Here is a 115,343-nt window from a genome sequence, read left to right as displayed (position 1 = left end):
CGTTCGAGATCGAGCGGGGAATGGATCTGCCGCGCGATCACGCTGGCCTTGAAGTTCGGCGCATGGGCGGTGACCGTATCAATGATCAGGTCCGCCACCTCTTCTCGGCAGTCATCCCATGATCGGCCATCGGGCAAAGTCGGCGCAAACTGCTGGCAGAACAGGCTGGCCACATGACAGCCCTTCGGGGCAAGACTTTCGTCCAGCGTAGAAGGGATCAGCATTTCCACGATCGGTTCGCGTGACCAGCCACAGGCTTTGGCATCATCAAAGGCGCGATCCATGTAATCCATGCCGGGTGCGATTACGATTCCAGCTGTATGGTGCTCTGCCTTAACTTTGCCCGGCAATACGCTGAAATCAGGCAATTCTGATAGCGCAACATTCATTCGGAACGTGCCTGACCCGGTCTTGTATCCCGCAATGCGCTTGCGGAAATCGGCATCCAGATCGCTTGGTTCCACCATCTGCCGAAAGAGCAGCGCCGGGCCGACATTGGCAGCAACAATGGGTGCAAAAAGCTCCTCACCGCTTTCCAACCGCACGCCTGCTGCCTTGCCGTTGTTGACGAGCACTTTAGCCACCGGAGCCTCAAGACTGATTTCGACACCGGCCTTAACACAAGCCTTGGCCATCGCCTGCGTGATCGCCCCCATGCCACCAATCGCATGGCCCCACACGCCTGCCTTGCCGTTCACTTCGCCAAACACGTGATGCAGCAGCACATAAGCCGAACCGGGGGTGGAAACTCCGGCGAAGTTGCCGACCACGGCGTCGAAAGCGAATGCTGCCTTCACCCGGTCATCGACAAACCAGCTATCTAGGAACTCGCGCGCTGATCGGGTGAAGATTTCCAGCAGGTCGCGCTGCGTGGCCGCATCAAGCTTGGCCAGCGGCCAGCCTTGTCGTGCAGCCGATTGCAACGCGCTGATCCCGCCGCCCAGGTTTGGCGGCGTCTTGAGCGCCAGATCGCGCAGAACATCGGCCAATCTCCCAAGCGCTGCATCATAGCGCGGGTAGGCTTGCGCATCCGGCGGAGAAATGCGCGCGAATTCGGCCTGCGTGCGCCCTTCCCCGCCGCCCAGTTTCAGATAACTGTCGGCAAAGGGCAGGAAGTTGGAAAGCTGCCGTTCCACCACGCGATAGCCATGATCGTGCAGCGCCATGTCGGCGATGACTTTGGGCTGAAACAGGCTGACGGTGTAGCTGGCAGTGGAATTGCGAAAGCCGGGGTGAAACTCCTCGGTAACGGCCGCGCCGCCCACTATATGTCGCCGTTCCAGCACGCGCACCCGCATCCCTGCCCGGGCAAGGTAGAATGCACAGGTCAGGCCATTATGGCCGCCGCCAATGATCAGGGCATCGTAATGATTGGGCAAGATCGGCTTTCCAGAGGAGATTGATCGCGATCACCTTAACAGCCTGTTGCCCACAGAAAAGCCCCGGTCGCCTGCACAACCGGGGCTGTCTGTTTCAGCTAAGCCAGACTGGATCAGCCCTTAACCTTGCTCACGTCAAAGGTTTCGAGCCCTGGCTTGAAGCTCTTTTCATCAAGGAACTGACGGGTCGCTTCCTTGCGGGCAGCCGCGCCACCAAAGCTGTGCAGCGCTTCCTGCGCGCGGATCTGGTATTCCAGACCGTTGTCATAGGTCATGTCGACCATACGGCGCACGGTCCATTTTGTGGCGCGAAGGGCGTGGCTGTCCTTCTTCTTGAGTACTTCGCAGATTTCGAGCACGCGCGCCTTCAGCTTGTCAGCCGGCACAGCCTCGGTAACAAGGCCCTGCTCTTCAGCCTGCTTGCCGGTCAGGTTTTCGCCCATCATCGCGTGGTACATCGCCTTGCGGAACGGCATCAGCTCCTGCGCAACCTTCGATGCGCCGCCGCCGGGAAGAATGCCCCAGTTGATTTCGGACAGGCCGAACTGCGCGTCTTCCGAAGCGATGGCGATATCGCAGCCGAACAGCGGGCCATAGCCGCCGCCGAAGCACCAGCCGTTGATCATCGCCACAGTGGGCTTTTCGTACCAGCGCAAGCGTTCGAACCAGCCATAGCTTTCGCGCTGCGATTTGCGCACCATGCCAAGGCCCTGCGCTTCGGTTTCGCGGAAGTATTCTTTCAGGTCCATGCCAGCGGTCCAGGCATCGCCCTCACCGGTCAGCACCAGCACGCGCACGTCGTCGCGGAATTCCAGCTCTTCCAGCACGGCCTTCATCCGGCGGTTGAGCTTGGGGCTCATGCAATTGCGCTTTTCCGGGCGGTTGAACTTCACCCATGCAATGCCGTCTTCCACGGTGAAGGCTACCGTATCTTCTTCCGAGCGTTCGATTTTCTGCTGTTCGGTCATGGTTGGTCCTTAAAGAAAGTCTTCAAATCAAATCGGGAAGTGGCGCTTTAAATAGGGAAGTGACCGGGCTGCGTTTCCATCGTGATCCAGCGCAGTTCGGTAAAGCTGTCGATCCCGGCTTTCCCGCCAAAGCGGCCATAGCCAGACGCGCCAACACCACCGAAAGGCATCTGCGCTTCGTCATGGACGGTGGGACCATTCACGTGGCAGATGCCGGACTTGATCTGGCGCGCCACACGCAGGCCCCGCGCGGTGTCACGGGTGAACACTGCGGCTGACAGACCATAATCGGTGTCGTTCGCCAGTTCGATCGCATGGGCCTCGTCCCGCGCCTTGATCACGCCGACGACCGGGCCGAAACTTTCATCACGGAACAGCTTCATGTCCTGCGTCACGCCAATGACGACGTGGGCGGGCATCAGCACGTTGTGCGTCGTCTCGCCACCTGTGAGCAGTTCTGCGCCCTTAGCCAGCGCGTCTTCGATCAGGCTCTGGCAATGGGCCACCGTCTTGGCATCGACTACTGCGCCCAGCGGCGTGGTGCCCTCACGGGGATCACCTACCGCCATACCCGAAACCTTGGCCTTGAACTTTGCGGCAAATTCATCGGCAACCGCTTCAACTACGATGATCCGCTCGGTGCTCATGCAGATCTGGCCCTGGTTCATGAACGCGCCAAAGGCTGCGGCCTTCACTGCTTCATCCAGATCGGCGTCTTCCAACACGATTAGCGGAGCCTTGCCGCCCAGTTCGAGCAAGCACGGCTTCAGGTGCTGCGCGGCGCGAACGGCGATGATCCGGCCAACCGCAGTCGAACCGGTAAAGTTGATCCGCTTCACCTCGGGCGCATCAATCAGCGCGCCGACCACATCCGGCGCGTCGGCTGGAGCATTGGTTACGACGTTCACGACGCCATCGGGGAAACCAGCTTCTGCAAAAGCTTCGACGATCAGCGAATGGGTGCGTGGGCACTGTTCGCTTGCCTTCAGGATCACCGCGTTGCCACAGGCCAGCGGCACCGCAATGGCTCGCACGCCCAGGATGATCGGCGCGTTCCACGGGGCGATACCCAGAATGACGCCGACCGGCTCACGCAGTGCCATGGCAAGGCAGCCCGGCTTGTCCGAAGGGATGACTTCGCCAGCGATCTGTGTCGTCAAAGCAGCAGCTTCGCGGACCATGCTGGCGGCAAGGCCCAAGTTGAACAACGCCCAACCCTTGGTCGCGCCGATCTCACCCATCATCGCCTCAACAAAAGCATCAGCGCGCGACTCGAGCGCGGCAGCCGCCTTCATCAGGATGGCACGTCGTGTATTCGGTCCCATCGCGGCCCAAGCAGGAAAAGCTGACGCAGCTTTCGTGGCGATTGCAGGAATATCAGAGGCTTGCATCGCTTCCGCAGCGGAAGCTGCAGCACCGGTCAGGGGATTTATGCGTTCAAATTTCATGCTTGCTCTCCCATTCTGTTATGATTGATAGCAATCATGATCCAAAGGCGCAACTGGGCAAATGCGTGCAGACATACCCCTGTCCAATTGTGCAGGTGCAATATTCTTGAAGCCCAGTTCCCGGTGAAGTGGCGTTGGAATGGTCAGGGGATTGTGTTGATAAAATGAAACAATTTGACATTCTTGTTGAAAATCGATGCGATCCGAGCCTCCAGTTGCAAAAAAACGCAAAGACAGTTCCTCAATTCGCACTTGCGAAATGAGCGGGTCAGGATCATTCAAAACGTGCCTTTCAGGCATCCTCTCCCAAACTTTTCAAGGGCCGCCCGGAACCGGAGCGGCCCTTTTTTTGTCCTCAACCCACGGCTTCTGCGGGCTTAGCGCTCAGCGCACCGTGCAACAGCAGCACGCTGCGGCCAATCACATCACGGCTTTGCATCGTGCGATAGGCATCGGCCCAGTTTTCAAGTGTGAAACAGGCATGCACATGCGGCCGGATCTGCCGACTGGCGGCGAGGTTCATTATGCTCGTGACGTTCTCAACTCCGCGCTCGGGAAAGCGTCGTCCATACTCCCCAGCCCGCACGCCTATGATCGAAAATCCTTTGATCAACGGAATGTTCACGCCAATTTGCGGGATGCGGCCATCGGCAAAGCCGATCACCAGCACGCGCCCGTCAAAGGCGACGCACCGGACTGACTGATCGAAGGCATCACCGCCGACCGGATCAAAAACAAGATCCGCCCCATGCCCTGCGGTTAATGCCAGCACCTGTTCCCGTAAAGATTGCGTGCCATCGATAACGTGATGCGGCGCATAGAGCCGCGTGATCGCTGCTCGCTTTGCCTCGGTCGAAGCAGCGGCGATGACTTTCAACCCAAGCGACATACCCAGATCCACCGCTGCCAGCCCCACACCACCTGCGGCACCGTTGACCAGCAGCCATTCGCCCGGCTGTGCGTTGCCTCTGCGCACCAGCGCCACCCACGCCGTGAGATAGGCCGCACGCAATGCCGCGCCTTCAGCCATGCTCAGGCTTTCAGGCAGCGGCAGTACCGAAGCTTCAGGGAACACGCCAAATTGCGCCACAGCCCCGGTAAGCCCACCAAAGAGCACACGATCACCTTCGCGAAACCTGCTACTGCCGGGCGCAGACCGCACGATGCCGGCGCCTTCCATCCCGGGCACAAACGGCAGGTCGGGCTTTGCCTGATACCCGCCACGGGTCATAAGCAAATCGGGGAAACCCAGCGCCGCCGCCTCGATCTGCACAAGCACTTCGCCGGGTCCGGCCACTGGCATTGGCAGTTTGACCAGCGCCAATCCGCCAAGATCGTCGGTCAACCGCTGCACCTGCAGGGCGCGCATCATGGACTAGTTGCCCAGAACCTTGATCGCTACAGCCGCCGCCGCAGCCCGGGTTTCCACACCCAGCTTCTCATAGATCCGCTCAAGATGTTTTTGCACGGTGCGCGGACTGATCGCCAGCACTTCGGAAATCATGCCGTTGGATTTGCCGTAGCTGATCCACAGCAGCACCTCGGCCTCACGATCGGTCAGCGCCAGCCTTTGCTGCAGACGGCTGACATCGGCTTTGGGATTCAATTCGTTGAGCCGGATCAGCAATTCGCTGTCTCGGTAGTGGGCAATCACAACCAGTTCGAGCGCACATTCCCCCTGCTCGATCCGTGCTGTTGCCCCCAGTTCGTGCCTTGCCAGCAGCCGGGTCAAGGGTCCGCGGATCAATTCGGGCAGAACCTTCTGCTCGCGGCTCCAGTCAGGACTCACCCGGTTGATGGCCTGTTCGGCAAACGGCGTGCACCACAGCATTTGCCCCTGCGTATCAATTGCCATCATCAGCCGCCCGGTGGCATCAAGCCCGGCTGCCCCTGCCTGCATGGCCCGCGCATGCCCGATGTGGACGCGCACCCGAGCCAGCAGTTCATGCACGTTCACTGGCTTGCGCAAATAATCCACGCCGCCAACCTCGAACCCTTCGATCACGTGCTCACTCTCGGTCAGGCCGGTCATGAACACCACAGGCACATGCGCCAACTCTTCTCGCGCCTTGATCTGCGAGGTGGTTGCAAAACCATCAAGCCCCGGCATCACGGCATCCATCAGGATCAGGTCCGGGGTAATGTGCTGCAACAGGTCAAGCGCAGCATCGCCAGAAATTGCCACGAGCACCGTGATTCCTACACCTTCCAAGGTGTCTGTCAGGAAGCGCAGCGAATCCGGTTCATCGTCGACGACCAGAACAGTGTCTCGTCGCACGCTCGCTGCAGTCCTGGCCACCGCACCTCTGGCCGCACTCATTTCTAAAGCTCCTCAAGCGTTTGGCCCATTGCGGCCAGATCGAACCGGTCCAGGCAGGCGTACAATTTTGCGACCAGCGGACCTGCAGCAGGGTCCGCCTGTTCCAACGCCCGGATTTCCCCCTCCAATGCGCGCACGTGACCGATCCGCACAAGCACTTTCAGCCGCTCTGCATGTTCACGGGCAACTTCCGAAACCGAAATGGCCGTCACCGCTGGTTCATCCAGCGTGGCGGCGGGTTGCGGGTAATTCCATGACAGGTCAAGCTGTCGGCCAATTGCATCGAGCAGCGAGCCGAGTTCGACAGGCTTAAGCAGAAAAGCGTCATGATCGGCAACTTGGCCGATAAGACCATGACGCTCTTCCGCATTGGCAGAAAGCATCAGAATTTTGAGAGGCTTCCCGTGCACCGCACGCAGATGGGCCGCTACCTCCCAACCCGTCATGCCGGGCATGCTCACATCAAGTACGGCGGCATCGAACCGGTCTTTTGCCCCTTCATCGCCAGCCAGCGCCAATGCCGTCTGGCCATCACTTGCAAGGGCCACATCAAAGCCCACTTCTTCCAACGCGGTACGCAAGACCGCAAGGTGATCGCGGTCATCATCGACCAGCAAGATCGACCGGACCGGACCTGAATAGCCGATCGGGCGCAAACGCTCTGCCAGCCGGTCGACAAAGCCTGAAACCTGCGGTGCCAACATCTTGATGCGAAAAGTGCTCCCCTTGCCCGGCGCGCTGTCAACCTGAAGATCACCGCCAAGCATGCGCGCGATAGCGCTGGTAATGGCCAGGCCAAGCCCGGCCCCATCCTGCGGTTCATCAGCTATTGAGCCCTGTCCCGATCTGACATAGGGCGAAAAGATCGCCTCCTGCCGATCCTGCGCAATACCAGGGCCAGTGTCAGACACTTCAAAAGTCGCCATCTGGCTAACCCACGAAAAGCGCAGTGTGACCTCGCCGGTGTCTGTGAACTTCACGGCATTTGAAACAAGGTTGATCAACGCCTGCCGAACACGGCGCTCGTCCATTCGCACGAATTCGGGCATGCGTTCTGGCAAAATGCAATGAAAGCCAAGGCCCTTTTGCGCAGCCAGCGGTGCAAACATCTCTGCCACTTGCTGCACCAAGGCACCTGCACGCACCACGCCGCTATCTACGCGAATGACGCCTTGTTCTACCGAGGCCAGATCGAGCAGGCCCTCAACAAGGTTGGTCAGATGTTCGGCGCTGCGGCGTATCACTTTTGCTGCGTGCTGCGGATCGACATCGGCACCGCGCTCAACCAATTGCGCGTAGCCGTAAATAGCATTGAGCGGAGAGCGGATTTCGTGGCTTACATTGGCCAGAAACCGGCTCTTGGCCGAATTGGCTGCAACAGCAGCATCAAGCGCGATGGAAAGCGCCGCCATCTCCTCCGGTATCGGCCTGTCTTGCTCCGGCCCTGATACGGCCTCAGCACGCACATGTCGCGAAATCAGAAACCCGCAAGCCCCGGACAGGAGAACCATTGCAATGATAAAAAACCACTGCAGTCTGGATATCCCTCCTCCAGCGGAACCATACCAGATCGCCAGGATAAGTGCGCAGGCTCCCAGAATTGCGGCAAGCACCGCAGGTTTAGCTTGGCCATTGCGTGCAAGAGCAGCCTTGGCCGCTGCTCGTGCCTCATCATCAAGGCGTGCACCCGGCGATACCACCTTGCGGTGCCCGCTTCCGTCCTTACGGACCCTGACCATTGCAGCTGACCCCGCGCGCTCACGTGTTATTCGGCCAAGTCCGTTTGGCTACGCACGGGTATTTTGCACTGCAACGACGGCAAACTCAACCCCTGGGAGTTCACGCAAGGGCACAACGTGATGCAACCCAAAAATCAACCTCAGATCAACTGGTCGCGCTGCAACCGCTGAAGCAGGCGAACGGCCACCGAATGCCGGATCGCCTTTCCTTCGCGCAGCTTGACCCAAGTATTCAGACCGATCCCGAAATGGTTCTGAATGACCTCGGGCTTCTGGCTTTGCAGGACGGATGCCATCTTGTGGACCACGGCAGGCTCGACTTGGGTGAGACGCTGAGTCGTCATATTCCCTCACGTTTCAGTTAGGCCGGCTTTCCGGCTCGGTTGGCTGAATGGCCCGGCTTTTGAGGGCCGGTTCATCGAATGATGGCGTCACCATATTTTTTGCAGTGCAAGATCGCCCATACGTCATTTGCCGCATGCCAATGCGCGGCATCGGTCTTGGTTTTGATTTCACACAGGATTCGAGCCTGCCCGGTGACCAAAATGTTTTCAGACGAAATCGTATCAGACGTTTTGATTGGTTGAATACGAAGCAAAAAGGTGAATACGAGACTGGTTCGTGCCAGAACTCTTCGGCACACCCTACCTATCGCGTGCAAAGCGGAGAACTTTGGTATGGCTACCCTAGCAGGCAATCAGGACATGGCGCGTTACAATGCCATCGCCCGAACACTGCACGCCGCGATTGCCGCCTTGCTGATTTTCAACCTTGTTACCGGAATCGCTGGCGACGCGCTGGAGGATATCTGGAACCCCTTTCCGCTGCACAAGGGCACCGGGATGGTAATTCTTGTGCTATCGCTCGCACGGATCGGTTGGCGCATGACATGGACGATGCCAGAATGGCCCGCCACCATGGGCAATTTGCAGCGTCTTGTGGCCAAGCTGACCCATATCGTTCTCTATGTGCTGATGCTGGTTCTGCCGGTGACGGGTTGGATCATGTCTTCGGCCAACAGCAAATATCCGATCAGCATCTGGGGCCTGTTCGACTGGCCCAAGCTTGCCATTGCCAAAGGCTCTGCCATCGCCGAGGTTTCGCACGAAGGACATGAAGTGCTCGGATACCTGATGGCAGGCTTGGTTGCGCTGCATGTGGCGGCCGCACTGCACCATCATTTTATCATCAAGGACAATGTCTTGCGGCGCGTGCTTTGAAGCGCAGACGTATTCCTTGCCTATCATGCCCTCGATGTGCGTAGAAAGGAGTCGAGAGGGACAACGGGCGCGGAATGAAATTTCAGACCAAAGCGATAGACCGCAACCATAGCGATGCTGTGCGCAATACCATAACGTCTGAACATTGCGCGCTGACAGGAAGATTGGCGCTTGCCCACCGGGTACAGGCTGTCATACCCAATCAAAGAGAGATCGATGGATTCCTGCAGAGCTTGCGGACGGTTGCCTTTGCAATTGTCCCTAACGGAAAAAAGCCTGCGGAACTGAAGGGCCGGTGCAACACGCATTGGCAGAAGGCGGGCAAGTTCCGCCCGGATGCCGGGGCAAGCAGGGTGGAACGTGTACCATGACCCTCGATACCAATTCCAAAGCGGCGGAACTTGACGCCCAGATCATCGACGTGCTGCGCAAGCGCGTGGGCAAGGACGAACGCGCCGCCAAGCCGCATGACTGGTACACCGCAACGGTCCTGACCCTGCGCGATGCAATCATCGACCGCTGGATGGAATCCACGCGTGAAGCTTATGATCAGGGCGCAAAGCGGGTCTATTACCTCAGCCTCGAATTCCTGATCGGCCGACTGTTGCGCGATGCGCTGTCCAACATGGGCCTGACGCGCGACATGGAAAAGGCGCTGCGCGAACACGGTTTTGACCTCGCCGCGCTGGAGAATATCGAACCCGATGCAGCGCTGGGCAACGGTGGCCTCGGCCGCCTCGCCGCCTGCTTCATGGAAAGCCTCGCCAGCCTCGGCATCCCCGCCTACGGCTATGGCATCCGCTATGTGAACGGCATGTTCCGCCAGCGGATTGATGATGGCTGGCAGGTCGAACTGCCCGAAACCTGGCTGTCCCACGGCAATCCATGGGAGTTCGATCGCCGCGAAAGCGCCTATATCATCGGCTTCGGCGGTGAAGTTGTCGAAACCGGCGATGGCGTGGAATGGCGTCCGGCCGAAAAGGTTGAAGCCAGCGCGGTAGACACACCCGTCGTCGGATGGCGTGGCAAGCGGGTGAACACGCTGCGGCTGTGGACCGCCCATTCGTTCGATCCGCTCAAGCTTGATGCCTTCAATGCAGGCGATCATATGGGCGCGATGGCCGAACAAGTCCGCGCCGACAGCCTTGTGCGCGTGCTTTACCCGGCGGACTCCACCCCCGCCGGACAGGAACTGCGGCTGCGGCAGGAGTATTTCTTCACCTCCGCCTCGATCCAGGACATCGTGCGTCGCCACATGCAGCACCACGGCGATATCCGCACGCTACCGGATAAGGCCGCGATCCAGCTCAACGACACCCACCCTGCGGTGGCCGTGGCCGAACTGATGCGCCTGTTTGTCGATGCACACGGGCTGGAATTCAACGAAGCGTGGGAACTGACCAAGGCCACCGTTGCCTATACCAACCACACGCTCCTGCCCGAAGCGCTGGAATCGTGGCCGCTGCCGCTGTTTGAACGGCTGCTGCCGCGCCACATGCAGATCATCTATGCGATCAACAGCCGCGTCCTGCGTGAAGCGCGCAAGGCCGGGATGGACGATGCCGCCATCGCCGCCATCAGCCTGATCGATGAAGGCGGGGAACGCCGCGTGCGCATGGCCAATCTGGCCTTCACTGGCGCGCACAGCATCAACGGCGTGGCCGCACTCCACACCGATCTGATGAAGACCACGGTTTTCTCAGACCTCCACAAGCTCTATCCCACCCGCATCAACAACAAGACCAACGGCGTCACCCCGCGCCGCTGGCTGCAACAGTGCAATCCGGGCCTCACCTCGGTGTTGAAAGACGCCATCGGCGATGCTTTCCTCGATGACACCAACCGGCTGTCAGACCTCAATGCTCTGGCCGAAGACGCGCAACTGGGTGAACGCATTGCCGAGGTTAAGCGCTCGAACAAGATCGCCTTGTCAAAGCATATCAAGGACCTGATGGGCATCCGGCTCGATCCCGATGCCTTGTTCGACGTACAGATCAAACGCATCCACGAATATAAGCGCCAGTTGCTCAACCTGATCGAAACGGTCGCGCTCTATGATCAGATCCGCAGCCACCCAGAACGGGACTGGGTGCCGCGCGTGAAAATCTTCGGTGGCAAGGCAGCGTCAAGCTATCACAACGCCAAACTGATCATCAAACTGTCGAACGACATCGCCCGCCGCGTCAATTCCGATCCTTCGGTGGGCGGGTTGCTCAAGGTCGTGTTCGTGCCGAACTACAACGTCAGCTTTGCGGAAAAGATCATCCCGGCGGCTGACCTGTCAGAACAGATCTCTACCGCAGGCATGGAAGCCTCGGGCACTGGCAACATGAAGTTCGCCCTCAACGGTGCGCTGACCATCGGCACGCTCGATGGCGCCAACGTCGAGATCAAGGAGCATGTCGGCGATGCCAACATCGAAATCTTCGGCCTCACCGCCGACGAAGTCGAAGACAAGCGCGCCAATGGCTACAACCCGCGCGAGATCATCGAAAACTCGCGCGAATTGCAGCAGGCGCTGCAGGCCATCGCCACCGGCGTGTTCTCGCCCGACGATCCTGATCGTTACAAGGGCCTGATGGGGGGCATCTATGATCACGACTGGTTCATGGTCGCCGCCGATTTTGACAGCTACCACGCCGCCCAGCGCAAGATCGATCGGCGCTGGGAAAACCAGGCTGGGTGGCGCGCTGCGGCACTCAGCAACATTGCCAACGTAGGCTGGTTCTCGTCCGATCGCACGATCAGCGAATATGCCCGCGATATCTGGGGGGTCTGAGAGCCGCAATGAAACCACCGGCGAGCGCCATCGAAGCCCTGCTGAACGGGACGCACGCCGATCCATTCTCGGTCCTTGGCATCCATGAAGGGCCGGACGGTGCATTTGCTCGCGCCGTCCTGCCCGGCGCAGATGAAGCCGTCGCCTGGTCGCTTGACGGCAATTTGCTCGGCAAACTGACCCGTGTCGACGGGCGCGGCCTGTTCGAAGGCAAAGTCAAAGGCCCGCGCCAGCCCGTGCGTTACGCCTGCACAGCAGGCACCCACGAATGGCTGGTCACAGACGCCTATTCCTTCGGCCCGGTCCTTGGGCCCCTCGACGATTTCCTGATCGCCGAGGGCACCCACCTGCGCCTGTTTGACAAGATGGGCGCGCACCTGATCGAGCATGAGGGGGCCAGCGGCGTCCACTTCGCAGTCTGGGCACCCAATGCCAGCCTCGTCAGCGTCGTCGGTGATTTCAACGATTGGGACCACCGCCGCCACCCGATGCGCCGCCGCGCCGATATCGGCGTGTGGGAAGTGTTCATCCCCGACATTGGCGAACATCGCACCTACAAATACCGCGTCGTCAGCGCCGATGGCACCGTGCTCCCGCTTAAGGCCGATCCTTACGCGCAAGCTGCCGAATTCCGCCCGAGTACCGCGTCGATCACCGCACATCCGGTAAAAATGGACTGGGGCGATGAAGGCCATCGTGCCCACTGGGCCAGCGTCGATGCCCGCCGCCAGCCGATGTCGATCTATGAAGTCCACCCCGGATCGTGGCAAAAGCCCCATGACGAAGGCTTCTACACGTGGGACGAACTGGCCGACCGGCTGATCCCCTACGTCACCGAAATGGGCTTCACCCATATCGAATTCCTGCCGGTGTCCGAACATCCCTATGACCCCAGTTGGGGCTATCAGACCACCGGTCTCTACGCGCCCTCTGCGCGTTTCGGCCCGCCCGAAGGCTTCGCCCGCTTCATCGATGGCGCGCACCGCGCAGGCGTTTCGGTGCTGATCGACTGGGTTCCCGCCCACTTCCCCACTGATGAGCACGGCCTCGTCAATTTCGATGGCACCGCGCTCTACGAACACGCCGATCCGCGTCTGGGCTTCCACCCCGATTGGAACACGCTGATCTACAACTTCGGCCGCCGCGAAGTCGTCAGCTTCCTCGTCAACAACGCGCTGTTCTGGGCTGAACGCTACCATGTCGATGGCCTGCGCGTGGATGCCGTCGCCTCGATGCTCTACCGCGATTATTCGCGCAAAGCGGGCGAATGGATTCCCAACGCCGAAGGCGGGCGCGAAAACTGGGAAGCGGTTGAATTCCTCAAAGCTATGAACCGCGCTGTTTATCAGACCCACGCCGGGTTCCTGACGATTGCCGAGGAATCCACATCATGGCCCGGCGTCAGCAAGCCCGCCTTTGACGAAGCCCCGCGCGAACACTTGGGCTTCGGCTTCAAATGGAACATGGGCTTCATGCACGATACGCTGCAATACATGGCGCGTGATCCCATCCACCGCCAGTATCACCACAACGAGATCACCTTCGGCCTGACTTACGCCTTCAGCGAAAATTTCGTCCTGCCCATCAGCCATGACGAAGTCGTCCACGGCAAGGGCAGCTTGCTTACTAAGATGAGCGGCGATGATTGGCAGAAGTTCGCAAATCTGCGCGCCTATTACGGCATGATGTGGGGCTATCCCGGCAAGAAACTGCTCTTCATGGGCCAGGAATTCGCCCAGCGCCGCGAATGGAGCGAGGCGCGCAGCCTCGACTGGGATCTGCTGCAGGCCCCCGCGCACGAAGGCGTCCGCCGCTGGGTCCGCGATCTCAACCGCGTCTATGCCACCCGCCCCGCCCTCCACGCCCGCGATTGTGAGCCGGAGGGCTTTGAATGGCTGGTGGTCGATGATGCCCAGGCCTCGGTCTTCGCATGGCTGCGCAAGGCACCGGGAGCAAAGCCCGTGGCCGTTATCTGCAACATGACGCCCGCCGTCCACGATCACTATCGCCTGCCCCTGCCACATGATGGCGCGTGGCGCGAAGTGCTGAACAGCGATGCGCAGGACTACGGCGGCAGCGGCATCGGCAATCTGGGTGAAGTGCAGGCGCAGCACGGTGCGGCCTTCGTGGTCCTGCCACCACTCGCCACGCTGATACTTGAGTTTGAAGGATAAAAAACGGAGGGATACGGGATGCGCGAGACTTACTCACAGCCACTGGCGCGCGATGCCATGGCCTATGTCCTTGCAGGCGGACGCGGCAGTCGGCTGAAGGAACTGACAGACAACCGCGCCAAACCAGCGGTCTATTTCGCGGGCAAATCGCGGATCATCGATTTCGCGCTGTCGAACGCGATCAATTCAGGCATTCGCCGCATCGGCGTTGCCACGCAGTACAAGGCGCACTCGCTGATCCGCCACATGCAGCGCGCGTGGAACTTCATGCGGCCCGAACGCAACGAAAGCTTCGATATCCTGCCCGCTTCGCAGCGCGTGTCGGAAGATCACTGGTATGAAGGCACCGCAGATGCCGTGTTCCAGAACATTGATATCATTGCATCGTACGCCCCCAAATACATGGTCATTCTGGCCGGTGATCACATCTACAAGATGGATTACGAGCTGATGCTGCGCCAGCACGTGGAGAGCAAGGCAGACGTCACAATCGGTTGCCTCGTTGTCCCCCGCATGGAAGCAACCGGTTTCGGCGTCATGGCGGTGGACAACGCTGACACGATCACTGATTTCATCGAAAAACCCGCCAATCCCCCCGGTATCCCCGGCAACGAAGACATGGCGCTCGCCTCGATGGGCATCTACGTGTTCGACACCAAGTTCCTGTTCCAGATGCTGCAGGAAGATGCTGACGATCCGAACTCCAGCCGCGATTTCGGCAACGATATCATCCCCAAGATCGTCAAGAACGGCAAAGCCGTCGCCCACCGCTTCACCGCATCATGCATCCGCGCGGCCGAGGAAATCGAAGAATACTGGCGCGACGTGGGCACGCTCGATGCCTATTTCGATGCCAATCTCGATCTGACCGATGTCGTGCCCAAACTCGACATGTATGACCGTGAATGGCCGATCTGGACCGACCAGATCATCGCCGCACCGGCCAAGTTCGTGCATGATCAGGATGGCCGTCGCGGCATGGCCATTTCCTCGCTGATCTCGCAGGACTGCATCGTCTCGGGCGCGATTGCTAAGCGCAGCCTGCTGTTTACCGGCGTGAAGATGGGGTCCTTCTCAAGTTGCGAAGAGGCGGTGATCCTGCCCTATTGCAACATCGGCCGCAACGCGCGGCTCAGCCGGGTGATTATCGATTCCGGCGTCCGCATCCCCGAAGGCCTCGTCGTGGGAGAAGACCCCGAACTCGACGCCCGCCGCTTCCGCCGCTCGGAAAACGGCGTATGTCTCATAACCAAACGGATGATCGACCAGCTGGTATGAGAATTGGCAAACCGGCGCAGGCCTTCTTCCCCCCTCCCGCAAGCGGGAGGGCGCGCTCCTTCTTCCCCCCTCCCGCAAGCGGGAGGGGTCGGGGGTGGGCCTTTCACAGAGCAACCGCCATATGAAAGTCCTCTCCATCGCATCAGAGGCCGTCCCGCTGATCAAGACCGGCGGCCTCGCCGATGTGGCGGGCGCACTGCCCGCCGCCGTCGCGCCCCACGGCGTGGAGATGACCACGATCCTGCCCGGCTACCCGGCTGTCATGAAAGCCCTCTCTCGCTCCCGCGCCCTGCACATGTGGGACAGCCTGCTGGGCGAAAAGGCGCGGCTCTTGGGCGGCAAGATTGATGGCCACCCGCTGCTGGTGGTTGATGCCCCCGCCTTCTTCCAGCGTGATGGCGGCCCCTATGTCGATGGCGCAGGCCGCGATTGGGCCGATAACTGGCGCCGCTTCGCCGCCTTCAGCCGGGCCGCTGCCGATGTGGCAGGCGGCGCTGTCAAAGGCCGCAAGTTTGATCTGGCCCACGCGCACGATTGGCAAGCCGCCATGGCACTGGCCTATCTCCGCTTCGCCCCACCCGAAAGTGGCAGCCGCATCCCATCGGTCATGACCATCCATAACATGGCCTTTCAGGGCCACTACGGTGCAGACTTGTTCCCCGCCCTTGGCCTGCCGCCGCAAGCTTTTGCAATGGATGGCATCGAATATCACGGCGGCATCGGTTTCCTGAAGGGCGGCATGGAAGCTGCCAGCGCCATCACCACCGTTAGCCCCACTTATGCGCGCGAGATCCGCACACCTGAATTCGGCATGGGCCTCGAAGGCCTGATCCTCAGCCGCCATAACCGGGTCCACGGCATCGTCAACGGCATCGACACTCTCCAGTGGAACCCTGAAACAGACCCCGCGCTAAAGGCAAAATTCGGCGTCAAATCCTTGGCTAAGCGTGAAGTCAACAAGCGTGCGCTCGAAGCCGAATTCGCGCTCGAACCCGGCGAGGGCCCGCTGTTTGTGGTCATCACTCGCCTCACTTGGCAAAAAGGCATCGATGTCCTGCTCGAATGCATCGACCACCTCGTCGGCATCGGCGGACGTCTCGCGCTGCTCGGTTCGGGTGACAGGGCGATGGAAAACGCCTTCCACGCCGCCGCCATGCGCCACCCCGGCAAAGTCACCGTGCGTATCGGCTATGACGAAGCGCTCAGCCACCGGATGCAGGCGGGCGGCGATGCGATCCTCGTGCCCTCCCGCTTCGAACCCTGCGGCCTCACCCAGCTCTATGGCCTCGCCTATGGCTGCGTCCCCGTCGTCGCACGCACCGGGGGCCTTGCCGATACGGTGATCGACGCCAACCTTGCTGCCGTGATGGGTGGCGTTGCCACCGGCGTGCAGTTCGATGGTGTCCATTATGCCGCGCTGGCCGATGCCATCACCCGAACCGTAACACTCTACTGGCAACGCGACACGTGGCGTGCCATCCAGCGCGCCGGCATGAAAACAGACTTCTCGTGGAGCCGTTCGGGCAAAGCCTATGCGGATCTCTACGCCAGCCTCATTGCGGAGAACCCATGACCCGTACCGTTCCGTCCACGCCCTATTCCGGCCAGAAGCCCGGCACCTCCGGCCTGCGCAAGAAGGTGAAAGTTTTTCAGCAAGATAACTACGCTGAAAACTTCGTGCAGGCGGTGTTCGATGTGGTGGAACGCGCGCCCGGCAGCACGCTGGTCCTCGGCGGAGACGGTCGCTACCACAACCGCACCGTCATCCAGCAAACGATCCGCATCGCTGCTGCCAACGGCTATGGCAAGGTTCTCGTCGGCAAAGGCGGCATCCTTTCGACACCCGCCGCCTCCAACGTAATCCGCAAATACGGCGCCTCAGGCGGGCTGATCCTCTCGGCCAGCCACAACCCCGGCGGCCCTGATGAAGATTTCGGCATAAAATACAACATCGCCAACGGCGGCCCCGCCCCCGAAATCGTAACCGACGCCATCTATGCCCGCACGCAGACGATCGACCGCTGGATGTCCGTAGACGCGCCCGATGTCGACCTCGACACGCTGGGCACCATGCAGGTCGGTCCACTGACGGTCGAAGTGATCGATTCCGTCGCCGACTATGCCGAATTGATGGAATCGCTGTTCGATTTCAACGCGATACGAACCAACGTCGCTTCCGGTTTCACGATGGCATTTGACGCGATGAGCGCCGTCACCGGCCCATACGCAACCGAAATTCTCGAAAATCGCTTGGGCTTTGCCAAGGGCACGGTGCGCAACGGCGTGCCGCTTGAAGACTTCGGCGGCCACCACCCCGATCCCAACATGGTCCATGCTCACGAACTGTTCGATACCATGTTTGCCGCCGACGCCCCCGATTTCGGCGCGGCGTCTGATGGTGACGGGGACCGCAACCTGATCGTCGGGCGGCACCGCTTCATCACCCCGTCAGACAGCTTGGCCATGCTCGCCGCCAACGCGCACCTTGCGCCGGGATATGCCAGCGGTCTCAAAGGCATAGCCCGCTCGATGCCGACAAGCGCCGCCGCAGACCGCGTGGCCGAAGCCATGGGCCTGCCCGCCTTCGAAACGCCAACCGGCTGGAAGTTCTTCGGAAATCTGCTCGACGCTGGCATGGCCACGATCTGCGGCGAGGAAAGCGCCGGGACTGGCAGTGATCACGTGCGCGAAAAGGATGGCCTGTGGGCCGTGCTGCTCTGGCTCAACATCCTCGCCGTCCGCAAGATCAGCGTCGATGCGCTCGCGCGGGAGCATTGGGCCAAGTTCGGCCGCAACTACTACGCCCGCCATGATTATGAGGCGCTGCCGACGGATAAGGCCGATGCGCTAATGGCGGAACTGAAGAATTCGCTGGCAACTCTGTCTGGCAAGTCCTTCGGATCGCTGGAAATTGCCGAGGCGGACAACTTCTCCTACCTCGATCCTGTCGATGGCTCGACCAGCAGCAATCAGGGCGTGCGCGTGATGTTCGTGGGCGGCTCGCGCGTCGTCTTCCGCCTCTCCGGCACTGGCACAGAAGGTGCAACCTTGCGCGTCTATCTTGAACGCTATGAACCGGTCGGAGGCGATCTGGACCGCGAAACCCCTGAAATGCTTGCAGAATTGATCGTTGCGGCAGACGCAATAGCAGGCATAGCCAGCCACACCGGTCGCTCGGCACCTGATGTGGTGACGTGAAGCCGGGAGTCCAAATAGCGGACGGCAAGACCCGCTTCACCGTCCGATCCCCCCGCGCCGAAGCGCTGACGCTCTGTCTGTTTGAAGGCCACGCCGAACAGCGCGTGCCGATGGCGCGGGATGGTGACAACTGGACCGTTGAAATCAAAGGCGATTTGCGCGGAACCCGGTATGGCTACCGCGCCTCCGGCGAATGGAATCCACCCGCCGGGTTGTGGTTTGATCCCACCAAGCTGCTGGTCGATCCCCACGCGGTGGAACTTGATCGGCCCTTCTCCTACGATCCCAGCTTGTCAGCCTATGGCTTTGATACGGCTGCGATAGTTCCACACGCGGTCGTCTCCTCACCCGCACCGGTAGACCCCGCCCCGCCACTATTCCGCCACGGCAGACTGATCTACGAACTTAACGTTCGCGGCTTCACCATGCTGCACCCTGATGTGCCCGAAAGCATCCGAGGCACCGTGGCAGCACTCGCCCACCCATCAATTATCAATCATCTCAAACGCTTGCACGTTTCAGCGGTGGAACTCATGCCCATCGTCGCATGGATAGACGAGCGCCACCTGCCTCCGCTCGGCCTGTCCAATGCGTGGGGATACAACCCCGTTGCCACGATGGCACTCGATCCGCGCCTGTGCCCCGGCGGCGTGGCCGAACTGCGCGATACGGTGGCCGCACTTCGTGCTGAAGGGATCGGCGTGATCCTCGATATCGTATTGAATCATAGCGGAGAATCCGATGTTCTCGGCCCCGTCATCTCGCTGCGCGGACTGGATGATGCGGCTTATGCACGCGCGCCAGATGGCAGCTTGATCAACGATACCGGCTGCGGAAATACATTGGATTTCGGCAACCCTGCCGTCCGCGAACTTGCGCTCGATACCCTGCGCCACTTCGTAAGCCATTGCGGTGTCGACGGATTTCGCTTCGATCTCGCCCCGATCATGGCGCGCAGCCCCGGCTTTGCCGCCGATGCGCCGATCTTTGCCGAGATTGCCGCCGACCCTGTGCTGGCAGACCGCATCCTGATTGCCGAACCGTGGGATATCGGTCCCGGCGGATACCAGTTAGGATCTTTCCCACCTAACTGGCTGGAATGGAACGACAGATTTCGTGATGACGTCCGTCGCTTCTGGAAAGGTGAGGCTGGATTGGGCCTGCTGGCGACGCGGATTGCAGGATCTGCGGATATCTTCGGCAAAGCTTGCCGCTCGGTCAATTTCCTCGCCGCACACGATGGCTTCACGTTGGCCGACATGCTCGCCTACGAAGAGCGCCACAACTGGCCCAATGGCGAGCAGAACCGCGATGGACATGGCGAAAACTTCAGCTGGAACAATGGGATAGATGGCGATACTGACAACTCGGATGTGCTCGCTGCACGCGCCGCCTATGTCCGCGCGCTGCTTGGCACGTTGTTCATTTCCACCGGCACGATTATGCTGACAGCCGGAGACGAATTCGGGCGGAACCAGCGCGGGAACAACAATGCCTATGCGCAGGACAACGAGATCACTTGGATCGACTGGGAGCGGCGAGATCTGGCGCTTGAGGCTTTTACATGCGAGCTATCTGCATGGCGTTCCTCGATAATTTCGGAGATGCAGTGCTTTCCAGAGGACGGAACGTGGCAAATCCTGAAGTGCACCAAGATGCACCTAGATGACACCGGCATGCACGCAAGCGACTGGGAGAGCCACCTAACCCCCGGTTTCCGTTGGCAAAATGAGACTTACGGATTCATGGTTCAACGCGATCCGCCGCTGGCCGGTCCGGCCTGAATCACACATCGGGTTGGACATATCAAAACGCCCACCGATTGGACGGCTTAAAGCTGAAAGGTTGCGACCAAAACGTCAGACGGCGCGTCAGGCACGTCTCATCGCAAGGGTGATCGGTGGCCCTTGCAGATGCGCTGCAACGCTTACAGTTTGGTCATGGTAGCAACCGAGGGTTCGCAAAATGGTTCCAGACCGGCGCAAGTTTTTGAGCGCCATGATTGCAGCAACGGGCACCGCACTGGTGAGTGGCCCGCTCGGCAGCCCCGCTGCTATAGCTGTAACACCCCCTAAAGAACCTGATATTTCACCCTTTTCACGCCCCACGCGGCCTTTGGTGGTGCAGCGTGCAGCGGCGGCACTAGATGCGCATGGTGGCCTTATCCGGCATCGCGATCTTGTCGGACTAGTCGATTTTTCCAAGGCTTCGCGCGAGGCCCGGTTCCATCTGATCGATATGGAAGCGGGCAAACTGGTGGCATCCCATCTTGTTTCACACGGTAGCGGATCGGACCCGGCGAACAGCGGCTGGGTTCAGCGGTTTTCCAACCAGTACGGCTCTTATGCCTCCAGCAAGGGCGCGTTTCTGACCGGCGTTGCCTATAGCGGCAAACATGGCCGGTCACGCCGCCTGATCGGGCTTGAGGACGTGAACAGCGCTGCGATGGAGCGGGGCATCGTGATCCACGCAGCCAGCTATGTCAGCGATGAAATGGCACAAAATCAGGGCCGCATCGGCCGCAGCCAGGGATGCTTTGCTTTTTCGGACAAGGACATCGACGGCGTTCTTGCACGCTTGGGTGAAGGCCGGTTGCTTTACGCTGTAAAGTGATTTTCAGCTGAGCCCACCACGGCAGGCATCGGCCAAAGCACTTCCCGCCTCCACCAAATCCGGTCTTTCGCGCGCTGCGATAAGGCCCAATGTGCGGCGGAAATCGTATTGCGCCAGCGGCACCGCGACCAAACCTTCACGCAGCAGCGATTGTGGTGCGGTGGTGACGCCCATCCCGGCGCGGACCATTTCGATGCAGCGATCATCGTTGGTTGAACGCAGGAAGAAGGGCGGGCGCACGCCGCGCTGCGTGAACCAGCGGCTGGTTTCGCTGAGGATTTCGCAACTGCGGCGCGCGATCATGGTTTCGGCGGCGACATCGCGAGCCTCTAGCATTGCGGCACCGGCAAACGCGTGGCCTTCGGACATGAACAGGCGGTAGCCTTCGTCGAGGAGCGCAAGCGACGGGTGTTCAGCATCTTCCGGGCGCAGCAGGGTAAGCGCCGCGTCAATCTGCCCTTCCCCCAGTTTGCGGCGCAGTTCCGCATCGGTGCCTTCTGAAAGCACCAGCGGTTGCGGGCCAGTAAAGCGCCGTACCGTGGCCGAGAGCATGGCCGTGGCGATGGAGGGCAAAACGCCAAGCCGCAGCGGACTGAGCGGCGCGGGCGCATCGGCGAAGGCAGCTTCGGCGGCGCGGAATTCACGCTCTATCGCGCGGGCATGTGTGACAAGGCGCGTGCCTGCTTCGGTCAGCCGCACCTGCCGCCTCTCGCGCGCGAACAGGCGGGTGCCGGCAAGGCGTTCAAGTTCGGCAATAGCGGCTGACAGCGTCGGTTGCGAGATGGCCAGACGTTCCGCCGCGCGGGTGAAGTTTCCGGTTTCGACGAGGGCAAGGAACTGGCGTAAGTGCGCGCGTTTCATCATAGGAAAAACCTATCGTAAACTGGGCTATAAATCAATTTTGAGCGATGGTTTGGTGATGATAGGTTCCGTGTGAAAAGATTTTGAGAGGATGCCACGATGCGTGCGACGCCCGATTTCGACTTCGGCCTGACCGAAAGCGCAATGATGCTCCGCGAGGCGGCAGGCCGCTTTGCCGATGAACAGATCGCGCCGCTGGCCGCCGAGATCGACCGCAATGACCGTTTCCCGCGCGAATTGTGGGAGCCGATGGGGGCGCTGGGCCTGCACGGCATCACCGTGGAGGAGGAGCTTGGCGGGCTGGGCCTGGGCTATCTGGACCATGTGATTGCGGTGGAGGAAGTGAGCCGGGCGTCAGGGTCTGTGGGGCTGAGTTATGGTGCGCATTCAAACCTTTGCGTCAACCAGATCCGCCGCTGGGGGAATGACGAGCAGAAGGCGAAATATCTGCCCAAGCTGATTTCGGGCGAGCATGTGGGTGCGCTGGCGATGTCGGAAGCGGGTGCGGGATCAGATGTGGTTTCTATGAAGCTGCGCGCCGAGCCGGTGGCAGGCGGGTTCCGGCTGAACGGAACCAAGTTCTGGATCACCAACGGCACATATGCCGATACGCTGGTGGTTTACGCCAAAACATCACCCGATGCGGGCAGCCGGGGCATCACCGCATTCCTTATTGAAAAGGACATGCCGGGTTTCTCCATCGGGCAGAAGATCGACAAGATGGGGCTTCGGGGAAGTCCGACTTGTGAACTGGTGTTCGACGATTGCTTTGTGCCCGAAGACAACGTGATGGGGCCGCTGCACGGCGGCGTGGGCGTGCTGATGAGCGGGCTAGATTATGAGCGCGTGGTGCTGGCGGGAATGCAGATCGGCATCATGCAGGCGTGTCTGGACACCGTCATTCCCTATGTGCGGGAGCGCAAGCAGTTCGGGCAGCCGATTGGCACGTTTCAGCTGATGCAGGCCAAGATCGCCGACATGTATGTGGGGATGCAGTCGGCGCGGGCTTATGTCTATGCGGTGGCCAAGGCGTGTGACGCTGGGGAGACGACGCGGTTTGATGCTGCGGGCGCCATCCTGCTGGCGAGCGAGAATGCGTTCCGTGTTTCCGGTGAGGCGGTGCAGGCTTTGGGCGGTGCGGGATATACCAAGGACTGGCCAGTGGAACGCTATCTGCGGGATGCCAAGCTGCTGGATATTGGCGCGGGGACGAACGAAATCCGGCGCATGCTGATCGGGCGTGAATTGATCGGAGCAAGGTAATGAGCGGGCCAGTTCTTTCGAGCGCTGTCGACCTGTCTTCAGAGCAGGCCCAGGCGCGCAGGACGCACAATCTGGGACTGGCCAAGGAACTGCGCGAGCGCGTGGCCAAGGCCGCATTGGGCGGGGACGAGCGCAGCCGGGAGCGCCATGTTTCGCGCGGGAAGCTGTTGCCGCGAGACCGGGTCGAGCGGCTGCTTGATCCGGGATCGCCGTTTCTGGAGATCGGGCAACTCGCTGCCAACGGCATGTATGGCGATGAAGTGCCGGGTGCGGGGATCATCGCGGGCATTGGCCGGGTTTCGGGCCGCCAGTGCATGATCTTTGCCAATGACGCGACGGTCAAGGGCGGCACCTACTTCCCGATGACAGTGAAGAAGCATCTGCGCGCGCAGGAAATCGCTCAGGAAAACCGGCTGCCGTGCGTCTATCTGGTGGACAGCGGTGGGGCGAACCTGCCCAATCAGGCGGAGGTCTTTCCTGACCGCGATCACTTTGGGCGGTTCTTCTACAATCAGGCGAACATGAGTGCGCTGGGCATTCCGCAGATTGCCAGCGTGATGGGATCATGCACCGCTGGTGGGGCTTATGTTCCGGCAATGTCGGATGAATCGGTGATAGTGCGCGAACAGGGTACGATCTTTCTGGCAGGTCCCCCGTTGGTGAAGGCAGCGACGGGCGAGGAGATTTCTGCCGAGGCGCTGGGCGGCGGTGATCTGCATGCGCGCAAGAGCGGCGTGGTCGATCATCTGGCCGACAATGATGAGCATGCGCTGACGATTGTGCGGGATATCATCAGTCACCTTGGCTCCTCCGCGCAGGCGGGGGCCTCGGGCAGTCGTGCGCTATGGCCTGAGGCCCCCGCCTTCGCGGGGGCGCGGGAAGTGAGGCCTCCGGTTTATCCAGCGGAGGATCTCTATTCGATCATCCCTGATGATGTGCGCGCGCCCTATGATGTGCATGAGGTGATTGCGCGGATCGTGGATGGCAGCGAGTTTCACGAGTTCAAGGCACTGTATGGCGCAACGCTGGTCTGCGGCTTTGCGCATATCTGGGGCAAGCCGGTGGCGATCCTGGCCAACAACGGCGTGATCTTTTCCGAAAGCGCGCAGAAGGGGGCGCATTTCATCGAACTGGCGTGCCAGCGCCGGATTCCATTGCTGTTTTTGCAGAACGTTTCGGGCTTCATGGTGGGTGGCAAGTATGAGGCCGAAGGCATTGCCAAACATGGCGCAAAGCTGGTGACGGCTGTTGCCACGGCGCAAGTGCCGAAGATCACCGTGCTGATCGGCGGCAGCTTCGGCGCGGGCAACTATGGCATGTGCGGGCGGGCCTATCAGCCGCGTTTCCTGTTCACCTGGCCCAATGCGCGGATCAGCGTGATGGGCGGGGAGCAGGCGGCGAGCGTGCTGGCCACGGTGCATCGCGATGCGGACAAATGGACGCCTGAGGAGGCCGAGGCCTTCAAGGCTCCGGTGCGGCAGAAGTATGAGGACGAGGGCAATCCCTATTACGCCACGGCGCGGCTGTGGGATGATGGGGTGATTGATCCGGTGCAGACAAGGGATGTGCTGGGGCTTGCGCTGGAGGTTTGTTTGCAGGCACCGATTGCGGAGGCGCCCCGGTTTGGGGTGTTCCGAATGTGAGGGGCGCCAGCCAAAATCCTCCCCGGAACGGGGAGGTGGCAGTGCGAAGCGCTGACGGAGGGGTCGAAAAGCCGCGTGTCCAGCACCGAACTGTCGGCGCATCCGCCACTCAGACTGAGCGCGCGCGAAAACTCCGGCGCGAAATGACATTACCCGAAGTGCTGCTGTGGCGCGAGTTGCGGGGCAAGCCAATGGGTCTGAAGTTCCGTCGGCAGTTTGCGGTTTCTGGCTACGTGGCGGACTTCGCCTGTCTTGATCGAAGGCTGCTGATCGAGATTGACGGGATTGTTCACAACATGGGCGACAGGCCGGCGCGGGATTTGAAGCGGGACGCTGCTTTGGCTGCGTTGGACTGGACAGTTCTGCGCATTCCGGCGGCTGATGTCCTCAAAGATCTCGCGTTGGCTGCGGCTTCGATTGTTGCTTATGCTGATAGCCTTCGGCCCCTCCGCCCCTGCGGGGCACCTCCCCGTTCCGGGGAGGAGTTTTTGGGTGATGATTTATGATTTCTTCCCTCCTCATCGCCAATCGTGGCGAGATCGCCTGCCGGGTTATCCGTACTGCGCGGAACATGGGCATCCGCACGGTGGCGGTCTATTCCGATGCTGACCGCAATGCGCTGCACGTGCGCTCTGCCGATGAGGCGGTGCATATTGGTCCCTCGCCTGCGCGGGAGAGTTATCTTTGCGGGGACAGGATCATTGCGGCGGCCAAGGCCACGGGGGCCGAGGCGATCCATCCGGGGTATGGGTTTCTTTCGGAGAACGCCGAATTTGCGCAAGCCGTGATCGATGCCGGGCTGGTGTGGGTTGGGCCGAAGCCTGCCTCGATTACCGCAATGGGGCTAAAGGATGCGGCCAAGGCGCGGATGATTGCGGCGGGGGTGCCGGTGACGCCGGGGTATCTGGGCGAGGATCAATCGCCCGAGCGCTTGCAGGCAGAGGCCGATGCTATCGGGTATCCAGTGCTGATCAAGGCGGTGGCCGGTGGCGGCGGCAAGGGGATGCGGCGGGTAGAAAGCTATGCCGATTTTGCCGAGGCTTTGGCGTCATGCCGTCGTGAGGCGGCGTCTTCGTTTGGCGATGATCGGGTGTTGATTGAGAAGTACATCCTCTCGCCCCGGCACATCGAGGTGCAGGTGTTCGGCGATAGCCACGGCAATGTCGTCCACCTGTTCGAGCGTGATTGTTCATTGCAGCGGCGGCACCAGAAGGTGATCGAGGAGGCCCCTGCCCAGGGCATGGACGAGGCCACGCGCGAGGCGGTGTGCGGCGCAGCGGTGCGCGCGGCCAAGGCGGTGGACTATGAGGGCGCAGGCACCATCGAGTTCATCGCCGACGGATCGGAAGGCCTGCGCGCCGACCGCATCTGGTTCATGGAAATGAACACGCGGTTGCAGGTGGAGCATCCGGTGACCGAAGAAATCACCGGCGTCGATCTGGTGGAATGGCAGTTGCGCGTGGCTTCGGGTGAGGCTTTGCCCAAGCGGCAGGATGAGCTGAGCATCAACGGCTGGGCGATGGAAGCGCGGCTTTATGCGGAGGACCCGGCGAAGGGGTTTTTGCCGAGCCCCGGACAGATTGACCATTTGATCATTCCCACACCAAGCGGGATCAGCGTTCGTATAGAAAGTGGCTTGAACCGCACTGATGTGATTTCGAGCTTTTACGATCCTATGATCGCAAAAATCGTTGTGCATAGCAGGGATCGCGCCTCGGCAATTTCAGATCTGGCGGAAGTATGCTCGGGAACTGAAGTAGCTCCCGGCAAGACAAATGCAGGTTTTCTGACGCGGGTTCTGCGCCACCCTGGTTTCATCGAAGGGAGCATTACGACTGCCTTCATCGAGCAAAATCAGGAACACCTGACAGACCTCACCCCAATCGCTGGAAAGTTGAAGCGAGAAGCAGCGATTGCATTGCTAAGCCAGAGCGCCGCGCCGCTTGGCGGTAAGACCTATGGATCGGTTGCCAGTGAACTGGCTAGCGCATCACTTGCCAATCCTTGGAGACATTGCGTCGGCTTGCGGTTAAACCGTGATCCTGAGTTGTCTGCTTCGTTTTTCCTTTCGAACGAACGACAAACAATCAAGATGGATGGCAACTGGACAGAAGAGTTTGTTTCGACTGAACCTGCACCGAATGGGCTTTACGTGTTTGCTGACGGCGAGTGCTTGACTGTTTCACAGCGCTATAACGCGTCGAATGCGGGTGTGGCTGGTAACGGTGCGATCCTCTCCCCCATGCCCGGCAAGGTCATTTCCGTCGATGTCGAGGCGGGGCAGACTGTCGCCAAGGGGCAGAAGTTGCTGGTGCTTGAGGCTATGAAGATGGAGCATGCCTTGACGGCTCCGTTCGATGGCGTGGTGGCCGAGTTGAATGCGGTTGCAGGCGCGCAGGTGCAGGTTGAGGCGCTGTTGGTGCGGATTGAGAAGGCAGAATAGCCTTTACCCGTTCGTGTCGAGCCCTTCGACTTGCTCAGGGTAAACTTCGGGCTTAGCCCGAAGTCGAGACACCGCGCGCCAGTGTCTCGACTTCGCTCGACACGAACGGAAATCAGGGATTTGAGTTATGGCAGGGCGTTACTTTGATCAGTGGCAGGTGGGCGATATGATCGCGCATGAAATCCGGCGCACAGTGACCGAGACGGACAACCTGCTGTTCTCGGTCATGACGCACAATCCGCAGCCTTTGCACATCGATGCCGAGGCGGCCAAGGCCAGCGAGTTTGGGCAGATTTTGGTCAACGGGACTTTCACCTTCGCGCTGATGGTAGGGCTTTCGGTGGGAGGCACTACGCTGGGCACGCTGGTGGCGAACCTTGGCTATGACAAGCTGGTGATGCCCGCGCCCGTGTTCATCGGCGATACGATGCGCGCGACGAGCGAGGTGGTGGAACTGCGCGCCAGCAAATCGAGGCCTGATGCCGGGATCGTGACTTTCAAACACGAACTGATCAACCAGCGCGATGAGGTGGTGTGCCGGTGTCTGCGATCTGCCCTGCTCAAGGTTGCGGAGTCATAAGGTTCCTCAGGCGCTGCCTGAAAGCATCGCGCAGCCATGTTTGCGCCGGGCCGCCAGGGCAATCGCGCCGCCACAGCGCGTGGAAGCGATAGGCCATGCCTGGCCATTCGGGGATTGCGAGCCGCTTGAGGCGGCCTGAGGCGAGATCGCTTTCGATCAGATGCAGCGGCATGCTTCCCCAGCCAATGCCTTCACGCAGCAAGGCGTGGCGCGCACCGAGATCGCCCAGCCGCCATGTGCTGGCCGCGAAGACCGAGAAATCGCGGCCTTCGGTCAGTTTTGACCGGTCGGTGAGAACAAGCTGACGGTGCTTGCGCGCCTCGCCCGGCGGAACCTTATCCATGCGCGCCAAAGGGTGATCGGGTGCGGCAACGGGGAGCAGATCCACCTCGCCAATCGCCTCGCGCTCAAGATCGGGTGCTGCGACAAGTTCGGGGCCGCCGATGCCCAGTTGTGCCTGGCCATCCACCACCAGCGCGGCGATTGCGCCGAGTGATTCGACATGCAAGCGCAGCAGGACGGTGGGGTACAGGTCCTGAAATTCGCGCAAGATGGCCGCGAGCAATGGGGTTGGGAACATCACGTCAATGGCAAGGCCAAGTTCGGCCTCAAGCCCCTGGTTGAAATTGCGCACGCCTGCTATGAGCGCATCGACGTCGTCCGCAACAGCGCGCGCCTGCGCCAGCATGGCCTTGCCTGCTGGCGTGAGCACCGGCTTGCGTGAGCCTTCGCGATCAAACAGCGCGACCCCCAACTGAGTTTCGAGCGTGACGATGCCGTAGCTTACGACCGAGATCGCCCGGCCCAGTTTGCGCGCGGCGCCATTGAAGCTGCCTTCATCGACCACGGCGAGGAACAACCGCAATTGATCGAGCGTTGGCTGGCCAATGTCCATCAGTATGCGTTCCTCCGTCAATACAACCCGCTCATGCTGAGCCTGTCTAAGCAGGTTGCGCCAGCACCCTTCGACAGGCTCAGGGTGAGCGGGGTTGGGGTAAAGAGCGTATGCGTTTCAAGATTACCATTCAAGTATTTCGAACATCCTGATCGATTTTATCGGGATATTCCGAAAGGCGTGCAAGGCCTAGTTCCACTCCATCAGGACGGAACGCAAACCGTCCGACAGGAGACCTCGCCATGACCCAGACCCTTACCAAGCCCCACATCGAATTGCGGCCCTTTGCCTCAATCGGCGCGGCCAACCATGGCTGGCTGGATGCGCACCATCATTTCTCGTTCGGCGGATACCATGATCCGGCGCGCGTCAATTGGGGTGCTCTGCGCGTATGGAACGACGACCGCATCGCGGCAAAGAGCGGCTTTCCCACCCATCCGCACAGCGACATGGAAATCATCACCTATGTGACCAGGGGCGCAATTACCCACCGCGACAGCCTGGGCAACGAAGGCCGCACCGAAGCCGGCGACGTGCAGGTCATGTCGGCAGGCACTGGCATCGCGCATTCGGAATTCAATCTGGAGGACGAGGAAACCCGCCTGTTCCAGATCTGGATCATCCCCGATCGCCGCGGCCATGCACCAAGCTGGGGTGCCCGCCCCTTCCCCAAGGACAGCCGGGAAGGCCAGTTCGTGCCGCTGGCTTCGGGCATTGCCGGAGACACCGACGTGCTGATGATTAACGCCAATGCCCGCGTGCTGGGTGCCACGGTGAAGGCGGGTGAAACGGTGCGCTACGCCCTGACCGAAGATCGCCATGCCTATCTGGTTCCGGCCAAAGGCAAGGTCCGCATCGGCGATGTTGAGGCCAATGCCCGCGATGGCTTGGCTATCACCGGCGTGACCGAAATCATCGTTACCGCGCTGGAAGACGCCGAGCTTGTGCTGGTCGACGCAGCCTGAAATTAGAACATCACACCAAGGAGTATCCCGATGACCCGTACCGCTTCCCCCCAGGTCCTGCCGCTGATCGTTGACCGTTGGAGCCCGCGCGCTTTTGATGGTTCGGCTGTACCGCAGGCAGACCTTGACGTAATCTTCGAAGCCGCTGGCCTTGCCGCCAGCGCCTATAACTACCAGCCATGGCGCTTTGCCTTTGCGCACAAGGGCGATGCGAATTTCGAAGCGTTCCTTTCGGCACTGGTGCCGTTCAACCAGAGCTGGGCCAAGGATGCAGGCGTGCTGGTCTATGCCGTGTCGGACGAGTTCATGCGCAGCGACAAGGGCAACAACCCCAACCACAGCCACAGCTTTGACACAGGCGCAGCATGGGCCAGTGCAGCGCTGCAGGCCATGCATATGGGCTATCACACCCACGGCATGACCGGGGTGGACTTTGACAAGGCGGGTGAAGTGCTGAACCTGCCCGAAGGTTTCCGCGTGGAGATGGCCTTCGTGATCGGCAAGCAGGGCGATGTGAAGAACCTGCCCGAGATGCTGCAGGAACGCGAAGTGGTGAGCGACCGCAAACCAGTGAGCGAGATTGCTTTTGCGGGGCCGTTTACCGCCTAACGCACAAGTGGCGCCGCCCGCGCGTTTTCGCTAGGGCGGCGCCATGCTTCGTATCAATGAACTGAAACTGCCGCTCGATCATGCGGCTGAGGACTTGGCGCCGGCGATCTGCGCGCGGCTGGGCATCACGGCCGCGGATCTCGAACGCTACCAGGTTTTCCGGCGCGGCAACGATGCGCGCAAAAAGCATGCGATCCTTCTTACTTACGTGATCGATTGCGTGGTGCGTGATGAGGCCGAAGTGCTTGAGCGGCTTGCGGGCGACCAGAACGTGAAGCCCACGCCTGATCTTTCCTACAAGTTTCCGGTCATGGCCCCGGCGGGTTGGGACGGCCAGCGCCCAGTTGTGATCGGCGCAGGGCCTTGCGGGCTGCTGGCAGCACTAATCCTCGCGCAGATGGGGCTGAAGCCGATCATCATCGAGCGCGGCAAGGCCGTGCGCGAGCGGACGAAGGACACCTGGGCGCTGTGGCGCAAATCGGTGTTGCAGCCTGAATCGAACGTGCAGTTTGGCGAAGGTGGTGCGGGCACGTTTTCCGATGGCAAGCTATACAGCCGGATCAAGGATCCGCGCCATCTGGGGCGCAAGGTGCTGGTCGAGTTTGTGAAAGCGGGTGCGCCCGAGGATATTCTCACCGAAGCGCATCCGCATGTCGGCACGTTCCGGCTGGTGACGATGGTCATGTCCCTGCGCGAAACGATTGAGAGCCTTGGCGGGGAATACCGGTTCCAGACGCGGGTCGAGGATTTCGAGGTTGAGACCGGCGCGGACGGTGCGCGGCAACTGGTCGGCCTGCATTTGTCAGACGGATCGTTCCTGCCTGCGCGGCATGTGATCATGGCGGTGGGCCATTCGGCGCGCGATACGTTTCAGGTGCTGTTCGACCGGGGCGTGCATGTGGAGGCCAAGCCCTTTGCCATCGGCGTGCGGATCGAGCATCCGCAAGGGTGGATCGACAAGGCACGCTATGGCCCCAATGCGGGGAACAAGATCCTTGGCCCGGCGGCCTATTCCATCTCGCACAAAGCCAGCAACGGGCGCACAGTCTATTCGTTCTGCATGTGCCCGGGCGGGCGCGTGGTGGCGGCGACGAGCGAGGAAGGCCGCGTGGTGACCAATGGCATGAGCCAGTATTCGCGCGCGGAGTTCAACGCCAATTCCGGGCTGGTGGTCGATATCGATCCTGACCGCGATTATCCCGGTGGGCCGATGGCGGGCATGGCGTTTCAGCGGCATTGGGAGAGCCTTGCCTTTGAAGCGGGCGGGCGCAACTATATGGCACCGGGGCAGAAGCTGGGCGACTTTCTGGCAGACCGGCCTTCCACCGAATTTGGCGATGTGATCCCGAGCTATCAGCCGGGTGTCCATCTGACCGAAATCAAGAAGTGTCTGCCCGACTATGTGATTGAAGCGATCCGCGAGGCTCTGCCGGTGTTCGGACGTATGGTGCCCGGCTATGATCATCCCGATGTGGTGATGACGGGCGTGGAGACGCGCACATCGGCCCCGGTACGGATCACGCGCGGGCGGGACTGCCAGAGCCTGAACACGCGTGGGCTTTATCCGGCGGGCGAAGGAGCTGGCTATGCCGGCGGCATCCTTTCGGCAGCGGTGGACGGGATCAAGGTGGCCGAGGCGCTGGCAGCAGATGTGCTGACGTGAGCGCGCAAAGCTACGACGCCATTGTTATCGGCGCAGGCGCGGCGGGGCTGATGGCCGCGCTGACGGCCGGACAGCGCGAACGGCGCGTGCTGCTAGTGGACCATGCCGACGAGCCGGGGAAGAAGATCCTGATATCGGGCGGCGGGCGCTGCAACTTTACCAATATCCACACGGCAGCGGATCGCTACATCTCTGAAAACGTGCATTTCGCGCGGTCGGCGCTGGCGCGCTATACGCCTGCGGACTTCATCGATCTGGTGAACCGGCACGGCATTGCCTGGCATGAAAAGACGCTGGGGCAGTTGTTCTGCGATGGATCGGCGCGGCAGATCGTCGATATGCTGATGGCCGAATGCCGCAATGGCGGGGTGCGTTTTGCCTTTGGGCAGGCGGTTTCGGCTGTGGAGCATGCAGATGGTGTGTTCCGTGTGACCTTGGACGGGCAGGAGCATCAGGCCCCCGCGCTGGTGCTGGCCACGGGCGGGCTGTCGATCCCGAAAATGGGCGCGACCGGCTTTGCGATGGACGTGGCGCGGCGCTTTGGGCTGCCGATGGTACAGACCCGCCCTGCCCTTGTGCCGTTCACGCTGGGGGAGGATGAGGCGCTGTTTCGCTCGCTTTCCGGCGTTTCGGCCAACGTCGTGGCGCAGTGGGGCAAGACGGCGTTTCGAGAGGCGGCGCTGTTCACGCACAAGGGGCTGTCTGGCCCGGCGATGTTGCAGATATCGTCCTATTGGCAGCACCGCACACCGATTGCGGTGGATTTCCTGCCCGATGAGGCACCGGACTGGCTGATCGAGGAAAAGCGCGCCCGGCCCAAGGCGGGTTTGCGTGCGGCGTTGGCGCGGCGTTTGCCAGAGCGGCTGGCAGAGACGCTTGCCGGACGGCTGGCCTTGGAGGGTGAACTTGGCACATGCCGCGATGCGCCTTTGCGTGCGGTGCAGGACCAGCTTGCGCACTGGCCGTTCCATCCCAACGGAACCGAAGGCTATGCCAAGGCCGAGGTCATGGCAGGTGGGATTTCCACCAAGGCGCTATCGCAAAAGACGATGGAAGCTAACAAAGTGCCGGGGCTCTATGCCATCGGCGAGGCGGTTGACGTGACCGGCTGGTTGGGTGGCTATAACTTCCAGTGGGCTTGGGCGAGCGGACGGGCGGCTGGCGAGGCGCTTTGATCAGTGCGAACCAAAAGCGTCATTCCCCGATCAGATCGAGGTAAGCGATCACATCGTTGTCCGTGGCCAGAAACAGCCCGTCCTGCACCGATTCAGGCTGTTGGGACGCGATCCGCAAGGCCTGATCTATAGGCCCGTAGAATAGGGTTTCAGCCGCTCCACCATCCGGCCCATCGGACAAGTGATAGAGCCGGACCGTGGTTTGATCGTTGGTGCTGCGCATGGTCGATCAGATCATGTCCCGGGAGAGCATTTGCAAGGTTGCCGCGTAGTAGTCTTGCGCCAGAACATCGGGCTGTGGGCTGCCCATTGTGCGGCCGACGGCGGCCATACCGCCCTCTGACAGCGCATATGGCGCGGTTTCACCGGTGAGGACGTCGATCCACGCCGGGATCGGCTTTCCGTTATCGGCATGAGTTTTCCACCACGCCACCACCGTTTCGGCAACCGCAAGGCGGCGGCCTGCAGCAGCATAAAGCGGGACGCGGATGGCATCGAAGCCGAAGCGGGGCGGCTTGTCAGTGGCGGGGGCGAGTTTGCCGGCGCTATCAATCTGGAACCAGTCCACCGGCAAGGACAGCGGCCCGAAGCGGGCATCGGTCAACAGCCTGACCCCGTCATCGATGACCGGCGCCCACACGACTTCGCCATCAAGTGCGGCAAAGGCATCGAGCGCGGACCAGATGTAATAGCTGGGGTTCACCACGACGCGGGCCTGATCGGCAAAGCCCTGAAGCCCGGGCAGCAGCGCCAAACGTCCAGCCCGCTCCACCACCAGACGGCTGCGGATCGCCTGCCGGATGGCGCGGGAGCGCTGGGCATAGTCGGGCACTTGCCACTGCTGCGCCGCGCGGGCCAGCGCCCAAGCGATCAGCATATCGCCGTCGGTCGCGTTGTTCGGGTCCGCCACGGGGTTAAGCTCGCGCGGATCATACTTCCACGCATGCAGCGCAACATCCGGGCGGAGCAGCGTGTCGGCGGTCCACCGCGCCAGTGAATCGAAGGTTTTGCGGTCGTTGTTGAAGCTGGCCAGCAGCATGCCATAGCCTTGGCTTTCGCTGTGGCTGATGTTGCCGTTGCCGTTGTCGATCACGCGGCCGGTGGGCAGCACGAAGCGTTCGCGGTATTGCGACCAGAACGTGGCTTGCGCCTTGGCATTGCCTTGGGAAACTTTGGTGCAGGCCGCGGTCAGTACCGCCACAGCGCCGAGCGTGAAATTGCGCCGACTGACCTGCACTTTGGCATCAACGCCCGGATCACCGGCCATGACGCACTTCGATCAGCCGGTCTTTCCAATCGGCGCGGGTTTGCACGCCGGGGGCGCTGCCCAGCGCCTTGAAGCAGCCGTCGAATGTGCCGCGCAGAAGCTCAAGCAGAAACGGGCGGGCTGCGGGCGTGAGCATATCGAGCCGCATCAGCCCCGGATCATGATTGACGACAAGCGCCGCCTCATCGGCGTATAGCCGGGATTCGCCAAGCTCCAGATCGCTCCAGAGGCGGTTTAGGTGCAGTTCAAGGTCGTTCAGGTCTGCCACCTGATCAAGCCGAACGCGCGCTGCCAACCGCTGCCCAATGGCAAAGCCGAAAGCCGCGATTTGCTGCGGCGTAGCGGCATCGGCAAGCTCTGCGACCACTTCGGACAGGATCAGAGGGACGCCGGGCGAGCGGGTGCTGCCGAAGGCTTCGCGCAAGGGCATCTGGATCACCGGGTTCCTCCAATCGCCTGCCGAATGCCGATCAGCGAGCGCAATTCCTCGTATTGGCCGAAGCTTGTGAACGAAACGTTGCCGCCGACCTGGGTGTTGGGGGAAACCTTGTAATAAAGCTCACCCCCTGCCGAAATGGCAAATCCGGTGCGGCTCAGGCTGTCATAGCGCGCCCTCACATCGGTGTTGAGGTCCTTCAGCGCATCGAGATTGGCCTGCAGCGCCGGGTCGGTGGGATAGAGCGCGGTTTCATCCTGGCTGAAGCTTTGGAAGCCCGGTGTCAGATTGGCCTTGGCGCTGATCCGATCGGTTTCGAGCGTGTAGTTGATCGGGAAGCCGATGGACAGGAAGCTTTGCGGGCTGAAATAGCCGCCGTGGCCATAAGTGAAGTAGTTCTGGTTGTTGTCGTAAGTCTGGTAATTGGCGTTGATCCCGCCGGTCAATTGTGACCGCGCACCCTTGATCAGGCGGATATAGCCGCCGACATTGGCCTCGATCCCGGTGTTCTGACGCACGTTGGTGCCGTTGTAGCGGTTGTAGGAGGCCTCGCCATAAACACCGCTACCATTGCGATCATAGGAGAAGCCCGCGCCGCCGCCGGTGCGCATGACCTGCCCCCAACGCTGGCCCGTCACCGGATCGCGCGTGCCGGCATAGGACAGCACGGAGTCGGTCACCGGCTTACGTTCGACCCAGGCCTTGGCCTGCACGCCGGGGGATAGTTCGGGCGTGATGGCTGCGCGGAACGTGGCCTTGGTTTCGCCCATGCCGACGGGTGTGGTGCCGCCTTCGACTTGCACGGTGCGATCAGCGTAGCCGACCGTGAAGGCGACGCCCGAGGCTTGCTGGGTCGGGGCCTGCACAAGCGCAGCGCGTTCTTCATCGACGATGGCTTGGGCTTCGATCGTCGCATTCTGGCCGAAGCGCTGGAGAGCTGATCCGGTGGGGCGGCCTGAGTCTATCACCACCGCCTCGGCACGGGCACGCACGCGGCCGCCCATCAGGCCGGTCGAAAGCTCGGCGGTGCCCTTGATTTCGCTTAGCGCGCTGAGGCCTTCTTCGCCCTTGCGGCTGCGGTAGCCGGTTTGCAGATCGGCGCGGGGGCGTGAGTCCTCGCTCAAGTCTTCGATATCCGAGGCGATGGCGGCGAGTACGGGATCGACGGGACCTGTTGGGTAACCGGTGCCGAAGCTGGCATCACCGGGAGCCATGGCCGCGGCGGGCATTCCGAATGACCCAGACGCAGCGCCGCCTCCCCAGCCCGCCGGCGCTTGAGCAATCGTCTGTGGCACCGGTGCCGCTGCTGCGGCCGAAGCGAACCGCTGCGGCGCAAAGCCCGGAGGTGCCAAGCCTGCGCCCGTGGCAGGCTGCGATGGCAGGCGCGTGCTGTTCCCTAGGGCAAAGGGGTTGACCGCAGCCGGGGCCGGAGCGGCAAAGCCCTGCGCGCGGAAGGGGTTGGCATCGCCTGCACCGAGCGTTGCGGCAAAGGGATTGGCGCCGGGAGCAATATCCGTGGTGCCGCCATTCTGCCGGGCATAGAGTTCGCGCGCCTGCTTGAGCAAGCGGACGGCTGCGCCCTTGTCACCCCGGTCTTGCGCCACACGCGCGAGCGTGAGGTGGACCTGATAGTCGGTGGGGTAAGCGCTCAGCGCACGGTCGGCAGCGTCTTTTGACAAGTCGCGGTCGCCTGCTGCCTGCGCGGTCTGCGCAAGGCCGAGCAAGGCTTCACGATTGCGCGCATCGCGGAGCAGAACGAGTTGATAGGACTGCGCGGCGCGGGCAGACATTCCGCCGCTTTGGTAAAGCCGGGCCAGCGCAGCAAGGATTTCGGGATTATCCGGCGCACCGTTCCATGCGCCCTGCAGCAGATCGAATGCAGGGGCAAACTGGCCCGCCAAGCGCATCCGGTCAGCCTGCGAAATGGCCAGCCCCGCCGCCATACGCGCAACCGCACGCTGAGCATCGGGCGAGGCCCCGCCCAGCGCCGAAGCCTTTTGCAAGGCGGCGCGGGCCAGATCATCGCGCCCGGTGCTGGCCAGCACGCGCACCAGCGCATCATAGCCGCCAAGGTCGGTGATTTCGCCATCAAGCGCGGAGCGGGCAAGGCTTGACGCGCTGGCCTCGTCTCCCAAATCGAACAGCGCACCGGCAATATCGGCGCGACGAGCCGCCGGAAGTGACGGCAGACTGGCGATCTGGCGCAAGGTTGAAATGGCGGCAGGCTTCTGTCCGGTTTCAGCCAAGGCCTTGGCACGGGCAATCGCGGCCTCAATCTTGATCGAGACGGCAAAGTTGCGCATCGCCGGATTGCGGCGACTTTCAGGCACGCGCTCTACCAAGGCCGAAGCGGCGAGCAGATTGCCCAAATCCTTGTTGATAAGGGCAGCGGCATAGAGCGCATCTGGATCAGCCGATTGCGAGAGCGAGGCGACCAGCGATTCCGCCTCGGCCCGGCGTCCGCGTCCGATCATGAAGCGGGCAAATTCATAGCGGATCCACGGATCGTTCCGGTCAATCAGCAGGCCGCCCTGAAATTCCTGTTCGGCAGCATAGTCATCGCCGCGCGCCATGGCATCGAGCGCGCGGCCCCGCGCCGCACGGCTGGCAAGGCGCGCTTCATCCGCGCCTCCGCCTGCACTGGCCTGACGATAGAGATCGGCAGAATCGGCAAAGCGGCCCTGCTTTTCATAGACTTGCGCCAGCAATTCCAGCGCGGGCTGCGGCTGGGAAAAGCCAAGCCGCACCGTGTCTTCGGCAATGGCCTGTGCTTTGTCGAGCAGGCCGCGGTCGAGCGCTTCGCGCGCGTCCGCTATCCCGCCGAAGAAGCGCGCCGATGCCAGCGCATCGGTCCAGCGCGCCGCACCGGGCAAGCGTGAAGCGCGTTCGAGCAGGTCACGCGCTTCAGCAAAGCGGCTTTGGCGCAGGCGCGCAATGCCAAGGCCGCCCAGCGCATCGCCATCGTTACGATTGACTGCCAGCGCGCGTTCAAAGCGGTTGGCCGCTGTAGCCAGATCGCCGGAATCGAGCGCGGAAAACCCAGCGACGCGTGCTGTGCCTGCAGTGTTCGCAGCCGTGCGGACGGGCGCGGCAGCCGTTTTGCGCGGAACAGGCGCGGCGCGTGCTGCAACGGGCGCAGCTGCTGCTGCTGGGGCCTTTGGCACTGCTGCTGCTTTTGGCTGCGCAGGTGCTGCCTCTGCCGCCTTTGGATCAAGCGCACGCGCGCGGCGCAGGGCCTGATCGGCAAGATCATTCCGGCCCTTGGCCCGCCAGAAAGCGGCCTGATCCAGCAAGGCCTTTACCGCCGGAGTTTCTGCCAGAACGGCAGAGGGCACCGCTGCGCCTGCCAAGAGCGCGGCGATCAGTCCAAGCCGGACGGTGCGTTGCGTGGCGCTCATGTCAGGAACTCTTTTCATCATCGTTCGCCAATCGGGCCTTGGCCTGACGGCTGAAGAACAAGTAGGCAGGGCCGGTCAGCGCAAGGGCCAGCAGCAGCGTGGACAGCGCCATCAACAGTGGCCGCTTGCTGAACCAGTAGGCCACCTTCATCCACACTGGCAGCGAGCCGACCCAGTATGTCGGGCCAATGGCAAAGCTGGCCATGCCATCGCCCGCCGTGACCGAGAGATCGCCCTGAATCTGGGCGTTGATCTTTGCATCGGCCATACCATCGACCAGCAGCGGCAACTGGTGCACATCATCGGCGAGCAATGCCACCACGGTGCGATCATTGGCATAAGGTGAGCGGAAGCTGGCAATGCCGGAAAATCCGCGCGAAGCCTGCACGATGGCAGCGGCTGCTTCGGGTTCTGCCTGATTGCGATTGCTGAACAGTGCGCCAACATATTGCAGCGGCGACCTTTGCGCGACTTTCAGCCCACCGCCTTCAAAGCGCACCGGCGCATCGGCGAAGAACTGCTCTGCCCCGGCGAGCGTTGAACTGCCGATGACCAGAATGTCCTGATCGGCAAGGCGGGATGGTTCGATCTGATCGGTCACGGTCACGCCAGTAGCCGCAGCGCCAGTGGCATCGCCAAAGCGGCCCATCAGGCCAAGGAACGCCTCAACCGAAGCGGTTGATGGATTGCCGACCATGACCACCGTGGTCTCGGCCAGATCCGGGCGCACCGTGAAAGGATAGCCTGCACCGGCAAACGGGGCGAGATCGGGCATTTCGATACCGTGGTATGCATCGGTCAGATCAATCGCCGATTCCGGCAGGACCGAAACGCGCACATTATCGGGCAGCATGCCGGTGCACTTCTGCTTGTTGGCAACGATCAGGTTGTAATCGAACACAATCTCGTTCTGGCCGAACAGCGCATAGCGCGGCAGGACAACGCTTTGGCGACCATCATAGCTGTTGGCACCTTTGGCGCCGAACAGGCCGGTCCACCAACTGCCGGTCAGCGGTAAAGTCTTGAGATACTGGCCGTTCAGCGAGACATCGAGGCGCGAGGCATCGCGATCCAGCCAATTGGCCAGCGGATAGCGATAGCGCAGATCAATCTCGCCACCCTGACGCGGCCAGAAGAACAGGTCTGGCGCAACGCGGAACCGCGCGGTGAGCGGTCCCGGCGGCAGGCCCATGCCTTGCAGTGCATAAGGTTCGGTCAATTCGCCAAGCCGGATGGCGCGATCGGTTGGCAACCAGCGCGGCGCGCCATAACGCGGCCATGTGGGAATGCGCGCACCTTCAAAGCTCATGCGGTTGCCGCCGAACACGCCCTTACCGGTGGCAATGGCCCCGGCGGCAAGGCGCAGTTCGGCATTGTCGCGGCCCATGATGACCAGCAACGTGCCGGTCTTGTCACGCGGGTTGGCAATTACCGCTGCCGATGGGCCGGTGACGGCAAGGCCCAGTTCGGGCATTGCGCCATTGCGGTTGAGGAACACCACGGCATTGCCCATCGGGATCTGGCCAAACGATGGCTTGAACGAAAACCCGCGATAACTGGCAAGGCTGCCCAGCCACGACGCAATCGGCGCGGCGGCCTCAAGCTCTCCGGCGCGGGGCTGACCTGCGAAGACGAACGGCACTTTGAGCGCGGTGTTGATGCCCTTTTCGAAGAACGGAGCAGGCAGGCGCGCAAGGTCGGGGCGACTGGGCAGGTATTGCGTGGTGAGATCGAGCCATGAGCGTGTGTTGCTGATGTTCGCCCACAGCAAGCTGCTGAAAGGGTCTTCGCAATCGCGCGCATAGTGGCCGATCAGGCGCAAATTCAGCTGGTTGTCACCGGGCAGGAACAGCGCCGGGTTGACCGGCACGGTGATCACCTGCCCGCCCGAGTTTTCGGGCTTAAGCGGCACAATCTGCGCCACTTCGCCGTTCACGATGACCACGAGTTGGCTGCTATCGCCTAGCAGCGCCGGGGACCATGCAGCCTGCAGCGTGATCGAGGCTGCACTGACCACTCCATCCTGACGCAGGCCGAAAGGAATGCTGATTTCACCGCGCGTGCCCTGCAAGCGGATCGCGTTGCGGATGCGCAAGTCTTTCAGGGTCAGGCGCTTGGCATCAAGCCCTGCTGTCGCCGGTGCTGAGGCGGCGGCAGATATGGGTGCCACGGGTGCAGCGTGGAGTGTACCGGGCAGGACAGCATAGCCTGCCGCGGCGATGGCCAGCGCGATGCCAGCGGCCTTGGCCAGCGGTCCTGCTCCGAACGCCGAAACCTTTTCCACTTGTGCAGCGGTACCTTTGGCCAGAGCTGCCTCTTCGGCCTTCAGTGCCTTGCGTTCGGCAAAGTTCAGACCAAGGGCGCGTTTGACGGTCAAAGCGTCGATCACGATGATATCCTGCAACGAGCGCAAGCCGGGCACCCGTTCAGGCGGCGCGCTGCGCTGCCACGCATCGGCGCGGCCCATGATCGCGCGGACGAGCTGGCGTGCGGCAATGTTTTCCAGCGGCAGAAACTTGACCGAAACGAAGCCGTCCTTGCGGCGCACCTGATCGACCTTGATCGCAAGGTTTTCTGCACCAGTGGACAGGACGATGTGCGTTACCGGCACATCGAGCGAGACGACACCGGTGGGCAGGTCAATCGCCGCGCCGCCCATCGAGATGTCTGTCGTCGTGCCCTTGGCAACATGGCCTGAGGCGAAATGGACGGTTACCGGCAGCCGCGCTTGCAGGCGGATTTCCTGCCGTGCCTGCCGCGTTTCTCGCGCTACCGAGACAGCGGCCAGCAGCAGCGTCAGGCTGAACGCCGCCCATGCCAGATTGAGCGCGAGCGTATCGATCTGCACATTGAAGTACTGCGGGAAGAAAACGTATTTGGCGATGGCAAGCAACATCCCGCCCGCCAGCAGGCCAACCGTAATCAGATGCGGCCTCACGATAGCCCAATCGAAATAGGTACGATCGAGCAGGCCACCCTTGTCGGTAACGTTGAACTTGCCCTTACGTGGCTGGAACCATGTAATGACCGTGGGAGCAACGAGGTGGAAGGCGAGGATCGTCTCGTAGATTTCGCCCCAGAACGGGCGCCGCCAACCCACCTGCTGTCGTTCGGAGGCAACCTGCGAACAGTACAGATGCGGGAGCGCATAGGCGAAGATCAGCGAGGCCGAAGCCTGAATGATGTTCTGGCCAAAGATCAGATAGGCCAGCGGGCTGGTCAGAAACACGATGCGTGGCAGCGGAAACTGGAAGTGCAGCATGGCATTGAGGTAGCAAAGCCGCTGCTGCCACTTCAGACCCTTGCCCATCAGCGGATTGTCGATGCGCATGATCTGCGTCATCCCGCGCGCCCAGCGGATGCGCTGGCCGATGTGGACAACCAGACGTTCGGTAGCAAGGCCTGCAGAAAGCCGCGCCGAGATGTAGGCGGTGTTCCAGCCCATACGCTGCAGTTTCAGCGCAGTGTGGGCGTCCTCCGTCACCGTTTCGCCCGCAAACCCGTTGGTCTGCATCAGCGCTTCGCGGCGGATTACGGCGCACGATCCGCAGAAGAATGTGGCGTTCCACAGGTCGTTGCCGTCCTGCACGGGATTATAAAAGAGGTCCCCCTCGCCCGGCATATCGCGCACCGGGGCCAGATTGCGCTGCACCGGATCGGGTGAATAGAAGAAGTGCGGCGTCTGCATGAGCGCCAGCTTGGCGTCTTTCTGGAACCAGCCGAGCGAGAGTTGCAGGAACGAGCGCGTGGGCACGTGATCGCAATCGAAGATCGCGATCAGCTCGCCGTCGGTCTTCTTCATCGCGGCGTTAAGATTGCCAGCCTTGGCATGCAAATTGTTGTCGCGCGTGATGTAGCCACAGCCTGCTTCGCGCGCGAAGGCGCGGAATTCGGGGCGGCGGCCATCGTCGAGGATGTAGACCCGAAAGCGGCCCGCCGGGTAATCCATGTCCATCGCCGCGTAGACCGTGTTGCGCACGATCTCGAGGCTTTCATTGTAGGTCGGCACATAAACATCGACCATTGGCCAAGTGTGCGGCTCGCCCTCGATCTCCACCGGTGGCCGTTCAAGCGGCCAACTGGTCTGCAAGAAGCCCAGCAGCAACAGCACCCAGGCATAGAGTTCTGCAAGGTAGAGGCCGCTGCCGAACAGGAATTCAGGCAGAGTATTGAATTGCAAAGTCTGTGTGGTGCGCCAGAACATGTAGCGCGACGATGTGAGGATCGCGAGAATGCCCAATGTCAGCGCGGCCTTGCGCGATTTGCGGCGCGACAGCACCATGGTGCCGATCAGTGTTCCTCCCGCCATCAGCCACTGCTGCTTGAGGTCGAGAGGCACGCCGATCACAACCAGCGCGGCAAAGATTACCGCACCGATGGCAAACCATGGGATCAGCTTTTTGGACAAAGCCGTCATGCCGCGTTGCTTTGTGATGCGGTGTCAGCACCAGATCCACCCTGAAGCAGTCTAGCCGGAAGATGTGCGAGTTGATTGGCAAGTTCTGAAATGTCGGCCAGTGCCGCACTTCCCGGCGAATGGCGCGCCAGCGGTTGCATCATTGCCGCCGCTTCGCAGACAGCCTCGTCGGCCTGAATGGTGGCGACAATCCGTTCCCCCAGCAGCGCACGCGCAAAGCTGGCCGCATGGCGACCCAAACGACGCGCATCATCGCAACGATTGAGGACGAAACCGACTTCATTAGGCACTGTGTTCAGCGCTGCCGGAAGCGTGTAAAGGCATTCAGCCGACGGCGTGAAAACCCACAGTTCTAGGTCCGAAAAACTGCGCAGTTGCATCGCTGCGCTTGCGTGCGCTTCAGATAGGTCGGCGATATAAATGACATCGCCTGCAAAGCTGAAGTCACCGCTGGCCAGACCGTCGCCAAGATCGCCGCTATCGGCCTGTTCGGACAAGTCGAGCAAGCGCACGCCATTGATCGGGCCGGTAGCCGATGCTGGTGCCGCAAAGCCCGCGAGAGGCTGTGAGGGATCGAGGCCAAAGTGCAGCCCCAGCGTGCTCTGACTTGAAAAGGACAGAACTGCCACTGGATGGCCAAGCTTTGCCAAAGACGTGGCAAGATTGGCCGCCAGCGTGGTTGTACCCACGCCACCACGCAGGCCGTTGATCAGAACCAACGCCATCAGATCGTCCCCTTGTCTACAGCAGAGGATATGCGCGCAAGAAGTGTCCGAACATCGGCATCTGGTCGTTCAGTGGTCGCTTTCACACGCTGGCCATCTTCAACGCCATATTTGCGTGAAAATACCGATGCTATTGATGGAGCATCTGTATTGAGGGGCTGGCGGGACAAACGGCTGCCCTCCAACTCGGAATCGAATATTCTAGGGTCACGAATAACTGCTTCAAATACAGGCCATGTATCCAAATCAGAGAAGCGATCGGCAAATTCTTTGTACCGGAATTGACTTTTGCCCAATTTTTCGAGCAAAGTCTTTACGTCAGATCGCATTGTACTGTCCCTGCGCCCGGACAAACCAAATTGCTCCATCTTGGTTATTGTTGATGGATTATCAGGCTATGTCCTTAGGAAATCTACGTATTTCTTCGCAGGTAATGGTAAACAATTTGCAAATGGCCGCAGATTCCTCGAAGAAAATCAGCGCTGATCGAGCAGGCACGCAACGACCGGGCAAGAAAGTTTACCCAATCGACATCTCAAAGCTGGCCAGACATTTTCAGATTGCGCGCGCACAGATAACCGCCTTCGCTTCAAATTGCACTGAGCATCGAGATTGAGCAGAGAGCATGATCAGGCAAAGCTGACGCCAACCAATCGCGCCAATATCTCGGAATCAGGCTACGCATGAGATATAAGGGGAAATGATGGTAGCGGAGGAGGCTACCGAATAATGCGGAAAAAAATGGCGGATTAGCGTTTATTCCTTAAGGCTCGCTTGCGGCGTTACCCCCAATATTACCCCCACTCGATCAGAGTTTTCCCCGACTAAGTTCTTTTGGCGTTATACTCCGAGCCAAGCTTGTTGAATTTCCAACTGCGCTAGGCGGCGTGGACAAATTTGAGCCAGTATCTGGCTGCAGCGATGTGAACCATGCCGAGGAAGGTTTCGGCGAGTTGGTCGTATCGGGTTGCGATGGCTCGGTTGATTTTCAGGTGTCCGAACATGCGCTTGATGCGGCTTCGCTGCTTGTAGAGGGCGCGGTCGTGCTGGATGGTCACACGGCGGTTTGATCGTCCGGGGATGACGGCTTTGATGTCCCGCGCTGCCAGATCCGCACGGATAGCGTCGGCATCATAGCCTTTGTCTGCCAGCAAGGCATCAGGCGCACGTTCGGGTTGGTCGATCAACGCATCATAGGCTTTGCAATCCGCCGCTTCGCCGACGGTCAGATGGAAGGCGATTGGTCGTCCGAGGGCATCAGCCAGGCAGTGAAGCTTACTGGTGAACCCGCCCCGCGAGCGGCCAAGAGCTCGTCGATGAGTCCCCCTTTTCCGCCCGCTGCCGAGACATGGGCGCGAAGTGTAGTGCTATCGATGCTGTAATGACCGCTGTCCGCCATGGCTTCGGCTAGCGTCAGCGCCACTGCCTCCCAGACCCCGGCTTCATTCCACCGCCGAAAGCGTCGATAGATCGTGTTCCAGTTGCCGTATTTGGGCGGGACATCGCGCCATGGCGTTCCGCAACGCAGCCGCCAGAGTATCCCGTTGACGATCAAGCGGTTCTGCTCGGGGCGACGACCGCGCGCCCGGTTCTCTGCCTCAATCGGCAGCAAACCCTTCAGAATGCGCCATTCCGCTTCGCTCAAATCACCCCGGCTCAAGCCTGCCTCCAAAAAGCAGGCTTGAATCAACCCGGGCGCTAACCGTCAACCAATTTGTCCACGCCGCCTAGCATCGCATGGCGACAGAAAAGGGGCCAATTGGCAACTTGGCCATCCCCAGGCCTCCAGCGTAACCGACTTTGTCATCATTCTGTCTGGCTTTATCGCGAGTGGAAGCCAGTGTCCGTCCCTACAGCCCACTGACCGCTAACGCGGTGAATGGGTTTGGGGGAACACCGGCTATGACGAACACTGGACTGCGCGCCTTGAAGATCGGCCTTGCCGCCAGTGCTACGGCATTCAGCGTCACGCCTGCCACTGCAGCAACCGACGAAGCCGTTGTCAGCGCATTAGCGCTGCACAGCGCTGGAACAGGCCCGGGCTGGCGATCCGGTCAAGACCGAAGGCATCAAGGCTTATGGCGACACCAAGACGCAGACGGTCAGCACGTTCAAGAAGATCGAAGCCGCGCTGATCAAGCAAGGCTATGCCATGTCCGATGTGGTCAAGCTGACGGTGTTTGTGGTGGTTGATCCCAAACTGGGCGGCAAGATGGACTTTGCCGGGTTCAACGCCGGGTATCGCGAGTTCTTCGGGACGGCGGCGAATCCCAATCTGATCGCGCGCTCAACCGTGCAGGTAGCCGCGCTGGCGGGGCCGCAGTTCCTGATCGAGATCGAGGCAACCGCCGCCAAGGTTCCGGCAGCGGCTGAACACAAGAAGATGTAATTTCAGCGTGAGCGCTGCGCTACCCCGGCAAACCGCCGGTTTGGCGCAGCGCTTCGCCCAGTGCGAAGGCGGTGGCGATTGCCAGATTGAGCGAGCGCACTTCTGGGCGGATCGGGATGAGCACCCGCGCATCGCAGGCCTGTGCGACGGCTGCAGGAACGCCTGCGCTTTCCTTGCCAAACAGCAGCACATCATCGGCGCGGAAGGTAAAATCGTGGAGTGGCTGGCTGCCTTTGGTGGTGAACAGGATCACCCGCCGCGCCCCGACGCTGGCGCGAAAGGCGGCGAAATCGGCATGGCGTGAAACTTCGACATGATCGATATAGTCCATGGCCGTGCGGCGCACACGGCGATCATCCCAGACAAAGCCCATCGGCTCAACCAGATCAACCGGCGTGCCGAAACACGCGCCAAGGCGCAGGACAGCACCGACATTTCCGGCGATTTCGGGTTCGAAAAGAGCAATCCGCATGGCCGCTGATTGGCGACAGGCCACGCCCGGCGCAAGCCCGTTTGTTCCGGGGCAGCAAGCGAACGGCAAATCAGAAGGTTTCCTGGTCAGAAGTTTGCCCGAAGCGTGATCCCCTTAAAGCCCGTTGAAATCAATCTGCGCGCCGATTTCTGGACGTATGCGCTTTTGACAATGTCCGTGCATCCTGAGCCCGCGATCAGCACGTCCGACATGATCCGCCGAGATAACGAAGGGGATGACCAGCAACACGCGCTATACTTGCAAGGTCAGCGCTTCGGCGGGGCTTTGCTGGCGGCTCTTCGTAACGCTACCACTGCTGTTCTTTGCGTGGTCCATTCTGGCCGTTTGTGACACCGCATTAACTGCATTCTGTCATATTTCGTAATTATTTCAGTCAGTAACAACACAGACCCAAAGACCTCATAGTCGCTGCCCGGCATACCAACAGGGGGCGACCGTGAAGTCACTTTTCAGCAAATCCATCTCCATCGGCCTGATCTGTTCGATCAGCACACTGGCATCGGCTGCAGCCAGCGCCGCCGAAAGCGCACCCGCGCAAGGGACGGCGCAGGCACCGGCGGCAGAAGACGAAGACCCCGAAAATCAGGCCCAGATCGTGGTCACCGGTTCGGCCCGCGAACAGCGCCGGTTTGACGTGTCCTATGCGGTCAACGCGCTGTCGCAGGACGATGTCCTGAAGCTTGCGCCTAAGAACTATGCCGAACTGCTGGGCAACGTGCCGGGCATCCATGTGGAAGCGACCGGCGGTGAAGTGCAGAACATCACCCGCGTGCGCGGCATCCCGACCGACCGTGGCTATCTGATCTTCCAGCAGGACGGCCTGCCGCTGTATCATGAAATCGACGGCTTCTTCTTCAATTCAGGCGAAGGCATGAACCGCTTCGACCTGATGACCGAGCGCGTCGAAGTGGTGCGCGGCGGCCCGGCACCGATCTATGCCAGCAACGCCGCAGCCATCGCCAACAACATTACCGTAACCGGCGGCGAGGAAGCACGCGGCCGCGCGCAGCTTACGCTGGGTGATACCGGGCTGTACCGCCTTGACCTGATGCAGTCGGGCAAGCTGGCGGAAAACACCTATTTCGCCATCGGCGGCTTTTTGCGCCAACATGACGGTTATCGCGACAACGGCTTCCCCAACGACAAGGGTGGCCAAATCCGCGCCAATCTGAAGCACAATCTGGACAATGGCTTTGTCAAGCTGTCGGTCACCTATGTGAACGACAAGAACCTGTTCTATCTGCCGATCCCGGTCTCCGATCCGCGCAACCCGGCGGTTTCGCTTGACCAGTATATCGATTATTTCACCGGTACGATGAATTCGCCATCGCTGCGCGGGCTGAACATTTCCTATCGCAACGGCAATGGCCAGACCGAAACTCTGAGCCGCGATCTGGCCAATGGCCGCCACATGCGGTTCGGCAATGTGGGCCTTGAATATCAGGGCGATTTCGGCGGCTATCTGGTTTCGGCCAAGCTTGGTCTGACCGCCGGCCAGAACAGCTTTGATGCGTTCTATTCCACCACCAACCCGGTTGGCGGAACGACATTTGCCAACAGCTATCTGGCTGCGGCCAACACCGCGTTTGGCACTGAGGCCAATCCGGTAACGCGCATCGGCTATGCCATCGGCGGCACCAACGGCGCGACCGTGTATGATCCGAACGCGGCATCGGGTCTGGTCATGTCGGGCCAGTATCGCGCGGTGGAAGCCAAGTTCCATTCCACGCAGGCAGACCTGAGCGTGACCAAGGAATTCGAAACCGGCTTTGGCAAGCATGACGTCAAGGTCGGCGTCTATGGCTCGGTCTATGGCACATCGGCGTTCCTTGCCTATCAGGACATGCTGATCGAAGTGGCGGGCAAACCGCGCACGCTTGATCTGGTGGCCTACAACGCGGCCGGCCAGATCTTGGGCTATGTGACCGACAACGGCACGCTGCGCGCAACCACCACGCTGACCAACGGTGACAGCGACGGCAAGGTGATCTCTCTTTACGCCAACGACACCTGGGAAATCACGCCGGGCCTGCGTCTGGATGCCGGTATCCGCAAGGAATGGTACGAGCTTTCGGGCTTTACCGAAGGCACCATCGGCGGGATCAATCTGGGCAAGGCAGGCACCCTGGCCGATGACAGCACGCGCGGCTTTACCGGGCAGCGGATCATCAACCGGCTGAAGCCCACCGCCACCAACTGGACCGTGGGTCTGAGCTATGACTTCACGCCAAGCTTTGGCGCCTATGGCCGTGTATCGAACCTGCAAGTGCCACCGGGCGCGGGCGTGACGCTCAACGCCGTGCCGAACATCGTTAAGACACAGGCGCGCCAGTATGAAGCCGGGATCAAGGCTGACTTCGGCCGGTCTTACATCTACCTGACCGGGTTCTACACCGATTTCGACCCGTTCAACGCATCGTTCGTGGCTTTCAACCCCGAGACCGGGCGTAACGATCAGGTGGTGCCGTTCGTCGGGCAGGCCGTGGCCAAGGGCATCGAAATGGACGGCAAGTTCGCCCCGCTCGACTGGTTCGACCTGGCCGCTTCGATCACGGTGGCCGATCCGCAGTACCGCAATCTGCAAAACTCCTCTGGTGCCGATCCGAGCGCAGTCAACGGCAACCAGATTATCCGCGAACCAAAACTGTTCGGCAATATCCGCCCGACATTCTCGTTCGACTTGGGTGACAGCCGTCTTGAAGTGCAGGGCCGGTTTGACTTCGTGGGTGAACGCTTTGTCGACCTGTTCAACCGCACAGCCCTGCCAGCCTACCAGACGTTCGGAGCAAACGTGGCGCTGACCACGGGCGCCTGGCGGTTCCAGGTGGTGGGTGACAACCTGACCAACGCCAAGGGCCTGACCGAAGGCAACCCGCGCACCGACCAGCTGGCCGGGCAGGACGCCAGCGATGCGATCTATGGTCGTCCGCTGTTTGGCCGGAACTTCCGCCTGATCATCAGCCGCAGCTGGTAATCGGTTCATGCGCAAGATGTTTGCCCGCCGACCTGCACTGGCTAGGGTCTCGTCTGCGGCAATCATTGCTGCGGCTTCCATCATGGCGATGGGGGCCGCAGCTGCGCCTGCCGACACGAAGGCAGGGACAAGGGCCACGTCACCTGACCCCCGCATCAACGAAATACAGGTGATCGGCACGCATAACAGCTATGCGATCCCGGCTGATCCGCGCGTCATGGCCATCATGGCCCCGCGCATGGCCGCACTTACTGGCGCGATGCTGGAACGGCTGAATCCCGAACAGCGCGCCGCGCTGGCCGAAGAGCATCCTTCGGGTGTCAGCGACCTTCCCACTACGCTGGATTATGTGCAGATGCCGATCGAAGCGCAATTGCGCAGCGGAGTGCGCAGTCTGGAATTTGATCTCCATCCTGATCCTTCAGGTGGGCTCTATGCCGATCCGCTGCCTTATCAGATGCTGCGCAAGGCGGGGGAGAGCGATCTGGCCCCCCTTCACACCGAGGCGCTGCGCCTGCCCGGCATGAAAGTGCAGCACGTGGCCGATGTCGATTTCCGCAGCCAGTGCCCTGCGCTGCGTGATTGCCTGATGATCCTGAAACAGTGGTCTGATGCCAACCCAGCGCACAGCCCGGTGTTCATTCTGCTGGAGCCCAAGCAAGGCGGGCTGGCCCGCGCCTTTCCGGGGGCTGCGCAAGTGCCGCCGTTCGATGCGGCGGCCTTTGCCGAAGTGGACCGGGCGATCCTGAGCGTGCTGGGCACCGACAAAGTGTTCAAGCCCGATCAGTTGCGCGCGGACCATCCCACGCTGGAAGCGGCGGCAAAGGCGGGAGCCTGGCCGCGGCTATCGCAGGCGGGCGGCAAGTTCGTGTTCCTCTATCTCGTGCCCGGGCTCGATTTCGCGCGGTTTGCGCCATACCTTGATGGCACACCCTCGCTGCAGGGCCGCGCGGCCTTTGTGCAGGGCCTGCCGGGCATGGCCCACACCGCGTTCGTGCTGGTCGACAATGCGCTGGTGAAGACAGACCGCATTCCTGCGCTGGTGCGGCAGGGCTATCTCGTGCGCACGCGCGCCGATATCGATACCGATGAGGCGCGCCGCAACGATCCGCGCCGCCGCGATCAGGCGCTGGCCAGCGGGGCACAGATTATTTCGACCGACTATCTGACGGCGCGCAACGTCCACGGCAATGACTATCACGTGCCGCCGTTCGCTGGTGGATGGCGGTGCAATCCGGTTATTGGCCCTTGCCGGTCCAGGGAGAATGGCAAATGAAACGCGCTCTTGCGATGACAGCGGCACTGCTGTTGGCTTCGGTTCCCATTGTGGCAAAGGCGCAGGACCCGGCAGGCTACGCCGCACCCTTTGCCGACCGGCTGGAGACGCGCCTGTTTCCGATGCCTGCGATGATCCGCAATGCCGCGGGCTGGCCCGCCGCCCTCGCCGCTGATCCGGCGCTGGCCAAGCTGGCGGCAGAGCGTGCCGCGCGCGTTCCTGCCACGGATTGCAAGCCCGCACCGCAGTGCCTTGCCGATGCGTGGCAATGGACCGAGGCGGATATTGCCACTGTCGAGATGCGCCTGCGCGCACTGGTGCGTGATCCGCGCCTTGCCCGGGCACTGGTGACCGACCAGATGCGCCGCTCAGGCCGGTTTGCCCGCCATGCTGCGCTGGCCGATGCCGATTTCCTTGCTGCGGCATGGCGCGAGACAGCAGGTGGTATGAACGCGGTCATCGCGGTCTATGCCAAGGGCCAGCCGCCGCGCTATCCCAAGATTGATGCGTCGATCTTTGATGCCACGAACCCCGAATTCGCCAATGTGCTCGCAGCGCAGGGCGTGGCTTCTGCCAGCCTTGCCAGCACGGACGACACCGTGTTCGACCCGCCCTTGCGCTATGTCACAGGCCTGCTGGGCATGAACGAGCGGGTGGAAGCTGGATCGTTCAGACCGCTGCTGGAGGGCGACAATGCGGCCACTGTCGCTGCGGTTGGCAAAGCTGCGTGGAAGAAATTCCCCTATCCGGCGCTGCTGGTATTCGGCCACGGCCCGGAAGATGCACAATCGCGCACCGGCGTGATGGGCTATATCCGCATGAGCATTGCCGCCGGGATGTTCCGGCGCGGGTTGGCACCGTTCATCGTCGTTTCGGGCGGGAACGTGCATCCCAACCGAACGCCGTTCAATGAAGCAGTGGAGATGAAGCGTATTCTGATCGAACAGCACGGCATTCCGGCTGACCGCATCCTGATGGAGCCACACGCGCGCCACACCACCACCAACTTGCGCAATTGCGCGCGGTTGCTGCTGGCGGCAGGGTTTCCGGTGGATCGACCATCACTGATCGTGTCTGACCATATGACGATCAAATACATCGCCAGTCCCTTGCTGGCAGAGCGCAGCCTTGCGGAAATGGGCGTGAAGCCGGGCAGGATCGCGCCGGGGCCGGACCAGTTCACGGTCCTGTTCACGCCCGATCCAATTGCTTTCCATGTTGAACCGCTGGACCCGCTTGACCCGTGAGCATTTTGCACAAGCTGGCCGGGGTGCTGGCACTTGCCACACTGACGCTCGGCCAGCCCGCTTCTGCACAAAGCCAGCCGGGCAAAGCCGTGAATCCTTTTGTGGGAACGCTGGCCGATTTTGGCCAGCTCAGCCCGGCTGCGGTAGCCCCTTATGGCATGGTCCAGCTCGGCCCGGATACGACCCCTGCCAATCACGCGGGGTATGATTTTGCGGCCACCACGCTTGAAGGCTTTTCCCACACACGCGGGGTTGGCGTGGGCTGTGGCGGAGCGGGTGGCGATGTGCGAGCAACGCTGGTCTATGCCGGTGATCCATCGGCACAAGTGATCGACAAACGCAGCGAACGAGCGCACGCAGGCTATTACCGGGTCAGTTACGGGCCGGGTATCCTTGCCGAAATGACTGCCACACGCGGCAGTGGCGCAATCCGGTTCCGCCTGCCGCGCACGGGCCGCATCCAGCTGTCGGTGGATTTTACCCGCACATATTCAAAGCATGCAGCGGCGCAATGGACCGCGCAAAGCGATGGCGATCTGCGCGCCAGCTTTTCAGCCGGAACGGTCTGCGATGTCGGCAAATATCACCTCCATTCGGCTTCGCGCCTGCTGCACAACGGCAAAGCCGTTCCTGCCCGTTGGGACGGTGATCGGAACCGTCAAGCAGTGGTCTTCCTTGATGCGCGAGCGGGTGATGTGGTGGAACTGCGCACGGGACTGTCATCGATAGACCCGGCTGCGGCTGCGAATGTGCGGCAGACAGAACTTGGGCAGCGGGAATTTGCAACGCTGGCCAGCCAGGCTCTGAAGGCATGGAACCGCGAACTTTCCCGCATCACGATAACCGGCACGCGCGATGAACAGGCGCTGTTCCACACCGCCCTGTACCGGGTGATGCAAACACCTGTCGCGATCGCCGATCCTGATGGCCGTTACCGGGGCAGCGACGGTAAAGTGGCGCAACTGGCTCGCGGCGAACAGCATTATACCAGCTGGGCGATGTGGGACAATTACCGCACGCAAATGCCGCTGATCGCGCTGATCGATCCCGCCCGCGCGCAGGCCATCGCCAAGTCGCTGGTGCGGCTCTACGAGACCGGAAAGCGGCGCTGGGCAACACCTACCGAGCCATTCCTGACCGTGCGCACCGAACATGCCGGGATTGCGCTGCTCGACTTCTATCGCAAAGGCATCACCGGGTTCGATGCGCGATCTGCGCTCAAGGACATGGCGGCAGAGAGCGCCACGCTGGCTCGCGCCACGCCCGACGAACAGATCGAGGCAGCGTACGACGATTGGGCGATTGCCGAACTGGCAGACGATCTGGGCCAGCCGGCCCTTGCCGCGCGCCATCGCCAGCAGGCGCTGGGCTATCGCGCCATGTGGCTGGCGACGTTCAACCAGCTTGGCCCCGACGCCGATGTGGTCAAGGCGCGCGGGCTTTATCAGGGGACGCTCGCGCAATATCGCTGGTCGCCCGTGTTCGATCTGCCATGGCTGAAGGCGACGATGGGCGAAAGGTTCGAGGCCGAACTGGCAACCTTCTTTACCGACAACCTGTTCAACATGACCAACCAGCCCGACATGCACGCGCCCTATATCCTGGCTTGGGCGGGCAACCCGGCGGCGACCGATGCCATTGTTGCCAGATATCTGACGCAACCGGTGGAGCATCGCTACACCAACGCGGGCGTGCGACCTGAGCCGTGGGTTGGCCGCAGCTTTGCGCTATCGCCGCAGGGCTTTGCCGATGGAATGGACGATGACGCGGGATCAATGACCGGATGGTATGTGTGGTCGGTGCTGGGCCTGTACCCGCTCACGCCCGGATTGCCGCAATATGTTGTTGCGCGGCCGCAGGTGCAGCAGGCTGAAATCAAGCCCGGCTCGGGCGTCAGGATTGTCATCAATCGGGCCGCCGAAGGTGAGATGCAGGTGAATGGCCGCAAGGTCGATGGCCCCAGCCTTTCGCATGCCCGGCTTGCTGGCGGACGCTGATAGCTGAGACTTGTCACCATGCACTGTCATGCAATTGCGACACAGCAGATGCTACAGGCTTGTCAAAATTGGAGTTTGTTCATGCGCCTCAACCGTCCCGCCTGCCTTGCGGCTGCTCTGCTTCTTGCTGTTCCCGCACACGCCCAGACGGCAACTGATACCGCAACGTACCGGGCACAAGGCGAGGCGGAGCTGGAGCGGCTGAAGAGTGCGCCTGCGCCCACCACCAAGGCGCGCAACGTCATCATCTTTGTGGGTGACGGCATGGGCGTTTCGACGCTGACTGCAGCACGCATTTTTGCCGGGCAGTTCGACGGCAAGGATGGCGAGTCCTTCCAGACGACGATGGACGGCCTGCCCTACGCCGCGCTGGTGAAAACCTATTCGCACGACGCGCAGGTTTCGGATTCGGCCCCCACAGCCACAGCCATCATGACCGGAGTCAAGACACGCAACAGCATGATCGGCATCGGGCCTGAGGCCAAGGTCAACGACTGCGCATCGGGCAAGAGCCGCCAACTCCCGTCACTAATCGGTCTGGCGCAAGTCCGAGGTCTTGCCACGGGCGTTGTCACCACTACCGGTATAACCCATGCCACGCCTGCATCCGCCTATGCCCAGACGGTACAGCGCGATTGGGAATCCGACAGCGAAGCACTCGGCCCAGTTGCGGGCCAAAAGGGATCTCACGCCGCCCCGCCTTGCTCTTTGTGTTACCCATATCACAATAGCGGTCTGCCCGCTTTCGCACCGTGATGATGCTGCGCTGAAAGTCGATCGCATCCCATGTCAGGCCGCGCATTTCAGACATCCGCATTCCGGTGAAGATGGCGGTCATGATGATTGGCAGGTGCTTCGCTGGCGCATTGTTGATCAGAGCCCTAATGTCGCTCTTGGTCGGAAACACCCGGTCAGGATCGTGACGGCTGGTGCGCCGATCCGCTTGGTGAGTAAGAGCCACACCAGCTGGGGGGTTTGCTCGATCAATTCGAACAGATCAGCGCGCCACGTCGGGTCAACCTCGTTGTCGAACACATCGGCGAGCGAAGAGCAAAACACGAAAGGCCTTGCCGCGACGTTCACAGCCTGCCGGTTCCAGGATATTGGCTTCTTCCAGTTTGAAGCAGACGTGCGAGACCGCGGCTGCCCCGTTCCCCATTTCACCCTGCCGAAGCGTTGGCCTTGCTGCACTTCAGCATAGCAGTTATTGCACGCGGGACTAACCCTCGTGCAGCCGATCCACGGGTTGAATGTGTGGTCGGCCCATTCGATTTTGGTGTGTTGCAATGTGTCACCTTTCTAACAACCGTTCGGTGATTCGAAGCGGTGACTAGGCAATTTATGCATATTTTTCCGTTTGTCGCATGGCTAATTTGTTGCACATGCTGTCCGCACTTTTAGTGGGGCGAATATGGTTGGCAGCGATGCAGTACGCGAGGACGACGATCGGCAGGCAAAACGGCGAGCGCGGTGGCTACGCAACAAGAGAGCCGAACGGGAACGGATAAAGAAGCCAACCCCCTCGCCGCTCAGCCATGCGGTAATTGATCTAATCATTGCCGAACGAAATCGGCGGGCTACGGACACTTGCCACCCTTGGCAGACGTATTTCGGCGCGCACAACCATGGATGGGGAACCCATGACTTCCATTGCGACGTGTGGGCGGCGCGCACCATTCTTGAGCTCATGCGTGAGAAATCCAAGATTTCCGACGGGCTGATCGCAAATTGGATGGCTGAGAACGGAAAAGCCCATGGATACGCGCACGGTGTTCGATCCAGCTCCCTTCGCACAATGGTCGGAAGAGCGCGCAAGGCCATCGAAATACTCGAAACGGCTCACAATCAAAGAACCGGAGGTCCGACATGGCCGCGCTTCAAAGTAATAACGGATAGGTGACAGTGCCTGACGTCTGCCTCGATATACACTTAACGATTATGTCAGACAGGTCGTTCGGCGATCCAAATTCTTATTAATATTTTTAATGATTTCTCGACTAATCATCAATTTAAATGATTAACCGATGTTGTCCGAGCGCACTTGGGCAATGCACGCCCGACCATTTCCCACCCGCTTCCAACAATCAATCATGTCATGACACTCGCATCAACAACAAAGCGAGCAACACCATGAAACTATAAAAGATTTCCGACATCAATCTGGTCGAACCCTACACCGTCCTTGCGGAGAGTCGAGACCGCGCAGCAGACTATTTCATCGCCAGCTTAGACCTTGGGTTCGGACATGTGCCAGTGATCGAATATGCCGTAACGAGATGGAACCCGAGAGAAGTCGAACGCGTCATGGGCCTCGGAGACATCGTTAGCAACGGTCAGAAGGGGTGGGCATACGAACACCGCGATCGTTGGGAATTCGTCGATCCATTCGCGAAGCTTCGCTAAGCATCAGGTTCGGCGGTCATTCCTAAAACATGGAAGTCCTAGATCGCCGAACCAACATGCATCCGGGTGCTGCCTATCCGCCGAGGTTGGAATTTGCGGGGTTAACCGAGGGCGCGATACGATCAGTGCAGGCTCACTTATTTTTGTCGTCTCTGTTGAAGACCCAAGACCGTCCTTAGACGATGCGGTCATGCTCTACCGGCACTCTAGTGGTCATTAATCGGCTATCTTTGGCATCGCGGATATCTTGATTGATTTTAGACCAAAGGACTCATAGTAAATAAGTGTTACTAATTTATCGCGTAGACAGGGTGCAAATTCCAATGTCATCAAATGATACTTTACGCCCGTTGGCTGGCATGGTGACAGTAATCACCGGTGCAGCCAGCGGATTGGGCGCTGCTACCGCGCGCAGATTCGCAAGTCTCGGGGCACGTCTTGTGCTTGGCGATATCGATGATGTTGGTGGCAACGCTTTAGCGGGTGAGCTTAGCTGCGACTTCCGCCATTGTGATGTGACCGTGGAGGCCGATATTGAGGCAATTGTCCGGCTTGCTGTCGACAAGCACGGATCGCTTGGCTGCATGATCAACAATGCAGGGCAATTGGGCGCACTGGGTGGCATCGCAGAAATTGCGCTGGAGGCATGGAACCGGACGCTGACAGTGCTTTTGACCTCTGTGTTTCTTGGCACCAAACACGCATCGCGCGTGATGGGGCGGGGCGGAGTCATCCTCAATACCGCCAGCGTCGGTGGCATCGCGCCGTTGGCCCCCCATGCCTATACAGCAGCCAAGCACGGTGTTGTAGGGCTCACACTGTCAGCGGCATCTGAACTTGCTTACGAGGGGATCCGTGTAAACGCAGTAGCGCCTGGAACAGTGCCTACGCGCCTGACGGAACTGGCATATGGCGACACCGTTGCGCTGGAAGCTGTTTCAAAGACGAGAAATCCACTGGGGACGGTTGTTTCCGCTGACGAGATTGCGGGTTGCTTTGCCTATTTGGCCGGACCGGACGCGCGCAATATCACTGGTCAGGTCTTGGTTGTAGACAGCGGGATGACTGACCTGCGCCGCAATGCTGATTATTACCGCACAAAAACTGATTACTTTGGCCGTGACGGCAGTGAGAAGTGACCACCAAAACGGTGGTTCGGCTTATCCCGGCGCCATTTTGCCTCGAACGATATCCTCAACCGCTTCACGCAAAATCTTGCCGCTAGCATTCCGTGGAAATTGTTCCAGATCGATAAAGAATATGGCGCGGGGGCGCTTGTAACGAGCCAAAGATTCGGCGAGCATTGAAGCGACCGCTTCTTCATTTAATGTCAGGTCATTGCGCGCCAATACCGCTACCGGCACTTCCCCCCAATGATCATCCAGGGCACGCACGACAATAGCATCAGCAACGCGCGGATCGGCCAAAAGCAAGCGCTCAATTTCCGCGGGATAAATGTTTTCGCCGCCTGACTTGATGAGGTATTTTGACCTCCCGACAAATTCGTATCCAATTTCTGTCTGTCGGAACAAGTCACCCATCTTGTACCAACCGTTCTGGAAGCATTCTTTGTTGGCCGCCTCGGCGTTCCAGTACCCGCTGAACAACGTCGGTCCACGCACCCAAGCTTCGCCCACGGCACCGTGAGCGACGACCTGCCCAGCGGCACCGACCAAACGCAATTCGGACAGGACGCTCAGTTTTTTTGCAAGGTCATCAACCGGCGCAGCAGGTGGCAGCATGCCGCCGGATAATGGCGGCATGCCAGTTTCAGTAGACCCGAAACTATTGAGATAGGGCGCGCTGACGGCCATGGTGATGGCCGCGATATCTGTGGAAGGGACGAGATCCGCCATACATCCGACAGCGCGCACGCCCCTTGGAGTGATGGCGCAGCGTTCCAACTCGTCAAGCATGGGCCTGATGGTGGCGGGCACCAGCATCAGCCAGCCGATCGGGTGTTTTTCTAAAATCCTAGCGATGGCAGCAGCGTTGAAGCCGTCGATGACGAACCCTTGTCCGCCTGACATCAACGTTGTGAGCAGATGCTCGGTGCCACCCATATGATACATCGGTGCCCATGCGATATAGCCGTCATCAGGCCCTATACCCAGATCCAGTCGGGTTGCGCTCAATCGGGCAATCTCGGCCCGATGACTTATCATGGCCGCTTTTGGCAGCCCCGTCGTACCGCTAGTATAAATGATCAGGAGAATGTCTTCCGGCCGTGCCATGGCCTCGGTATCGCCACTGGCCGGAAGGCTGTCGAAAGGTCTTACAGGGACCGTACCCACCGTTTTTGATGCCATCTCTGAAAAACGAGTGGAGGTGACCACCAGCGACGGCTCGACCAAATCAATGCAATATCGCAGTTCATTAGGCGAAAGGCGCCAATTCAGACAGGCAACTATGATGCCCAGTTTTGCACAAGCGATTTGCAAGAGCGTGTATTCGATGCAGTTCTCCGAAAGCACGGCGACCCGATCACCGCGCCGGATATTCAAAGCTGAAAGTCCTGCCGCCATTGTGTCAGCGGAAGCCATCATTCCTGCATAATCAAGCGTCCTCTCGCCATCCGACAAGGCGGGTGCGCAAGGCGTCTGCGTTGCCCGCGTGGAGATCAGCGAATAGACGTCGGTTCCCGTGGCGTCGGCGTCAATCATGGACCTTGCCGATCGTTATATCTGCAGAAAGCAGTGCTTCGTCTGCCATGCTGTGTCTGAGCACCCCTTTGACAAGGTTTGGCGCGTCTTGGGCAATCCAGCCCTGCGCGATGACACAATCGCCTGCAGATACATTGCCGGAAAATCGGGCCTCAATTCGTGTTATCTGCGCATCCGGCAGTGCGCTCTCGAGCATGTTGACGATGTAAGCAAGGTTGATCGGTCCGGGATTGATGCAGCGCGGCCCGAAGCCCAGTGCCTCGGCAGCGGCTGGATCGACGTGAATCGGATTGGCATCCCTTGCTGCCTCGGACCATACACGCATCGTATCTGCCGGTACCGATGCAAGGGTCCAATCCGCCAGAGAGTTATCGCTGCTCACGCGCTTCCACCTGTTGGCATGATCATGACCAGTTCGATGTCGGTATAGACTACGTCTTCATAAAGCAGGACAAGCTTGATAACCACATGATCGGCCGCCCCGAAACGTCTGCTGTTCTTGCGCGTAATCGCCGCTATTTCGCTTTGCACGATATAGTTCCGATCCAGAACGAGGGGCTTGTGATATCGCAGGGAACATCGGGCAAGCACTGGCCCATTTTCCACTGCCGATCCGCACATGCGGCATAATTCGGCGACGGAAACTCCCATCCCGCCCAACGCTGCAACCAGAGCGAATACAGGGTAGGCCACCCCATCTGTGGCGGGCCGCGCGCGGGATCCTGCACGAAGCAGGGTATCAGTCGCAGATGTCATGCGATATGATCCAGCCGGCAGCCGAATGGGAGTGAAGCTGCTGGCTTCATGCGCGCTGTCCGGTACGGGCATCCATTCTTTCCGATAATTGCGGTAACGTCACGAGAATATATATGACCGGTCCTTAACAACAAGCCCAAAATTTCTTGAGCTGTAAAATTCACATGCCACATAAACCCGAATTTCCCCACTTTTGAGGAGTGATTGTAATTGAGTACCACCCCACAAAAGGATTCACCTGTTGCTTGGCGGCGGCGCAAGAATGCTCGGACGCCCGAAATTCTCAAAGCCGCAAGGATGCTTATTGAGGAGCAAGGTGCGGCAAAAACCTCCATCTCTCGCATCGCCGAAGCTGCGGGTGTTTCGGAAGCGACGGTGTACAATTACTTCGATAGCAAGCAGGATCTGCTCAATCGCGTGCTTGAGGAATGGGCCATTCCCTTCATCGATCGATTGCTTGCAGAGCTTGAGCAATTTCAGGATGTCCGCTCGCGGCTCATTCTTATTGCGACGCGCTATATGCGTTCGCTTGATGAAACACCTAAGCTGCATCGGGTGATCTTTCAGGAAATTCGCTGGTCCAATTATACAAGCTCTTCGATGCACCGCCTGAACCGGAAATTCTCAGATACGGTCGTTCACACGGTTGAGGATGGGATTAGGTCGGGAGAGCTTCACAGCGATGTGGACCCGGCGATGTTCCGCGATATGTTGTTCGGTGGGTTGGAGCATATTGCCCTGCGCACCAGTTTTGCTGGCCGCCCCCTTAACGTCGAACTTGCGGCAGCCCGCTATGTCGACATGATGCTGCCCGGCAGCATTCCCAATCCGGGACGGGTAACATTTAGCGACGAATTGGGCAGGTTATCGACATTGATCGACCGCCTGGAGCACCATGCTACCAAAAAAGACAAGCAGGGTTAGCGCTCTTCGCAAAAAAGCATAATCCGGTGTCTGGCGGTTGGATGAGTGCATTCAAGGCGATGCATGCCTCAATAAATGGTCGAGCCTCGATAAGGTAGCGGTCTCCGCGCTCGCCTCGGAAAAACTCGGTCTAAAATTCCAGTGATGAGTGACACTATTTAATTGGCAGCACCCCATTTGTTTCACTTATTCCATTGAAAAAATGGAAAATAATTGAAATGAAATCAATCAAGTCTGACAGCAACCAAATTTCCCTTGCAAAAATATGAGCCTACCTTAAATATTTTTCTCAGAGACGGACTGAGGTTACCTTGACCGTCCCTGCCAAAAAGTACGGCCACAAGGCCCGGCGATCAGAGGAAAAGGGGAGAGGTTCGATGCTTCGTATCTCAAACGGGCGCTTGCTCGGGATATCTGTCCATAAACGCGTCATGCTGATGACCAGCGCACTTGCGGTCAGCAGCCTTTGGGCCAATTCTGCTGCAGCGGCAAATCTCGACCGGGCCGACGATGGCGCGGAGGAGCAAGGCGTGCAGGCAGGTGCTGCATCTGAGGCTCAGGCGAATTCTGGCATTGAGGAAATCATCGTCACCGCGCGTCAGCGCGCCGAAACAGCGCAGACCATTCCGGTTTCAATTACTGCGCTTTCAAAGTTGCAGATCGAACGGTATGATTTGACCAGCCTTGAAAAGATTGCCGCCATTACGCCGCAACTTGCGATCGGTCGCTCGGCTTCGGGATCCGGCGCGCAATTGGTTTTGCGCGGTATTGGCTCAAATTCCCTGTCAATTGGTACAGAGCAATCGATCGCCGTGATTGTTGATGGCGTCTATTATGGTCAGGGCCGCACCATCAATGAAGGTTTCTTTGACCTTGAAGGCGTGCAAATTCTCAAAGGGCCGCAGTCCCTGTTTTTCGGCAAGAATGCAACGGCGGGTGTGATTTCGCTTTCCACGGCCAACCCGACCGATACGCTGACGGGTCAAGTCCGTAGCAGCTATGAATTCAATGCGCAGACAGTGCGGTTGGAGGGCTTTGTCGCAGGGCCGCTGACAGACACGCTCGGCTTGCGTATCGCTGCCAGATACTCGAAGGACTACGGTGCCTTGTTCGGCAACCGGGCTGGGCCGGTAAGCTATGTTACAACCGACAGACCAACTGCAACTTCACCCGGAATTCCTACAACCCAAACTGCGCTGGCCGCATCGGACAACGGACCGCGGCAACGTGAACTGCTCATGCGGGGCACACTGCAATGGAAGCCAAGTGATCGTCTCACCGCAACGCTTAAAGCCAGCTATGGTGAGAACAATACGTCTCCGGGGACGTGGAACTACGTCGCTTATGCCTGCCCGGGTGGTACCAGCAGTCTTGCTACCGGTGTGCCGTGCGAGCGCAAGTTTGTCGGCAACATGAATAACTTTCCAGCCGCCGTGGCACGCGAGACCCGATTTGCCGACCCGAACGGCACCACCTTCAACCGTTACAAGTCTTGGGCTGCAACGGGCACAATCGAATACAACCTCGACCAGCTGGCCATTACATCGGTGACCAATTACAACTGGAACCAGAACACTTTCGCCAACGATACTGATACCCAGTCAAGCTCCCGCGTAAACATTTTCGTCACCGAGCAGACGCAATTTCATGCGTTTTCTTCAGAGATGCGCATCCTCAGTAAATTTGATTCACCGGTCAATTTCCTCATTGGCGGTTATTACCAGAGCACCGACATTGCGTATGATCAGGTTGTGCTTACCGGCAACGTCGAAAACAGTCAGGCTCCGCAAGGCTATCGCTTTTCTTCCTACGTAAAGGATTCTGATACGGCTGGCGAAACGCTCTCTGCCTATGGTCAGATGATTTGGAAGGTGATTCCCACTCTGGAGGCGACTGCGGGCGTCCGTTACATTTATGAAACAAAGGACAGCCAGTTTTTCCAGCCTTATGCGGCGCCAGTCTTTGCCGGAACGCGCTTTGCCGTAAATTCCCCTCTTTTGGCGGACCAGGCATTCAGTAACTGGTCACCCGAAGCCACCCTGACATGGACTCCGACTTCGGAGGTGACGGTTTACGGGGCGTACAAGACAGCCTACAAATCCGGCGGGTTTTCCAACAGTTCAATTCAGGCCCCAAGTACGCCTTTGTCGTTCTTTACCTTCGATCCTGAAGAAGCCTCAGGATTTGAAGGCGGCGTGAAAACCTTGCTGTTTGACCGGCAATTGCGCTTCAATGTCGGTCTATACACGTATCAATACACCAATCTGCAGGTCACATATCTGGACTCTGCCTCGCTGTCTTTCAACTCGATCAATGCCGGTAGCGTTCGCACCAGAGGCGTTGAAGTGGACTTTGCCTTTGCGCCGCGCGGTATCGAAGGTCTGACAATCAATGGCTCGGCCAATTACAACAAGGCGCGATACGGAAACGCGCTGGCTCCATGCTACACCGGTCAAACGTCTACTGCGGGATGCGTGCTCAATCTTTTGGGCCCCGGAACGCCGGGCCAGAATCTGCAAGGAAAGCCAACCTCGGTCGCGCCACTTTGGACAGGCGCGTTGGGGGTTGATTACGAGACCCCGCTTAGCGCCGGTCTGGTCTTGGGTACTTCAGTCAATGCCCGTTATAGCGGAAGCTATCTCGCTTCGCCTTTTGGTCAGGAGCTGTCGCGCCAACCCCGGTTTGTCAATCTCGATGCGGTCCTAACCGTGCGTGCCGAAACCGGAAAGTGGGACCTCTCGTTGATTGGAAAGAACCTCACCAATCAATTTGTTGTGACAGGCGTTAATGACGGTCCTGCCACTGGCAGCGGCACCGGCACGCCTGCAGGCATATCCGCCGATCAGATGGGATTTGTCAGCCTGCCACGAACAGTGATGCTTCAGGCAACGTGGCACTGGTGACTTGTTGTCGGTGCTAAGCCGATTTGAGCGCAGAGGGGTTGCAGCAACAGGCGTCTTGCAATTCTTCTGCGCAAGAGCGGTATCGAGGATCTTCTGCAACATCGTGGATCGTGTCACTATCCTTAGGCCCACCCACCCAACAGCAACCGGGTTCTCCAGTTAAGGTAAGGCGCGTCTCGTTTTGTTTGCCATGATCAAGCATCTGAACACAAAAGGATATCAGCCAATGTCAGGAAACTGGATGCAGGGGTGTACGATAGGCAGAAAGCTTCCTTGCAAATGAAGTCACCCCAGCAGGCAGACCAGAAAGTTGGCTGGGATGCATGGGGCATGATCGCAATACTGACCCTTGCCTACACGCTCAGCTTTATTGACCGGCAAGTCCTAAACCTTCTCGTTGGGCCACTGAAGTCCGAATTTAGCCTGTCTGATACCCAACTTAGCTTGTTGCAAGGATTGGCGTTCACGATCGCGTACATCGCCTTCAGTCCTTTGCTTGGGCGGATGGCTGACACCTCGAGTCGGCGAAATCTTCTATTTGGAGGCGTCGTTCTGTGGAGCCTCGCAACTGCCCTGTGCGGCCTATCGCGCAGCTATTGGCAATTGTTTGCAGCACGCTTCGGCGTGGGAGCAGCCGAAGCCAGTTTAACGCCTGCGGCGTGGTCGATGATTGCTGACAGGTTCCCGCCCAACCTGATGCCACGTGCAATGTCGATCCTTCTGATGGGGCCGTATCTCGGGGGCGGATTGGCCCTGATTTTTAGCGGAATCTTGCTTGATTACGCAGATGGCCGTGACTTCGGCAATTTAGCGCCCTGGCAGTTTGTCTTCATCGCAGTCGCGGCGCCGGGCATCGTGGTGGCCGCGCTACTCGCCGTCTTTGTCAAAGAGCCAGTGCGCAAACTTGGCCTTGGTGAAGTGTCGGGAGAAACGATGCCGCTCGCTGAAGTGGGACGCCGCCTCCTACAAAACTGGCGCTTCTACCTTAATTTTAACGCCGGGATCGGCGGGTTGGTGATAACTTTATATGCTTTTCCTGCGTGGTTGCCGGCCGTCCTGATGCGCCAATTCGGTGCGCAGCCTGCAGATGTCGGCGTCGAATACGGGGCTCTTGTGCTGGTCGGCGGGTCTCTGGGCGTACTGAGCGGCCCGGCATTAACCGGCTGGTTGGAACGCCGCGGTCGTCGTGATGCAAAGCTTTTCGTGCCGCTGCTATCGGCGCTTCTCGTAGCCGGACTGGCTCTATCACTCATTTTTGCTCCGACATATCATGTTGCGTTGGCGATCGGAGGGCTTGCCAGTTTCAGCTATTCCCTTCCGATGGCAGGTGCGTTGTCGGCGCTTCAAATTGTGACGCCTAATCGCATGCGTGGCGTTACAAACGCGATTTACGTTTTCGTGGTTTCGGTCATAGGCTTGGGCGCTGCGCCAACAATTGTCGCACTGATTACGGATCATGTTTTCAAAGACGAAGGTATGGTTGGCATGTCGCTGGCGCTCACCTCATCTGTTTCGGCGCTTTGCAGCCTTGCCTTTCTTGCTAAAGCGCGAAAAGAGTATTTGACGCTCCTTGACGCTGCACAAACCTGACATTGCTCAACCAAGATAGAGAGCGTTTCTTTCGAAGATGACGGAATTCTCGACAGTTGCCATAATCTTTTCAATCAAGTTTCTGCTGCCCCGTTATGTGACTACCTACTTAGAAACCTGCGGAACCCCGCCTTTCACAAATTATCCTCAAGATCAATCTACAAGTAAAGCGGTGTTCCACACGTAATCTTAGCGTAAGATAAGCTACCCACGATCAAGGCATTAAGACATGCAAACGGTCTAACCTGATTGGATAGTCTTCAAAATCACTCGTGAGGACCATTTCTCACCCGATTTCAATGAATTAGTCTGTCATAACACTCGCATCAACAACGAAGCGAGTAAAACCATGAAACTGTTTAAAATTTCCGACATCAACCTTGTCGAGCCTTACACTGTACTTGCGGAGAGCCGTGACCGTGCTGCAGACTATTTCGTTGCGTGCATGAACCGTGGTTTCGGGCATTTGCCGGTCATTGAATATGCTGTCACACGGTGGAACCCTCGTAACATCGAAACCTTGAAGGGGCTAGGAGAGATCGTTCTGCAGGACCAGAAAGGCTGGACCGTGGAGAACAGCGGTCGTTGGGAATTTTACGATCCATTTGCCGTGCCGGGGTGAGCAATAGGCCCTGAGGCGGGTTTGAAAAACATGGAAGTCCTACAAGTTCGGACCAGCGTGCATCCGGCTGCTGCCGATACGCCGGGGTGGAATTTCATCGGTTATACCGAGGGTTGCGTGGCAGAAGCCAATGACTGCCACCGTCGTAGACCTTGGCGTTAAAAAGCGCTCTAGCCTTCGTAAGGGGAAGGAAAGCCATCAGGATGCTGCTTTGTTCTTTGTGGGTGCTAGTGCTCCACTGCCAGCCTTGAATGCTCTCAAAATCGCATCGCCCTTGTCATTGCCCCTAACCCATAGGAACTTGTCAAGGATACGGATGTCATAGGGATAAGCGCTCCCCCAAAGCTGCTTGGCGTTCGCGATCGCAGTCTCATGCTTGGCCAGCAAAGCGTAGCACTGGCAGAAGAAGTCCTCTTTTTGAACACCTGCTGCTTTAGCCGCATAGCGATCATACATCGGCACAATATCTGGGCGATCGAACCACATGATCTTGGCCGTGGCACTCGGCAGAAACCAGCCCTTCTTATCGACCGGCTGCCCATATGCTTGAGCCAGCTCATGGCCGAATTTTTGCCAGGTTATGGAGTTGTGAATAGCATCGGCGTCCCTAAGCTCACCGGAAAACTTCTTCGCTAGCGTTGCAAAGATTTGCCTGTTCGCGCTGTTGTCTATCGCGCCATTACTACCATCTCCCGCCAACAAGGTCGCTGCATTACCACGCAACAGCCCATACGTCCGCAGCATCCTGCGCATCTCAACATCATGCCAACCATTCATTGCAGACTCTAATGCTGCGTGATCATGGGCGAACCAGAGGCTTTCCTGCTCCCTAACTGCCCACGCGAAGGCAAGCACATCGCTATAATCAGCCATTTTGGCAATGGCTTCGTAAGCCGTGTGAACTGCCACCGGTTGCTTTTCGTTCATTATGTGAGTTTCCAAAAAGAAAAGTGGAATCTGCTGCCTCCGACAAAAACGGGGGTCAATTAGATGTGCTACAGCGCACAATTGTCCCGGCTGGGCAAAGCCCCTGCGGATCATCCATGCCAGATCGATCCGAGGGCAACGCTTTGCCAGTAGCCTGCCGTATTGCCTGCCTGCTCCATATGCGGATGCGCTCGTCATCGCAGAGGCGGAGGCTATCACCGTCATGCACGTTGGCAATGCAAATCACCGCCGCTATCATCATAGCTATAGCCGCCATTATTCGGCCTCGAAGCCAGCCAAATGGCTACTTTCGGCAGAGAGCGTCAGCGCCTTAACCGCCGCTTTGAAGGCCGAAAGGCTGGGCATGGCAGCGCCGGGGAAATCGCTGATCGGGGACCATGCCCAGAAATCCGGTTCCACGTCCCGCGTGTAGAAACCAACTTTCAGAGGAAGCGACGGGCTGCAATATGTATTGGCAGGGTTGCCGACCAACTGGGCTGACCAAAAATCCAGATAATCCGCATCCACTTGCTGCAAGATCACGCTATCTTCGAAACCCTGACCCTTTCTCCAGAACGCTCCCGGTCTGCCGATCTCGTCAAGGAATTGTGCGCGGGTTAGCCCGCTGACAAAATTGGCCGGTAAGGTTTTCTGGAAATGCCTGAAGGGCTGGCCGGTATTGATCTCGGTTAGCAAAAAACGCGATCCGGCAAAATCAAACTGGATCGCTGGCAGCACGTCCAGGCGCTTCGGCTCGGTTTCCTTCAACGCCTCCTTGTCGCTGGTGTTGCTGCCGCAGAAGAAGCGGATGAAGGCAGGCGTAACGCGGGGGGCTTCCACCGGCTCGCACAGCGCCCGGATCGTCTCCAGCGCGTCCTCCAGCCGCTGCCCGGCCTTTTCGAGCCGGTTGGTCAGCAGCCCTTCTACATCCTCCTTGGCGTAGGCATCGAAGGCTTCCGATGTGTAGTCGGTCATCGACCGCTCAAGGCTTTTGAACAAGTCATTGTAGTCGATGATGTAGCCATATTCCTTGTCGTCGCCGTCAAGGCGATTGACCCGACAAATCGCCTGAAACAGGCCGTGGTCGGCCAATTGCTTGTCGAGATAGAGATAGGTCGCCGAAGGCGCATCGAACCCGGTCAGCAGCTTGGCCACCACAATAAGCAGCCGCATTTGCCCCGGCTCTTCGATGAACTTCTTCTTGGCGGCCTTCTCGAACTCTTCGGTGGTTTTGCCCGCCAGCATGTCGGTGTAAATCTGGTGCTGGCGCAGCTTTTCGGTCATTCCTTCGCCCGTGTCCTCTTTCTTGATATCGGCGGACGTGGGTTCATAGTTGGTGACGATGGCGCATTGCCCCTTGAGCGGGGTTTGCTGGAACATATCGTAATAACGGCAGGCGTTGTAGATGCTGTCCGACACGAGGATCGCGTTTCCGCCCGGCAGCGGAACAAGTCATCCAGAGCCGGTCCGGCAGATAAAGCAATCGACGATCTTGTGCACGTCCTGATCGCGCAGCCGGTTCTTCGGGCCGTCCTTAACGAAGCCCTTGGAGGCGTCGATCATGTAGATGCCTTCGCGGCTGGCCGTGTTCTCCTTGTCCAGCACAATAAGGCAGGCGGGAATGCCCGTGCCGAAAAAGAGGTTGGCGGGCAGGCCGATGATGCCCTTGATGTATCTCCGCTCGATCAGCTTCTTGCGGATCGCCGCCTCGGTGTTGCCGCGAAACAGCACGCCGTGCGGCATGACGATGCAGCCCTTGGCGGTCGATTTCATCGAGGCGACAACATGGAGCAGATAGGCGTAATCGCCATTCTTTTTTGGCGGGATGCCGAAATGTTCGAACCGCTCGAACTCATCCTTGTCCGGCGTGAGGCCCGTCATCCAGGCCTTGTCGGAAAAGGGCGGATTGGCGACGACGAAATCGAACCGATCCAGCACGCCATTCTTCTGGAATTGCGGTTCCGTAAGCGTGTTGCCCGGCTTCACATCGGCGGTCGGCACGTTGTGCAGGAACATATTCATTACGGCCAGACCGCGCGTCGCGACGTCCTTTTCCTGCCCATAGATGGTAAGATCGACCGGAGCCTCATGGTGCGCGCGCAGCAGCAGCGAACCCGATCCGCAAGTGGGGTCGTAGATCGTCTGGCTAGAGCTTTTCGCTTCGCGCACTCCAATCACGCGGGCCATGATTCGCGAGACCTCCGCCGGAGTGTAGAACTGCCCCTTGCTCTTGCCGCTTTCCGTGGCGAAGTGGCGCATGAGGTATTCGTAGGCGTCGCCCAAGATGTCGTCGCCGCCGGCCTGATTGGCCTTGAAGCTGAGATCGGGGCGCTTGAAGATGTTGATCAGGTTCGAGAGGCGCTTGACCTTTTCGTCGCCCTTGCCGAGCTTTTCGCTATCGTCGAAATCAGCATTATCGATGATGCCACGAAGGCTATTCTCTTCGGCCAGCGTGGCGATGATCGTATTGATGCCTTCGCCGATGTTCTTGTTACCGACCAGCTTGACCATGTCGGCGAAGCTGCCGCCTTCAGGCACAACAACAGGGGCATAGGGATCGTTGCCGTATTTGTCCGAGACCTACTTCACGAACAGTAAGACGAGGATGTAGTCCTTATAGATGGACGCATCCATGCCGCCGCGCAGCGCATTGCAGCTAGCCCAAAGCGAACTGTAAATTTGAGACTTCTTGACGGCCAAGGTGCTCGCACTCCGTGAGATAAACGTATTCACGGTGCTTAGCCATATTCGCTCGGGTCCGTCGAGAGACGCGTTGAAATCAATATACCGAGCGGCATTTTGGCAAGTAGCCAGCGGACTATCTGAGCTTCCTTGGCCCTCAAATCTTGACCTGGAGCCCTGCGATTACGGTGAATATTGGTAGCGGAGGAGGGACTCGAACCCCCGACACGCGGATTATGATTCCGCTGCTCTAACCAGCTGAGCTACTCCGCCATGCTGGGCCAACTGCGCTTTGTCAGCGCCGACCCTGCCGGTAGGGCGCGCGTCTAATCATGCGAGCACGCCGGGTCAACCGCATTTCGGAGGAAATCTTCAATCATCCAGCTTTAACCGGTGTCTCGGTTTGCAATCAGGCTATTGCACCTCGGCCCATTGCCGCAGAAGATTGTGATAAACGCCGGTCAGCCGAACGATTGCTGGATCGTTTTGGCCCGATTGCGTAGCCAAAGTCTGGATCGCCTGATCCAGTTCGAAAAGATTGGCCCGCGCAGCATCATCGCGGATCATGGACTGAACCCATAAGATACTGGCGATGCGCCTGCCGCGCGTAACTGCCTGCACCATGTGCAATGACGATGAAGGATAAAGCACTGCGCTCCCAGAACCCAGCTTGATGCTCTGCTGGCCAAAGTTCGTCTCAATCACCAGTTCTCCGCCATCATAGGCGCTCTGCTCTTCCAGAAACACCGTCATCGAAAGATCGCACCGCACGCGCCAATCTGTTCCTGCGTGAATGCGCACGGCATTGTCCACGTGAAGACCATAAGTCTGCCCGCCCGAATAGCTGTTGAACATCGGCGGTGTGATGCGGCTGGGCAAGGCAGCGGCGATGAACAGCGGATTGGCTGAAAGCGCCTCCAAGACGATTCTCCCGCCCTCGCGCGCAGCCTCGCTGTCTTCGGGCAACTGCAGATTCTGCTTTACCAGCCGTGCCTGGTGCCCGGATGTGGCGTTGCCGTCCTCCCACTGAGCTGCGTCGATGAGCGCGCGCAGGGACGCAACCTGTGCTGGTTGCAAGAGAGCAGGAATGGGTAGCAACATGATTGATGGTCAGCCTGCTGTAAGAACGAAAGGAATCTCGACCACGCCTTTGACTTTCACTGGCACGCCGCCCTGCAGCGTCGGTTGCCAACGCCAACGGCGCACCGCAGACAGAGCGGCCGCATCAAGCCGGTCAAAACCGCTGCTGCTGGCTATCGAGATCGTCTCGACCACGCCATCCACGCCCAGAACCAAAAGCAGCTTCACTGTGCCCTGTTCCTTGCGACGACGGCTTTCGAGGGGGTAGCGAGGTGGGCTGCCGGCCACCATGCGGGTGCCAAGAGAGTCCGACGAAACGGTAGCAGGCACCGCAGGCGCAGAAGACGCAGATGACGGTGCAGGAGGGACTGGCGCTGGTACGATCGCACCGGGTGGGGCAACAGTTGGAGTGAGGAACACAAGTGGCTGACTCACCGGCAACATCGATGACGTCTTTGGCGGGCTAATCTGCGTTTCAAGTCGCTTCGGCTTGGGCTGCTCATTCGTTTTGGCCGGTGGAGGTGCTGGCGGTGGCGACAAATTGATGGCGACAAGCCGCTCCTCCCTTTTGCCAACCGAATGATAGCCGATGCCCAGCAGGACCGGGACGATTGCCAGATGCACCCCCACGGCAAGGCCAATGCTGCCGATGCTGGTTTTTCTGCCCTCGCCATAGCGCCCCCCGCCCACCGATTGCGCTGCAATGATAGGGACAGTGACAGGGACAGCGGCAGCGGCAGGAGCAATGAGCATGGGTTCATCCGGGTCTGACACGAACGATGGCCCGTAATCTGTTGCTGCGAGAAGCTCTTGGCTGAGGAACATGCCAAACTCCAAATGCAGGAAATCAAGGTGGGGCCCGCACCGCCACTGCAACGCGGGCCGTTCCATCGAACTGCCGGTCAGAAGCTATAGTTGAGGCTTAGCACAGCCGAACGTGTCGGTGCGGGTTGGGCCCAGCTTCCACCAAGCTGGTTTCGCACGGTCGTTACGTACTTTTCGTTCGTGAAGTTCTGGACGTTAACTTGTGCCAGCAGGCGGTCGGTCACCGGATAGGAAACCATCAGGCGGTGGATGGTGTAGCTGGGCACGTAATAGGGCACGTAAGTGCGAGCCGTCACCTGCGCCGCAGTGGGCGAATTCAGCAGGAATTTGCCCTGATACGTGAGGCCGTAGCCCAGTTCCAGACCAGAGCCGAAGCGGTAGGTGGTGAACAGGCTGCCCGAATGCTCGGGCGTGTTGATCAGTTGCGTGCCTCCGGTGGGATCAAGCGTTCCGGCTGCCAAAGCAAGGTCCGAAATGCCCTGCAGAATCTTGGCATCAAGGTACATGTAGTTGGCAACGATCGTCCAGTTTTCGGTAATCTTGCCCGAAGCGCCGAATGACACCCCCTGAACGCGCTGCTTTCCATCCAGACGCTGCTCGATGATCGTCGGGTCACCCGATGGCACGCGGATGCTGTCCCGGTCATTGCGGAACCATGCAAGGTTGACCAGCAGCTTCTTGCCGAAGAGGTCCGCCTTTGCCCCGATTTCATAGTTCGTGGTCGTTTCCGGGGCGAGATTGCAATTGTCTGCAGCGCATGATCCATCGACCGCCGTTTGCGAGGGATTCTTCGATGTCCCGGTAGCGACATAGAGGCTGGTGTCAGGCGTCGGTTTGAATACGGCCCCCACGCGATAGGAAAACAGGTTATTGTTAATCTCGAACGGGCCGGTGGTGGCACTTACCTCGCCCAGCGTGGCGCCTGTTGTGGCATAGGAAACCGTGCGGTTGGAACCGCGCACATTTTCATACCGCACACCGCCGTTGATTTCGAACATGTCACCAAACTTGGCGGTATCAAACAGATAGCCCGAGATCGCCCGACGTGTTCCCCGGTTCACGCTGCCAAGGATGAAGTTGACCGGGCCGGTGTAGGCATTGCTGCCATACGTGAAGCCAGCCGGTCCTTGCACCACCTCGCCAGGGTTGGATATGCTGACCAGCGGGAAAGCAGGCGTGGTACCATCGGCATTGCGTGGCAGATTACCGCTTGTCTGATCAAAGTCTTCCCATAACGCCGAGCCGCCGATCACTAGCGAATGCTCGATTCCAGCTGTCGAGAACGTCGCAGTCAGATCTAGCTGATCGTAGAGCGTGCTATTGTTGATGAACCGCTGCACTCCGCGGCCACCAGTGGGCAGATAGAAGCCAGCGGGCACATTTGCCGGGCATGCCGCCTCGACCGACGGCACGGCGAAAGTGCCGGGCTGCAAGCCTGTGGAAGCAAGGCAGAACGTGCCCGTAGGCTGGCTTGTTACCGTATGCTGAGCGATCTTTTCGTACCGAGTCAGGTTTCTTACAGAAAGGCCCTTACCCAATTCTTGGGCGAAGATTGCCTGCACCGCATTGGTGACAGAATTCTGCCGGTCGAGATTGGCAAAACCATAATATCCACTGCGGTCAAAGTCCGAAAGAAATCCGCCAAGATGCGCGTAGTATCGCAACCCGTATTGGGGCATGGATTTGTCATCAAGGTGTTCGTATTGCAAGGTCAGACTGGTGGGGCCATCGACGCCGATTTTGATTGAGGGCGCAACGCCCCAGCGACGGAAGAACTCGACGTCGCGCCCGGGCACGTCATTTTCATGGTAAACCGCGTTCAGGCGCACTGCGATCAGATCGGATACGCGGCGATTGATGTCTGCCGTGGCGCGATAGTAGTTATCCGTGCCAGCGCCCGCGCTGATCACACTCTGATCAGCGGCCAAGGGCTTTTTGGTGACGAGGTTTATGTTCCCCGCAACTGAACCGCCGCCATTGAAAACAGAGTTTGCGCCGTTGGCGACCTCGATCTGTTCGATATTGTAGGTTTCATTGCGGTTCTGGAACGAACCACTGCGCACGCCATCGATTGTTACATCATTCTTGGCGTCTTGGCCGCGCAGAATTATCCGATCGCCATAACCAAAGCCCCCCTCGCCCGCACCGAACGTGATACCGGGCACCGTCTGGAGCACATCGCGCAAGGTCAGCAGGTTCTGCTGCTGGATGGACTTGGCCGAAATGACCGTGATCGTCTGCGGCGTGTCGAGCAGTGGTGCGGTGTACTTGGGCGATGCAGCCCGCTCCACCTTCACAGCCGACTCCTCGATCGCCGTATCCGTGACTGTCATGCCGCCCAAGCGTGTTCCCTCCTGCACATCCTGCGCCTGCGCAGGTCCGGCAAAGGCCATGGCGCCGACGCAGCCAAGCGCGAGAAAGGGTGGAAGAGTCTTTGTAGGTGTCATGCGGTCCCCCGGATGTAACAAGCACGTTGCAAACTGTGCATTTACGGCTATTGCGACTCACTCGCATTGTCAATGCAAGCCTCTAACTTTCTATGCTTTTTTATCTTCATGCAGGTTCCCACTCCCTCCCGTAGCCGCCAAAAATCGAAGATTTTTCCCCGAAACTAGGAGATTTGCGACAAATTACCGCAACAATCGTTCTTGCATATTATTCTCATTATAAGGATATAGCTCTGCAAATGATGATCGGAACCGTATTGCAGGAGGCCTGCTTGGAAGTGTTGCGGCGTGCGAAAGTCAAAACAGGACGCGAGACCACCGCGCGGTCAGCAACGCCCGTTGAAGGCCCAACCTGTGCGCCTAACCGCGCGGCAGAGGGCTCTCGCAAATCAAAAAAGGCAGCGCGGCAATTCTGGTTGAAACAGCTTCACGCCTGGCACTGGGTCAGTGCTGCGGTTTCGCTTTGCGCAATGTTTGTCTTTTCGATCACAGGCCTGACGCTCAATCATGCGGCAATGATCGGCGGCGAACCTGAGATTCAGACCGCGCAAGCCCAGTTGCCGCGTGAATCCCTGAAAACTCTGTCTTCAGGTCCGGCAATTGCAGCGATAACGGAAGCAGTGCCATTGCCAAAAAGAGTGGCAGACGATGTGCATCGCCTTGTTGGTGTCAAGACACAAGAGGTTGCCGCGGAGTGGTCAGACGCCGAAGTCTATGTCGCCATCCCCGGCCCCGGGCGTGATGCTTGGGTCAGCATTGATCGCATCAACGGCCGCATCGAAGCGGAAAAGACCAGCCGTGGCTGGATCTCGTTTCTGAACGATTTGCACAAAGGGCGGAACACCGGTGCTGCATGGTTCTGGTTCATCGACGTGCTGGCAGTCGCCTGCGTGGTGTTCACGTTTACCGGTCTGCTGCTGCTGCAAATCCACGCCCGCAACCGACCATCAACGTGGCCGCTGGTTGGCCTCGGCACAGCCGTTCCCCTGATCATCATCCTATTCTTTATGCACGCCTAACCTCCTTGATCGGACATAACCCCATGAAAAGAAGCCTGATCCTTGTGGCAAGTGCAGTCGCCACTCCAGCCACCGCCGGCACGATCACTGTCACCATCCCGCGCATTGCCGTGTCGGAATATCATGTTCCCTATGTGGCTGCGTGGATTGAACCTGTGGGCGGCGGCACGGCGCGTACGCTTGCCCTGTGGTACGATATCGACAAAGTCGGCAACGAGCCCGGCACCAAGTGGCTGGCCGACTTGCGCACATGGTGGCGCAAGGGAGGCCGCAGTCTGAAACTGCCCGCAAATGGCGTAAGTGGCGCAACCCGGGCTCCGGGCGCCTACCGCATTCCGATTCCGGCGAACATAAAAGCTGGGGCTTACACCCTGCATATAGAAGCCGCGCGCGAAGATGGCGGGCGCGAACTGGTGTCTGTGCCCCTCACGATCCCGGCAACCAGCGGACGCGCCTCTGGCAAATCCGAACTGGGCTCCATCGTCATTTCCTCACGCTGAAGCCCTGCCACCTCCGCTTAACCGAAAGGCTTATTCATGTTTGCCAAGTCCCTCTTGCTGGCCGCCACTGTCGGCTTTGCCGCGCCAGCCAGCGCACACAACGCCTGGCTTCTGCCTTCCACCACAGTGCTGTCCGACACGGGACAAAGTGTGACCGTGGACATGGGCGCATCAACCGCCCCCTTCGAGGCAAACCATGCCGCTCTTCCAGCAGAGAACGTCAAGGTCTGGGCGCCTGACGGCACGATGGGCACAATCGAAAATGCTGCACGCGGACGCTACCGCTCGACATTCGATGTGAAGATCGACAAAACTGGTACGTGGCGAATCGGCATGGAAAACAATAGCATAGGCGGCACGTTCAAAGTGAATGGTGAAACGTGGATGATCGGCCGCCGCCGAGGACCTGCGCCTTCACAGCAGGCAGCGTCCGGCATGACCCCGTCTGCTTCAACGCCTGCTTCAACGCCTGCTTCGCCACCTGCCCAGCAGGTAACAACCGGAAGCCGACCACAGATTGATCCCAGCCATGTGATCGCCTCAATCGATGAAATCCCTGTCGGCGCAACCGATCTTGCTCTTACCGAAACCACAGGCCGCAATGAATTCTTCGTCAGTGCAGGGGAACCGAATGACGCTTTGTTCAAACCAGCGAACAAAGGGCTGGAATTCATGCCTGTAACAATGCCGACTGATCTCGTGTCCAACGAACCCGGCCAGTTTCGTTTTCTCATCGATGGCAAGCCCGCTGCAGGGCTCGACGTCGAAGTGATCCCCGGTGGACGCCGCTATCGCGAAACGGATCAGACCCAGAAACTGAAAACAGACGCACAGGGCCTGCTGACGATCACGTGGCCGGGCGCAGGTGTTTACTGGCTCAATACCGCGCATTCCGACGATAAGCCCAGCAACCCGAAGGCATCCAAACGCCGCATGACCTACACCGCCACACTGGAAGTACTTGCGCCTTGAATGCATTCACACCGTTTCTCAGAATTGCGGTGCCTGTTGAAATAGATGGTGCAGCGCTGCGGGGTGGCGATCCCGCAGCGCCAGTGCGCATGTTGTCCGGCAGGACCATGGGTACGACATGGCAAGTTCAGGCCGTCATTCCAAATAACATCAGCCATGAAGCAAACTCGCTGCAAGGCAGGATACAGACGCTTCTGGACAGGCTGTCAGACCAAATGAGCCATTGGGATGCGGCATCGGACCTGTCTCGGTTCAATCGATCTGCACCCGGAACGATTATCACTCTGCCCAAAGATTTTGCGAAAGTCATCGAATGTGGGCTTGAAATCGCTCGAAAAAGTGAAGGCGCGTTCGATCCGGCCATCGGACGGGTGACGGACCTATGGGGCCTCGGCCCTCGCCCTGCCAATCGACGACCTCAGAACGCCGCCATTGCGCAGGCCCAGCATCTTTCCGGCTGGACCCGCCTTGTTTTTGATTGGAGCACGGCCCAGTTGCGCCAACCGGGCGGGACATGGCTTGATTTGTCCGGGATTGCCAAAGGGTATGCGGCAGATGCCGTGGCAGACTATCTTGCCGATCGTGGCATCAGGCATGCACTGGTGGAAATCGGCGGCGAACTGGTTGGGCGTGGCAGGCGCCCGGATGGCGATCCATGGTGGGTGGATGTTGAGAACCCGCCGGACTTTTGCCTACCCGGCCTTCGGATCGCGCTGCACCAACTGGCTGTTGCCACATCGGGCGATTATCTGCGCGGCGCACACACGCTGAACCCGCGCACTGGACGGCCCGCCATTCACGATACGACGGCTGTCACCGTCCTGCATCCGCGCTGCATCGAAGCCGATGCTTGGGCAACCGCACTCAGCGTAAGTGAATTGGGCGAGGCCCAAACGCTTGCCCAGCGCCATGATCTGGCAGTGCGGATTGTGTTGCGCAAAGGCGACGAATGGCTCAGCCCTGCGCTTGAGGCCATGCTTTGAGCGCTCTACTCCCGCCGTTGCAGCGCATTCCGCCTCAGATCGCCGCAGTCTGCGATTATGAAATCTATGCTCAGGACCGCATCGAACCCGGCGCCTGGGCTTATATCAATGGCGGAGTAGGCGATGAATGGACGCTCCGCGAAAACACCGCGGCATTTGCGCGCCTTCCGCTGCGCACCCGTACGTTGCGCCCGATGCAGGGGGCAACCACCGCGCTAAGCCTTTTGGGAGCAGACCTCGCCGCCCCCATCCTGATTGCGCCCACCGCCTTTCACAGGCTTGTCCACCCAGATGGCGAACTGGCAACCGCGCTGGCAGCAGGGGCCACGGAAAGCGCAATGGTGGTAAGCACGCAATCGAGCGTCACGATGGAAGACATTGCGACAGCGGCGGCTGGACCACTGTGGTTCCAGCTCTATATTCAGCCAGACCGGGAATTCACCGAACGACTTGTCAGGCGCGCCGAAGCTGCAGGGTATCAAGCCTTGGTGCTGACAGTGGATTCTCCGGTCAACGGCGTCCGCAATGCCGAGGCCAGAGCAAGCTTTGCCCTGCCGCACCATATTCGCGCCGTAAATCTTGAAGGGATGCGCCACCTGGCACCCGGCCCCGATGGTGCCCTGCTGTTCGGCACACCGCTGATCGAAAGTATGCCCAATTGGCAGGATGTGGCGTGGTTGCGCAGCCTCACACGCCTGCCGCTGGTGATCAAGGGTATTGTCGATCCTGAGGATGCCCAGCGCGCGCTGGATTGCGGGATCGATGGCCTGATCGTTTCCAATCACGGCGGGCGCACGCTGGATGGGGTTCCGGCCGCGATCGATCTGCTGCCTGCTATCGCGAAGACTGTGGCCGGACGGGTGCCGCTGTTGTTGGATGGCGGCGTCCGGCGCGGAACTGATGTGCTGCGCGCACTAGCGCTTGGCGCGGATGCCGTTCTTGTTGGCAGACCAGTGCTCCATGCACTGGCCACGGCAGGCGCGCTGGGTGTTGCCCATGCACTGCGCGTATTGCGCGCCGAACTTGAACTCGCCATGGCCCTGACAGGCTGCCAAACGCTAAACGAGATCGATGAAGGCTGCCTGTTTGGCAGACGCGCGGACTAGCCGACGAAAGCCCGCTCGATTACGAAATCGCCCGGCTTGGCGTTCGACCCTTCGGTAAAGCCCATGCTCTGTAGCTTTTCCGAAAACTCCTTGATCATGTCCATGCTGCCACACATCATCACTCTGTCGGTTTCAGGATCCAGCGCACGCGGACCTGAAAGACCATCGAACAGTCGGCCGTTTTCGATCAATTCGCCAATCCGCCCGGATGTGTGAAACGCCTCGCGCGTTACGGTTGGCACATACGTGAACTGCCGCGCCGCTTCTTCTGATACGAGCGGATCTTCGGCCAGCTTGCTTTCCAGTTCCTCTCGGAAGGCAAGGTCGCTGACCCGGCGCACGGAGTGCACCACGATCACCTGTTCATACTGCTCATACACATCGGGATCGCGGATCAGCGAGAGGAAGGGCGCAAGACCGGTTCCGGTGGCCAGCATGAACAGCCGCTTGCCCGGCAGCAGAGCATCGGTCACCAGTGTGCCGGTCGGCTTGCGGCCCAGATAGATCTGGTCCCCCACCTGCACATGCTGCAGCCGCGATGTCAGCGGGCCGTCCTCGACCTTGATCGAGAGGATATCGAGCTCCTCTGCCCATGCGGGGCTGGCGATCGAATAGGCGCGCAGCAGCGGCTTGCCATTCACCTGCAAGCCCAGCATCACAAACTCGCCCGAACGGAAGCGGAACGAAGGAGGCCTGGTGATCGTGAAGCTGAACAAATGTTCGTTCCAATGCCGCACGGAACACACTTTCTCGACCGAAAGCGCGCCTGTGGGCTCCAGTTCGACAAACGGTTCAGACGTTTCGGCGGTCATGGGCAGAACTCGAAAATCTAGAGGAAAACGAAATGTATAAGCCTGGCCAGAGGTCCGGGCAGGCAAAACCGCACACCCAAAGCGCAACGGCCAGCCGCCCTCTGGCAGGTTGCGGCCCTCGTAGTAACACACATTTTTTCGGCAAGCATAAACATGCGCTTTTGCCCTTTGCGTCCCGCAAAATGCAGTTGGGAGGCATCATTCCGGCATGCTGACCTGCGCCCTACAGGCGTGACAAGGCCGCACGTTGCCCCTATCCGGCGCGCAGAATGGATTCGTTGCGCTCTCTTTTGCGGCAAAATCGTGCTCTGGCCCTGATGCTGGTGCTGGCGGCGCTGTGCATGAAGGCGGTGGTGCCCACCGGTTTCATGATTGGGGCGCAGTCAAAAACCCTGACTGTGCTGATCTGCGACGAATCTTTCGGCAATCACGCGGCAAAGCAGATCGCGGTGCCGATGAAACCTGGCTCCGGCAAACCCGCAGCCAAGGGCATGAACGGCGATTGTCCGTTTGCCTCGCACGGCATGGCCGCATTGCCGGGCATGGACCCGATCCAGCTTGCGCTTGCCCTTCTGTTCATTCTGGCGCTGGGCTTTGCGCCAGTCAGCGTGCCCCAGCCCCGGCGGCTGTCGCATCTGCGTCCGCCTTTGCGCGGACCGCCTGCGCTGGCCTGACAGGCCGACGGCGCACTTTCTTTCCCTGAAGCGTCCGGTCGGCCACCGAGCCAACCTTAAAAGGCCTCCCGGCCTGATCTGACACGTTTTCAGGATCCCAATCCATGTCGAACTACGCCTTTCGCGCGGCCATGATGGCCAGCGTCACCACACTCACGCCTGCCAGTGTGCCCGCCCAAGCTCAGGGCATCGGTCAGCAGCAAGACGTCATCATCGTCACCGCATCGCGCACCGGCACGCTCACGGCCCCCACCACCGATGAAGCTCGCGCCGCACTTGAGCGCATTCCGGGTGCCATCGGCTTTGTCGATAGCAGCACCTTCGCTGACGACTTCACGCAAAGCATCGGCGATGCGCTGGCGCTGACGCCGGGTGTCTTCGCCGATAACAGCGCCCAGCGCGAAAGCCGCATCTCGATCCGTGGCTCAGGCCTCAATTCAGGGTTCGAGCGGCGGGGCCTGACCGTGTTGCGCGATGGCGTGCCGATCAGCCGGGCCAGTGGCAGCACCGAGTTTCAGGAAGTCGACCCGCTCACGATCCGCTATCTGGAAGTCTACAAGGGCGCAAACGGCCTGCAATTCGGCGCAGCATCGCTGGGCGGCGCCGTCAACGTCGTCAGCCCAACCGGCCGCACCGCACAAGCGCCCAACGCAGCGCGGATCGAGGGCGGCAGCTTTGAAACCGTGCGTGGGAACTTCTCGGTCTCGGGCGCGAGCGATACGGTAGATTACTTCGTCGGCCTCACGGGCCTCACCAGCCAGGGCTACCGCGAGCACAGTTCGGTCAAGAGCGTGTACGGCCATGGCAACATTGGCATAAAGCTTTCGCCCGAAATCGAGACCCGGTTCTATTTCACCGGGCTCAGCGACAACTTCGAACTCGCCGGATCGCTGCGCCTTGCCGACGCGCTGGCCAACCCGCGCGCGGCAGGCCGCCCGGTAACTGTCGGACCGTTCGCACCGGGCGGTGCCGTCACCGTGCTCGATCCCGGCCCGGTCGCCGATGACTGGGACCGCAATCTCGATGTGCTGCGCCTGTCCAATGTGACGGCATTTTCCTTCGGCCAGACGAAGCTCGAGGTTGGCGGCTGGTACGCCCGCCGCGTGCTCGATCACGCCATCACCCGCTTTGCCGGGATCATCGCTCAAGCAGAAGACGAGTTTGGCGGCTCGTTGCGCCTGTCTGGCCAGTTCGCGCTTGGTGCTGGCGATGCGCGCTGGACCGTTGGCGGCTGGCATGCCTTTTCGTCCAACGACGCCAAGACGTTCGCCAATGTCTCGGGCGCGCGCGGCGCATTGCGCACGCGGTCGGATCAGGATTCTGCCACCACCACGGGCTTTGCCGAAATCGATGTGCCGCTCTCCGGCTGGCTGAATGCCATCGGCAGCGGCCAGTATTCGCGCGTGGTGCGCGATGTGACCGGGCAACTCGTAACGGTCAGCGGACGCGGCGAATACGACCAGTTCAATCCGCGCTTCGGCCTGATCGCCAAGGTCGGGGAAAGCGCGCAGGTCTTTGGCAACGTGAGCCGCAGCTTCGAACCGCCCAGCCTTGCCGACCTCACATCAGGCGGAGCCACGCCTTTCGCGCCGCTCGATCCCCAGCGTGCGACGACCTTCGAGATCGGCACGCGCGGTCAGCAAGGCGCGCTTTCCTGGGACATTGCCGTCTATCGCGCCGAGATCGAAAACGAATTCATCGATAATGCGATCAACAACGGCGCAACGACGGTAACCGTAAACGCCAACCGCACGATCCATCAGGGGATCGAGGCAGGTCTCGATCTGTTCATCGCCAAGGAAGCGTTGCAGGCTCGCGGAGAACAGCTGCGCCTGAGCCTAGCCTACACGCTTAACGACTTCCGCTTCGATAAGGACGCCTTGTTCGGCAACAACACGCTGGCAGGTGTCCCCCGCCACTTGCTCAATGCCGAAGCGCGATTTGATCGCAAGGACAGCTTCTACCTCTCGGCCAATGTGCGCTGGGTGCCGCAGGGGCCATGGGCGGACTATGCCAATACCGAACGCCCCGATGGCTACGAATGGGTCGGGCTGACTGCCGGGGTCTATCTGATGAAGGGCCTGAAGCTGTTCGCCTCGGTCGAAAACCTGTTCGACGTACGCCACATTTCCAACGTCTCCACCGTCACAAACCAGTCGCGCGAACGTGCGGCGATCTACACTCCGGGTCAGGGCCGCGCCATTTATGGCGGCCTGAGCTTCGGTCTCTAAGGGGCGGGCGGTATGACTACCAAAGCAAAAATGGGCCGCTGGTCGTTTTCAAAGCACCAGTGGTTGGCCCTGATCGGCGGGATTTCGCTGCTGATCTGGGGCCTCTCCGGCCTCACCCACGTGTGGCTTTCGCTGTTTGGGCCACAGCAGGCGGTGTTCATGCCGCCTACCCAACCCGTCGATCTGGCGGGATCGAAGCCGGTGGCGCAAACACTTGCCGCCGCCGGCATCACCCGCCCGGTCGCCGTGCGCACCGTGCCCTCGGCTCACGGCACGCTGTATCAGGTGACAACCGATCCACTGGGCGAGCGACGCTATTTTAATCCAGCCAGCGGGGCCGAAATAGCGGGACAGGACCAGTTGCAGGCTGAGTACCTGGCCCGGCACTGGCTGGCTGAAAAGCGCGCAGTTACCTCAATCAATCTGCAAACCGCGTTCGATGACGATTATCCTTGGGTCAATCGGCAGCTTCCAGTCTGGAAAGTGCGGTTTGCAGGTGACGAAGGCCTTGTCGCCTATATCCACACCGAAACCGGCAGCCTTGCTGCGGTGAGTACCCACGCCAAGGCCGCACAGCAGCGCGTATTCCGCTGGCTCCACACATGGGACTGGTTCCCGCAATCTGCCGAATGGCTGCGCGTGGCCGTCGTAGGCCTCATGGTTTCCAGCCTCGCCGCGCTGGCGATCACCGGCATCATGATGCTGGTGGCAATCCGCCGCGCCAAACGTCTTCCCGGTGCGCGCGGGTGGCACCGCATGTCGGGCTATGTCCTTGCGCTCCCGTTGTTGATGTTCTCGCTCAGCGGAATCTACCACCTTGTGCAATTCTCGCTCGAACCGCCCGTGAGCCAGTTGCGCATGGCCCGCCCTCTGGACTTGTCGGCAGGGCGCTATCCGGTGGGTCAGGACTGGGCCAAGCTGGCGCAAGGCAGGCAGGTGCGCGGATTGTCGCTGGTCGAAGGCCCGCAAGGCCAGCCGCTCTATCGCCTCGATCTTGCTGCTGCCCCAATGGCCTCGGGCGGCGAACATGATCATCATGCGCATAAAATGCCCACGTCTGCCAACGCCATCCGCAAGGCACGTTTCGATGGCCTGCAACCGGGCGGCGCTGCGCTCTATGTCGATGTCGTCACGGGCAAGCCACTACCATTGGCCGACCGTGAACTGGCGCTGACCATTGCAAAGCGATTGGCCGGGGCCGACGCTCCCGTTACCGGCGCCACACTGGTCACCCGCTTTGGCACGGACTACGATTTCCGCAACAAGCGCCTGCCGGTGTGGAAAGTGGATTTCGGCGAGCCGGTCGATGCCAGCCTGTTCGTCGATCCAGCTACCGGCGTGCTCGCAGATCGGGTGGAGAACTGGCAAAAGCCCGAACGCGTGGTGTTCAGCCTGATCCACAAATGGAACTTCCTGTTCCCGGTGGGCAAGCTCGCGCTCAATGGCATTGTCGGTGGAGCAACACTTGCGCTGATCGTGCTGATGGCTGGGATTGGGCTATGGTTAGACATCCGGCGGCGCAAGCAGCGCGCTAAGCAACGCAAAGTCTAAAGTAAAAACAGCGGCGGCCCCAATCGCGGGGCCGCCGTCAATACAGCATGATCAAGCGATGTCCTTGATCTTCAGCTTCGGCTTCAATTCCGTTGCCGCTTTCTCTTCGCGCTTCCGCCGCTCGAAAACATTGAGCATGTATTGCCGATCAGCCTCGGTCAGAACCTCGACGCTGGCCACGAACTGCTCCGTCTCCTCTTCGCGGATATGGTGCAGGTATTTGTGCTGGAGATCGGCAAAGCGCTCCATCCACTTCTTCGTGCCCATATCGCGTGCGGTCAGGTCATCCAGCATCTTGTCGATGGTCTTGTGCTCAGCCACAGCATGCCGCGCATCCTCGGTTGTTTCCGGGTTGCGCAATATGGTGGACCACAAGGCCTGTTCTTCGGCCGCCGCATGCGATTTCAATTCGAGCACCAGTTCCTCGAACAGCGCCACACGATCCTTGGACTTGCCGTCAGTCGCTTCGATCATGGCCAGCAAAGCGCGGTGACGGTCATGATCTTCGATCAACCTGCCAAACACATCTGGGAGTCCGCGCAAGTCCGTCTCGGGCGTCTGGCCAATGCGTGCCGGTACATCCGGCGCAATCGCTTTGGCCTTTGCGACGCCCTTTGCCTTGGCTTGCGCAGGGGTTTCCTGCTCTTTCCTGGCGGGCTTTGCTTTTTTTGCTGGCATCGAATGGCTTCCCGACGAAATATACAGATTGGAGCGACGGACCTGCTTACCGGCCCTGCTTCTTCTTCATCGCGCGCGATACAAGCCAGCCGCCCGCAGCGGCGGCAATCATTCCACCAGGTCCCATGCGCCGCAGTACCATAGGCACGACTGTCGCGGCGACCACGCCAGCCATTGCGCCGCCGCTTTCGCTCATTCCGGGGGTGTGCTTGGCAATCTTCTTGCCAATCATTGCAGTTACAATCTTGCCCAGCATGTGAACTCCTCTTTCACGGCCTTGAACCCGCGCCCGAAGACATGGTTCCCGGCCCGATGAAAGAGCTATGCCTCGCTCATGAATGCGTCAATCGCCCCAAGGTGACGCACCACGGCGTCGTGCGGCAAGAACGATCCGGTAAAGCTGTTGCGCACCAAATTGGCCAGATCATCACGCGAAAGTCCGCGCGCCGCTGCCACCGCTCGGTAATTGTCAGCAACGTAGCCCCCAAAGTAGGCCGGATCATCGGAGTTGATCGTCGGTTTCAAACCCTCGGCCAGCATCCGGTCAATTGGATGGTCCACCAGATCGCCCACCACGCACAGCTTCAGGTTCGACAGCGGGCACACCGTCAGCGTCATCCCCTCGTGCGCCAGTCGCTGCACTAACGCAGCGTTTTCCAGTGCCCGGTTGCCATGATCAATCCGGTCCACATGCAGCAGGTCCAGCGCTTCATAAACATATTCCGGCGGGCCTTCCTCGCCCGCGTGGGCCACCAGTTTCAGCCCCTTTTTACGCGCTGCGGCGAAAACACGCTGAAACTTTGCCGGCGGATGGCCAACTTCGCTTGAATCCAGACCAACTGCCGCAATTTTGTCCAACCACGGTTCAGCCATAGCCAGCGTTTCAAATGCCGCTTCTTCGGACAGATGCCGAAGGAAACTCATGATCAGCGCGCTGGTCATGCCATGCTTGGTTTCGGCCCCGGCCATGGCGGTCAGCAGTCCTCGGATCACCGTGTCAAAGGCAATGCCTCGGTCCATGTGGGTCTGCGGATCGAACATGATCTCGGCATGCACCACGCCATCAGCCGCCGCCCGGTCAAAATAGGCCATCGCCAGATCATGGAAATCCGCCTCGGTCACCAGCACGCCTGCCCCAGCGTAATATATGTCGAGGAAGTCCTGAAGATTGGAAAAGGCATAGGCCGCACGCACTTCATCCACACTGACATAGGGGATCGCGATGCCATTGCGTTCGGCCAGCGCGAACATCAGTTCCGGCTCAAGGCTGCCTTCAATGTGCAGGTGGAGTTCGGCCTTGGGCAGGCGGACGATAAAGCTGTCGAGATCGGTCATGCCGATTGCCTTACTCCATCCCGGTCCCAAGCACAGCGTCCCAATACGTATGTTCGGCGCACCGCGCGGTCATCGCCCAGCACCTGCAACGCAAACAAGCGCTCGGCCAATGTCGCCCCGGCGGTACGGCGGCCGAGAAGCGGCGTTGCCTTGTCGTCCAGCACCACGAAGTCGGCCTCCTGCCCTTCGGCCAGCATGCCCACATCCCCATCGATATGCAGCAACCGCGCCGAACCGCCGGTTGCCAGCCACAGCGCGCGAAACGGGTCCAGCCGGTAGCCCTTGAACAGCCCCGCCTGATAGGCAATCCCCGCGTTGTGCAGCAGCGACAGCGACGTTCCCGCGCCGATATCTGACCCAAGGCCGAGCCGTACGCCAAGCCGTTCGGCTTGCGCAAAGTCGAACATGCCAGAGCCAAGGAACAAGTTCGAACTCGGGCAAACGGCCACCCCTGCGCCGCTCTTCGCCAATCTTGCGCAAGACCGGTCTGGCAGATGCACACCATGGGCAAAGACCGAATGGTCGGTCACCAGCCCGAAGCGGTCATAAACGTCGAGGTAATCTGCAGCCATCGGGAAACGCGCAGCCACTTCAGCAATTTCGCGCGTGTTTTCGGCCAGATGGGTGTGCAGCAGCACGCCGGGGTGATCGGCCACCAGCTTGCCCGCGCTTTCCAGCTGCTCATCACTTGACGTCAGCGCAAAGCGCGGCGTCACCGCATAGGTCAGCCGACCCTGTCGATGCCAGCGCCGGATCAGGTCAACGCTTTCGGCCATTCCGCTCTGCGGCGTATCCTTCAGCCCCTCTGGCCCCAGATCCATCAACACTTTGCCACAAGCCATGCGCAAGTTCCGCGCTTGCGCCGCCGCAAAGAACGCGTCGACCGATGCTGCGTGGACTGTGCCAAACACTAGCGCGCTCGTCGTGCCATGGCGCAGCAACTCGTCCAGAAACACCTCTGCCACGGCGCTGGCATGGGCCGGATCGGCAAAGGCCTTTTCCGCCGGAAAGATGTGCCGCTCCAGCCAGTCCAGCAGTTGTTCGCCATGGCTGGCGATCCGGTCCAGTTGGGGATAATGAACATGTGCATCGATGAAGCCGGGGACGATTAACCCCGACAAAGCTTCGATTTCGAGACCGGGGAAACGCGGAGAAACCTGCGCAAAAGCCCCGCGCGCCACAATCCGGCCGGCTTCGACCACCAGCAGGCCATCAGCATCATGCTGCAGCGCATCGGGCGCTTCGGCTGGATCGTGGGCGAGACTCAGAATTTCCCCACGAAAACCCTGCAAGGTCATGCCGCCACAGCCTGCACCTGTGCCAATTGCGGCAATTGTAGCAGTTGGGCCAAAACGGCCACGGCGATCACATCCGGCTCCTTGCCGGTCACCCCAGGCAGACCGATCGGGCAAGTCAGCCTCCCGCGCGCCGCTGCCGAAATTCCATCACGCTCCAACCGCGCCATGAACCGCACGCGTTTGGTCTTTGATCCGATCAACCCGGTAAAGGCCAGCGGTGCGCGCGCCAATGCCGCGTGGGTCAGCCGATAATCCAGCCCGTGATCGTGCGTCATGATCACCATCGCTGCATCATCCGGCGCGTCAGCCACACATTGCGCAATCGCGCTTTCGGGCACCACCGCCACGCCATCGATGGTTTCGAATGCCGGGCGCGTATCGAACCACGCCAGCCGCAGCGGCAAACCACCGACATGGCGCGCAATCGCCTGCCCCACATGGCCCGCGCCAAACAGATAGAGTGGACGGCGCCAGATACCGATCGCTTCGGCAAGGCTGGATCCCGCTTGCGGACGGTCCCCGCGCGCGGAAATCGGCATGGCCGGCCCATCGCCAACCCGCCGCTCAATGGTGCCGGGCTTCAGGTGGCTAACGAGCACCCGCCCTTCACCTGCATCCCCCAGCCAGCCGAGCGCAGCAGGATCGACATGTTCGATCAGCAGTCGCACGCGCCCGCCGCAGCACTGGCCCAGCAGCGGCCCCAATGGATAGTCCTGCACCCGCCACGTGCCCGCCGGATGGTCCAGCATTGCCCTAGCCTGCTCAATTGCCCGAAATTCGAGCGCGCCGCCGCCGATGGTGCCGTGTTCACCCTGCGCGGTCACCAGCATCCGCGTGCCCGCCCCGCGCGGGGCAGAGCCCTCGGTGGCCAGCACGCTGATCATCGCCACAGGGCCCTGCCGTGGCAGCGTGCGCAACTGTTCGATCCACTCCATCACGCCCCTCCCCCATGCTCGTTTGCCCTGTGCGCCGCAATCGCGCGCAGCACTGCCTCAGGCGTGGCTGGGGCATCGAGCGGAGGAAGTTCGCGCCACTCTGGGTTGGTCGCAGCAATCGCTGCACTGATCGCGCAGAAAACTGAATTGGCCAGCATCAGCGGAGGCTCTCCCACCGCCTTGGAGCGGTGGATCGTCGGCTTGGCGTTCTCCCCATCCCACAGATCGATGCGCAGCCGCTTGGGCCGGTCCGATGCAGTAGGCACCTTGTAGGTTGCGGGCGAATGGTTGAGCAGCCGTCCCTTGGTGTCCCACTCCACCACTTCGGTGGTCAGCCAGCCCTGCCCCTGCACAAACCCGCCCTCGATCTGCCCCCGGTCAATCGCCGGGTTCAGCGAGCGGCCCACGTCATGCAGAATGTCTACCGCCAGCACCTTGTGCTCACCGGTCAATGTGTCGATCACCACTTCCGAAACCGCCGCGCCATAAGCGAAGTAATAAAATGGGCGGCCCTTGTGACGCGAACGGTCATATTCAATCTCGGGCGTCGCATAGAACCCCGTTGATGACAGCGAAATCCGCCCCAGCCACGCCTTGCGCGCAGCATCGGCAAAGCTCAGACGCGTGTCGCCCGCAATCACCCCATCTGCGGTAAACTGCACATCCCCACCAAAAGCCCGCGCCAAGAACGCCGCCATCCGCTCGCGGATCGCCATGGCCGCACGGTGCGCCGCCATGCCGTTAAGATCCGCCCCCGATGACGCCGCCGTGGCCGAGGTATTGGGCACCTTGTCGGTCCGAGTCGCGGTGATCCGCACCTGCCCGACCGGCACCGCAAACACGTCCGCAACGATCTGCGCTACCTTGATGTAAAGCCCCTGCCCCATCTCGGTCCCGCCATGGTTCACCTGGATCGAGCCATCGGCATAGACATGCACCAACGCGCCCGCCTGGTTGAGGTGCGTGGTGGTAAAGCTGATCCCGAACTTCACCGGCGTCAGCGCAATGCCCTTTTTCAGCACCGGACTGCCCGCATTGAACGCCGCTATGGCCTCGCGCCGGGCATCGTAGCGCGACGTTTCCCGAAGCCGCTCAATCAGTTGCGGGGCGATGTTGTCTTCCAGCCTCATGCCATAAGGCGTCACATCGCGCCCCGGCCGATAAAGATTGCATGCCCGCACTTCCAACGGATCGAGCCCCAGCCGCGCCGCTACATGATCGCACACCCGCTCAATCGCCAGCATCCCCTGCGGCCCGCCAAAACCGCGGAAGGCGGTGGCTGAGACGGTATTGGTCTTCAACCGCTCCGAAACGATCTCCACATCGGGCAGGAAATAGCAGTTGTCGGCATGGAACATCGTACGGTCATTGATGCCCGGCGACAGGTCCATCGTCGCCCCGCAGCGCCCGCCAAAGCGCAAGCGCACCGCCGTCAGCAGCCCATCAACATCGTGCCCCGCTTCGTAATCGACCACGAAATCATGGCGCTTGCCAGTCGTGATCATGTCGTCATCGCGGTCGCACCGGAACTTGGCGGGCCGCCCGGTATGATGCGCCACCAAAGCGGCGGCAGCGGCAAACAGAGCGGCCTGACTTTCCTTGCCGCCGAATGCCCCGCCCATGCGGCGCACTTCCACGGTCACATCGGCGCTGGTCTTGTTCAGCAGCAGCGCCACCAGATGCTGCACTTCGCTGGGGTGCTGGCTGGACGAAACGACATGAATCTGCCCATCCTCCCCCGCCCGCGCATGGGCAATTTGCCCTTCAAGATAGAAGTGATCCTGCGCCCCAATCTTCAAGGACCCTGCCAACCGGTGCGGCGCAGCATCCAGCGCAGCATCGGCATCCCCCTGCGCCATGCGCTGATCCGCCTCGATCCGCATACCCGCCGCCCGCGCCTGCTCCACCGTGATTGCAGCTTCCAGCGGTTCATAATCGATCCGCCCCAGCCGCGCCGCCTTGCGCGCGGCCATGCGTGTTTCTGCCGCCACCAGAAACACCGGCTGCCCATGGCTGACCACCTCGCCATCGGCCAACACGCGATCATCGTGCGCAATCGGCCCGACGTTGTTTTCGCCCGGAATGTCGGCTGCGGTATAGACTGCCACAACGCCCGGAAACGCCCGCACCGCCGCAAGGTCCATGCCCACAATCCGCGCGCGCGCCTCGGTAGAAAGTCCGAACGCCAGGTGCAGCATGCCCACTGGTTCCGGCTCATCATCCACATAGCGCGCCTGCCCGGCCACGTGCAGATGCGCGCTGTCATGCGGGTTTGATGGCTTGGCCTCCACCGGCCAGAGCGGATCGGCGTCAGCCATCAGCACGCCTCCACATCAAGCACGCAAACGCCCGCGCCCTGCTCGCGATGCCACAGCCGCCACAGCAGCGCAGAAGCCGCCTCAATGCGATAGGCAGACGTCCCGCGCACATCGGTCAAAGGCTGAAAGTCCCCGCGCAAGGCCTCTGCCGCAGCAGCTATAGTAACCTCGGCGAACGGATGCCCAACCAGCGCCGCTTCACACCCCTGTGCGCGCCGGGGCGTTGCCGCCATGCCGCCAAAGGCCACGCGCGCCGCCGTGATCATCCCGCCCTCAACCGTCAGCGCAAAGGCTCCCAGCACCGCTGAAATATCGCTGTCAAACCGCCGCGAAAGCTTGGAAATGTGCACCACTGTTCCAGCTGCGGGACGCGGCACAAACACGCTCTCCACAAACTCGCCGGGCTGGCGGTCCTGCTTGCCGTAATCGAGGAAATAGTCCTCCAACGGCATCGTCCGCCGCCCCGCCGCAGACCGCAGCGTTAATTCCGCCCCCATTGCGATCAGCGCGGGCGGGCCGTCTCCAATCGGTGATCCATTGGCGATATTACCACAGACCGTGGCCGAGCTGCGCACTTGCAGGCCCCCGATGCGCCGCACCAGCTCACCCAGATCTGGATGCAGCCGCACCATGGCCGCATGGGCTTGCGCATAGCGCACCCCCGCCCCAATCCTCAGGCCCGCGCCCGTCTCCTCGATGCCTTTCAAATCGGCCACATCGCCGATGAACACCACGGTCTGCAAATCGCGCAAGCCCTTGGTCACCCACAGACCGACATCGGTTGCGCCCGCCACGATCCGCGCATCAGGATGCGCTGCCAGAATATCGGCAAGCTCTTGTGAGGAACGCGGCGCAAACCATTGCCTCCCCTCAAAAGTCCCGCTGGCATCATCGCCCAATCCGGCCAAAGCCTGCGCCAGTCCACTATCGTCTTGCACCAACCTCGATACGGTCTCTCCGGCCTCCAGGATCGGGCCATAGCCGGTGCAGCGGCACAAGTTGCCCGCAATTACATCGGCCACCGGCAACTCGCTCCCCAGCGCACCAATCGCCCGGCCGTGGAGCGACATCACGAACCCCGGCGTGCAAAACCCGCACTGCGAACTGCCATTGGCCGCCATGCAGGCCTGCAGCGGATTGAGCGCTCCTCCACGAGCAAGACTCTCCACTGTCATCAAAGCTTTACCGTGCAACATCGGCAGAAAAGCGATACAGGCATTGACCGCACGCCATTGCACCTGATCGCCAGAAAGTTCTCCCACCAGCACCGTGCAGGCCCCGCAATCGCCCTCGGCGCAGCCCTCCTTGGTGCCGATGCGGCGCAATGGTCCGCGCAGATATTCCAGCAATGTGCCCGTTGGATCGCAAGGCGTAATCTCCACCACATCACCATCCAGCAGAAACTTCACGCTCATCGCTCAGCTCCCCCGGTAGGTGGAATAGGCAAAGGGCGAGACCAGCAGCGGCACATGGTAATGCCCCGGACCAGCCAGACCAAAAGCGATGCGCACTTCATCCAGAAACGGCGGCTCCGGCAGGGTTACGCCCATCCCGCTGAAATAGGCTGCCACGGCAAAGACCAGTGCATATTGGCCCGGCACAAGCTCAGGCATCGCCTCGCTCAGGCCCGGACAGCGCCCATCAGAATTGGTCACGCCGGTGTAAAGCACCGTGCCCGCCTTGTCCTCCAACCGCAGTTTCACTTCGCTGGCGGGCAAACCGTGCATCGTGTCCAGCACATGGGTGGAAAGCGTGGTCATTGCGGTGCTCCTGCAGCAATCCACCGGCCCAGCGCATCGCGCTCGGCGCGGGTCATGCCAGTCATGTTCCCCATCGGCATAATCTCGGCATCTACGGCAACCTTCTTGATACGGTCCGCCGCCGTGCGGCTGTGGTCATAAGTATCGAGCATCACCCCCAGCGGCGGCGCGGTGAACGCCTCGCTAGTGGGCTTGGCTGCATGGCAACTGGTGCAGTGCTTCTGGAAGATCGGCTGGACGCTGGCCCATGTTGCAGGCCCGGTGGAAGCATCTGCCTCCTGCGCCACCGAGGGCAACGTCGCCTTCTCCGCCGAAACATATGTCACACTAATCAGCGCCATAACGCCCGCCACTGCCAGCGCCCGCCCGGTCTTCTCGCCACGATGACGCAAGTTGAACACATGGCGCATGGCAACGCCAGTCAGGCCCAGCAACGCCAGCACCAGCCAGGGCCGCGCAGCGCCAAACGTCATCGCGTAATGATGGCTGATCATGATGAACAGCACGGGCAGCGTCATGTAGTTATTGTGGAGCGAGCGTTGCTTACCCGCCTTGCCCAGCGCCGGATCAGCTACCTCGCCCCGCATCAGCGCCGCCACCACCTTGCGCTGGTTAGGGATGATCACGAAAAACACGTTGGCGACCATCACCGTGCCGATCATCGCGCCGATGTGTAGATAGGCCCCGCGCGCATTGAACACCCGGTCGAGACCCCATGCCGCCAGCACAAGAAACGCAAACCACGCCACGCCCAGCGTGCGGTTGTCACGCCCCAACGGTGATCGGCACAGCGCGTCATAGACCAGCCAGCCCGTCACCAATGCCGCCGCACCAATCGCGATGGCCGCCATTTGCGAAAGCTCCGCCTTGGCAGAATCAATGAGAAAACTCTCAGCGCCCACCCAGTAGATCAGGACCAGCAGCAGGAAGCCGGTGATCCAAGTGGTATAGGCCTCCCATTTGAACCAGTGCAGATCCTCAGGCATCTTGGCCGGGGCGACTGCGTACTTCTGCTTGTGATAGAACCCGCCGCCGTGGACCGACCACACCTCGCCAGTGGCCTCACCTTCCTTGGGCGGCACCAGATGATTGTCGAGCCACACGAAGTAGAATGACGACCCGATCCACGCGATGCCCGCGGTCAGGTGGAACCAGCGGATTGCAAGGTTCAGCCATTCGCCCCAGTCTATGGTCATCGGGCATCCTCCAGCCTGAGCCGGACAATCTCGCCGATCTGCGCGATGGCCGTAGCGATCTCGGTCTCGCGATCATTGTCGAGCCGTGCTTCCATTGCGCTGAGAATGCCGGCCTTGTCGGTCAGCCGCACGCAGATGATGAAGGGAAAGCCGAACCGTTCCCGGTAGGCCGTGTTCAACTCATGAAACCGCGCAAATTCAGCCTCGCTCAGCCGGTCGAGACCCGCTGACGCCTGCTCCGCCGCCGAAGCATCGGTCAGAGACCGGTCAATCGCAGCCTTGCCCGCCAATTCAGGATGCGCGCAAATCAGCGCCAGTTGCTCCTCGGGCGAAGCATCATACACCACCCCCATCAGATCGGCATGACGGTCCCCACAAGAAGGCCGCGCATCGGCCCGCGCCTCAACCCACGGGCTATGTTCGAACAGCGCGGTCATGATCCGCTCCCTTCAAGGCTGACATGCGCGGAGACGACTTTCCAGCCATCGACAAACTTCACCCAGGCCTGACTCTGCCGCCCGCGCCGGTCGCTCCCCTCGCGGAAAAACTCGGCGTCGGCGGTCGCAAAGCCCTCGCCGTAAACCGTGATCGCGACCTGCCCCAGCCTGCGCTGCGGCGATCCCCCGCGCCCCTTTCGGAATTCCCGGATGGCCTCCATCCCCCACAGCACTTCGCCCACGCCGAAGCGGTTGGTCGTTGGCGCATCGTGGAACAGCGCGTCCATCGCGGGCAGATCATCAGCCATCAGCGCGCGCTCATACGCTTCAAACGCTTGCGTGACTTCCGCCAGCAACACAGGATCATCGATCGTCACGCCGCACCTCCCGAATAAGGGTGCAGCGCGAGCCAGTGCCGAGCAATGTCGATCCGCCGCGCGATCCACGCATCGCCGCTTTCGATCACGTGGTCGAGGAACCGCGCCACCGCCCGCGCTCTCGCGGGCTTCCCTGCAATGCGCCCGTGCAGGCCGACCGACATCATCCGCCCACCCTCTTCGCGCAATTGTTCAAAAGTATCGCGCAAGTACCTGAAAAACTGCTCGCCCTCGGTAAAACCGTTCAGCGCCACCATCTTCATGTCATTGGCGTCGAGCGAATAGGGCACGATCAGTTGCGGCTTGCCGTGGCGCTCGTCCCAGTAGGGCAGATCATCGGCATAGCTGTCAGCGTCATAGAGGAAGCCCCCTTCCTCCACCACCAACCGCGCCGTGTTGGGTGAGGTGCGCCCTTGATACCAGCCTAGCGGCCGCTCGCCGGTCAGCTTCGTGTGCAGCTCGATCGCGCGCGCAATATGCTCGCGCTCCACCTCTTCGGGCTGATACTGGTAGTCGATCCAGCGGTAGCCGTGGCTGGCAATCTCCCAATCGGCTTCCAGCATCGCCTCAACCGCTGCCGGGTTCATCTCCATCGCAGCGGTCACACCAAACACAGTCACCGGCACGCGGCGCGCGGAAAACAGCCGGTGCAACCTCCAGAAACCAGCGCGGCTGCCGTATTCATAGAGACTTTCCATCGCCATCGCCCGCGCGGGATGGCTTGCCGCCCCCACCATGTCCGACAGGAACGCTTCTGAACCCTTGTCACCATTCAGAACGGAATTTTCCGCACCTTCTTCGTAGTTTATCACGAACTGCACAGCCACGCGCGCGCCGCCCGGCCATTGCGCGGCTGGGGGCGTCGCGCCATATCCAATCAGATCGCGCGAAAGCGTCATGCCGCCTCCCATGCAGCCATGGCCGCAGGCACCGCCTCGCCCAGCGGCAGGCTGAAGCCTTGCGCCTTGAGGCAAGCCTCCAGCGCGCCGAGCGTCAGCAGCACTTTGTGCTTCATCGCGTTGTAACCCATCGCGCCCAGCCGCCAGATCTTGCCCTGAAGCGGGCCGAAGGCAGTGCCGATCTCGATCTCGAAGTGATCGCGCATCATCGCGCGGATCGCCTCGCCATCGATGCCATCGGGAATGTACACGCCGGTCACATTGGTCATGCGGTGAGCATCATTGCCGAACACTGTCAGCCCCATCGCGCGCAGGCCCGCCGTCATCGCCGCACCCGCCTTGCAGTGCCGTGCAAACCGCGTCTCCAGCCCTTCACCCAGCGCCACGCGGGCGCATTCGCGGGCGGCATAAAGCATTGATGTCGCCTCAGTATGGTGGTTCAGCCGCTTGTCCGACCAGTAGTCCATGATCATGGCCAGATCGAAATAGTTGGACGGAATGCGCGGCCCTATCCCGTCGACAATATCGGCCCGGCGGATGCCCTGCTCCACATGGCGGCGCGCAAAAATGCGCTCTGCTGCGCTGTCCGATATCGTGATCGGCGCGCTGCCCGAAGGCCCGCCAAGGCACTTTTGCAAGCCTGCCGTCACCACATCAGCGCCCCAGCGGTCCGCCGCAATCTCCATGCCGCCCAGCGTCGCGCAAGCATCGACGTAAAGGTAGGCCCCCGCCGCCTTGCACAGCGCGCCCAGCCCTTCCAGCGGTTGCGCCATCGTTGTCGAAGTGTCGCCGTGGACCGTCGCCACGACCTTTGGCCCGAACTGCTCGATTGCCGCAGCAATGGCCTCCGTCGGCACCACTTCGCCCCAAGGCGCACTGACCTGCTCGATTTTCGCCCCCAGGCGCGAGAGAATTTCGGTCAGCAGCAGCCCGAAGCGCCCGAAATTTACCACCAGCACCGTGTCACCGGGTTCCACAAGACTCACCAGCGATGCTTCGATGGCAGCGCGGGCAGTGCCATCGATCAGCATGGTCCACTGGTTCCACGTGCCGAAGACCGGGCGGTAGAGCGCCATGACCTGATTCATGAAACCGGTCATTTCCGGGTCGAACTGCCCCAGCAGGTCCGCCGACATCGCGCGGAGCACGCGCGGGTGGGCGTTGACCGGACCTGGCCCCATCAGCAGGCGCTGCGGAGGATCGATTTCGCCGAACAGGGTTGGATCAAGCGGGGTCAAATGTCGCTCCCAAGTGTTTGATAAAGCCGAGCATGACCTGTAGCGCCACGTCGGCGTCGGCAGGATCGACATGTTCGGCAGGATTGTGGCTCACCCCGCCCCGGCAGCGGATGAAGAGCATCGCAGTGGGGCACAGCGCGGCCATGATCATCGCATCGTGGCCTGCGCCCGACACGAGGCGGAAGGGTGTTTGCGAAACGGCACCTGTGGCATTGTCAAGCAAGTCCATCAGTGCCGGATCACAGGGGCTGGCGGGCAGATCGTGGACCTTGCGCACCGCCAAACCGAGATCGCGCGCATTGGCTATCTCGCGGAAAAGCCGCAGGATTTCATCTGCCGCCACATCACGGCGTTCAGCCTCACCGGCGCGCACGTCCAGCGTGAAACTGCATTTTCCTGAAACGACGTTAGCTGCACCTAGATGCACCTGAACGACACCTACAGTGGCCACAAGGTCAGCAGGCCCCGCCTTGGCGACACTTTCAGCAGCCAGAACCATTTGCGCCATTCCGGCCACCGCATCGCGCCGCAAATCCATTGCGGTGGTGCCCGCATGACCCGCTGTGCCGCCGACTGTGACCTCAAACCGAAGCTGCGCGGCAATGCCGGTGACGGTGCCGACGGCAAGCCCCTGCGCCTCCAAAACCGGCCCTTGTTCGATATGCGCCTCGAAGTAGGCAAGCACAGATTCCGGCGCGCGGGCAGCCGTGGAATAGGCCTCTATATCAATGAGTTCTGCCAGTTTCACGCCATCCCTGTCCGCAACTTCCAGTGTCGCAGGATTTAGTGTCCCGGCCACCGCGCGGCTCGTGAGCATGGCAGCTGGGAAGCGGGAGCCTTCCTCGTCGCCGAAAGCATAGACTTCGATGGCAAAGGGCATTCGCGTGCCACTTGAGGAAAGCGCGGCAACTGCTTCAATTCCCAACGTTATTCCGAGCGGCCCGTCATAATGCCCGGCATTACGCACGCTATCGAGATGGCTGCCGATGATCAGAGCCGGGGCATCGGGCACAGCGCCTTCATACCGCCCGATCAGGTTCATCGCGGCATCGCGGCGCACCGACATTCCCGCCTCGGCCATCCACTGCGCCAGCTTGTCTTGCGCGGCGTGGTAGGCGGATGAGAGGTAGGTGCGAGTGAGGCCTTCCGCGCTGTCGCTAAACGGCGGCACGGCGAGGTCATCACAGCGGGAAACCGCACGAAATCCGCTACTTACCATGCGGCCACCCCGCCATCGCTGCGCGGATCGGTAGCGCCTTCCAGCCGCCCGTCGGCATGGCGCACGATGGCCCCTGCATGACCCATCGTTGCGGTTAGGGGGCCTACGCGTTCAACATCGTGCCCCGCTGCGGCAAGTGCCTGATAAAGCGCAGGATCAAAGCCGTCTTCCAGCTTGAGCGTGGTCGATTGCTCCCCCCAAGTCCGCCCCAGCAGCCAGCGCGGCGCAGAGATCGCGGCTTGCAGGTCAGCGCCAAAGCGGGCGTAGCGGCTGAACAACGCGGCTTGCGTCTGCGGCTGCCCTTCCCCGCCCATCGTGCCATAGGCCATCACCCGGCCATCATCGAAGCGCGCCAGCGCCGGGTTCAGTGTGTGGAAGGGTTTGCGTTCCGGTTTCAGGGCGTTCCAGCCGCTTTCCGCCAAACGGAAGCTGCTACCCCGGTTCTGCCAGGTGATCCCGGTTTTCGGCAGAACGAGGCCGGAGCCGAACTCGAAATAGGTCGATTGGATCGCGCTGACCACACGGCCCTGCCCATCTGCCGCGCCGAACCAGCAGGTATCGCCCCACTGGGGCGGCTGCGGCCAAGGGAGCGCCTTTGCGGGATCAATCCGCGCGGCCAGATCATCGAGTGCGGCGGGATCGGACAGCAGGCCCTGCCAGTCAAAGTCATGATACGCCGGATCGCTCACATGGATATCACGGATCAGGAAGGCTTGTTTGGTTGCCTCGACCAATCCGTGGACGTGATCGAAGCTGTCAGCCCCGCAAGCTGCCAACCTGTCAAACAGCGCAAGGATCAATAGCGAGGCAAAGCCTTGCGTTGGCGGCGCGCTGTTCCAAAGTTGGCAATCGCGTAAGCGAGTGGTCAGTGGCTGCGGACGGGTGGCGCAATGCGCAGCAAGATCATGCCCGGAAACCGGGCTTCCCAATGCTTCCAAATCTGCTGCAATATCAGAAGCCAACGGTCCGGTGTAGAAGCTGCCTAGCCCTTCCTCGCACAACCGCCGCAATGTCTGCGCCAGCAGCGGCTGACGCAGGACATCGCCCTCATGAAGTGGACGGCCCTTAGGCTCGAACGTCGAGACATAGGCCCCCGGCTGCACGCGCAATTCCGGCCCTTTGGCAGCAGCGATGGCGGCGTGGCCTGCGGTGACGGCAACGCCTGCTTCCGCATGAGCAATCGCATCGCGCAGCAGGCGCGCCAGCGGCAGGGAGCCGCCCGCGCTTTCCAGCGCCGCCTGCCAGCTGGAAATCGTGCCCGCCACGGTGTTCGCAGCGAGCGGGCCGCGAAACGGCACCACTTCCAGCCCTGCATAAAGTTCAAGCGTGGCCGCAGTTGCAGCCCCGCCGCAGCCGTGGATGCCATGCACCGCACCGTCCGGTTCATGGATCACCCAGAACCCATCGCCACCAATCCCGGTCATGTGCGGATAGACCACCGCAAGGCACGCGGCGATGGCGACGGTCGCCTCCACCGCGTTGCCGCCATCCTGCAGCACCGAAAGCCCCGCCTGCGCCGCAAGGTAATGCGGCGCGGTGACCATGCCTTTTGATCCGGTGACGGTGGTAAGGCTCATGCGATCAATCCGGCAGCGCGGCGAGATAGGCGCGCACGACGTGGGCGGAGTTGACTGACGCGAGATGTTCGAAGGTGTCCTCCATGTTCTTGTGCTTGTCGCCTCCGGCAAGGTCGGACAGGCTGCGGAAGACGATGGCCGGGACCGTGTTGGCATAGGCCACCTGCATCACCGCAGCGCTCTCCATATCGAGCACGCGCGCCTTCCACGCCTTGTGCAGATAGATGCGGAACTCGGCATTGTCGGCATAGATGCCCGCCGTCACGCCCGTGCCTCCCACTTCGATCTTGGGCACGCGCGGCAGGCACAGTTCCGATCCTGCCAGCATCTTTTCCGATGGCGGCACGCAGCGTTCCAGCGTCACCGTGGGCACAACCTTGCGCGCCAGATCGAGCAGGGCGGGATCGACCGGCACACGATAGATGCGCTTTGGCGGCGTGGTGGCATTGGCCATCACGGTGCCGCGAGGGAAGATGAAGAACCAGTTGGCCGGGCTTTCAGCGCTGCCCTGATCGGGCGGCATCCAGCCTTTCTTAGTCTTTCGCGCGAACGAAGCTTCGAGATACTGGCCCCAGTCTTCGGCCACGACTACATCGCCAATCGACAGCTTCGGGTCCACCCCGCCCGCAATGCCAGAAAAGACAATGCGCTTTACGGTGAACCGATCCAGAACCAGCTGCGTATTCATCGCGGCATTCACCACGCTGACTCCGCTTTGCATCAGGATGACCGGCTTACCTTCCATCGTTCCGGTCAGGAACGTGCCGCCGTTGATCTTGTGCTCCTTGGCCTCCTTTACCGTGCCGACCAGCGATTCCCATTCGGGGCGGAACGCGGTCATCACCACGGTGCGGGGTGTGTCATCGAGCTTCTGCGCCTGCGCAGCGGTTGGCAGCAGCAGGGCAGCAAGGGCAAAAGCGATACGGCGGATCATTCTGCAGCCATCCATGCAAAGCGCACCACAAACAGGGCGGCGAGGGTGAAAAGGAACCAGTCGGCTCGCGTGGCCTTGCCCTTCAGCAGCTTGAGCAGGGCGTGGGCGGTGATGCCGAAGGCAAGGCCATTGGCGATGGAGAAAGTGAGCGGGATCATCGCCACGGTCAGGAAGGCCGGGATCGCGGCCATCGGGTCTTCCCAGTCCACCTCGGTCAGCGGCAGCAGCATCAAGCCGCCGACCACGACCAGCGCGGGCGCGGTGGCGGCCAGCGGCACGAGCTGGGCATAGGGCGCGACGAACATTGTGGCGAAGAACAGCAGGCCGCAGACCACGGCGGTCAGGCCGGTGCGCCCACCCGCCTGCACGCCTGCCGCGCTTTCGACATAGCTGGTTACTGTGCTCGTGCCTGCTACCGCGCCCACCATTGTTGCGACGGCATCGGTCATCAAGATGCGGTTAAGGCCAGGAATCTTGCCCGCCGCATCCATCAACCCTGCGCGCTTGGTGACGGCGACCAGCGTGCCGATGTTGTCGAACAGATCGACGAACAGGAACACAAACAGGATTTCGACAAGGCCGATGCCCTGCTGGCCGGACAGGCCGAACACGCCTGCGATATCAAGCTGGAATGCGGTGCCGGTGAGCGCGGCAAGGCTGTAAGGTTCTGTCGGCGCGCTGGTTTGCCCAGTGAGCCATGCGGCGATGGTGGTCAGCACGATGCCGATCAGCATTGCCGCGCGCACGTTCCACACGCTGAGCGTGCCGATTACCACGAGGCCGAACAGCGCAAGCGCCGGTCCCGGCTCTGTCACACTGCCAAGACCGACAAAGGTGGCGGGGTTGGCCACGACTATCCCGGCGTCTTTCAGCCCGATGAAGCCGATGAACAGCCCGATGCCGCCCGCCACGGCCGCAAACAGATGCTGCGGGACGACCGAGACGATCAGCTGGCGCACGCCGGTGAGCGTCAAGATCAGGAAAGCGACGCCCGAAATGAACACGCAGCCCAGCGCAATCGGCCAAGGCACGCCCATCTGCTGCACTACGGTAAAGCTGAAATAGGCGTTGAGGCCCATGCCCGGTGCCAGCGCCAGCGGCGTGTTGGCGACCATACCCATAAGGATCGAGGCGAAGGCAGCGGCAAAGCATGTGGCCGCCGCAACCGAAGCCACCGGCATCCCCGCCTGGCCAAGGATCGCGGGATTAACCAGCACGATATAGGCCATCGTCAGGAAGGTGGTGAAGCCCGCCAGCACTTCGGTGCGCGTGTTGCTGCCGCGTTCGCGCATCTTGAAATGGCGTTCGAGCAAGCCCGTTTCCGCCACTGGTGCAGGCTCCACCGAAATTGCCCCCGTCATGTCAGTTCCCCCGCAATCAAGCGCTCCGGCGCGGTTACGCCGGTCATTCCGTCAAGTTCGAGTTTCGCCGCCAGCGCGAGCAAGGCCCCCTCGCCGCCGGGCTTGCCGATCAGTTGCAGCCCGAGCGGCAATTGGCCGGGGCGGCGGAGCGGCACCGCCAGCGCGGGCAGCGCGGTAAAGGTGATCGGCTGCGTATGAATTCCAAGGTCCGCACGCGCGGGGCTGAGCGCACTGTCGATCATGATGCGCGGGTCTGCGATCAGGGGCGCAGAACACGGCGTGGCAGGGGCGAGCAGCACGTCGAAATCGGCGATCAGGGTGTTCAGGCGCCACAGGAAGTCTGCGCGGAAAGCTTTTGCTTTTGCATAGAGTTCTTCTGGCAGCAGCGCGCCTGCAATCAGCCGGTCGCGCACAGCCGGGTCATAGGCAAGTGCGCTTGTGGCAAGTGTCGCGCGATGCAAGTGACCGCCTTCATAAGCGGTGATCAGGAAGGCGGCGCTGCGGGCGCGGGCGATGTCTGGCAATTCGAGCAGCGGGGCGTCAGGGGAAGTGGCGTCGATTGCGGCGAGCTGGGCAGGATCGGCATTCTCGCGGAAGCGTCCGCCAAGGCGGGCGATGCGGGTTTTGCCCGGTGCTTCGGGTATCGGTTCGCCGCGCAACACGCCCCAGACCAGCGCCATATCGTCAAGGCTGGCGGTGAAGGGGCCGATATCGTCAAAGCTTTCGGCGAAGGGGAACGTGCCCTTCAGCGGCAGCGAGGCGTGGGCTGGCTTCAGGCCGTAGAGGCCGCAGAGGCTGGCCGGGACGCGGATGGAACCGTTGGTATCCGAGCCGAGCGCGAAGGGCAGCAAGCCCGCGGCCACAATAGCGGCGGAACCGCCCGAAGAGCCTCCGGCAAGCCTTGCCGGATCGTGCGGGTTGCGTGTGGTGCCTTGGGTCGCGTTGATCGTGGCGAAACCGTAAGCGAATTCGTCCATGTTGAGCGTGGCAGTAAGCACAGCTCCAGCCGCGTTAAGGCGGCGGATAGCTTCGGCATCGGTGCTGGCCGGGGCCACATTAGCGCGGACGGCAGAGCCTGCAGTGGTGGGTAGGCCTTCCACGTCGAACAGATCTTTGACGCCATATGGCACGCCAGCGAGAGCGCCGGGGTCTTGCCCCTGCGCGATTTTTGCATCGACTGCCGCAGCCTCGGCCAGCGCGCGCTGTTCGAGAACGCGGGTAACGGCAACGTGGTCGTCGGCTTTCAATGCCGCAATCGCCTGCTGCGCCACCGTTGTTGCGGTGACCTCACCCGCCCGGACGGCGGCAGCGATTGCGGCGGCGGTTCTCATTTGTCGCTCTGCCCGTGCAAAGTCTTGGCATGGCGGGTGAGCAGTTCGAGGTTGGCAGTCACGCCGGGGCGGCATTCATTGGGGATGGGCAGGCCGATGGCCTTGGCGCGGGCGAGCGCCTCGGCTTCGCCCTGCGGGGGTAATGCAGCGGCGGCTTCGCCTTCGGCGCGGTAGCGGCCAGCAAGCCATGCGCAGACGAACAACTGCAACTGATGGAAGATCATCAGTGGCAGGATCACCATGCCGACTTGCGCCGGAGCGAAGAGCGCACCCGCCATCGGAACGCCGGAAACGAGGCTTTTCTTCGAGCCGCAGAACAGCAGGACGATAGCGTCTTCGCGCGGGAGACCGGCGGCTTTTGCAACCACGCCGTTCACCGCGATCACAATGGCGAGGATCACAGCCGATGCCAGCAGCAGCACACCAAGATCGAACGGCCCCACCTTCTGCCATACGCCGTTCGCCACGGCGGCGCTGAATGCGGAATAGACGACCAGCAACACCGAGGAACGGTCCACCGGCTGGAGCAGTTTCTTGTGCTTGTCGATCCATTTGCCGATCAAGGGGCGCAGCAGGTGTCCTGCCACGAAGGGCAGGAGCAGCTGCGTGGCGATCTTCTGGACCGAGCCGAGGCCGTCCATCTCGCCCGCGCCGCCTGAGTTAATGAACAGCGCAACCAGCAGCGGCGTCAGCACGATGCCGATCAGGTTTGAAAGCGAGGCGCTGCAGACGGCTGCCGCGACGTTGCCGCCTGCCATGGCGGTAAAAGCGATGGAGCTTTGCACGGTGGAGGGCAGCAGCGCGAGGAACAGCAGGCCCACGGCCAGCGATGGATCAATCACCAGGCCCGTCACGCGCGCGGCGGCAAGGCCCAGCACCGGGAACAGCGCATAGGTGAAGGCCAGCGTCAGCAGATGCAGGCGCCAGTTGCCGATGCCCGCCAGAATGGCCTCACGTGAGAGTTTGGCGCCGTGGAGGAAGAACAGCAGCACGATGGCGGCGTCGGCAGCGATGTCGAACGCGGCCAGCGCGGTTCCGCGTGCGGGCAGAATGCTGGCAAGCACGACGGTGCCGACCAGCCAGAGCAGGAAAGGATCGACCGACGGTAGTTTGAAACGCTTGGCCATGCTGATTTGGCTATGCCCTCCCTGACCCTACCGATCCAACGCAATGATCGGCACGGTTTGTTGCAAAAAAGAGAGCACGTTCATGCATCTCTATTCTGCGGGAGACAAGGTTGGCGGCTCTGCATCCGCCGTTTCCTGCGGCAGGAGCAGGTTAAGCAGGATGGCAACGACGGCGGCAGGGAGGACGCCCGACGTGAGCAGGATGCGCGCGGTTTCGGGCATGTGTGCCACGGCATCAGGTTCAAGCTGCAGGCCCAGCGCCAGCGATAGGCTGACGCCGAAAATCAGCATGTTGCGCTGGTTCCAGGTGACCCCAGCCAGCATTGAAAGCGCCGCCGAGGCTACCATGCCGAACATCACGATGACCCCGCCGCCCAGCACTTCGATAGGGATGGTGGTGATCACTGCACCGATCTTGGGCACCAGACCGCAGACCACGAGGAATACTGCGCCGAGCGTTACGACATGGCGGCTCATCATGCCGGTGATGGCGATAAGGCCGACGTTCTGGCTGAAGGTGGTGTTGGGCATCGCGCCGAACACCGCAGCCAGCGCCGTGCCGACGCCATCGGCGGCAACGGCGCCCTGCAGTTCGGCGTCGGTGGCGGGGCGGCCTGCGGTACCTTCGCAGATAGCCTCGACATCGCCGATGGATTCGATGGAGGAGACGAAGCCTGTCAGGACGAAGCCGAGGATGGCCGAGGCGGACAGGGCAAAGCCGAAGTGAAAGGGGTTTGGCAGCATCGCAACAGGCGCGCTGGTTACGGCATCGAACGAGATGCGGCCCATGGCCAGCGCCAGCAGGTAGCCCGCCATTAAGCCCAGCAACACAGAGGCCGTGGACCAAATGCCGCGCGCAAAGAATTTGAGGCCAAGGGTGGCGACCACGACAGTCCCGGCCAGAAGCCAGCTTTGCCCTGCCCCGAACGCGGGCGTGCCAATGGCAGGGACGCCCCCTGCGGAATACTGCACGCCAATGCGCATCAGCGACAAGCCGATCATCAGCACTACGAGGCCAGTGATCAGCGGCGGCAGAGCGAAGCGGACGCGGCCTACGAATATGCTGAGGAAGGCGTGAACCAGCCCACCGATCAGCGCTGCGGTGGTGAGCGCCGCCATGGCCTCCACGCCCTTACCCGCAACAATCGGGATCATTACCGGAATGTAGGCAAAGCTGGTGCCCTGCACCAAGGGTAGGCGCGCGCCGACCGGCCCCATGCCCACCGTCTGCATCAGCGTGGCAATGCCGGCAAACAGCATCGACATCTGGATCATGTAGATCAACTCGGACGGATCGGGCGAACCAAAGCCGAAGCCCGCCGCACCCGCGATGATGATTGGCGGGGTAAGATTTGATACGAACATCGCCAGCACATGCTGGATTCCCAGCGGCACGGCGAGGCCGAAGCCGGGGAAGAAATCGGGATCGCGGGCCTGTTCGCGGGTGACGGAGCCGAGCGTGGTCACAGTGTGCCGACCTCCTATGCCAGCGCCGTCAGGCGGTTGAGCGACTTCTGCGCGGCGGCAACGACAGCGCGGCGCGTGGTACGCACCAGTTCGCCATCGCGCACCACCGCGCGGCCTTCGACGAACAGATCACGCACACCCGAAGGTGGCGCGAGCACCAGTCCTGCGACCAGATCCCACGCGCCGGTGGAGGCAACAGTGGCCATGTCCCACACTGCGCAATCAGCGCGTTTGCCCGGGGTCAGGCTGCCAAGATCGCTGCGGCCCAGCACCTCTGCCCCGCCGCGTGTCACCAGACGCAGCGCCTCGCGGGTGGCGAAGGCGGTGGCACCATGCGCCACGCGCTGCAGCAGCATGGCCTGTCGCGCCTCGCCCAGCAGGTTGCCGGAATCGTTGGAGGCCGAGCCATCAACGCCCAGTCCTACATTAACCCCTGCGTCCACCATGCTCCGCACCGGGGCAATGCCCGAACCGAGGCGGCAGTTGGAGCCGGGGCAATGGGCCACGCCCGTGCGGGTGCGGGCAAACAGGTCAATCTCTTGGCGGTCGAGCTGGACGCAATGTGCGTGCCATACGTCGGCGCCGGTCCAGCCGAGTTCTTCGGCATATTGGCCGGGGCGGCACCCGAAGCGTTCAAGGCTGAAGGCCACATCGTCGGCGTCTTCGGCCAGATGCGTGTGCAGCATCACGCCCTTTTCGCGCGCCAGCAGTGCGGCATCGCGCATCAGGCCCTGACTGACCGAGAACGGCGAACAGGGCGCAACGCCCACACGCACCATCGCGCCGTCCGTAGCGTCATGGAACCGGTCAATCACGCGGATGCAGTCGGCAAGGATTGCATCTTCGCGCTCAACCAGACTGTCAGGTGGCAACCCGCCCGCGCTTTCCCCCACGCTCATACTGCCGCGCGTGGCGTGGAAGCGCAGGCCAATGCCTTGCGCTGCATGGATCGTGTCATCCAGCGTTACGCCGTTCGGGAACAAGTAGAGGTGGTCTGAACTCATCGTGCAGCCCGACAGCGCCAGTTCGGCAAGGCCGAGTTGCGTGGCGGCAAAGACATCGTCGGGCGTATAGGTCGCCCAGATAGGATAGAGCCGCTTGAGCCAGCCAAACAGCGAAGCTTCAGTCGCGCCGGGCAGCGCGCGGGTCAGCGTCTGGTAAAGGTGGTGGTGCGTGTTGACGAGGCCAGGTGTGACCACGCAGCCTGCAGCCTCAACAATTTCGCTCGCGTGTCCGGCCAATGGGGCAAGTTCGGCAGTAGTACCAACGGCCAGCACCACACCATCGCGCATGGCTACTGCGCCGCCTGCAATCTCGGTCCCCGCATCATCCATCGTGGCGACAACGGCAGCATTGCGGATGAGCGTCAGTGCCATGTCAGTGAGCCCCTCTCACTTCGGCGGGGCCTTTTCATATTTGTCCCAATTGCCGGTAATCTCGTCCACCACTTTGCCGCCGACAATGTAAAGCGCTTCAAGCGCCGCCGTCATCCCGGCATAGCCCTGATTTTCGCCGAGCAGATAGCCTGCAGGCTCAACCCCTGGGGGTGGCATGGTGAAATTGCTGGCGGAGCGCAGCACCATCACCCGATTTCGGTCGGCACGGCCCACTTTGGTAAGGTACTCGATCGACTGGAACGTGCCGGTCTCTTCCATCGCGGAAGTCACGAATTCGCCCTTCCCGCGCGTCCAGAATTTGGTCCAGTCGTTGGCCCATTGCGTCATCTTTGCCCCGTGCCAAAAGGTCATCGCGGCAAGGTTATCGCCCTTCAGGACGAATGGCGGCTTTTGCGCATTGGGAAAGCCGGTGAACTTCTTGCGTTCAGCCGCAATGAGCGCGTCGTCGGGCAGTTTCACGTCTTTGGTGAGCGCGAAGGCCCATTCTTGCAACGCCGGGTTCAATTCGAACATTTCGCCATTCTCGGGCGGTAGCGGCGTGGGGTCCATCGGCCCCTTGCTGTGCAGCGCAAAGTAGCCGCTTTTCCAGTCCGCCGGAATTTCGCGTGCATCAATCTCGTGCGCGATATCGCCATCGATCAGGTAGCGCGCCCATGCGGCTGAACCTACCGAGGCATCTTCGGGGTCAATCCCGGCAATACCTGCAATGAGCCAATACGCTTTGGACAGGTCCAGCCGCTCATCCAGCCCGAGCGCCAGAGTGGCAGTGGCCGATTTGATCGAACCCATGCCGGTGACAATGACAAGCACCCCAGTTTCAGGATCATAGGCAAGGTCATGCCAGCCTTGCGGAAAGGGCAGCGTGACCGAAAGGTTGCGGCGTTCCTTCCACATCTGGAATTCGCCGGGCTTGTCGCCCGTGTCCTTGCCGATCTCGAACATGGTGACAACGACTGCGCGCACCGGCAGCTTGGCCAAGCAGGCGCGTGCTGGCGTGCAAGCCTGAACCGCCGCAATTGTGGCAGCGTCGGCCACGGGAGCGGCATGAGCCTGGGATGCTGCGGCCAGACAGGCCGCAGCGAAAGCCGCTGAGAAACGCATGGATTATCTGTCCTTTAATATAGCCAGTGCGAGGAGCGGCGGGAGAGAAAACCGCCCCTCGCACCAAGAGTTCTGACCGGACCAAACGTCAGAACTTGTAGACCACCGAAGCCTGCCAGTTGCGCGGGCGTTCGGGCAGCGCAATCGTTGCGCCGAACAATTCGGTAAAGTTGGCGCGGAAGTAGCTGGCGTTGGTCGCGTTCTTTACCACCGCGCGGAACAGCCACGGCCCGGTCTTGAACGAGGCGCTCAAGTCAACCAGCGTGTAGGCAGGAAGCTTGACCACCTGTGATTGTCCCGAGAACACTGCGGGCACCCGGCTGATGCTTCCAGCAACGGCGAGACCGTTGTCGAAAGAATAAGTTGCCGTTGCCGAGTACAGATCTTCAGGAATACCCGCGCGGCGCGATGCGTTTCGGTTGGGGATCGGCACCAGACCGATGGGCTGACCACCCCAAAACAGCGCCGGGTTGATGCCCTTCAGGTCTTCGGCGCCAAAGAAGCTGAACAGCGACCCATCGCCGATGGCGGTCAGGTTTTCGACCTTGGTCTTGGTATAGTTGGCCGAAATCAGGAAGTGCCGGTCAACCGACCAGCGGATTTCCGCTTCGATCCCCTTCGTCTCGACTGCCTGGTTGGTCACGATGGCCTGTGCGTTGCGGTCAACGCGAGTCTGCTTGTAAACCGCCAGAGCAGCATAGAGGCGGCTGTCGAGGAAGCTGCCTTTGACCCCACCTTCATAGAGCTTGGAAGCACTGATGAAGGCCCCGGACAGAGCGTCTGCGGTGGTGATTTCAGCGCCTTGCCCAGCCACCACAGTCGATTGACGCGAGATGGTGACGTAGGGGATGATGCCGAACGGCAATTCATAGTTGGCACTAGCCGACCATGACCAGCCACCCTTGGACCTCTTGGCCGATCCTGCTGCAGCCGGATTTTCAAGCAGCGGCGCAAAATCGGCGGTCGTCACTTCGATATGATCGTAACGCGCGCCCAGCGTGACATCGAGACCGAAGCTGAAGTCAAAGTCCGCAAGCGCGGCCATACCATAGTCGGTGTAGTGACCGATGTTGTAGGTCGTGAACTCGCAATTACACTCTGTCGACAGCAAACGGTCAGACCGGGCATCATAGCCCTTGGTCAGATCGACACGGTTGAAGTACTCGTAGTTGAAATCGTCGCCGTGCTTGAAGTTTGTATAGCGGATTGAGGGCGATACCTGGAACGAGAACGTGCCCATATCACTTTTGAACTTCTTCGATACCACGATCCGGTTTTCGATCACGTAGGAATCGTGGAATTGCGAAAAGCCGTACTGGTTTTCACTGTCGTGCGAGTAACCATCATAAAACAGTTGGTTCTTGATCTCCAGATCGTTTCCGGCATCGAAGATCAGGTCGAGGTAGGCCGTCTTGGCAATGTTATCGAGCTTGTCATCCTCGGCCGTCAGCGTGTTACGGCGGTCAAGCTTGGCTGTGCCGACATTTTGCAGATTCAGCGCAGTGTTGGTAAAGCACGCAGCCGTGATCGACGATGCGAAAGGGTTCCCTCCGCATGCAAATCCGCCGAACGGATTGAGATTGGCAACGCGCGCCTCTGCATGCGAAATCTGGCCATCACCATTGGTATCCAGCGACTGTGCCTGACCCGTGATGTAATTGCCGTTGTCGACCAGATCCTGCGTCAGGCGGTTCCAGCCGCCGTTCTGCTGGCCTTTGTAATTGTGATACATGCCGCCGAATTCGAGGCGCAGGTTGGGCGCGATATCAGCATCGAACGCAGCCTGAAGCACAGTCTGGGCGGTTTCCATATTGCGGTAGTAGCTGCCCGAATCCTCAACCTGGCCATAGAGGCTGAAGCCGAATTCCTGCCCACCGATCTTGCCGGGACCACGCACTTGCGCCGAGAGCACATTGCGTGCCCAGCTGCCAGCCGTGTAAGAAAATTCGCCTTCGACCGTGCCCAGATATTTGCCGCCAGCAGCGCGTGCTGAAAGCGGGGTGAAGTTCATGTAGCCGCCGGTCTTTGACGGACCGTAGATTGGCGAGGCCGGTCCACGCACGATATCGATACGATCTGATGCTGCGATCGGGGTCGGATAGTTGCCTGAGTTATCAAGGCGGCGAATACCACGGAAGTAGACTTCGCCAGGTGTACCGCGAATGTCGAGCGCGCCGCCGACGCCGAAGAACGAGTTGGTGAACACGCCCGGCGATTGCGAGACGAGATCGTAGATTTCGGTAATGCCGAAGCGTTCAATCTGTTCACGGCTGACGGTCGACGCCGAACGCGGGGTTTCCACAATCGTCTTGTCGAAGCCGAAGATCGAGCTGACGTCTGCTGTAGGCAGAGCGCCGAGCGAGCCTGTGACGACGATTTGCTCTGCGTTGCCGTCCGAAGCCTGCGGCTCTTCCTGCGCGAAGGCTGTACCTGTCAGCGCCGTACAGGCCAGCAGGGTGGCAAGGCCACGGGCGAGGTAGCGGGTGCGGCGCTTTGTCTGTTCTGCGAGTTTGATCCGGTCTTGCATTGACGTAACCCCCCTTGGACGCTTTTTACGCTCCGTCTTCCCCATCGAAGATCAGATGCGCTTGGTTGAACCACGCCTCTCCCAGTTGTTTTTCCCGTGCCGTCGTCCCTTCGATCACGCCGCAGCTTGGCGGGCGATACGCAAGTCGCGCACCTTGTCTTTCGTTGTTGCCACAAGTGAAGTTGAGCGCTGCGGAATACTCATGGCCCTTTTGCCCGCTTCAAACGTTCGTCTTCAAACCGTGCAAAGCGCTGCTCCAGCTCTGCTTGCAGGGCAGCTTTCTTGTTTTCTGACAAGAACTTGGTGCATCCTGACGATGCGGGATCAGTGCAGGCTGAGACGGGTTTCAACGCCGCCGGATCGCTCCACAGCGCTGCGCCCGGAAGGAAGGAATAATGAAGACTGGCGCGGGCGACTTTCTTGAGATCGGCATAGGAAAGCCCCTGCTCTCGCACGGCGCGAACGTATTCATTGGTCATGTCAGACCGCAATACGCCCTGATCGTCAGTAGACAGGACCACCGGTACGCCGTGCGCGCGATAAAGGTTGAGCGGATGATCTGCGCCCTTGACGCCAAGGATCACATCATTGCTGGTGAGATTGATTTCGACCGCCACACCATCGCGCGCCATGCGAGCCATCGTGTCTTCGGCAGCATCTTCAAACGCAATGCCCGTGCCATGGCCAATGCGTTTTGCGCCCAAGGCTACAGCCTGTGCGATATGATCGCGGAAATCCTGCGGCGGCACGAGGCCGAGCGTCACTTCGCCTGCATGGAGTGAGAGCTTTACCTTCGGGTACTTGGCAGCGAGGAAGCGGATCATCGCCATGTGCAGCTTGTAATCGCGCCGCGCGGGGTAAGCGTCCTCGGGCATGACGATATTCACGCCGACAAAGCGCGGATCGGCATCGGCGATCATGAAGCCCAGGATCAGCGAACGGTACACCTGTCCCGGTGGCAAGGCCCGTAGTGCCTGAAACAGGTATTGCACCGCAACCTTGCAGCCCGGCTCGGCCGCCGCGGTGCCGCATGCCATAGCCTTTTCAGCTGCCGCCTCATCGGCATTGAGTTCGGCCTGCGCCTTGGACAGCAGCGGGGCAAGGGTCTTTGACTCTGCAGCATAGCGGCTGGCCAAATCAGCCTCGGTCAGAGGACCAGCCGGTGCATCCAGCACCGTTGATCCCAGTGTGGCCGTGTTGTGATCGAGTTCGAGGTAGGAGAGATTGTCGCTTGCCGCGATGCGCCGGGTTGCCGTCAGCATCTTGGCCGTTTCGCCTGCGATCGGGCCGAACCGACTGAAGGATTCAAAAAACTGGTTGTGACCGGTCACATCGTTGCGACCAACCCCGCGCTGCCAGCCGCGCGTGGACATGGAATTGACCAGCCGGTCATAGCCGAATTCGTCCGCCACCGCGAAACGCTCAATCGCTCGTTCTGCCGGGCATGGCGGTGGCTCTATCGTCAATCCGTTGGCAGTGACGCAAAAGCCCTTGGCACCAGCCCAAGCGATGAAATCCTCAGCATAGATCGCGCCGGCCAGATGGTTGTGCAGATCACCGCCCTTGGGCATTCCCCGCAGGAATACGCGCAAGGCGGGAGGGCTGTCCTTTGCCTGATCCAGCAAGGCCGCCACGGCTGCTTCGCGGGCAAGATCGGGAGCGGGGGCATTGGCCGATGCAACAGCCGGGCACACTGCCAGCGCCCCCACGACAACCGCTTCGCGCATGCGTGCGCGCCAGCCAGATGCCGTGAACGTCCCTGCCATGTATGGTCCCTCCATCGCGAAAAATGCGATGGTGAGTCGTTAAGGACTTGACCTGTTTCACACAAACGCAATGAATCCGACACAGCGTTGCAAAAAACAGGTAGCCCCCAGCCGTGCCAGCCTTCTCCCGATTCCTGCGATATTTCATTGCGGTTGGCCGCCTTGGCTCGATCCGCAAGGCCGCCGATGAACTCAATGTCTCCGCCTCGGCCATCGACCGACAGATCCTAAATGTGGAAGCCGAGATCGGCATGCCGCTGTTTGAACGCCTGCCTACTGGGCTGCGTCTGACCTCAGCGGGCGAGATCATGATGGCCGCCGGGGGGCGCTGGCAAAAGAGCCTGAGCGAAGTACGCGCCCAGATCGAGGATTTGCGCGGATTGAAGCGCGGCCATGTTGAGATTGCGGTGATTGATGCGCTCACCAAAGGTGCCATTCCAGCTGCGATTCAATCGATCCAGAGCCGCTATCCCGGCATTACCATCGATGTGAAAGTGACCGGCAACGACCAGGTCCGCCGCATGATTGCCAGCAACGAGGTGGATTTCGGCATCTTCTTCGATCCGCAATCCTACCGCGACATCACCGTGCGCGCCTTTGTGGACGTGCACCTTGGCTTTATCACGCCGGCCGGGCACCCGTTTGGCGAGCAGGGAGAGGCGCGATTTTCCGCCTGCATCGGATCACCCGTAGTCGTGCCATCAACTGCGTTGGCCGTGCATCAGCAGATTGCCGTGCTGGAGGGCACCACCCGCGCCACGCTCGACAAGAAGGTGACCAGCAACAACATCCAGATGATAACATCGCTGGTGCTGCAAGGCGTGGGCATCGGGATCCTGACCTCGCTTGATGTGATAACAGAGGTGAAGGCAGGACTGCTGTCGTTCACCCGAATTTCCGATCCCGTGCTGCGCCCAATGACGCTGGCCCTGTGCACCGCCACGGCGCGCCCGCCGTCTTACGCTGCCGATATCGTGCTGAGCGAGATGCAAACCGCGTTTGGCCGGTTGGCCTATCCGGCGGGCGCAGCCAAAACCGCATAGCGGGCTCCAGAGCGGCGCAAAAAGTCGTGGGAACCGCGATTGCTCTGCACGGCATCAGGCGATACCTGCAAATCTTGTCAAGCTGCAAACGGACTTTCCGGACATGATCGATTCCGCCGCTCCGGTGCTCAATTACATCGCGTATGAGGACTTCCTCGCCAAAGTGCGCGGCCTTTCGCGCACGCTGGCGGCTGATCGCTGGAAGCCTGATTTCATCATCGGCATCGGGCGTGGTGGGCTGGTTCCGGCGGTCTATATCAGCCACGAACTGCAAGTGCCGATGCTGTCGGTCGACCATTCCTCCAAAGTGCCCGGCTTTGCCGACGAACTGTTGGGCAAAGTGGCTGGAAAATCAGCCGATGGCACGCGGCTGCTGTTTGTTGATGATATCAACGACAGCGGCGGCACCATCGTCTATATCCGCAACCTTCTTGCCGAAAACGGCTGCAACCCTGACAACTTGCGGTTTGCGGTGCTGATGGACAATTGCCGGTCGCAAGCGCGCGTCGATTACGCGGCTGAGGAAATCGACCGTGCGCAGGACAAGCGCTGGTTCGTGTTCCCATGGGAAGCGGTGATGACCGCAAAAACGCTGGCAGAAGAAGCACAGGCCGTGCCCGAACGCTTGGCATGACATCATGCGGATACTCCTGACCGGATCGACAGGCTGGCTTGGCCGGTTTCTGGCACCCCGCTTGCGCAGCGCGGGACACAGCGTGGTCGGCCTCGATGTCGCGCCTGGTCCTGACACAAAGGTTATCGGATCGGTGGCCGATCCGGCTGTGGTGAAAGAAGGCTTTGCCCACGGTATCGACGCCGTCATCCACGCCGCCGCGCTGCATAAGCCCGATATCGTTCGCTACCCGGAACAAGCGTTCATCGACGTTAACGTCACTGGCACGCGCAACCTGTTGAGCGCCGCAAAGGCTGCGGGGCATGATCGCTTTATCTTCACCTCAACCACATCGCTGATGATCAGCCAGACGGTGCGCGATGAGGCGAGTGACGCTGCGGTATGGCTGGACGAGCAAACCGGCCCGCTGGCGCCACGCAACATCTATGGCGTGACCAAGCTCGCCGCCGAAGGCCTTTGCCGCATCTACGCACACGAACATGGCCTGCCTTGTGTGGTCTTGCGCACCGGGCGCTTTTTCCCCGAAGATGACGATACGCTGAGGCAACCGTCAGGCGAAAATCTGAAAGCCAACGAGCTTTTGAACCGCCGACTGACGGTGGAAGATGCGGCAGATGCCCAAATCGCCGCTTTGGAACGTGCGCCAGACCTGGGCTTCGATCTGTTCCTGCTGTCTGCCCCCACGCCTTTCAGCCGCAACGAAGTGCGTGAACTGAAATCAGACGCACAAGCGGTAATCGCGCGCTATTTTCCCGATGCTGCCAGCCTTTATGAACAGCGTGGTTGGACCCTGCCCACGAGTATCGGACGGGTTTACGATGCGTCCCATGCCGAACGCCGTTTGGGGTTCCGCTGCAAAACCGGATTTCCGCAAGTGCTCGACGCTTTGCGCGAGGGCGGGCCGCTGCCATTCGCGCACGATCCGGCCTATACGTCGCCCGCGCTGGCGAACTGAAAGCCCGTTGAGATTGCCCAGACTATCGCAAGGATCACTGTCAGCCCGATCAGCGCCCGAATTGGAGACCAGCGGACGCTTTCAATGGTTTCACCAGCCTCCAGATCGCGCCTGCCGGTGATCATCGGGCCGATCAGATCGCGCCCGACAAGGAACTGGTAGTAGCCGATCGCGCAGACATGCAGGCCGATCAGCGCCAGCGCCGCCTTGAACGCGATTTCATGAATTTCCGCCGCTGCGCGGCCGCCATCAAAGCTTAAAAATCCGGCCAAAGGCCCCGATTCCAGCCCATCCACATCCACCGAAAACAGCCCTGCCGTAACCAGTGTCAGCAAGACCAGCAGCAGCGCCGCAACGCTCCACCCACCTAGCGGATTATGCCCATCGGTAGCATGCTCATCCGAAGCTTTGCGCGCATAAGCAAGGACTTCTCCCGGCCTCTTTACAAACTGTGCGAAGCGCGCGGTGCGCGATCCGGCAAGGCCCCAGAACACCCGGAACAGTAGCAGCGCCACGATCAGCATGCCCGATTGCCGGTGCCATTCCATCTCATGGTTTTCCCCGCTCCACCACGAAAACGTGAACAGCCCCAGCAACGACCAGTGGAACAGCCGCACCGGCACATCCCAGACGCGGACTTTTTCCGTCACGACGAAACCCCTTTTGCAGCCTTATCGCCGATCAATCGTCGGCGCGGAACTGCTTGTGGCATGCACCACAAGTGCCGCCAACAGCCTTGAACTGCGCGCCGATGGCTGCTGCGTTGCCGGTGCCGCTGACCAAAACCAGCTTGTCCGCTTCGGCAATCAGCTTCTTGGCGTGACCATCAAACGTCGCACGGTCGGTCCAGATCGCGGGCAGTGCGTCTGTCTTCACGCCAGCGCCCGGGCCGGTGCCCTTGGGAAACAGAGGAACCTGTGCGCGGGCCATG

At 60.6% G+C, this 115,343-nt stretch carries 99 protein-coding genes, 1 tRNA gene and 2 pseudogenes (2 of these 102 cut by a window edge); 42 read left to right on the top strand and 60 right to left on the bottom strand.

Features of this window, described 5'->3' with window-relative positions; genetic code table 11:
• The 8 genes from AC2A1F_RS14235 to AC2A1F_RS14200 all read right to left on the bottom strand — a co-directional run.
• Nucleotides 1-1,379, bottom strand: partial view of a phytoene desaturase family protein gene (locus tag AC2A1F_RS14235; protein WP_484209420.1) — the 5' portion only. 235 nt of this gene lie to the left of the window's left edge; only the first 1,379 of its 1,614 coding nucleotides appear in the window; it begins with the start codon at nucleotides 1,377-1,379; its stop codon lies beyond the left edge, outside the window.
• Nucleotides 1,380-1,492: 113 nt separating this feature from the next.
• Nucleotides 1,493-2,347 carry a p-hydroxycinnamoyl CoA hydratase/lyase gene (locus tag AC2A1F_RS14230; RefSeq protein WP_484209419.1) on the bottom strand — a complete coding sequence of 285 codons (855 nt, stop codon included), beginning with the start codon at nucleotides 2,345-2,347 and terminating at the stop codon, nucleotides 1,493-1,495.
• Nucleotides 2,348-2,394: 47 nt separating this feature from the next.
• Complete coding sequence (locus AC2A1F_RS14225) at nucleotides 2,395-3,795, bottom strand: aldehyde dehydrogenase (RefSeq protein WP_484209418.1); 1,401 nt, start codon at nucleotides 3,793-3,795, stop codon at nucleotides 2,395-2,397.
• A gap of 18 nt (nucleotides 3,796-3,813) precedes the next feature.
• Complete coding sequence (locus tag AC2A1F_RS14220) at nucleotides 3,814-4,077, bottom strand: hypothetical protein (protein ID WP_484209417.1); 264 nt, start codon at nucleotides 4,075-4,077, stop codon at nucleotides 3,814-3,816.
• A gap of 73 nt (nucleotides 4,078-4,150) precedes the next feature.
• The gene (locus AC2A1F_RS14215; protein ID WP_484209416.1) at nucleotides 4,151-5,167 is read right to left on the bottom strand and encodes an NADPH:quinone oxidoreductase family protein; all 1,017 of its coding nucleotides are present in this window, start codon (nucleotides 5,165-5,167) and stop codon (nucleotides 4,151-4,153) included.
• Nucleotides 5,168-5,170: 3 nt separating this feature from the next.
• Nucleotides 5,171-6,115 carry a response regulator gene (locus AC2A1F_RS14210; RefSeq protein ID WP_484209415.1) on the bottom strand — a complete coding sequence of 315 codons (945 nt, stop codon included), beginning with the start codon at nucleotides 6,113-6,115 and terminating at the stop codon, nucleotides 5,171-5,173.
• A 2-nt stretch (nucleotides 6,116-6,117) separates the two neighbouring features.
• Nucleotides 6,118-7,527 carry an ATP-binding response regulator gene (locus tag AC2A1F_RS14205; RefSeq protein ID WP_484209414.1) on the bottom strand — a complete coding sequence of 470 codons (1,410 nt, stop codon included), beginning with the start codon at nucleotides 7,525-7,527 and terminating at the stop codon, nucleotides 6,118-6,120.
• 467 nt (nucleotides 7,528-7,994) lie between these two features.
• Nucleotides 7,995-8,198 (bottom strand): hypothetical protein, encoded by a 204-nt coding sequence (locus AC2A1F_RS14200; RefSeq protein WP_292628107.1) that lies wholly within the window; start codon nucleotides 8,196-8,198, stop codon nucleotides 7,995-7,997.
• Nucleotides 8,199-8,531: 333 nt separating this feature from the next.
• Here AC2A1F_RS14200 and AC2A1F_RS14195 point away from each other — a divergent pair, with 333 nt between their 5' ends.
• The 9 genes from AC2A1F_RS14195 (at nucleotide 8,532) to AC2A1F_RS14155 (ending at nucleotide 21,116) form a co-directional block, all read left to right on the top strand.
• On the top strand, nucleotides 8,532-9,074 hold the full coding sequence (locus tag AC2A1F_RS14195) for a cytochrome b (protein WP_484209413.1): 543 nt from the start codon (nucleotides 8,532-8,534) through the stop codon (nucleotides 9,072-9,074).
• Between the two features lie 74 nt (nucleotides 9,075-9,148).
• Nucleotides 9,149-9,445 (top strand): hypothetical protein, encoded by a 297-nt coding sequence (locus AC2A1F_RS14190; RefSeq protein ID WP_484209412.1) that lies wholly within the window; start codon nucleotides 9,149-9,151, stop codon nucleotides 9,443-9,445.
• The gene (locus tag AC2A1F_RS14185) at nucleotides 9,442-11,853 is read left to right on the top strand and encodes a glycogen/starch/alpha-glucan phosphorylase (protein ID WP_484209411.1); all 2,412 of its coding nucleotides are present in this window, start codon (nucleotides 9,442-9,444) and stop codon (nucleotides 11,851-11,853) included. Before AC2A1F_RS14190 ends, AC2A1F_RS14185 begins: the two co-directional genes overlap by 4 nt.
• Nucleotides 11,854-11,861: 8 nt before the next feature.
• Nucleotides 11,862-14,027, top strand: a complete 2,166-nt coding sequence (glgB, locus tag AC2A1F_RS14180; RefSeq protein WP_484209410.1) for a 1,4-alpha-glucan branching protein GlgB — start codon at nucleotides 11,862-11,864, stop codon at nucleotides 14,025-14,027.
• Nucleotides 14,028-14,045: 18 nt separating this feature from the next.
• Nucleotides 14,046-15,305 (top strand): glucose-1-phosphate adenylyltransferase, encoded by a 1,260-nt coding sequence (glgC, locus tag AC2A1F_RS14175; protein ID WP_484209409.1) that lies wholly within the window; start codon nucleotides 14,046-14,048, stop codon nucleotides 15,303-15,305.
• Between the two features lie 121 nt (nucleotides 15,306-15,426).
• On the top strand, nucleotides 15,427-16,878 hold the full coding sequence (gene glgA, locus AC2A1F_RS14170; RefSeq protein WP_484209408.1) for a glycogen synthase GlgA: 1,452 nt from the start codon (nucleotides 15,427-15,429) through the stop codon (nucleotides 16,876-16,878).
• On the top strand, nucleotides 16,875-18,503 hold the full coding sequence (locus AC2A1F_RS14165) for an alpha-D-glucose phosphate-specific phosphoglucomutase (RefSeq protein ID WP_484209407.1): 1,629 nt from the start codon (nucleotides 16,875-16,877) through the stop codon (nucleotides 18,501-18,503). The genes glgA and AC2A1F_RS14165 overlap by 4 nt, the downstream gene beginning before the upstream one ends.
• Complete coding sequence (glgX, locus tag AC2A1F_RS14160; protein ID WP_484209406.1) at nucleotides 18,500-20,287, top strand: glycogen debranching protein GlgX; 1,788 nt, start codon at nucleotides 18,500-18,502, stop codon at nucleotides 20,285-20,287. Before AC2A1F_RS14165 ends, glgX begins: the two co-directional genes overlap by 4 nt.
• 214 nt (nucleotides 20,288-20,501) lie before the next feature.
• Complete coding sequence (locus tag AC2A1F_RS14155; RefSeq protein ID WP_484209405.1) at nucleotides 20,502-21,116, top strand: murein L,D-transpeptidase catalytic domain family protein; 615 nt, start codon at nucleotides 20,502-20,504, stop codon at nucleotides 21,114-21,116.
• A gap of 3 nt (nucleotides 21,117-21,119) precedes the next feature.
• Here AC2A1F_RS14155 and AC2A1F_RS14150 read toward each other — a convergent pair whose 3' ends face one another.
• Complete coding sequence (locus AC2A1F_RS14150) at nucleotides 21,120-21,977, bottom strand: LysR family transcriptional regulator (RefSeq protein WP_484209404.1); 858 nt, start codon at nucleotides 21,975-21,977, stop codon at nucleotides 21,120-21,122.
• A gap of 99 nt (nucleotides 21,978-22,076) precedes the next feature.
• Here AC2A1F_RS14150 and AC2A1F_RS14145 point away from each other — a divergent pair, with 99 nt between their 5' ends.
• The 5 genes from AC2A1F_RS14145 to AC2A1F_RS14125 all read left to right on the top strand — a co-directional run bounded on the left by AC2A1F_RS14145 (nucleotide 22,077) and on the right by AC2A1F_RS14125 (nucleotide 27,906).
• Nucleotides 22,077-23,240, top strand: a complete 1,164-nt coding sequence (locus AC2A1F_RS14145; RefSeq protein ID WP_484209403.1) for an isovaleryl-CoA dehydrogenase — start codon at nucleotides 22,077-22,079, stop codon at nucleotides 23,238-23,240.
• Nucleotides 23,240-24,883, top strand: a complete 1,644-nt coding sequence (locus tag AC2A1F_RS14140; RefSeq protein ID WP_484209402.1) for a carboxyl transferase domain-containing protein — start codon at nucleotides 23,240-23,242, stop codon at nucleotides 24,881-24,883. The genes AC2A1F_RS14145 and AC2A1F_RS14140 overlap by 1 nt, the downstream gene beginning before the upstream one ends.
• A 35-nt stretch (nucleotides 24,884-24,918) precedes the next feature.
• Nucleotides 24,919-25,389, top strand: a complete 471-nt coding sequence (locus tag AC2A1F_RS14135) for an endonuclease domain-containing protein (protein ID WP_484209401.1) — start codon at nucleotides 24,919-24,921, stop codon at nucleotides 25,387-25,389.
• Nucleotides 25,386-27,326 (top strand): acetyl/propionyl/methylcrotonyl-CoA carboxylase subunit alpha, encoded by a 1,941-nt coding sequence (locus AC2A1F_RS14130; protein WP_484209400.1) that lies wholly within the window; start codon nucleotides 25,386-25,388, stop codon nucleotides 27,324-27,326. The genes AC2A1F_RS14135 and AC2A1F_RS14130 overlap by 4 nt, the downstream gene beginning before the upstream one ends.
• A 127-nt stretch (nucleotides 27,327-27,453) precedes the next feature.
• On the top strand, nucleotides 27,454-27,906 hold the full coding sequence (locus AC2A1F_RS14125; RefSeq protein ID WP_484209399.1) for a MaoC family dehydratase: 453 nt from the start codon (nucleotides 27,454-27,456) through the stop codon (nucleotides 27,904-27,906).
• Here AC2A1F_RS14125 and AC2A1F_RS14120 read toward each other — a convergent pair.
• Nucleotides 27,887-28,801 carry a LysR family transcriptional regulator gene (locus tag AC2A1F_RS14120; protein WP_484209398.1) on the bottom strand — a complete coding sequence of 305 codons (915 nt, stop codon included), beginning with the start codon at nucleotides 28,799-28,801 and terminating at the stop codon, nucleotides 27,887-27,889. The genes AC2A1F_RS14125 and AC2A1F_RS14120 overlap by 20 nt on opposite strands.
• Before the next feature lie 242 nt (nucleotides 28,802-29,043).
• On the opposite strand from AC2A1F_RS14120, the gene AC2A1F_RS14115 reads away from it, so the two are divergent.
• Genes AC2A1F_RS14115 through AC2A1F_RS14100 form a run of 4 tightly spaced genes read left to right on the top strand, consistent with a single transcriptional unit; the run spans nucleotide 29,044 to nucleotide 33,213 of the window.
• The gene (locus AC2A1F_RS14115) at nucleotides 29,044-29,766 is read left to right on the top strand and encodes a pirin family protein (RefSeq protein ID WP_484209397.1); all 723 of its coding nucleotides are present in this window, start codon (nucleotides 29,044-29,046) and stop codon (nucleotides 29,764-29,766) included.
• 30 nt (nucleotides 29,767-29,796) lie between these two features.
• The gene (locus AC2A1F_RS14110; protein WP_484209396.1) at nucleotides 29,797-30,375 is read left to right on the top strand and encodes a nitroreductase family protein; all 579 of its coding nucleotides are present in this window, start codon (nucleotides 29,797-29,799) and stop codon (nucleotides 30,373-30,375) included.
• A 43-nt stretch (nucleotides 30,376-30,418) separates the two neighbouring features.
• Nucleotides 30,419-32,038, top strand: a complete 1,620-nt coding sequence (locus AC2A1F_RS14105; protein WP_484209395.1) for an NAD(P)/FAD-dependent oxidoreductase — start codon at nucleotides 30,419-30,421, stop codon at nucleotides 32,036-32,038.
• On the top strand, nucleotides 32,035-33,213 hold the full coding sequence (locus AC2A1F_RS14100) for a BaiN/RdsA family NAD(P)/FAD-dependent oxidoreductase (protein ID WP_484209394.1): 1,179 nt from the start codon (nucleotides 32,035-32,037) through the stop codon (nucleotides 33,211-33,213). Before AC2A1F_RS14105 ends, AC2A1F_RS14100 begins: the two co-directional genes overlap by 4 nt.
• Nucleotides 33,214-33,232: 19 nt before the next feature.
• On the opposite strand, the gene AC2A1F_RS14095 is transcribed toward AC2A1F_RS14100, so the two are convergent.
• The 9 genes and pseudogenes from AC2A1F_RS14095 to AC2A1F_RS14055 form a co-directional block, all read right to left on the bottom strand.
• The gene (locus tag AC2A1F_RS14095; RefSeq protein ID WP_484209393.1) at nucleotides 33,233-33,436 is read right to left on the bottom strand and encodes a hypothetical protein; all 204 of its coding nucleotides are present in this window, start codon (nucleotides 33,434-33,436) and stop codon (nucleotides 33,233-33,235) included.
• A 6-nt stretch (nucleotides 33,437-33,442) separates the two neighbouring features.
• Complete coding sequence (locus AC2A1F_RS14090) at nucleotides 33,443-34,480, bottom strand: family 8 glycosyl hydrolase (protein ID WP_484209392.1); 1,038 nt, start codon at nucleotides 34,478-34,480, stop codon at nucleotides 33,443-33,445.
• Nucleotides 34,470-34,910, bottom strand: coding sequence for a cellulose biosynthesis protein BcsD (bcsD, locus tag AC2A1F_RS14085; protein WP_484209603.1), 441 nt, complete (start codon nucleotides 34,908-34,910; stop codon nucleotides 34,470-34,472). Before bcsD ends, AC2A1F_RS14090 begins: the two co-directional genes overlap by 11 nt.
• 5 nt (nucleotides 34,911-34,915) lie before the next feature.
• Entirely contained in the window at nucleotides 34,916-38,314 is a 3,399-nt protein-coding gene (locus AC2A1F_RS14080; protein ID WP_484209391.1) for a cellulose biosynthesis protein BcsC, read from the bottom strand.
• A 1-nt stretch (nucleotide 38,315) separates the two neighbouring features.
• Entirely contained in the window at nucleotides 38,316-42,731 is a 4,416-nt protein-coding gene (bcsA, locus tag AC2A1F_RS14075; protein ID WP_484209390.1) for a UDP-forming cellulose synthase catalytic subunit, read from the bottom strand.
• Nucleotides 42,728-43,456 (bottom strand): cellulose synthase operon protein YhjQ/BcsQ, encoded by a 729-nt coding sequence (locus AC2A1F_RS14070; protein ID WP_484209389.1) that lies wholly within the window; start codon nucleotides 43,454-43,456, stop codon nucleotides 42,728-42,730. The genes bcsA and AC2A1F_RS14070 overlap by 4 nt, the downstream gene beginning before the upstream one ends.
• Nucleotides 43,456-43,785 (bottom strand): hypothetical protein, encoded by a 330-nt coding sequence (locus tag AC2A1F_RS14065; protein ID WP_484209388.1) that lies wholly within the window; start codon nucleotides 43,783-43,785, stop codon nucleotides 43,456-43,458. Before AC2A1F_RS14065 ends, AC2A1F_RS14070 begins: the two co-directional genes overlap by 1 nt.
• Before the next feature lie 549 nt (nucleotides 43,786-44,334).
• Nucleotides 44,335-45,068 (bottom strand): annotated as a pseudogene (locus AC2A1F_RS14060) (IS5 family transposase).
• 390 nt (nucleotides 45,069-45,458) lie between these two features.
• Nucleotides 45,459-45,599 (bottom strand): hypothetical protein, encoded by a 141-nt coding sequence (locus AC2A1F_RS14055; RefSeq protein ID WP_484209387.1) that lies wholly within the window; start codon nucleotides 45,597-45,599, stop codon nucleotides 45,459-45,461.
• Here AC2A1F_RS14055 and AC2A1F_RS14050 point away from each other — a divergent pair.
• Nucleotides 45,576-45,845, top strand: coding sequence for a Rid family hydrolase (locus AC2A1F_RS14050; RefSeq protein WP_484209602.1), 270 nt, complete (start codon nucleotides 45,576-45,578; stop codon nucleotides 45,843-45,845). The two genes, AC2A1F_RS14055 and AC2A1F_RS14050, sit on opposite strands and share 24 nt — an antisense overlap.
• 19 nt (nucleotides 45,846-45,864) lie before the next feature.
• Here the strand turns inward: AC2A1F_RS14050 and AC2A1F_RS14045 are convergent, their stop codons facing one another.
• Nucleotides 45,865-46,317, bottom strand: a complete 453-nt coding sequence (locus AC2A1F_RS14045; RefSeq protein ID WP_484209386.1) for a tRNA (cytidine(34)-2'-O)-methyltransferase — start codon at nucleotides 46,315-46,317, stop codon at nucleotides 45,865-45,867.
• Nucleotides 46,318-46,422: 105 nt separating this feature from the next.
• On the opposite strand from AC2A1F_RS14045, the gene AC2A1F_RS14040 reads away from it, so the two are divergent.
• The 6 genes and pseudogenes from AC2A1F_RS14040 to AC2A1F_RS14015 all read left to right on the top strand — a co-directional run.
• Nucleotides 46,423-46,668, top strand: coding sequence for a hypothetical protein (locus AC2A1F_RS14040; protein ID WP_484209385.1), 246 nt, complete (start codon nucleotides 46,423-46,425; stop codon nucleotides 46,666-46,668).
• 106 nt (nucleotides 46,669-46,774) lie between these two features.
• Nucleotides 46,775-49,312, top strand: coding sequence for a TonB-dependent receptor (locus AC2A1F_RS14035; protein WP_484209384.1), 2,538 nt, complete (start codon nucleotides 46,775-46,777; stop codon nucleotides 49,310-49,312).
• A 7-nt stretch (nucleotides 49,313-49,319) separates the two neighbouring features.
• The gene (locus tag AC2A1F_RS14030) at nucleotides 49,320-50,588 is read left to right on the top strand and encodes a Ca2+-dependent phosphoinositide-specific phospholipase C (protein WP_484209383.1); all 1,269 of its coding nucleotides are present in this window, start codon (nucleotides 49,320-49,322) and stop codon (nucleotides 50,586-50,588) included.
• A complete protein-coding gene (locus AC2A1F_RS14025; protein WP_484209382.1) occupies nucleotides 50,585-51,835 on the top strand; it encodes a YdcF family protein in 1,251 nt (416 codons plus the stop codon). Before AC2A1F_RS14030 ends, AC2A1F_RS14025 begins: the two co-directional genes overlap by 4 nt.
• A complete protein-coding gene (locus AC2A1F_RS14020; RefSeq protein WP_484209381.1) occupies nucleotides 51,832-53,832 on the top strand; it encodes a glycoside hydrolase domain-containing protein in 2,001 nt (666 codons plus the stop codon). The genes AC2A1F_RS14025 and AC2A1F_RS14020 overlap by 4 nt, the downstream gene beginning before the upstream one ends.
• Before the next feature lie 18 nt (nucleotides 53,833-53,850).
• Nucleotides 53,851-54,474 (top strand): annotated as a pseudogene (locus AC2A1F_RS14015) (alkaline phosphatase); the annotation flags it as partial.
• Here the strand turns inward: AC2A1F_RS14015 and AC2A1F_RS14010 are convergent.
• Nucleotides 54,410-54,670, bottom strand: a complete 261-nt coding sequence (locus AC2A1F_RS14010) for a tyrosine-type recombinase/integrase (protein WP_484209380.1) — start codon at nucleotides 54,668-54,670, stop codon at nucleotides 54,410-54,412. The pseudogene AC2A1F_RS14015 and the gene AC2A1F_RS14010 sit on opposite strands and share 65 nt — an antisense overlap.
• A gap of 35 nt (nucleotides 54,671-54,705) precedes the next feature.
• Entirely contained in the window at nucleotides 54,706-55,119 is a 414-nt protein-coding gene (locus tag AC2A1F_RS14005; protein ID WP_484209379.1) for a DUF5131 family protein, read from the bottom strand.
• A 124-nt stretch (nucleotides 55,120-55,243) separates the two neighbouring features.
• Between AC2A1F_RS14005 and AC2A1F_RS14000 the strand changes: the two genes are divergently transcribed.
• Both AC2A1F_RS14000 and AC2A1F_RS13995 read left to right on the top strand, forming a co-directional pair.
• Complete coding sequence (locus tag AC2A1F_RS14000) at nucleotides 55,244-55,732, top strand: hypothetical protein (protein WP_484209378.1); 489 nt, start codon at nucleotides 55,244-55,246, stop codon at nucleotides 55,730-55,732.
• A 787-nt stretch (nucleotides 55,733-56,519) separates the two neighbouring features.
• A complete protein-coding gene (locus tag AC2A1F_RS13995) occupies nucleotides 56,520-57,374 on the top strand; it encodes an SDR family oxidoreductase (protein ID WP_484209377.1) in 855 nt (284 codons plus the stop codon).
• A gap of 21 nt (nucleotides 57,375-57,395) precedes the next feature.
• Here AC2A1F_RS13995 and AC2A1F_RS13990 read toward each other — a convergent pair whose 3' ends face one another.
• Genes AC2A1F_RS13990 through AC2A1F_RS13980 form a run of 3 tightly spaced genes read right to left on the bottom strand, consistent with a single transcriptional unit; the run spans nucleotide 57,396 to nucleotide 59,654 of the window.
• Complete coding sequence (locus AC2A1F_RS13990; protein WP_484209376.1) at nucleotides 57,396-58,898, bottom strand: class I adenylate-forming enzyme family protein; 1,503 nt, start codon at nucleotides 58,896-58,898, stop codon at nucleotides 57,396-57,398.
• Nucleotides 58,891-59,280, bottom strand: coding sequence for a MaoC family dehydratase (locus AC2A1F_RS13985; RefSeq protein ID WP_484209375.1), 390 nt, complete (start codon nucleotides 59,278-59,280; stop codon nucleotides 58,891-58,893). The genes AC2A1F_RS13990 and AC2A1F_RS13985 overlap by 8 nt, the downstream gene beginning before the upstream one ends.
• Entirely contained in the window at nucleotides 59,277-59,654 is a 378-nt protein-coding gene (locus tag AC2A1F_RS13980) for a hypothetical protein (RefSeq protein ID WP_484209374.1), read from the bottom strand. The genes AC2A1F_RS13985 and AC2A1F_RS13980 overlap by 4 nt, the downstream gene beginning before the upstream one ends.
• 210 nt (nucleotides 59,655-59,864) lie before the next feature.
• On the opposite strand from AC2A1F_RS13980, the gene AC2A1F_RS13975 reads away from it, so the two are divergent.
• The 4 genes from AC2A1F_RS13975 (at nucleotide 59,865) to AC2A1F_RS13960 (ending at nucleotide 65,693) form a co-directional block, all read left to right on the top strand.
• Nucleotides 59,865-60,578, top strand: a complete 714-nt coding sequence (locus AC2A1F_RS13975; protein WP_484209373.1) for a TetR/AcrR family transcriptional regulator — start codon at nucleotides 59,865-59,867, stop codon at nucleotides 60,576-60,578.
• Nucleotides 60,579-61,015: 437 nt separating this feature from the next.
• Nucleotides 61,016-63,481 carry a TonB-dependent receptor gene (locus tag AC2A1F_RS13970; protein WP_484209372.1) on the top strand — a complete coding sequence of 822 codons (2,466 nt, stop codon included), beginning with the start codon at nucleotides 61,016-61,018 and terminating at the stop codon, nucleotides 63,479-63,481.
• 279 nt (nucleotides 63,482-63,760) lie between these two features.
• Nucleotides 63,761-65,071 (top strand): spinster family MFS transporter, encoded by a 1,311-nt coding sequence (locus tag AC2A1F_RS13965; RefSeq protein ID WP_484209371.1) that lies wholly within the window; start codon nucleotides 63,761-63,763, stop codon nucleotides 65,069-65,071.
• Nucleotides 65,072-65,420: 349 nt separating this feature from the next.
• A complete protein-coding gene (locus AC2A1F_RS13960; RefSeq protein ID WP_484209370.1) occupies nucleotides 65,421-65,693 on the top strand; it encodes a hypothetical protein in 273 nt (90 codons plus the stop codon).
• 198 nt (nucleotides 65,694-65,891) lie between these two features.
• On the opposite strand, the gene AC2A1F_RS13955 is transcribed toward AC2A1F_RS13960, so the two are convergent.
• The 8 genes from AC2A1F_RS13955 to AC2A1F_RS13920 all read right to left on the bottom strand — a co-directional run bounded on the left by AC2A1F_RS13955 (nucleotide 65,892) and on the right by AC2A1F_RS13920 (nucleotide 73,654).
• Nucleotides 65,892-66,620: a hypothetical protein gene (locus tag AC2A1F_RS13955; RefSeq protein ID WP_484209369.1), complete on the bottom strand. Its 729-nt coding sequence runs from the start codon at nucleotides 66,618-66,620 to the stop codon at nucleotides 65,892-65,894.
• A 276-nt stretch (nucleotides 66,621-66,896) separates the two neighbouring features.
• Nucleotides 66,897-68,045: a type I restriction enzyme subunit R domain-containing protein gene (locus AC2A1F_RS13950; protein ID WP_484209601.1), complete on the bottom strand. Its 1,149-nt coding sequence runs from the start codon at nucleotides 68,043-68,045 to the stop codon at nucleotides 66,897-66,899.
• A gap of 27 nt (nucleotides 68,046-68,072) precedes the next feature.
• Entirely contained in the window at nucleotides 68,073-69,131 is a 1,059-nt protein-coding gene (locus tag AC2A1F_RS13945; protein ID WP_484209368.1) for an N-6 DNA methylase, read from the bottom strand.
• 69 nt (nucleotides 69,132-69,200) lie between these two features.
• A complete protein-coding gene (locus AC2A1F_RS13940; protein WP_484209367.1) occupies nucleotides 69,201-69,353 on the bottom strand; it encodes a type I restriction-modification system subunit M N-terminal domain-containing protein in 153 nt (50 codons plus the stop codon).
• Nucleotides 69,354-69,498: 145 nt separating this feature from the next.
• Nucleotides 69,499-69,575: transfer RNA gene (locus tag AC2A1F_RS13935), tRNA-Met, on the bottom strand.
• 141 nt (nucleotides 69,576-69,716) lie between these two features.
• Nucleotides 69,717-70,403 (bottom strand): Fe2+-dependent dioxygenase, encoded by a 687-nt coding sequence (locus tag AC2A1F_RS13930; RefSeq protein ID WP_484209366.1) that lies wholly within the window; start codon nucleotides 70,401-70,403, stop codon nucleotides 69,717-69,719.
• A 9-nt stretch (nucleotides 70,404-70,412) separates the two neighbouring features.
• Nucleotides 70,413-71,207: an energy transducer TonB gene (locus AC2A1F_RS13925; RefSeq protein ID WP_484209365.1), complete on the bottom strand. Its 795-nt coding sequence runs from the start codon at nucleotides 71,205-71,207 to the stop codon at nucleotides 70,413-70,415.
• Nucleotides 71,208-71,284: 77 nt separating this feature from the next.
• Nucleotides 71,285-73,654, bottom strand: a complete 2,370-nt coding sequence (locus tag AC2A1F_RS13920) for a TonB-dependent receptor (protein ID WP_484209364.1) — start codon at nucleotides 73,652-73,654, stop codon at nucleotides 71,285-71,287.
• 278 nt (nucleotides 73,655-73,932) lie between these two features.
• Between AC2A1F_RS13920 and AC2A1F_RS13915 the strand changes: the two genes are divergently transcribed.
• From AC2A1F_RS13915 to AC2A1F_RS13895, 5 genes are all read left to right on the top strand, one after another.
• The gene (locus AC2A1F_RS13915; protein ID WP_484209600.1) at nucleotides 73,933-74,673 is read left to right on the top strand and encodes a PepSY-associated TM helix domain-containing protein; all 741 of its coding nucleotides are present in this window, start codon (nucleotides 73,933-73,935) and stop codon (nucleotides 74,671-74,673) included.
• A gap of 23 nt (nucleotides 74,674-74,696) precedes the next feature.
• The gene (locus tag AC2A1F_RS13910) at nucleotides 74,697-75,173 is read left to right on the top strand and encodes a DUF2271 domain-containing protein (RefSeq protein WP_484209363.1); all 477 of its coding nucleotides are present in this window, start codon (nucleotides 74,697-74,699) and stop codon (nucleotides 75,171-75,173) included.
• A 36-nt stretch (nucleotides 75,174-75,209) separates the two neighbouring features.
• Nucleotides 75,210-76,145 (top strand): DUF4198 domain-containing protein, encoded by a 936-nt coding sequence (locus AC2A1F_RS13905; RefSeq protein WP_484209362.1) that lies wholly within the window; start codon nucleotides 75,210-75,212, stop codon nucleotides 76,143-76,145.
• Nucleotides 76,146-76,234: 89 nt separating this feature from the next.
• The gene (locus AC2A1F_RS13900) at nucleotides 76,235-77,128 is read left to right on the top strand and encodes an FAD:protein FMN transferase (RefSeq protein ID WP_484209599.1); all 894 of its coding nucleotides are present in this window, start codon (nucleotides 76,235-76,237) and stop codon (nucleotides 77,126-77,128) included.
• Nucleotides 77,125-78,234 carry an alpha-hydroxy acid oxidase gene (locus tag AC2A1F_RS13895; protein WP_484209361.1) on the top strand — a complete coding sequence of 370 codons (1,110 nt, stop codon included), beginning with the start codon at nucleotides 77,125-77,127 and terminating at the stop codon, nucleotides 78,232-78,234. Before AC2A1F_RS13900 ends, AC2A1F_RS13895 begins: the two co-directional genes overlap by 4 nt.
• On the opposite strand, the gene AC2A1F_RS13890 is transcribed toward AC2A1F_RS13895, so the two are convergent.
• Entirely contained in the window at nucleotides 78,231-79,046 is an 816-nt protein-coding gene (locus AC2A1F_RS13890) for a ferredoxin--NADP reductase (protein ID WP_484209360.1), read from the bottom strand. The genes AC2A1F_RS13895 and AC2A1F_RS13890 overlap by 4 nt on opposite strands.
• 269 nt (nucleotides 79,047-79,315) lie before the next feature.
• Between AC2A1F_RS13890 and AC2A1F_RS13885 the strand changes: the two genes are divergently transcribed.
• The 3 genes from AC2A1F_RS13885 to AC2A1F_RS13875 all read left to right on the top strand — a co-directional run bounded on the left by AC2A1F_RS13885 (nucleotide 79,316) and on the right by AC2A1F_RS13875 (nucleotide 83,502).
• Nucleotides 79,316-79,720, top strand: coding sequence for a hypothetical protein (locus AC2A1F_RS13885; RefSeq protein WP_484209359.1), 405 nt, complete (start codon nucleotides 79,316-79,318; stop codon nucleotides 79,718-79,720).
• 104 nt (nucleotides 79,721-79,824) lie between these two features.
• Nucleotides 79,825-81,951 (top strand): TonB-dependent receptor family protein, encoded by a 2,127-nt coding sequence (locus AC2A1F_RS13880; RefSeq protein WP_484209358.1) that lies wholly within the window; start codon nucleotides 79,825-79,827, stop codon nucleotides 81,949-81,951.
• 12 nt (nucleotides 81,952-81,963) lie between these two features.
• Nucleotides 81,964-83,502, top strand: coding sequence for a PepSY domain-containing protein (locus AC2A1F_RS13875; protein ID WP_484209357.1), 1,539 nt, complete (start codon nucleotides 81,964-81,966; stop codon nucleotides 83,500-83,502).
• Nucleotides 83,503-83,553: 51 nt separating this feature from the next.
• Here the strand turns inward: AC2A1F_RS13875 and AC2A1F_RS13870 are convergent, their stop codons facing one another.
• The 24 genes from AC2A1F_RS13870 to AC2A1F_RS13755 all read right to left on the bottom strand — a co-directional run bounded on the left by AC2A1F_RS13870 (nucleotide 83,554) and on the right by AC2A1F_RS13755 (nucleotide 111,780).
• Nucleotides 83,554-84,180, bottom strand: coding sequence for a hemerythrin domain-containing protein (locus AC2A1F_RS13870; RefSeq protein WP_484209356.1), 627 nt, complete (start codon nucleotides 84,178-84,180; stop codon nucleotides 83,554-83,556).
• Nucleotides 84,181-84,226: 46 nt separating this feature from the next.
• Nucleotides 84,227-84,436, bottom strand: coding sequence for a hypothetical protein (locus tag AC2A1F_RS13865; RefSeq protein WP_484209355.1), 210 nt, complete (start codon nucleotides 84,434-84,436; stop codon nucleotides 84,227-84,229).
• 65 nt (nucleotides 84,437-84,501) lie between these two features.
• On the bottom strand, nucleotides 84,502-85,515 hold the full coding sequence (locus AC2A1F_RS13860) for an adenosine deaminase (RefSeq protein WP_484209354.1): 1,014 nt from the start codon (nucleotides 85,513-85,515) through the stop codon (nucleotides 84,502-84,504).
• Nucleotides 85,512-86,813, bottom strand: coding sequence for a guanine deaminase (gene guaD / locus AC2A1F_RS13855; RefSeq protein WP_484209353.1), 1,302 nt, complete (start codon nucleotides 86,811-86,813; stop codon nucleotides 85,512-85,514). Before guaD ends, AC2A1F_RS13860 begins: the two co-directional genes overlap by 4 nt.
• A complete protein-coding gene (gene xdhC / locus AC2A1F_RS13850; protein WP_484209352.1) occupies nucleotides 86,810-87,748 on the bottom strand; it encodes a xanthine dehydrogenase accessory protein XdhC in 939 nt (312 codons plus the stop codon). Before xdhC ends, guaD begins: the two co-directional genes overlap by 4 nt.
• The gene (gene xdhB / locus AC2A1F_RS13845) at nucleotides 87,748-90,066 is read right to left on the bottom strand and encodes a xanthine dehydrogenase molybdopterin binding subunit (RefSeq protein ID WP_484209351.1); all 2,319 of its coding nucleotides are present in this window, start codon (nucleotides 90,064-90,066) and stop codon (nucleotides 87,748-87,750) included. Before xdhB ends, xdhC begins: the two co-directional genes overlap by 1 nt.
• A complete protein-coding gene (gene xdhA / locus AC2A1F_RS13840) occupies nucleotides 90,066-91,481 on the bottom strand; it encodes a xanthine dehydrogenase small subunit (RefSeq protein ID WP_484209350.1) in 1,416 nt (471 codons plus the stop codon). The genes xdhB and xdhA overlap by 1 nt, the downstream gene beginning before the upstream one ends.
• Before the next feature lie 3 nt (nucleotides 91,482-91,484).
• The gene (gene uraH, locus AC2A1F_RS13835; protein WP_484209349.1) at nucleotides 91,485-91,826 is read right to left on the bottom strand and encodes a hydroxyisourate hydrolase; all 342 of its coding nucleotides are present in this window, start codon (nucleotides 91,824-91,826) and stop codon (nucleotides 91,485-91,487) included.
• A complete protein-coding gene (locus AC2A1F_RS13830) occupies nucleotides 91,823-93,022 on the bottom strand; it encodes a urate hydroxylase PuuD (RefSeq protein ID WP_484209348.1) in 1,200 nt (399 codons plus the stop codon). The genes uraH and AC2A1F_RS13830 overlap by 4 nt, the downstream gene beginning before the upstream one ends.
• A complete protein-coding gene (gene uraD / locus AC2A1F_RS13825) occupies nucleotides 93,019-93,459 on the bottom strand; it encodes a 2-oxo-4-hydroxy-4-carboxy-5-ureidoimidazoline decarboxylase (protein ID WP_484209347.1) in 441 nt (146 codons plus the stop codon). The genes AC2A1F_RS13830 and uraD overlap by 4 nt, the downstream gene beginning before the upstream one ends.
• Nucleotides 93,456-93,836, bottom strand: coding sequence for an oxalurate catabolism protein HpxZ (gene hpxZ, locus AC2A1F_RS13820; protein ID WP_484209346.1), 381 nt, complete (start codon nucleotides 93,834-93,836; stop codon nucleotides 93,456-93,458). Before hpxZ ends, uraD begins: the two co-directional genes overlap by 4 nt.
• Complete coding sequence (gene puuE, locus AC2A1F_RS13815; protein ID WP_484209345.1) at nucleotides 93,833-94,735, bottom strand: allantoinase PuuE; 903 nt, start codon at nucleotides 94,733-94,735, stop codon at nucleotides 93,833-93,835. The genes hpxZ and puuE overlap by 4 nt, the downstream gene beginning before the upstream one ends.
• Nucleotides 94,732-95,916, bottom strand: coding sequence for a pyridoxal-phosphate-dependent aminotransferase family protein (locus AC2A1F_RS13810; RefSeq protein ID WP_484209597.1), 1,185 nt, complete (start codon nucleotides 95,914-95,916; stop codon nucleotides 94,732-94,734). The genes puuE and AC2A1F_RS13810 overlap by 4 nt, the downstream gene beginning before the upstream one ends.
• A gap of 43 nt (nucleotides 95,917-95,959) precedes the next feature.
• Entirely contained in the window at nucleotides 95,960-97,192 is a 1,233-nt protein-coding gene (locus AC2A1F_RS13805) for an allantoate amidohydrolase (RefSeq protein WP_484209344.1), read from the bottom strand.
• Complete coding sequence (locus AC2A1F_RS13800) at nucleotides 97,186-98,769, bottom strand: gamma-glutamyltransferase family protein (RefSeq protein ID WP_484209343.1); 1,584 nt, start codon at nucleotides 98,767-98,769, stop codon at nucleotides 97,186-97,188. The genes AC2A1F_RS13805 and AC2A1F_RS13800 overlap by 7 nt, the downstream gene beginning before the upstream one ends.
• A 4-nt stretch (nucleotides 98,770-98,773) precedes the next feature.
• Entirely contained in the window at nucleotides 98,774-99,703 is a 930-nt protein-coding gene (locus AC2A1F_RS13795; RefSeq protein ID WP_484209342.1) for a 5'-methylthioadenosine/S-adenosylhomocysteine nucleosidase, read from the bottom strand.
• Nucleotides 99,700-101,064 (bottom strand): NCS2 family permease, encoded by a 1,365-nt coding sequence (locus AC2A1F_RS13790; RefSeq protein WP_484209341.1) that lies wholly within the window; start codon nucleotides 101,062-101,064, stop codon nucleotides 99,700-99,702. Before AC2A1F_RS13790 ends, AC2A1F_RS13795 begins: the two co-directional genes overlap by 4 nt.
• Complete coding sequence (locus AC2A1F_RS13785) at nucleotides 101,061-102,395, bottom strand: AtzE family amidohydrolase (RefSeq protein WP_484209340.1); 1,335 nt, start codon at nucleotides 102,393-102,395, stop codon at nucleotides 101,061-101,063. Before AC2A1F_RS13785 ends, AC2A1F_RS13790 begins: the two co-directional genes overlap by 4 nt.
• Nucleotides 102,392-103,522 carry a bile acid:sodium symporter gene (locus tag AC2A1F_RS13780; RefSeq protein ID WP_484209339.1) on the bottom strand — a complete coding sequence of 377 codons (1,131 nt, stop codon included), beginning with the start codon at nucleotides 103,520-103,522 and terminating at the stop codon, nucleotides 102,392-102,394. Before AC2A1F_RS13780 ends, AC2A1F_RS13785 begins: the two co-directional genes overlap by 4 nt.
• 90 nt (nucleotides 103,523-103,612) lie before the next feature.
• Nucleotides 103,613-104,989: a uracil-xanthine permease family protein gene (locus tag AC2A1F_RS13775; RefSeq protein WP_484209338.1), complete on the bottom strand. Its 1,377-nt coding sequence runs from the start codon at nucleotides 104,987-104,989 to the stop codon at nucleotides 103,613-103,615.
• 14 nt (nucleotides 104,990-105,003) lie between these two features.
• Nucleotides 105,004-106,365, bottom strand: coding sequence for an 8-oxoguanine deaminase (locus tag AC2A1F_RS13770; protein ID WP_484209337.1), 1,362 nt, complete (start codon nucleotides 106,363-106,365; stop codon nucleotides 105,004-105,006).
• Between the two features lie 15 nt (nucleotides 106,366-106,380).
• The gene (locus tag AC2A1F_RS13765; RefSeq protein ID WP_484209336.1) at nucleotides 106,381-107,487 is read right to left on the bottom strand and encodes a purine nucleoside permease; all 1,107 of its coding nucleotides are present in this window, start codon (nucleotides 107,485-107,487) and stop codon (nucleotides 106,381-106,383) included.
• 88 nt (nucleotides 107,488-107,575) lie between these two features.
• The gene (locus tag AC2A1F_RS13760) at nucleotides 107,576-110,014 is read right to left on the bottom strand and encodes a TonB-dependent siderophore receptor (protein ID WP_484209335.1); all 2,439 of its coding nucleotides are present in this window, start codon (nucleotides 110,012-110,014) and stop codon (nucleotides 107,576-107,578) included.
• Nucleotides 110,015-110,214: 200 nt separating this feature from the next.
• A complete protein-coding gene (locus tag AC2A1F_RS13755) occupies nucleotides 110,215-111,780 on the bottom strand; it encodes an adenosine deaminase family protein (protein WP_484209334.1) in 1,566 nt (521 codons plus the stop codon).
• A gap of 113 nt (nucleotides 111,781-111,893) precedes the next feature.
• On the opposite strand from AC2A1F_RS13755, the gene AC2A1F_RS13750 reads away from it, so the two are divergent.
• From AC2A1F_RS13750 to AC2A1F_RS13740, 3 genes are all read left to right on the top strand, one after another.
• The gene (locus AC2A1F_RS13750) at nucleotides 111,894-112,823 is read left to right on the top strand and encodes a LysR family transcriptional regulator (protein WP_484209333.1); all 930 of its coding nucleotides are present in this window, start codon (nucleotides 111,894-111,896) and stop codon (nucleotides 112,821-112,823) included.
• A gap of 103 nt (nucleotides 112,824-112,926) precedes the next feature.
• Nucleotides 112,927-113,457 carry a phosphoribosyltransferase gene (locus AC2A1F_RS13745; protein ID WP_484209332.1) on the top strand — a complete coding sequence of 177 codons (531 nt, stop codon included), beginning with the start codon at nucleotides 112,927-112,929 and terminating at the stop codon, nucleotides 113,455-113,457.
• A gap of 4 nt (nucleotides 113,458-113,461) precedes the next feature.
• Nucleotides 113,462-114,412 carry an NAD-dependent epimerase/dehydratase family protein gene (locus tag AC2A1F_RS13740; RefSeq protein WP_484209331.1) on the top strand — a complete coding sequence of 317 codons (951 nt, stop codon included), beginning with the start codon at nucleotides 113,462-113,464 and terminating at the stop codon, nucleotides 114,410-114,412.
• Here AC2A1F_RS13740 and AC2A1F_RS13735 read toward each other — a convergent pair.
• Complete coding sequence (locus tag AC2A1F_RS13735) at nucleotides 114,385-115,062, bottom strand: cytochrome b/b6 domain-containing protein (protein WP_484209330.1); 678 nt, start codon at nucleotides 115,060-115,062, stop codon at nucleotides 114,385-114,387. The two genes, AC2A1F_RS13740 and AC2A1F_RS13735, sit on opposite strands and share 28 nt — an antisense overlap.
• Before the next feature lie 31 nt (nucleotides 115,063-115,093).
• Nucleotides 115,094-115,343 carry the 3' portion of a c-type cytochrome gene (locus AC2A1F_RS13730; protein WP_484209329.1) on the bottom strand. It continues 215 nt past the right edge of the window, so only the last 250 of its 465 coding nucleotides appear in the window; its start codon lies beyond the right edge, outside the window; the stop codon is at nucleotides 115,094-115,096.

This window comes from Novosphingobium sp. HNCC26BN242 (genome assembly GCF_057180525.1).
Note: the sequence above shows the minus strand (reverse complement) of the source record. Positions and strands in the feature narration are given on the sequence as shown.

Coding starts and splice junctions, on each gene's coding strand:
- AC2A1F_RS14230 (WP_484209419.1), bottom strand. CDS start 2,347: ATGACCGAACAGCAGAAAATCGAACGCTCGGAAGAAGATACGGTAGCC.
- AC2A1F_RS14225 (WP_484209418.1), bottom strand. CDS start 3,795: ATGAAATTTGAACGCATAAATCCCCTGACCGGTGCTGCAGCTTCCGCT.
- AC2A1F_RS14215 (WP_484209416.1), bottom strand. CDS start 5,167: ATGATGCGCGCCCTGCAGGTGCAGCGGTTGACCGACGATCTTGGCGGA.
- AC2A1F_RS14210 (WP_484209415.1), bottom strand. CDS start 6,115: ATGAGTGCGGCCAGAGGTGCGGTGGCCAGGACTGCAGCGAGCGTGCGA.
- AC2A1F_RS14205 (WP_484209414.1), bottom strand. CDS start 7,527: ATGGCGGCGCTTTCCATCGCGCTTGATGCTGCTGTTGCAGCCAATTCG.
- AC2A1F_RS14200 (WP_292628107.1), bottom strand. CDS start 8,198: ATGACGACTCAGCGTCTCACCCAAGTCGAGCCTGCCGTGGTCCACAAG.
- AC2A1F_RS14195 (WP_484209413.1), top strand. CDS start 8,532: ATGGCTACCCTAGCAGGCAATCAGGACATGGCGCGTTACAATGCCATC.
- AC2A1F_RS14190 (WP_484209412.1), top strand. CDS start 9,149: ATGAAATTTCAGACCAAAGCGATAGACCGCAACCATAGCGATGCTGTG.
- AC2A1F_RS14185 (WP_484209411.1), top strand. CDS start 9,442: ATGACCCTCGATACCAATTCCAAAGCGGCGGAACTTGACGCCCAGATC.
- glgB (WP_484209410.1), top strand. CDS start 11,862: ATGAAACCACCGGCGAGCGCCATCGAAGCCCTGCTGAACGGGACGCAC.
- glgC (WP_484209409.1), top strand. CDS start 14,046: ATGCGCGAGACTTACTCACAGCCACTGGCGCGCGATGCCATGGCCTAT.
- glgA (WP_484209408.1), top strand. CDS start 15,427: ATGAAAGTCCTCTCCATCGCATCAGAGGCCGTCCCGCTGATCAAGACC.
- AC2A1F_RS14165 (WP_484209407.1), top strand. CDS start 16,875: ATGACCCGTACCGTTCCGTCCACGCCCTATTCCGGCCAGAAGCCCGGC.
- AC2A1F_RS14155 (WP_484209405.1), top strand. CDS start 20,502: ATGATTGCAGCAACGGGCACCGCACTGGTGAGTGGCCCGCTCGGCAGC.
- AC2A1F_RS14150 (WP_484209404.1), bottom strand. CDS start 21,977: ATGAAACGCGCGCACTTACGCCAGTTCCTTGCCCTCGTCGAAACCGGA.
- AC2A1F_RS14145 (WP_484209403.1), top strand. CDS start 22,077: ATGCGTGCGACGCCCGATTTCGACTTCGGCCTGACCGAAAGCGCAATG.
- AC2A1F_RS14140 (WP_484209402.1), top strand. CDS start 23,240: ATGAGCGGGCCAGTTCTTTCGAGCGCTGTCGACCTGTCTTCAGAGCAG.
- AC2A1F_RS14130 (WP_484209400.1), top strand. CDS start 25,386: ATGATTTCTTCCCTCCTCATCGCCAATCGTGGCGAGATCGCCTGCCGG.
- AC2A1F_RS14125 (WP_484209399.1), top strand. CDS start 27,454: ATGGCAGGGCGTTACTTTGATCAGTGGCAGGTGGGCGATATGATCGCG.
- AC2A1F_RS14120 (WP_484209398.1), bottom strand. CDS start 28,801: ATGGACATTGGCCAGCCAACGCTCGATCAATTGCGGTTGTTCCTCGCC.
- AC2A1F_RS14115 (WP_484209397.1), top strand. CDS start 29,044: ATGACCCAGACCCTTACCAAGCCCCACATCGAATTGCGGCCCTTTGCC.
- AC2A1F_RS14110 (WP_484209396.1), top strand. CDS start 29,797: ATGACCCGTACCGCTTCCCCCCAGGTCCTGCCGCTGATCGTTGACCGT.
- AC2A1F_RS14105 (WP_484209395.1), top strand. CDS start 30,419: ATGCTTCGTATCAATGAACTGAAACTGCCGCTCGATCATGCGGCTGAG.
- AC2A1F_RS14095 (WP_484209393.1), bottom strand. CDS start 33,436: ATGCGCAGCACCAACGATCAAACCACGGTCCGGCTCTATCACTTGTCC.
- AC2A1F_RS14090 (WP_484209392.1), bottom strand. CDS start 34,480: ATGGCCGGTGATCCGGGCGTTGATGCCAAAGTGCAGGTCAGTCGGCGC.
- bcsD (WP_484209603.1), bottom strand. CDS start 34,910: ATGCCCTTGCGCGAAGCCTTCGGCAGCACCCGCTCGCCCGGCGTCCCT.
- AC2A1F_RS14080 (WP_484209391.1), bottom strand. CDS start 38,314: ATGAGCGCCACGCAACGCACCGTCCGGCTTGGACTGATCGCCGCGCTC.
- bcsA (WP_484209390.1), bottom strand. CDS start 42,731: ATGACGGCTTTGTCCAAAAAGCTGATCCCATGGTTTGCCATCGGTGCG.
- AC2A1F_RS14070 (WP_484209389.1), bottom strand. CDS start 43,456: ATGGCGTTGGTTCTGATCAACGGCCTGCGTGGTGGCGTGGGTACAACC.
- AC2A1F_RS14065 (WP_484209388.1), bottom strand. CDS start 43,785: ATGCGATCTGACGTAAAGACTTTGCTCGAAAAATTGGGCAAAAGTCAA.
- AC2A1F_RS14045 (WP_484209386.1), bottom strand. CDS start 46,317: ATGCGGATTGCTCTTTTCGAACCCGAAATCGCCGGAAATGTCGGTGCT.
- AC2A1F_RS14030 (WP_484209383.1), top strand. CDS start 49,320: ATGCGCAAGATGTTTGCCCGCCGACCTGCACTGGCTAGGGTCTCGTCT.
- AC2A1F_RS14025 (WP_484209382.1), top strand. CDS start 50,585: ATGAAACGCGCTCTTGCGATGACAGCGGCACTGCTGTTGGCTTCGGTT.
- AC2A1F_RS14010 (WP_484209380.1), bottom strand. CDS start 54,670: ATGACCGCCATCTTCACCGGAATGCGGATGTCTGAAATGCGCGGCCTG.
- AC2A1F_RS14000 (WP_484209378.1), top strand. CDS start 55,244: ATGGTTGGCAGCGATGCAGTACGCGAGGACGACGATCGGCAGGCAAAA.
- AC2A1F_RS13990 (WP_484209376.1), bottom strand. CDS start 58,898: ATGATTGACGCCGACGCCACGGGAACCGACGTCTATTCGCTGATCTCC.
- AC2A1F_RS13980 (WP_484209374.1), bottom strand. CDS start 59,654: ATGACATCTGCGACTGATACCCTGCTTCGTGCAGGATCCCGCGCGCGG.
- AC2A1F_RS13970 (WP_484209372.1), top strand. CDS start 61,016: ATGACCAGCGCACTTGCGGTCAGCAGCCTTTGGGCCAATTCTGCTGCA.
- AC2A1F_RS13965 (WP_484209371.1), top strand. CDS start 63,761: ATGAAGTCACCCCAGCAGGCAGACCAGAAAGTTGGCTGGGATGCATGG.
- AC2A1F_RS13960 (WP_484209370.1), top strand. CDS start 65,421: ATGAAACTGTTTAAAATTTCCGACATCAACCTTGTCGAGCCTTACACT.
- AC2A1F_RS13955 (WP_484209369.1), bottom strand. CDS start 66,620: ATGAACGAAAAGCAACCGGTGGCAGTTCACACGGCTTACGAAGCCATT.
- AC2A1F_RS13945 (WP_484209368.1), bottom strand. CDS start 69,131: ATGGTCAAGCTGGTCGGTAACAAGAACATCGGCGAAGGCATCAATACG.
- AC2A1F_RS13930 (WP_484209366.1), bottom strand. CDS start 70,403: ATGTTGCTACCCATTCCTGCTCTCTTGCAACCAGCACAGGTTGCGTCC.
- AC2A1F_RS13925 (WP_484209365.1), bottom strand. CDS start 71,207: ATGTTCCTCAGCCAAGAGCTTCTCGCAGCAACAGATTACGGGCCATCG.
- AC2A1F_RS13920 (WP_484209364.1), bottom strand. CDS start 73,654: ATGACACCTACAAAGACTCTTCCACCCTTTCTCGCGCTTGGCTGCGTC.
- AC2A1F_RS13910 (WP_484209363.1), top strand. CDS start 74,697: ATGAAAAGAAGCCTGATCCTTGTGGCAAGTGCAGTCGCCACTCCAGCC.
- AC2A1F_RS13905 (WP_484209362.1), top strand. CDS start 75,210: ATGTTTGCCAAGTCCCTCTTGCTGGCCGCCACTGTCGGCTTTGCCGCG.
- AC2A1F_RS13900 (WP_484209599.1), top strand. CDS start 76,235: ATGTTGTCCGGCAGGACCATGGGTACGACATGGCAAGTTCAGGCCGTC.
- AC2A1F_RS13890 (WP_484209360.1), bottom strand. CDS start 79,046: ATGACCGCCGAAACGTCTGAACCGTTTGTCGAACTGGAGCCCACAGGC.
- AC2A1F_RS13885 (WP_484209359.1), top strand. CDS start 79,316: ATGGATTCGTTGCGCTCTCTTTTGCGGCAAAATCGTGCTCTGGCCCTG.
- AC2A1F_RS13880 (WP_484209358.1), top strand. CDS start 79,825: ATGTCGAACTACGCCTTTCGCGCGGCCATGATGGCCAGCGTCACCACA.
- AC2A1F_RS13875 (WP_484209357.1), top strand. CDS start 81,964: ATGACTACCAAAGCAAAAATGGGCCGCTGGTCGTTTTCAAAGCACCAG.
- AC2A1F_RS13870 (WP_484209356.1), bottom strand. CDS start 84,180: ATGCCAGCAAAAAAAGCAAAGCCCGCCAGGAAAGAGCAGGAAACCCCT.
- AC2A1F_RS13865 (WP_484209355.1), bottom strand. CDS start 84,436: ATGCTGGGCAAGATTGTAACTGCAATGATTGGCAAGAAGATTGCCAAG.
- AC2A1F_RS13860 (WP_484209354.1), bottom strand. CDS start 85,515: ATGACCGATCTCGACAGCTTTATCGTCCGCCTGCCCAAGGCCGAACTC.
- guaD (WP_484209353.1), bottom strand. CDS start 86,813: ATGACCTTGCAGGGTTTTCGTGGGGAAATTCTGAGTCTCGCCCACGAT.
- xdhC (WP_484209352.1), bottom strand. CDS start 87,748: ATGGAGTGGATCGAACAGTTGCGCACGCTGCCACGGCAGGGCCCTGTG.
- xdhB (WP_484209351.1), bottom strand. CDS start 90,066: ATGGCTGACGCCGATCCGCTCTGGCCGGTGGAGGCCAAGCCATCAAAC.
- xdhA (WP_484209350.1), bottom strand. CDS start 91,481: ATGAGCGTGAAGTTTCTGCTGGATGGTGATGTGGTGGAGATTACGCCT.
- uraH (WP_484209349.1), bottom strand. CDS start 91,826: ATGACCACGCTTTCCACCCATGTGCTGGACACGATGCACGGTTTGCCC.
- AC2A1F_RS13830 (WP_484209348.1), bottom strand. CDS start 93,022: ATGACCATAGACTGGGGCGAATGGCTGAACCTTGCAATCCGCTGGTTC.
- uraD (WP_484209347.1), bottom strand. CDS start 93,459: ATGACCGCGCTGTTCGAACATAGCCCGTGGGTTGAGGCGCGGGCCGAT.
- puuE (WP_484209345.1), bottom strand. CDS start 94,735: ATGACGCTTTCGCGCGATCTGATTGGATATGGCGCGACGCCCCCAGCC.
- AC2A1F_RS13810 (WP_484209597.1), bottom strand. CDS start 95,916: ATGGGGCCAGGTCCGGTCAACGCCCACCCGCGCGTGCTCCGCGCGATG.
- AC2A1F_RS13805 (WP_484209344.1), bottom strand. CDS start 97,192: ATGGTAAGTAGCGGATTTCGTGCGGTTTCCCGCTGTGATGACCTCGCC.
- AC2A1F_RS13800 (WP_484209343.1), bottom strand. CDS start 98,769: ATGAGCCTTACCACCGTCACCGGATCAAAAGGCATGGTCACCGCGCCG.
- AC2A1F_RS13795 (WP_484209342.1), bottom strand. CDS start 99,703: ATGATCCGCCGTATCGCTTTTGCCCTTGCTGCCCTGCTGCTGCCAACC.
- AC2A1F_RS13790 (WP_484209341.1), bottom strand. CDS start 101,064: ATGACGGGGGCAATTTCGGTGGAGCCTGCACCAGTGGCGGAAACGGGC.
- AC2A1F_RS13785 (WP_484209340.1), bottom strand. CDS start 102,395: ATGAGAACCGCCGCCGCAATCGCTGCCGCCGTCCGGGCGGGTGAGGTC.
- AC2A1F_RS13780 (WP_484209339.1), bottom strand. CDS start 103,522: ATGGCCAAGCGTTTCAAACTACCGTCGGTCGATCCTTTCCTGCTCTGG.
- AC2A1F_RS13770 (WP_484209337.1), bottom strand. CDS start 106,365: ATGGCACTGACGCTCATCCGCAATGCTGCCGTTGTCGCCACGATGGAT.
- AC2A1F_RS13765 (WP_484209336.1), bottom strand. CDS start 107,487: ATGCGTTTCTCAGCGGCTTTCGCTGCGGCCTGTCTGGCCGCAGCATCC.
- AC2A1F_RS13760 (WP_484209335.1), bottom strand. CDS start 110,014: ATGCAAGACCGGATCAAACTCGCAGAACAGACAAAGCGCCGCACCCGC.
- AC2A1F_RS13755 (WP_484209334.1), bottom strand. CDS start 111,780: ATGGCAGGGACGTTCACGGCATCTGGCTGGCGCGCACGCATGCGCGAA.
- AC2A1F_RS13745 (WP_484209332.1), top strand. CDS start 112,927: ATGATCGATTCCGCCGCTCCGGTGCTCAATTACATCGCGTATGAGGAC.
- AC2A1F_RS13740 (WP_484209331.1), top strand. CDS start 113,462: ATGCGGATACTCCTGACCGGATCGACAGGCTGGCTTGGCCGGTTTCTG.